The 115,343-nt window shown below is 55.6% G+C and carries 100 protein-coding genes, 1 pseudogene and 3 riboswitches (2 of these 104 cut by a window edge); of the genes and pseudogenes, 18 read left to right on the forward strand and 83 right to left on the reverse strand.

Going from position 1 to position 115,343, the window contains the following annotated elements; genetic code table 11:
- Window positions 1–549 carry the 5' portion of a DUF47 domain-containing protein gene (locus tag VN24_RS06750; RefSeq protein WP_045669766.1) on the reverse strand. The gene continues 63 nt to the left of window position 1, outside the view, so 549 of the gene's 612 nt are visible here — the first part of the coding sequence; its start codon is at window positions 547–549; its stop codon lies off the left edge, out of view.
- A 293-nt stretch (window positions 550–842) separates the two neighbouring features.
- Window positions 843–1,985 (reverse strand): DUF3048 domain-containing protein, encoded by a 1,143-nt coding sequence (locus tag VN24_RS06755; RefSeq protein WP_238590848.1) that lies wholly within the window; start codon window positions 1,983–1,985, stop codon window positions 843–845.
- A gap of 288 nt (window positions 1,986–2,273) precedes the next feature.
- Here VN24_RS06755 and VN24_RS06760 point away from each other — a divergent pair, with 288 nt between their 5' ends.
- Window positions 2,274–2,891, forward strand: coding sequence for a flavin reductase family protein (locus VN24_RS06760; protein WP_045669767.1), 618 nt, complete (start codon window positions 2,274–2,276; stop codon window positions 2,889–2,891).
- 129 nt (window positions 2,892–3,020) lie between these two features.
- A complete protein-coding gene (locus VN24_RS06765; RefSeq protein WP_052702828.1) occupies window positions 3,021–3,347 on the forward strand; it encodes an HIT family protein in 327 nt (108 codons plus the stop codon).
- A 71-nt stretch (window positions 3,348–3,418) separates the two neighbouring features.
- Here VN24_RS06765 and dat read toward each other — a convergent pair whose 3' ends face one another.
- Window positions 3,419–4,282, reverse strand: coding sequence for a D-amino-acid transaminase (gene dat, locus VN24_RS06770; protein ID WP_045669768.1), 864 nt, complete (start codon window positions 4,280–4,282; stop codon window positions 3,419–3,421).
- A 776-nt stretch (window positions 4,283–5,058) separates the two neighbouring features.
- A complete protein-coding gene (locus VN24_RS06775) occupies window positions 5,059–5,880 on the reverse strand; it encodes an alpha/beta hydrolase family protein (protein ID WP_045673055.1) in 822 nt (273 codons plus the stop codon).
- A 266-nt stretch (window positions 5,881–6,146) separates the two neighbouring features.
- On the opposite strand from VN24_RS06775, the gene VN24_RS28415 reads away from it, so the two are divergent.
- Window positions 6,147–6,269, forward strand: a complete 123-nt coding sequence (locus VN24_RS28415; protein ID WP_274520421.1) for a hypothetical protein — start codon at window positions 6,147–6,149, stop codon at window positions 6,267–6,269.
- Between the two features lie 139 nt (window positions 6,270–6,408).
- Here VN24_RS28415 and VN24_RS06780 read toward each other — a convergent pair whose 3' ends face one another.
- From VN24_RS06780 to VN24_RS28085, 6 genes and pseudogenes are all read right to left on the reverse strand, one after another.
- On the reverse strand, window positions 6,409–7,824 hold the full coding sequence (locus VN24_RS06780; RefSeq protein ID WP_045669769.1) for a sensor histidine kinase: 1,416 nt from the start codon (window positions 7,822–7,824) through the stop codon (window positions 6,409–6,411).
- A complete protein-coding gene (locus VN24_RS06785) occupies window positions 7,821–8,621 on the reverse strand; it encodes a response regulator transcription factor (protein WP_045669770.1) in 801 nt (266 codons plus the stop codon). The genes VN24_RS06780 and VN24_RS06785 overlap by 4 nt, the downstream gene beginning before the upstream one ends.
- 26 nt (window positions 8,622–8,647) lie before the next feature.
- On the reverse strand, window positions 8,648–10,198 hold the full coding sequence (locus tag VN24_RS06790) for an FG-GAP repeat domain-containing protein (RefSeq protein WP_045669771.1): 1,551 nt from the start codon (window positions 10,196–10,198) through the stop codon (window positions 8,648–8,650).
- Between the two features lie 287 nt (window positions 10,199–10,485).
- Window positions 10,486–11,391, reverse strand: a complete 906-nt coding sequence (locus VN24_RS26210; protein WP_052702829.1) for a polysaccharide deacetylase family protein — start codon at window positions 11,389–11,391, stop codon at window positions 10,486–10,488.
- 144 nt (window positions 11,392–11,535) lie between these two features.
- Window positions 11,536–12,216: pseudogene (locus VN24_RS06800) on the reverse strand (carbohydrate kinase family protein).
- Between the two features lie 14 nt (window positions 12,217–12,230).
- Window positions 12,231–12,374 (reverse strand): hypothetical protein, encoded by a 144-nt coding sequence (locus VN24_RS28085; RefSeq protein ID WP_238590849.1) that lies wholly within the window; start codon window positions 12,372–12,374, stop codon window positions 12,231–12,233.
- Window positions 12,375–12,647: 273 nt separating this feature from the next.
- On the opposite strand from VN24_RS28085, the gene VN24_RS06805 reads away from it, so the two are divergent.
- Window positions 12,648–13,241: a PadR family transcriptional regulator gene (locus tag VN24_RS06805; RefSeq protein ID WP_238590850.1), complete on the forward strand. Its 594-nt coding sequence runs from the start codon at window positions 12,648–12,650 to the stop codon at window positions 13,239–13,241.
- 115 nt (window positions 13,242–13,356) lie between these two features.
- Here VN24_RS06805 and VN24_RS06810 read toward each other — a convergent pair whose 3' ends face one another.
- Complete coding sequence (locus VN24_RS06810; RefSeq protein WP_158453660.1) at window positions 13,357–14,670, reverse strand: ABC transporter substrate-binding protein; 1,314 nt, start codon at window positions 14,668–14,670, stop codon at window positions 13,357–13,359.
- Between the two features lie 247 nt (window positions 14,671–14,917).
- On the opposite strand from VN24_RS06810, the gene VN24_RS27660 reads away from it, so the two are divergent.
- Entirely contained in the window at window positions 14,918–15,400 is a 483-nt protein-coding gene (locus tag VN24_RS27660; RefSeq protein WP_158453661.1) for a hypothetical protein, read from the forward strand.
- A 532-nt stretch (window positions 15,401–15,932) separates the two neighbouring features.
- On the opposite strand, the gene purD is transcribed toward VN24_RS27660, so the two are convergent.
- From purD to VN24_RS06900, 15 genes are all read right to left on the reverse strand, one after another.
- Window positions 15,933–17,201, reverse strand: coding sequence for a phosphoribosylamine--glycine ligase (gene purD / locus VN24_RS06825; RefSeq protein ID WP_045669775.1), 1,269 nt, complete (start codon window positions 17,199–17,201; stop codon window positions 15,933–15,935).
- 40 nt (window positions 17,202–17,241) lie between these two features.
- Window positions 17,242–18,789, reverse strand: coding sequence for a bifunctional phosphoribosylaminoimidazolecarboxamide formyltransferase/IMP cyclohydrolase (purH, locus tag VN24_RS06830; protein WP_045673058.1), 1,548 nt, complete (start codon window positions 18,787–18,789; stop codon window positions 17,242–17,244).
- Between the two features lie 350 nt (window positions 18,790–19,139).
- Window positions 19,140–19,754, reverse strand: coding sequence for a phosphoribosylglycinamide formyltransferase (gene purN, locus VN24_RS06835; protein WP_045669776.1), 615 nt, complete (start codon window positions 19,752–19,754; stop codon window positions 19,140–19,142).
- Window positions 19,754–20,797, reverse strand: a complete 1,044-nt coding sequence (gene purM, locus VN24_RS06840; protein ID WP_045669777.1) for a phosphoribosylformylglycinamidine cyclo-ligase — start codon at window positions 20,795–20,797, stop codon at window positions 19,754–19,756. The genes purN and purM overlap by 1 nt, the downstream gene beginning before the upstream one ends.
- Before the next feature lie 60 nt (window positions 20,798–20,857).
- Complete coding sequence (gene purF / locus VN24_RS06845) at window positions 20,858–22,387, reverse strand: amidophosphoribosyltransferase (protein ID WP_082083652.1); 1,530 nt, start codon at window positions 22,385–22,387, stop codon at window positions 20,858–20,860.
- Window positions 22,372–24,615, reverse strand: coding sequence for a phosphoribosylformylglycinamidine synthase subunit PurL (gene purL, locus VN24_RS06850; protein ID WP_045669778.1), 2,244 nt, complete (start codon window positions 24,613–24,615; stop codon window positions 22,372–22,374). The genes purF and purL overlap by 16 nt, the downstream gene beginning before the upstream one ends.
- Window positions 24,593–25,285, reverse strand: a complete 693-nt coding sequence (purQ, locus tag VN24_RS06855) for a phosphoribosylformylglycinamidine synthase subunit PurQ (RefSeq protein WP_045669779.1) — start codon at window positions 25,283–25,285, stop codon at window positions 24,593–24,595. The genes purL and purQ overlap by 23 nt, the downstream gene beginning before the upstream one ends.
- A 5-nt stretch (window positions 25,286–25,290) precedes the next feature.
- Window positions 25,291–25,533 carry a phosphoribosylformylglycinamidine synthase subunit PurS gene (gene purS, locus VN24_RS06860; protein ID WP_045669780.1) on the reverse strand — a complete coding sequence of 81 codons (243 nt, stop codon included), beginning with the start codon at window positions 25,531–25,533 and terminating at the stop codon, window positions 25,291–25,293.
- 782 nt (window positions 25,534–26,315) lie between these two features.
- Entirely contained in the window at window positions 26,316–27,209 is an 894-nt protein-coding gene (locus VN24_RS06870; RefSeq protein ID WP_045669782.1) for a phosphoribosylaminoimidazolesuccinocarboxamide synthase, read from the reverse strand.
- Between the two features lie 18 nt (window positions 27,210–27,227).
- Entirely contained in the window at window positions 27,228–28,523 is a 1,296-nt protein-coding gene (gene purB, locus VN24_RS06875; protein ID WP_045669783.1) for an adenylosuccinate lyase, read from the reverse strand.
- A 507-nt stretch (window positions 28,524–29,030) separates the two neighbouring features.
- Window positions 29,031–30,326 carry a 5-(carboxyamino)imidazole ribonucleotide synthase gene (purK, locus tag VN24_RS06880; protein WP_082083653.1) on the reverse strand — a complete coding sequence of 432 codons (1,296 nt, stop codon included), beginning with the start codon at window positions 30,324–30,326 and terminating at the stop codon, window positions 29,031–29,033.
- Complete coding sequence (gene purE / locus VN24_RS06885) at window positions 30,323–30,808, reverse strand: 5-(carboxyamino)imidazole ribonucleotide mutase (protein WP_045669784.1); 486 nt, start codon at window positions 30,806–30,808, stop codon at window positions 30,323–30,325. The genes purK and purE overlap by 4 nt, the downstream gene beginning before the upstream one ends.
- Before the next feature lie 259 nt (window positions 30,809–31,067).
- A riboswitch (purine riboswitch) is annotated at window positions 31,068–31,168 on the reverse strand.
- Between the two features lie 689 nt (window positions 31,169–31,857).
- Window positions 31,858–32,433, reverse strand: a complete 576-nt coding sequence (locus VN24_RS06890) for a nitroreductase family protein (protein ID WP_045669785.1) — start codon at window positions 32,431–32,433, stop codon at window positions 31,858–31,860.
- Window positions 32,434–32,514: 81 nt separating this feature from the next.
- Complete coding sequence (locus VN24_RS06895; protein WP_238590851.1) at window positions 32,515–34,569, reverse strand: methyl-accepting chemotaxis protein; 2,055 nt, start codon at window positions 34,567–34,569, stop codon at window positions 32,515–32,517.
- Between the two features lie 192 nt (window positions 34,570–34,761).
- Complete coding sequence (locus VN24_RS06900; RefSeq protein WP_420798626.1) at window positions 34,762–35,190, reverse strand: Lrp/AsnC family transcriptional regulator; 429 nt, start codon at window positions 35,188–35,190, stop codon at window positions 34,762–34,764.
- Between the two features lie 129 nt (window positions 35,191–35,319).
- On the opposite strand from VN24_RS06900, the gene VN24_RS06905 reads away from it, so the two are divergent.
- Window positions 35,320–36,075, forward strand: a complete 756-nt coding sequence (locus VN24_RS06905) for an MBL fold metallo-hydrolase (protein ID WP_045669788.1) — start codon at window positions 35,320–35,322, stop codon at window positions 36,073–36,075.
- A 133-nt stretch (window positions 36,076–36,208) separates the two neighbouring features.
- Here VN24_RS06905 and VN24_RS27305 read toward each other — a convergent pair whose 3' ends face one another.
- The 3 genes from VN24_RS27305 to VN24_RS06920 all read right to left on the reverse strand — a co-directional run bounded on the left by VN24_RS27305 (window position 36,209) and on the right by VN24_RS06920 (window position 39,371).
- Complete coding sequence (locus VN24_RS27305; RefSeq protein WP_148505205.1) at window positions 36,209–36,649, reverse strand: hypothetical protein; 441 nt, start codon at window positions 36,647–36,649, stop codon at window positions 36,209–36,211.
- Between the two features lie 233 nt (window positions 36,650–36,882).
- Complete coding sequence (locus tag VN24_RS06915) at window positions 36,883–38,283, reverse strand: NCS2 family permease (protein ID WP_045669790.1); 1,401 nt, start codon at window positions 38,281–38,283, stop codon at window positions 36,883–36,885.
- Window positions 38,284–38,402: 119 nt separating this feature from the next.
- Window positions 38,403–38,503: riboswitch (purine riboswitch) on the reverse strand.
- Between the two features lie 61 nt (window positions 38,504–38,564).
- Window positions 38,565–39,371, reverse strand: coding sequence for a PaaX family transcriptional regulator C-terminal domain-containing protein (locus VN24_RS06920; RefSeq protein ID WP_045669791.1), 807 nt, complete (start codon window positions 39,369–39,371; stop codon window positions 38,565–38,567).
- A 163-nt stretch (window positions 39,372–39,534) separates the two neighbouring features.
- Between VN24_RS06920 and VN24_RS26215 the strand changes: the two genes are divergently transcribed.
- On the forward strand, window positions 39,535–40,488 hold the full coding sequence (locus VN24_RS26215) for a YbhB/YbcL family Raf kinase inhibitor-like protein (protein ID WP_052702830.1): 954 nt from the start codon (window positions 39,535–39,537) through the stop codon (window positions 40,486–40,488).
- A 401-nt stretch (window positions 40,489–40,889) separates the two neighbouring features.
- On the opposite strand, the gene guaA is transcribed toward VN24_RS26215, so the two are convergent.
- The 7 genes from guaA to VN24_RS06960 form a co-directional block, all read right to left on the reverse strand.
- On the reverse strand, window positions 40,890–42,428 hold the full coding sequence (gene guaA / locus VN24_RS06930) for a glutamine-hydrolyzing GMP synthase (RefSeq protein ID WP_045669792.1): 1,539 nt from the start codon (window positions 42,426–42,428) through the stop codon (window positions 40,890–40,892).
- An 810-nt stretch (window positions 42,429–43,238) separates the two neighbouring features.
- Window positions 43,239–46,379, reverse strand: coding sequence for a transglutaminase-like domain-containing protein (locus tag VN24_RS06935; RefSeq protein ID WP_045669793.1), 3,141 nt, complete (start codon window positions 46,377–46,379; stop codon window positions 43,239–43,241).
- Entirely contained in the window at window positions 46,363–47,793 is a 1,431-nt protein-coding gene (locus tag VN24_RS06940; protein ID WP_045669794.1) for a DUF58 domain-containing protein, read from the reverse strand. Before VN24_RS06940 ends, VN24_RS06935 begins: the two co-directional genes overlap by 17 nt.
- Window positions 47,790–48,833, reverse strand: coding sequence for an AAA family ATPase (locus VN24_RS06945; protein WP_045669795.1), 1,044 nt, complete (start codon window positions 48,831–48,833; stop codon window positions 47,790–47,792). The genes VN24_RS06940 and VN24_RS06945 overlap by 4 nt, the downstream gene beginning before the upstream one ends.
- Before the next feature lie 81 nt (window positions 48,834–48,914).
- Window positions 48,915–50,600 carry a polysaccharide deacetylase family protein gene (locus VN24_RS26220; RefSeq protein ID WP_052702831.1) on the reverse strand — a complete coding sequence of 562 codons (1,686 nt, stop codon included), beginning with the start codon at window positions 50,598–50,600 and terminating at the stop codon, window positions 48,915–48,917.
- Window positions 50,601–50,878: 278 nt separating this feature from the next.
- Window positions 50,879–51,457 (reverse strand): ATP-dependent Clp endopeptidase proteolytic subunit ClpP, encoded by a 579-nt coding sequence (gene clpP, locus VN24_RS06955; protein WP_045669796.1) that lies wholly within the window; start codon window positions 51,455–51,457, stop codon window positions 50,879–50,881.
- Window positions 51,458–51,650: 193 nt separating this feature from the next.
- Window positions 51,651–52,364 carry an RNA polymerase sigma factor gene (locus tag VN24_RS06960; protein WP_045669797.1) on the reverse strand — a complete coding sequence of 238 codons (714 nt, stop codon included), beginning with the start codon at window positions 52,362–52,364 and terminating at the stop codon, window positions 51,651–51,653.
- A gap of 285 nt (window positions 52,365–52,649) precedes the next feature.
- Here VN24_RS06960 and VN24_RS06965 point away from each other — a divergent pair, with 285 nt between their 5' ends.
- Window positions 52,650–53,654 (forward strand): acyltransferase family protein, encoded by a 1,005-nt coding sequence (locus VN24_RS06965; protein WP_045669798.1) that lies wholly within the window; start codon window positions 52,650–52,652, stop codon window positions 53,652–53,654.
- 71 nt (window positions 53,655–53,725) lie between these two features.
- On the opposite strand, the gene msrA is transcribed toward VN24_RS06965, so the two are convergent.
- Both msrA and VN24_RS06975 read right to left on the reverse strand, forming a co-directional pair.
- Window positions 53,726–54,358, reverse strand: coding sequence for a peptide-methionine (S)-S-oxide reductase MsrA (msrA, locus tag VN24_RS06970; protein ID WP_045669799.1), 633 nt, complete (start codon window positions 54,356–54,358; stop codon window positions 53,726–53,728).
- The gene (locus VN24_RS06975) at window positions 54,355–55,482 is read right to left on the reverse strand and encodes a glycerophosphodiester phosphodiesterase (RefSeq protein ID WP_052702832.1); all 1,128 of its coding nucleotides are present in this window, start codon (window positions 55,480–55,482) and stop codon (window positions 54,355–54,357) included. Before VN24_RS06975 ends, msrA begins: the two co-directional genes overlap by 4 nt.
- Window positions 55,483–55,706: 224 nt before the next feature.
- Here VN24_RS06975 and VN24_RS06980 point away from each other — a divergent pair, with 224 nt between their 5' ends.
- Window positions 55,707–56,573 (forward strand): ABC transporter ATP-binding protein, encoded by an 867-nt coding sequence (locus VN24_RS06980; RefSeq protein WP_045669800.1) that lies wholly within the window; start codon window positions 55,707–55,709, stop codon window positions 56,571–56,573.
- Window positions 56,574–56,620: 47 nt separating this feature from the next.
- Window positions 56,621–56,749, forward strand: a complete 129-nt coding sequence (locus VN24_RS28420; RefSeq protein WP_274520422.1) for a hypothetical protein — start codon at window positions 56,621–56,623, stop codon at window positions 56,747–56,749.
- A 107-nt stretch (window positions 56,750–56,856) separates the two neighbouring features.
- Here the strand turns inward: VN24_RS28420 and bcp are convergent, their stop codons facing one another.
- The 4 genes from bcp to VN24_RS07000 form a co-directional block, all read right to left on the reverse strand.
- Window positions 56,857–57,324: a thioredoxin-dependent thiol peroxidase gene (gene bcp / locus VN24_RS06985; protein ID WP_045669801.1), complete on the reverse strand. Its 468-nt coding sequence runs from the start codon at window positions 57,322–57,324 to the stop codon at window positions 56,857–56,859.
- Between the two features lie 92 nt (window positions 57,325–57,416).
- On the reverse strand, window positions 57,417–58,208 hold the full coding sequence (locus VN24_RS06990) for an ABC transporter permease (protein WP_045669802.1): 792 nt from the start codon (window positions 58,206–58,208) through the stop codon (window positions 57,417–57,419).
- A gap of 2 nt (window positions 58,209–58,210) precedes the next feature.
- Window positions 58,211–59,005, reverse strand: coding sequence for an ABC transporter permease (locus tag VN24_RS06995; protein WP_045669803.1), 795 nt, complete (start codon window positions 59,003–59,005; stop codon window positions 58,211–58,213).
- Complete coding sequence (locus tag VN24_RS07000) at window positions 58,998–60,224, reverse strand: ABC transporter ATP-binding protein (RefSeq protein WP_045669804.1); 1,227 nt, start codon at window positions 60,222–60,224, stop codon at window positions 58,998–59,000. The genes VN24_RS06995 and VN24_RS07000 overlap by 8 nt, the downstream gene beginning before the upstream one ends.
- A 281-nt stretch (window positions 60,225–60,505) precedes the next feature.
- Here VN24_RS07000 and VN24_RS07005 point away from each other — a divergent pair, with 281 nt between their 5' ends.
- Window positions 60,506–61,612: an LCP family protein gene (locus VN24_RS07005; protein WP_045669805.1), complete on the forward strand. Its 1,107-nt coding sequence runs from the start codon at window positions 60,506–60,508 to the stop codon at window positions 61,610–61,612.
- Window positions 61,613–62,061: 449 nt separating this feature from the next.
- Window positions 62,062–63,378, forward strand: coding sequence for a glutamate-1-semialdehyde 2,1-aminomutase (locus tag VN24_RS07010; RefSeq protein ID WP_045669806.1), 1,317 nt, complete (start codon window positions 62,062–62,064; stop codon window positions 63,376–63,378).
- A gap of 192 nt (window positions 63,379–63,570) precedes the next feature.
- On the opposite strand, the gene mmuM is transcribed toward VN24_RS07010, so the two are convergent.
- The 10 genes from mmuM to VN24_RS07060 form a co-directional block, all read right to left on the reverse strand.
- Entirely contained in the window at window positions 63,571–64,506 is a 936-nt protein-coding gene (gene mmuM / locus VN24_RS07015; protein WP_045669807.1) for a homocysteine S-methyltransferase, read from the reverse strand.
- Window positions 64,507–64,542: 36 nt separating this feature from the next.
- Window positions 64,543–65,265 (reverse strand): amino acid ABC transporter ATP-binding protein, encoded by a 723-nt coding sequence (locus tag VN24_RS07020; protein ID WP_045669808.1) that lies wholly within the window; start codon window positions 65,263–65,265, stop codon window positions 64,543–64,545.
- Window positions 65,258–66,010: an amino acid ABC transporter permease gene (locus VN24_RS07025; protein ID WP_045669809.1), complete on the reverse strand. Its 753-nt coding sequence runs from the start codon at window positions 66,008–66,010 to the stop codon at window positions 65,258–65,260. Before VN24_RS07025 ends, VN24_RS07020 begins: the two co-directional genes overlap by 8 nt.
- A 40-nt stretch (window positions 66,011–66,050) precedes the next feature.
- On the reverse strand, window positions 66,051–66,833 hold the full coding sequence (locus tag VN24_RS07030) for a basic amino acid ABC transporter substrate-binding protein (RefSeq protein ID WP_045669810.1): 783 nt from the start codon (window positions 66,831–66,833) through the stop codon (window positions 66,051–66,053).
- A gap of 354 nt (window positions 66,834–67,187) precedes the next feature.
- Complete coding sequence (locus tag VN24_RS07035; RefSeq protein WP_238590852.1) at window positions 67,188–68,030, reverse strand: YitT family protein; 843 nt, start codon at window positions 68,028–68,030, stop codon at window positions 67,188–67,190.
- A 114-nt stretch (window positions 68,031–68,144) separates the two neighbouring features.
- Window positions 68,145–69,548, reverse strand: coding sequence for an amino acid permease (locus tag VN24_RS07040; protein WP_045669812.1), 1,404 nt, complete (start codon window positions 69,546–69,548; stop codon window positions 68,145–68,147).
- A 34-nt stretch (window positions 69,549–69,582) separates the two neighbouring features.
- Window positions 69,583–70,998, reverse strand: a complete 1,416-nt coding sequence (locus VN24_RS07045; protein ID WP_045669813.1) for an aspartate ammonia-lyase — start codon at window positions 70,996–70,998, stop codon at window positions 69,583–69,585.
- A 37-nt stretch (window positions 70,999–71,035) separates the two neighbouring features.
- Window positions 71,036–72,484, reverse strand: coding sequence for an aldehyde dehydrogenase family protein (locus VN24_RS07050; RefSeq protein ID WP_420798607.1), 1,449 nt, complete (start codon window positions 72,482–72,484; stop codon window positions 71,036–71,038).
- Between the two features lie 36 nt (window positions 72,485–72,520).
- Entirely contained in the window at window positions 72,521–73,561 is a 1,041-nt protein-coding gene (locus tag VN24_RS07055; RefSeq protein ID WP_045669814.1) for a homoserine dehydrogenase, read from the reverse strand.
- 25 nt (window positions 73,562–73,586) lie between these two features.
- A complete protein-coding gene (locus tag VN24_RS07060) occupies window positions 73,587–74,798 on the reverse strand; it encodes a cystathionine gamma-synthase family protein (protein ID WP_238590853.1) in 1,212 nt (403 codons plus the stop codon).
- A 212-nt stretch (window positions 74,799–75,010) separates the two neighbouring features.
- Here VN24_RS07060 and VN24_RS07065 point away from each other — a divergent pair, with 212 nt between their 5' ends.
- Complete coding sequence (locus tag VN24_RS07065) at window positions 75,011–75,691, forward strand: GntR family transcriptional regulator (RefSeq protein WP_052702833.1); 681 nt, start codon at window positions 75,011–75,013, stop codon at window positions 75,689–75,691.
- Between the two features lie 116 nt (window positions 75,692–75,807).
- Here the strand turns inward: VN24_RS07065 and VN24_RS07070 are convergent, their stop codons facing one another.
- Window positions 75,808–76,827, reverse strand: coding sequence for a Gfo/Idh/MocA family protein (locus VN24_RS07070; RefSeq protein ID WP_045669815.1), 1,020 nt, complete (start codon window positions 76,825–76,827; stop codon window positions 75,808–75,810).
- Window positions 76,828–76,853: 26 nt separating this feature from the next.
- A complete protein-coding gene (locus VN24_RS07075; RefSeq protein ID WP_045669816.1) occupies window positions 76,854–77,627 on the reverse strand; it encodes a sugar phosphate isomerase/epimerase family protein in 774 nt (257 codons plus the stop codon).
- A 140-nt stretch (window positions 77,628–77,767) separates the two neighbouring features.
- On the opposite strand from VN24_RS07075, the gene VN24_RS07080 reads away from it, so the two are divergent.
- Window positions 77,768–78,574, forward strand: a complete 807-nt coding sequence (locus VN24_RS07080; RefSeq protein WP_148505206.1) for a helix-turn-helix domain-containing protein — start codon at window positions 77,768–77,770, stop codon at window positions 78,572–78,574.
- A gap of 13 nt (window positions 78,575–78,587) precedes the next feature.
- On the opposite strand, the gene VN24_RS07085 is transcribed toward VN24_RS07080, so the two are convergent.
- From VN24_RS07085 to VN24_RS07135, 11 genes are all read right to left on the reverse strand, one after another.
- On the reverse strand, window positions 78,588–79,817 hold the full coding sequence (locus VN24_RS07085; protein WP_045669818.1) for an MFS transporter: 1,230 nt from the start codon (window positions 79,815–79,817) through the stop codon (window positions 78,588–78,590).
- Window positions 79,818–80,127: 310 nt separating this feature from the next.
- On the reverse strand, window positions 80,128–80,598 hold the full coding sequence (nikR, locus tag VN24_RS07090) for a nickel-responsive transcriptional regulator NikR (protein ID WP_045669819.1): 471 nt from the start codon (window positions 80,596–80,598) through the stop codon (window positions 80,128–80,130).
- Window positions 80,599–80,613: 15 nt separating this feature from the next.
- Window positions 80,614–81,309: a sulfite oxidase-like oxidoreductase gene (locus tag VN24_RS07095; protein WP_045669820.1), complete on the reverse strand. Its 696-nt coding sequence runs from the start codon at window positions 81,307–81,309 to the stop codon at window positions 80,614–80,616.
- A gap of 87 nt (window positions 81,310–81,396) precedes the next feature.
- Window positions 81,397–81,633 (reverse strand): hypothetical protein, encoded by a 237-nt coding sequence (locus tag VN24_RS07100; RefSeq protein ID WP_045669821.1) that lies wholly within the window; start codon window positions 81,631–81,633, stop codon window positions 81,397–81,399.
- A 71-nt stretch (window positions 81,634–81,704) separates the two neighbouring features.
- Complete coding sequence (locus VN24_RS07105; protein WP_045669822.1) at window positions 81,705–82,556, reverse strand: inositol monophosphatase family protein; 852 nt, start codon at window positions 82,554–82,556, stop codon at window positions 81,705–81,707.
- Window positions 82,557–82,676: 120 nt separating this feature from the next.
- On the reverse strand, window positions 82,677–83,498 hold the full coding sequence (locus tag VN24_RS07110) for a sulfite exporter TauE/SafE family protein (RefSeq protein WP_045669823.1): 822 nt from the start codon (window positions 83,496–83,498) through the stop codon (window positions 82,677–82,679).
- Window positions 83,499–83,531: 33 nt separating this feature from the next.
- Complete coding sequence (locus tag VN24_RS07115; protein ID WP_052702834.1) at window positions 83,532–84,707, reverse strand: NAD-dependent epimerase/dehydratase family protein; 1,176 nt, start codon at window positions 84,705–84,707, stop codon at window positions 83,532–83,534.
- Between the two features lie 106 nt (window positions 84,708–84,813).
- Window positions 84,814–85,584, reverse strand: coding sequence for an enoyl-ACP reductase FabI (gene fabI, locus VN24_RS07120; protein ID WP_045669824.1), 771 nt, complete (start codon window positions 85,582–85,584; stop codon window positions 84,814–84,816).
- 106 nt (window positions 85,585–85,690) lie between these two features.
- Entirely contained in the window at window positions 85,691–86,008 is a 318-nt protein-coding gene (locus tag VN24_RS07125) for a hypothetical protein (RefSeq protein ID WP_045669825.1), read from the reverse strand.
- A 73-nt stretch (window positions 86,009–86,081) separates the two neighbouring features.
- On the reverse strand, window positions 86,082–87,221 hold the full coding sequence (locus VN24_RS07130; protein ID WP_045669826.1) for a D-alanine--D-alanine ligase: 1,140 nt from the start codon (window positions 87,219–87,221) through the stop codon (window positions 86,082–86,084).
- A 113-nt stretch (window positions 87,222–87,334) separates the two neighbouring features.
- Window positions 87,335–88,456, reverse strand: coding sequence for an amidase domain-containing protein (locus VN24_RS07135; RefSeq protein WP_052702835.1), 1,122 nt, complete (start codon window positions 88,454–88,456; stop codon window positions 87,335–87,337).
- Window positions 88,457–88,905: 449 nt separating this feature from the next.
- On the opposite strand from VN24_RS07135, the gene acnA reads away from it, so the two are divergent.
- Window positions 88,906–91,620 (forward strand): aconitate hydratase AcnA, encoded by a 2,715-nt coding sequence (gene acnA / locus VN24_RS07140; protein ID WP_045669827.1) that lies wholly within the window; start codon window positions 88,906–88,908, stop codon window positions 91,618–91,620.
- Between the two features lie 90 nt (window positions 91,621–91,710).
- Here acnA and VN24_RS07145 read toward each other — a convergent pair whose 3' ends face one another.
- The 8 genes from VN24_RS07145 to VN24_RS07180 all read right to left on the reverse strand — a co-directional run bounded on the left by VN24_RS07145 (window position 91,711) and on the right by VN24_RS07180 (window position 101,002).
- A complete protein-coding gene (locus VN24_RS07145) occupies window positions 91,711–92,664 on the reverse strand; it encodes a nucleoside hydrolase (RefSeq protein WP_052702836.1) in 954 nt (317 codons plus the stop codon).
- Between the two features lie 72 nt (window positions 92,665–92,736).
- On the reverse strand, window positions 92,737–93,678 hold the full coding sequence (locus VN24_RS07150) for an ABC transporter permease (RefSeq protein ID WP_052702837.1): 942 nt from the start codon (window positions 93,676–93,678) through the stop codon (window positions 92,737–92,739).
- Complete coding sequence (locus VN24_RS07155) at window positions 93,668–94,735, reverse strand: ABC transporter permease (RefSeq protein WP_045669828.1); 1,068 nt, start codon at window positions 94,733–94,735, stop codon at window positions 93,668–93,670. Before VN24_RS07155 ends, VN24_RS07150 begins: the two co-directional genes overlap by 11 nt.
- Window positions 94,732–96,273: an ABC transporter ATP-binding protein gene (locus VN24_RS07160; protein ID WP_045669829.1), complete on the reverse strand. Its 1,542-nt coding sequence runs from the start codon at window positions 96,271–96,273 to the stop codon at window positions 94,732–94,734. Before VN24_RS07160 ends, VN24_RS07155 begins: the two co-directional genes overlap by 4 nt.
- Window positions 96,274–96,299: 26 nt before the next feature.
- Window positions 96,300–97,355: a BMP family lipoprotein gene (locus tag VN24_RS07165; protein WP_045669830.1), complete on the reverse strand. Its 1,056-nt coding sequence runs from the start codon at window positions 97,353–97,355 to the stop codon at window positions 96,300–96,302.
- A gap of 365 nt (window positions 97,356–97,720) precedes the next feature.
- Window positions 97,721–98,062 (reverse strand): Na-translocating system protein MpsC family protein, encoded by a 342-nt coding sequence (locus tag VN24_RS07170; protein ID WP_045669831.1) that lies wholly within the window; start codon window positions 98,060–98,062, stop codon window positions 97,721–97,723.
- Between the two features lie 457 nt (window positions 98,063–98,519).
- Entirely contained in the window at window positions 98,520–99,656 is a 1,137-nt protein-coding gene (ald, locus tag VN24_RS07175; RefSeq protein ID WP_045669832.1) for an alanine dehydrogenase, read from the reverse strand.
- Between the two features lie 110 nt (window positions 99,657–99,766).
- The gene (locus VN24_RS07180) at window positions 99,767–101,002 is read right to left on the reverse strand and encodes a PucR family transcriptional regulator (RefSeq protein WP_045669833.1); all 1,236 of its coding nucleotides are present in this window, start codon (window positions 101,000–101,002) and stop codon (window positions 99,767–99,769) included.
- Window positions 101,003–101,143: 141 nt separating this feature from the next.
- Here VN24_RS07180 and alr point away from each other — a divergent pair, with 141 nt between their 5' ends.
- Window positions 101,144–102,295 carry an alanine racemase gene (gene alr / locus VN24_RS07185; RefSeq protein WP_045669834.1) on the forward strand — a complete coding sequence of 384 codons (1,152 nt, stop codon included), beginning with the start codon at window positions 101,144–101,146 and terminating at the stop codon, window positions 102,293–102,295.
- Between the two features lie 944 nt (window positions 102,296–103,239).
- Here the strand turns inward: alr and VN24_RS07190 are convergent.
- The 10 genes from VN24_RS07190 to VN24_RS07235 all read right to left on the reverse strand — a co-directional run bounded on the left by VN24_RS07190 (window position 103,240) and on the right by VN24_RS07235 (window position 113,592).
- The gene (locus VN24_RS07190) at window positions 103,240–104,742 is read right to left on the reverse strand and encodes a D-serine ammonia-lyase (protein WP_420798609.1); all 1,503 of its coding nucleotides are present in this window, start codon (window positions 104,740–104,742) and stop codon (window positions 103,240–103,242) included.
- A 127-nt stretch (window positions 104,743–104,869) separates the two neighbouring features.
- Window positions 104,870–105,400 (reverse strand): helix-turn-helix domain-containing protein, encoded by a 531-nt coding sequence (locus tag VN24_RS07195; RefSeq protein WP_045669835.1) that lies wholly within the window; start codon window positions 105,398–105,400, stop codon window positions 104,870–104,872.
- Window positions 105,393–106,343, reverse strand: a complete 951-nt coding sequence (locus tag VN24_RS07200; protein ID WP_045669836.1) for an oligopeptide/dipeptide ABC transporter ATP-binding protein — start codon at window positions 106,341–106,343, stop codon at window positions 105,393–105,395. The genes VN24_RS07195 and VN24_RS07200 overlap by 8 nt, the downstream gene beginning before the upstream one ends.
- Before the next feature lie 8 nt (window positions 106,344–106,351).
- Window positions 106,352–107,308 (reverse strand): ABC transporter ATP-binding protein, encoded by a 957-nt coding sequence (locus VN24_RS07205; RefSeq protein ID WP_045669837.1) that lies wholly within the window; start codon window positions 107,306–107,308, stop codon window positions 106,352–106,354.
- A gap of 13 nt (window positions 107,309–107,321) precedes the next feature.
- Window positions 107,322–108,197, reverse strand: a complete 876-nt coding sequence (locus tag VN24_RS07210; protein ID WP_045669838.1) for an ABC transporter permease — start codon at window positions 108,195–108,197, stop codon at window positions 107,322–107,324.
- 13 nt (window positions 108,198–108,210) lie between these two features.
- Complete coding sequence (locus tag VN24_RS07215) at window positions 108,211–109,215, reverse strand: ABC transporter permease (RefSeq protein ID WP_045669839.1); 1,005 nt, start codon at window positions 109,213–109,215, stop codon at window positions 108,211–108,213.
- A 20-nt stretch (window positions 109,216–109,235) separates the two neighbouring features.
- Window positions 109,236–110,843 (reverse strand): ABC transporter substrate-binding protein, encoded by a 1,608-nt coding sequence (locus VN24_RS07220; protein WP_045669840.1) that lies wholly within the window; start codon window positions 110,841–110,843, stop codon window positions 109,236–109,238.
- 99 nt (window positions 110,844–110,942) lie between these two features.
- Window positions 110,943–111,626 carry a M15 family metallopeptidase gene (locus tag VN24_RS07225; RefSeq protein WP_082083654.1) on the reverse strand — a complete coding sequence of 228 codons (684 nt, stop codon included), beginning with the start codon at window positions 111,624–111,626 and terminating at the stop codon, window positions 110,943–110,945.
- Window positions 111,627–111,976: 350 nt separating this feature from the next.
- Window positions 111,977–112,130, forward strand: a riboswitch (cyclic di-AMP (ydaO/yuaA leader).
- A gap of 469 nt (window positions 112,131–112,599) precedes the next feature.
- Window positions 112,600–112,833 carry a cysteine-rich CWC family protein gene (locus VN24_RS07230; protein ID WP_045669841.1) on the reverse strand — a complete coding sequence of 78 codons (234 nt, stop codon included), beginning with the start codon at window positions 112,831–112,833 and terminating at the stop codon, window positions 112,600–112,602.
- Window positions 112,834–112,848: 15 nt separating this feature from the next.
- Window positions 112,849–113,592: an IclR family transcriptional regulator gene (locus tag VN24_RS07235; protein ID WP_045669842.1), complete on the reverse strand. Its 744-nt coding sequence runs from the start codon at window positions 113,590–113,592 to the stop codon at window positions 112,849–112,851.
- A 265-nt stretch (window positions 113,593–113,857) separates the two neighbouring features.
- Between VN24_RS07235 and VN24_RS07240 the strand changes: the two genes are divergently transcribed.
- Window positions 113,858–114,925, forward strand: a complete 1,068-nt coding sequence (locus VN24_RS07240; RefSeq protein ID WP_082083655.1) for an alpha/beta hydrolase — start codon at window positions 113,858–113,860, stop codon at window positions 114,923–114,925.
- A gap of 155 nt (window positions 114,926–115,080) precedes the next feature.
- Window positions 115,081–115,343, forward strand: the start of a protein-coding gene (locus VN24_RS07245) for a Fe-Mn family superoxide dismutase (RefSeq protein ID WP_045669843.1). Its footprint extends 943 nt past the window's final position; the window shows 263 of its 1,206 coding nt (coding positions 1–263); the start codon lies at window positions 115,081–115,083; its stop codon lies beyond the right edge, outside the window.

Consider the following 115,343-nt stretch of genomic DNA (forward strand, 5'->3'; position numbering starts at 1 on the left):
TTTCTCCAGCATTTCGTACATTTCTTTGCGTTTAATAATTTCGATCGGATCGGTCACGTTCGCAAACAGCGTTTTGATGCTGACGCGAAGGATGTCGTCCGCCTGATTTTCCAGTTCGTTGATGGCAATGTTCGGCTCGCGGATCGCCAGCAGCTTTTTCTCGGTCAGCAGGTAGATCGCTTTCTTGATTTGCTGCGAGCTGCGCACGAGAATATCTGCGAACAGGCGCATATACTCGTCCGCTTCCTTGACCTGATACATGCCAAAGCGCGATGCACAGGCTTCGATCTCGTCCATCACATCGTCAAGCGCCGTCGTCAGCGCCATAATGTCTTCCCGTTCGATCGGCGTAATGAACGTTTTGTTCAGCTCCGTCAGGATCGTGTGCGTGTAGCGGTCGCATTTGCTTTCGAATTCTTTCATTTTTTTGGCGAACGTATCGACGTCGCTCAAATCCCCAAGGCCATTCGCAAAAAATTCGATGGCTTCCACAAGCGTATCCGCCATATCTTCAAATGTTTTGAAGAAAATATCCTTTTTCTTAAACATACGAATCCCCTTTGTCGAAGGAAAATGGTAGTGAACGGCCCCGGAAGGCCGAACTTATCTTAACACAGTTTCACAGGAGATTGTTAAGGTTTTGTAAATGTTTTATGACAAAATTTCAAAAAAATCGACACGGTCGCGTTCCTTTTGCCGCCCTTAACGGTACTATTGTTTCCCAAAGTTTCCGATCATACCTTATCGCCGCACGAATATGTACATGCGCTGGTGAACGTGAATCGGCATCCGCTGAGGATGACAGCTATCAGGCGCCGTCGCACCCCGGGCGGGGAACTTGGCTAGCGGTAGAGCAGATGCGACTCGAAATTAGGGCTCATCGGTACGATATGGTAGTAGGTTTTGCCCGGTACAAAAGGCAGCTCCACGCCGTCCTTCTCAATGCGGATGACGTCGTCCACCCCTCTTACCCACCGGCATTCCACCGCACGGCCAAACTGGAACAGCACGGCCGGACCGCCGGCTTGCAGGTCGATTTCAAGCCTGCCGTAATCGTCGTACGTGCGGTGCTTCGCCCCGATGACGACGAGGTTCGAGGCGCTTAGCTGCTCACTGCTCGTCAAATCGGTGTGCGGCTCGCCGTTGATGAAACGCCCATAGGTCTTCGTATTAGGGTCGTAGTCGTACGAAACCTTGTAGCTCTTCAGCAGGAAAGTCAGCTCCACATGCTCCGCCGCAGCGCCCGCTGCGACCGCATCAGCGGCGCCCTCCGCCGCAAAGGTGAACGCCGGGGCTTCTCCGCCGGAGGCATAGCCTTTGTCGGCCGCTCCATCCCGCAGCTTCGGCAGGCTCGTGTACAGGTTATGCGGCGCTTTGCGCGACTTGTCCCGCCAGAAATAAGCGCCCGCGCTGCCGATCTCGTCCAGATCGGGCTTCTTCTGCCTTTGTAAAATCGCATAAGCGTCGTTGCTGCCGCCCGCATGGGCCAGCACCGCCCGGAACGTATCGCCCAGGTCGATCAAATACGGCCGGATGCTGCGCACCGGTCCGATCGTGACGTCGTCTTCTTCGCTCTGAAAAATCGCCACCAGCCGCGTAATGCCGCCTTCCGCCAGCACTTCCCATACCATGTCGGCATGCGGCAGGCCGGATTGCGGGCGCGCTTTCGGAAAATTGTTGATCATGACGGCAATCGGCCGCGCGGCCGCTTCCATCTCCCGGCCAAGACCGGTCAGCGGCGCGGTGAACGCCGCGGCGGCGCCATTCCCCGGCTCTTCCGCCGGCTCCTCGGCCGGCTGCACGTCAGCCGCGCCTCCGCCTCCCGAATTTCCCGGCTGCTCCGCCGTCTCGTCCGGCCGGCTGTCCGCCGGCTTTTCCGCAGCGCAGCCGCCGGCCGCGACGGCAAGCAGCATCATGAGCAGCAGCATCGCACCCTTTCGTTTGTTGCCCATCCATCGCTTCGAGATCATCGTCGATAAGTTCATTTTTTTCCTCCGCAGGTGCAGCCCTTCGTAGCAAGGACTTTGTTTGGTGTGAATTGCCAATCAGACCCTATTCTATCATTTTATCATATGCAGAGGCGAAGCCTCTCATCACTACAGGAGCCTATCCCTGCATGCGCGAAGCGACCTATCTCTGCATGAAGCGATGACCCGCCCAAGCCGTGTATAATGAAAGTTAGACAGAGTGTGTTTGAACGAAAGAAAGCCGGAGTGCTGCATCATGTCCATTCAAGACCGGCAAGACGAAACCAATTTAGGAGGAAACAGCCGATGATTTCATTTGATTCGGATTCTATTAGCGCCAACGAAAACTATAAGCTCTTATCGGGTCTCGTCGTTCCGCGTCCGATTGCGTTTGTGACCACGCTCTCCAGTGTGAACGGCGTTGTGAATGCCGCGCCTTTCAGCTTTTTCAACGTCGTCTGCACCGAGCCGCCCCTTCTCTCCATATCGGTCGCACGTAGTGGAGGCGATCATAAGGATACCGCCCGAAATCTGCTTCATAACGGTGAGGGCGTCGTCCATATCGTCGATGAAAACACCGCCTTTGATATGAACCAAACCGCCGCCCGTCTTCGCGCGGACCAAAGCGAACTGGAGCTGACCCGGCTAACGACCGCGGCAAGCAAGCGGGTCAACGTGCCGGGCATTGCCGAGGCGCCCGTCAGGCTGGAGGTTACGCTGCACCGTCATTTGACGATCGAGAACGATCGGGGCGAGATAGTGAATGATTTTTTTCTATTGCGGGTTGTTCATTATGAAATCGATGAGCGAGTATATGATGTGGATCAGGGCTATATTGTGCTGGACAAACTGAAGCCGGTCAGCCGGCTGGCCGGAAACGATTATGCGAAGCTTGGCGAACGATTCGTGCTTGAGCGGCCTTAGAGACGAATGAAGATTCATTTTGGGAGGGACGGTGAAAGACTCTGGATACTGGGGAAGAGTGGAAAAAGGACCGGATCGGAGCGGTGCAGCGCGGAGAAAATCCGATGGTGCTTCGGCGGATGAGGAGCGGTGACACCTTTAAACGATCTGACCTATCGGCAAAGAAGCGAATATTTGCTCGATATGAGTTTGCTGGGAGACGCGATTCAAGACGCATTAAATCCGCGCCGCATCAACTATTCGATCTACGGGAATACAGATACTTTTCTGCATGCCCATGTTTTTCCGAGATATGAGTGGGAGCCGGAGGAGCGCAAAACGATGCCTGTTTGGCAATATCCAAAGACGATGTGGACCCTGCAGCAATATCAATATTCTGAAACCGAAAACGGCGATATGAGAAAGAGAATTTCGGAAAAACTGGATGAACGGATGCAGTCGGCTTATTCGAGCTAAGTAGCGGGCTAAAGCGTGTGCCCTCCCCATGAAAGGGGAGGGCACACGCTTTTTCATTCCCAAATCCGATTTCACATCCGAATATCTGCAGAAGGACATGCGCTGCGCACGGCTTCGGCCAATGCTTCCTGGAATTTGGCGGTTATAGCGCCCGGCTTCCCGTTTCCAATCGGCTGCCCATCAACGGCTATGACAGGCGTCACCTCGGAAATCGTTCCGGAAATAAACACTTCATCCATCTCCAGCAGCTGATCCCGGGTAAAAGCCTGTTCCACACAAGCGATTCCGTGAGCCTCAGCCAGCTGCAGCAGCTTCTGGCGCGTAATACCGTTTAAGATCAGATTGCCCGCCGGATGCGTGTAGCAAATCCCGTCTTTCACGCCGAACACATTGGACGAGCTTCCTTCGGTAACGATGCCGTTCCGGACGAAGATCGCATCATCCGCACCGGCATCGTGCGCCTGCTGACGCACAAGCACATTCGGCAGCAGATTTAACGACTTGATATCCACCCGCAGCCAGCGGATATCATCCACTGTCATGACGCGAATCCCCTTGTTCATTTTGTCCAAAGGCCGGGATGCCGGGTCTGTATAAGCAATCAGCACAGGTTCCGCCTGACCGGGAAACAGATGGTCGCGTTTCGCCGCCCCGCGCGTAAGCTGGACATAAATTTTACCGTCCATCACCTCGTTGACAGCCACCAGCTCATTAAACATAAGCGCCAGCTCCTGCTCATCCCAGGCTAAACGGATTTTTAATTCGTCTGCACTGCGTTTGAAACGATGCAGGTGCTCTTCCATAAGAAAAGGACGGCCCCCATAGACTCGAATGACCTCATAAACACCGTCCCCAAACTGGTATCCGCGGTCTTCAAAAGAGATCAGGCACTGGTCTCGATTCCGCAATTCTCCATTCATAATGACAGATTCCATTAGGATCCCCTCCTCTTCGGCATTTGATGGCAGGACACCTTCGCGCTTTCGATTCTCCTATCCGGTGCAAAAAGCGCGGGTTCTCAATATCTTCGTCAGCAGCTGAACGCCATTTTTTCTACTTTCACATCGGAGAAGCATGCACGCAGTTGACCCGTCCTTTTCCGGTCTGATATTGGCTGCTGTTTCAAACCACTTCTGCATTGATCCTATTTGAGGACACCATCTAAAATTCTACGGCTAGTATAAAATACCTTCCAGGTTACAATTACATCTCTGAAACAGGTTACAATTGTATGGCTGAAATACAAGGCCGTCTGCTTTTTTTGTGGGCAAGGCAAATCGCCCCGATCACACGGCTTGCTTTCGGCAAGCCCGGAGCAGGGACAACGGAGATCCGGTTATGGAAATCCTAACGGACTGGGGAGACGCTATTTGAAGGAAATGAAGCAGTTAAAAAATGTAACGGAACCAGGAGACTCTATTTGCTGAAAAAGATCATATTGAGGCGGTTTATCTGCCACATAACGACTCTGGCATCCGTTACGTTGGAGAAATGAACAATTTTCTGCTAATAACGGCAGTGAGTTCCGTTAGAGTAGGTATAGCCATTGATTGGCCTCAAAAAGGGCCAATCCGTAAGGAAAATCCACACTTCGAAAGCATGCGTGATAACGGATCGGAACCCTGCAGGGGGTACGATCAAATATAATCCGGCCACGGGCCGCGATCGTAAGATCATCCCCGCCGCGCAGCGGCTTTCCTTTTTCCCTCCCCTATATACTCCAGTGGTGCCACTCTTCCTGACTCTTCTCCTGTTTCTCGATCCAGGAGGAGGTTACCCGAATCGCTTCCTGCTGATGAGCAAATGACGAGAACGTGTGGTCGGCCTGAAAAATGATTTCTTTATCGCACTGCCCCTCGCTGCGTGTCCAGAACAGCTTTTGGTATAAAAAGCTGTAATCGGCGGGAATACTATCGTCGCTCGTGCCGTGTACGAGCAGTACGTCGCCGTTAAAGCGGGAAGCCGCTTGAAACGGCTGGTGCTGCTGCAGCGATTCGAAAAAAGCGGGCTGCAGCAAGTAGCCGGCATGATCGGCGCTGCCGGTAATAACGGCGCGGTCGTACTGATCGCGTCCGACGATCCGGACGATATCGTTAAAAGGATAGGCGACGGCGGACCAGAGCACGAGCCGGCTGACGCGCTTGTCTTTGATCGCGGTATGCAGCGCAACCGCGCCGCCAAGGCTGTGGCCGAGGAGGACAACCCGGCTCGGATCGACGCAATCCATGCCGAGCAAATAATCGAGCGCAGTGCGCGTCTGATCGATCATGGAGCTGAAGCCGAGTGCGCCGTAGTCACCGCTGCTCTCCCCACAGCCACCGTAATCGAAGCGGAGGACGAAGCGGCCCTTGGAAGCGATGGCGCGCGCCGTTTTCACGAACAGCCGATCCACGCCGATACGGTTGCCGACGAAGCCGTGGCATATGAGGACAGCGCCCTTCTTTTCTTCGTTGGCGGCGTTGTCCCCGAACGGATAGTGAAGCGTAGCCGTAAGCTCCAAATCCCCGTGCCGCAGTACAAGCTGCCTCTCCAATCCCCGCCCTTCTCCCGTCCGGCTCTGTCCGAAAACCGCTTCGCCCATAACCAATCTCCTCTCAAATCTTTAATATTATAATTCCTACCTGTTTACTTTGTTTTATGAAAGCATCTTACCATCGCCGCCGGCATATGTCAACCTTTGCTCCTCGCCACCTCAAAAAACCGTTCCCGGGCCGGGAACGGCAACATTGTCAAAACGTGCATGATGAGGCGGCTAATGACAGAACCTAACCAAAACGAACGAAAAAAAGGAGCTGATCGATGATGGCGACACTGCTTGATTGGCTTTACCTTCACTGGCTGGCCGTCATTATTATTGCCGGCTTGGCCGGCGCCTCCACCTATGTGCTCGTCAAACGCAAATCGCTTTTTTACAGGGAATGAACGGATTCCCTCAAAAACTTGCTCACTCCGGGGAGTGCCTCAGCGCTCTGGGGAGTTCCTTAACGCTCAGGGGACTGCTTCAACGCACGGGCGACTGCTTCAACGCTCGGGCGACTGCTTCAACGCTCGGGCGACTGCTTCAGCGCTCTGGGGACTGCTTCAGCATTTCTGGGGACTGCTTCAGCGGCAGGCGGAACGTGACGGTAGTGCCCGAACCCGCCTCGCTCTCGAACAGCAGCCGTCCGCCGTGCAGCTCGGCGATTTCCTTGCAGATCGCCAGGCCCAGCCCGCTGCCGGATTGGCCTGAACGCCCTTTATAAAATTTGTCCGTCACTTGGGACAGATCTTCCGGGGCGATCCCGCTGCCGGTATCGGTTACCGTCACGACGGCCTCACCGTCCTCCACCGACGTGTCGACGCGGATGGAGCCGCCTCGGGGCGTAAACTTGAACGCATTGTCGATCAGATTGATCAGCACCTGCTTAATCCGGTTGGCATCGCCTTCAACGATGATCGGCGCCCTGGCCAGCTGGCACGTAAGAGAGACGCCCGTCTCTTCCTGCCGGACCGCAAGCTGGCCGAACGATTCCTTAACCGGCAAGTTCACGTCCAGCTCCATCGTATGCAGCTCCATCCCGGGCGAGGCCAGCTTGGAAAAATCGAGCAGATCCTCCACCAGTCCCGTTAACCGCTCCGTCTCCCGCGAGATGATCGAGAGTCCCGTTTCAATTTCCTCGCGGTCGGATTCGCTGTCGGCAATCGTCTCGCTCCATCCTTTGATGGAAGTCAGAGGCGTGCGCAGCTCGTGGGAGATGGAGGAGATGAAGTCGTTTTTCAATTGCTCGCGCTTCGTCAGCTCCACGGCGAGCGTGTTCAGCGTTTCCGACAGCTGCCCGATTTCATCCCGGCGCCTGGTGGCGACCCGCTTCGTCCAATCTCCGGCGGCCATATGGCGGGCGGTGCGGGTCAGCTCGCGCAGCGGCTTGACAATCAGGTTCGCAAGCCACAGACTCAGCAGCAGAAACATCAAAATAACGACGAGCGCGGTGAGCAGTGTCAGCCGCAGCAGTCGGTGTACCATGGCGTCAACCTGCTCCAGCGAAGCCGTATAGCGGATCAGCGACTCGATGCGCTCGCCGTTTGCAATCGGCACCGTTACCGCGGCAATGCGCTGTCCGGTGATCGGGTCGGTTCCTCTCCAGGAGCCGGTGTTGCCCTCCATCGCTTCCTTCACATCCGGGGTGCTGAGAATTTGATCGTCGGCAAATCCGAACGAGTCGATGATCATTCTCCCGTCCGACTGCAGCAGCTGAAGACGCATCATGCCTTCTTTCATATTTTGCAGCATATAGTTGGCTTTTTCGGTCTGAACCATGTAGTCCAGCTTGCTGCCGTGCAGGTCAAGCGCCGACTCCGACCGCTGCTTAAGCGCGCTTGAGACGCTTCCGTAATAATAGTTCCAGATCAACGTTATAAAAAGCCCGCCGAGCGCAAGCACGATCAGCACGACGAGCAAAAGATAGCTCCAAACGATGCGCGTTTTGAGGCTGCTCATGCTTCCCCCCGCTTCCAGCGGTAACCGAAGCCCCACACCGTCTCCAGGTACCTGGGATCCGACGGGTTGCTCTCCAGCTTTTGCCGGATGCGCCTGATGTTCACGTCGACGACCTTCAAATCGCCCACATAAAAGCGCCCCCATACTTCGGATAAAATAACATCGCGACTCACGCTCTCGCCGCTCCGTTCCATGAGCAGCTTCACAAGCGCCCATTCCGTCGGTGTCAGCTCGATCTCCGCGCCGTTCTTCCACAGCCTCCGCTCTGCCGCCGCGAGCCGGAACGGACCGCTGACGAGATCTTCCGCGCTCTCCGGCACGGCGGACGCCGTCTCATCCGCATGATGCGCACCCGTCCGCTCCGCCGGCTGCGCTGCCGCCGAACGCTGCAGGAGAGGCTCCGCTACGGCTGTCTCGGGATCGAGCGCTTCGGTCCGCATGCGCCGGCTCAGCGATTTGATGCGGGCGATGAGTTCGCCGGGACTGAACGGCTTTTGGATATAATCGTCCGCTCCGAGCTCGAGGCCGCGAATCTTGTCTTCTTCCTGGGCTTTGGCCGTCAGCATAATGATGCCCATCGCCGGGTAGCGGCTCCGAAGCTGTTCGCACACCTCGAGGCCGCTGATGGTCGGCAGCATGACGTCCAGCAGCGCGATCGGAAACGGCCCTTCGTTATCGGCCAGATCGAGCGCTTCTTCCCCTGTTGCCGCTTCAACGGCATCCATTCCGTTGCGCTTCAGATTGATGCGAATAAATCCGCGGATGGATTCTTCGTCTTCCAGAAGCAATATTTTCATGTCCGTCTCCTCCCTCCATCCGGCGTTTACGGCTCCGGCAGCAGCCGGACCGCTGAGGCGATCTGTTCTTCATCGGGCAGCATCGTCCCGAACTGGTCCTTGTCCTGCTGCGTCCAACTGTCGGGCGGCCCCGGCGTGACGATTGCCGCGTAGACGAGTCCGTTGGCAGCCCGTATATATACCGATTGCAGCGACTGATCCTTCCAAGCTTTCTGCACGCTGTCCCACTCATCCTGGGGAACGGCATAAAGCGTCCACATATTCGCGGCAACTCCGGATTTTTCGTTGTAATAGTCGAACGACGCGACTCCGTAAGCCTTCCCATCCGGCCGGGTCATCGCAAACAGTCCCTGCCAGCGGTTCGGAATCTGTACGGAGATTCCGTATTGATCGTTGTTGTATTCGGTGGATACGACCGTGAACGGATCCTGTCCGGCCGCCGGGGATTCGCCTTTGCCGAGCTTCTCGTTCCAGCGCACATATTGCGTCAGAAAAAAAGCGTCGCTTATCGCCGCATCCGTTTGACCCGGCGCTACGACCAGACGCGGCCATTCCAAAATGCCGTCGCCGTTTATATCTCCACTGACAACGCTGCGCGGGTTGTTGCCGCGGGCCGCCTCGTCTTCCGCCGGGTACAGCCGTTTCAGTCCGTTATCCCACTCCACAATAATGCTCAGTCCGGAGTTCGCGCCGACCGACGCGTCGGCGATCAGCCCGTACCGGTCCGGTGTGAGCTTGCCGATGGCGATGCCGGTATACGCATTGACGCTGCCCTCGATCGCCAGCCGCGACGCCAGCTTCAAGCGCCCGCCCGAAAAATGGTATATAACGAGCTGGCTGATGCCGTTCGCATCGCTCTGCACAGCCGCAATCTCCTGCCTGTCGTCTCCGTCCACATCGCCCGCGGCAGCCGCTTGATAAGGAAAGTTGGCGAGAGGCTGCAGCACCTTGGCGCCGCTTTCGTCGCGCAGCCGGTTTTTGTCCATCGTATATAAATAAAGCATGTATTCCCATCCGAAAGCGCTCCGCCTCACGCTGCCGTTGTTGTTGTAGCAGCCGACCAGAATTTCCGGTTGTTTGTCTCCGTCCAAATCGGTTACCTTCACCCATTCGAGTCCATTGAACCGGGAGCCGGCCATTTCTCCCCACGTCGTCCACACACCCTGCTCCTGCTTCAGAATCATCAGCTTGGACAGGCCGGCATAATCCGTATAGGAAACAAGCGCTTCCGGGGCGCCGTCTCCGTCCAAATCGACGGTACGCACCGCCTCTGTCCGGTCGCCGCGGTCCGGAAGCTGCAGCTTGCTGCCGCGGGGCAGCAGCTTGCCGACCGCAGCCGATAACGCGGCTTCGGTCTGATCGACGGCCGGAGCCTGCAGCAGATCGGCCGGTGCCGCGGTGTAGCTGCAGCCCGCTGAAACCAGCAGGCTGATCAAAGCGCTCGCGGCAGCCGCGATGCGCAGCAGCGGGCGCTTGCGGCCGAAGCTGCCGCCGCGGCCGTCCGCCGGCTGGTCCCGTTCATGCAGCAGGGCTGTCGCGATTGCCGGTCTGCGGCGCTTTTGTCCATGCGTTGCCATTTCGCTCTACCTCTCCGTTCTCATTGTTGCTTCCGGCCTTCGCCAATTCCCGTAACCCACTAGACGTTCCCCCGATATCTTCGTTGAAACGGCGCCAAGTGCAGCACGCGCCTATCGCGCGGAAGCATCTGCTCATCACGAGCAATAAACCGCTCAGCGGCTTCTTGAATCCTCTCTTTTTGCTGGGCTGATCGTAGCTGTTAAGCAAAGTTAAACGTAGCTGTTTAAGAGAGTTGATCCCATCTGTTTAAGGATTTGATCATATATGAAGTGACCTATCGTTCGAGTTATGGGAGCTGGTCGTACGTGACGAAGGTGTACCCTTGTTTGCGCAAATCCTGGATGAGAAGCGGCAGCAGCTCCACCGTATGCCGGATTTTGCCGCTTCCGAATGAATGCATCAGAATGACGCTGCCGGGTTTAACCTTGCAATTCACATTGTTCCGCATGACGGTGACGGAAGTACCCGCCCAGTCCCGCGTATCCACATTCCACAGCGCCAGCTCGCGCCCGCTGCTCTTCAGCTCGGCACGGACCTCGGACGAGAGCGCGCCGTATGGGGGGCGCACAAACGTCGGCGTAAAGCCGACCGCCCTTTGTATAAGTATATCGTTATAAGCGATTTCCTGCAGTATTTTCGCCTTGGAAGCTTTCGCCAAATCAATGTGATGGTACGTATGATTGCCGATTAAATGCCCTTCGTCCGCGATGCGCTTCAGCACATCGGGAAACTTCTTCGCTTGCGTGCCGACGACAAAAAAGCTCGCTTTGACTTTGTACCGCTTCAAAATATCGAGTATTTCCGGCGTATACCGGCCATCAGGGCCGTCATCGAACGTTAACGCGACGACCTTCTCGCCTTTCATCACCTTTCCGGTTTCAGCCGCCCCGTCCGTCGGCTTCATCAGCTGCACCGCGGCAGCGGGAGCGGTCACAGAAGCTGGGGCGGGCGCGGCAGCGCCGCCTTTGTTAGCTGCCGCCTGCACGCCGTTGCCATTTGAAGCGGAGCTTTTGCCTGCGGCCGCTTTAAGTGAGGCGGCTCCGCCCGTTCCTGCCGAAGTTTGCTGCTGCAGCGCAGCCGCCGGCTTGAGTTCGGCGCAGCTGCTGCTGCCTGCCAATATCGTCAATGCCGCCGCTCCGGCCAGCAGCCGGCGGCGGTTCTTCATCGTGTTGGTAAAAAGCTTTATTGCCATTTCTATAATTCTCCTATTCCTGCCGAATGGTTCCATCCTATCGGATCAGGATTGTCAGAGAGTTACAGATTAGTTACACCTGCTTACATCATTCGCTTCGTTTCGAGCTTTTGAAGCCCTTGCCGCGCGCTCTGCTACCGGCTGTCACTGCGAGCGGCGGCCGTTTGTCCGGCCCGATTGCACGAAACGTTCGGCTTCCTCCCGGGACGGCAGCTTTCCGGTGCCGCCGACGCCTTGAATCGCAATGGCCGCGCAGGCGCAGGCGAAGCGCAGCAGCTCCTCATCCTTCTTGCCGGCCAAATAGCCGCTTATAAGTCCGGCGTTGAAGCAGTCGCCCGCCCCGGTCGTATCGACCGGCTCTACCGCAAACGACGGGACAGATAATAGAGGCTGGCCCGGGCGGAATAGCGAGGCGCCTTCCGAGCCCCGTTTGACGGCAACGGTGCGGGCATCCGCGGGCAGCTTCTCTCACGCCTCTTCCAGTGTGCGGACGCCGTAAATATGGAGCATCTCCTCTTCGCTCGGGATGAACAGGTCCGTCTCTTCAAGCAAGGCGTCAATCGGATCCCTTTGCCAGCGGCCGCTCACATCCCAGCCCGTATCGAAGGAAGTGCTGACTCCGCGGCTGCGCACGGATTGAAACAGCGGCTTCCAGTGCTCCCTCATGCCGTCCTGCAAAAAGTAGGAGCCGAAATGGACATGAGCCGCCTGCGCAAGCAGCGTCTGCGGAATATCCCCCCGAGCGAGCATCGGGATGCTGCCCGGATACGTCATCAGCCCTCTGTCCTCCGGCGTTGAAAACGACAGCGTAACGCCGGTCTTGATGTCCGGATCCGCTTTTACCGCTTCCGTATTAACGCCGAGGAGGAGCCGAGCACGATGTCCAGCGAGTCAATCAGCTTCTCCTTGTTCCATTCAGGCAGCAAATCCGTTCCTCTCAGAATCATATCAACGTTCAGCTCTCCCAAAATGACAACCGTCATATCCGTCCTCTCGCTCCTTTCCAGATCTCTCCGGATCTCTCCGGATCTCTCCGGTTTCTCCGGTATATCGTCTACCGGCAGCAATGCCGGCAATGTCAGAACTATTGCTTATCTCTCCATTGTAGCCCGTTTGTCCGCCGCTTGTCGATTCCTGTCGCCATGTTAAGGCGGATTTGGCGATCGATTGCCGAACGGCATGCGGCAGCGGTCCGTTCTTGTGCTACAATAGTTGTGAGAATAAGGCGGCTGTTCGATCGCAAGGAGGCGCGCGTTTTGTCCCAACCGAATGTCAAAGGCAGCATGATGAAGCTGATCGTGCTCGGGATGCTGCATGAGCGGGATATGCATCCCTATGAAATATCGCTTGTCATGAAAGACCGCAATATGACGCATTACACGAAGCTGCAGATCGGCTCGCTTTACTATGCGATCGACCAGATGGCCAAAGACGGGGAAATCGAGGTTGTCGAAGTGATCCGCAGCAAAAACCGGCCGGACAAAACCGTCTACCGGATTACCGATCAAGGCCGGGCGATGTTTCAGCAGCTGCTGCTGGGCAAGTTCAAAGAGATCGAACCGATCTACCATCCGATGTACGGCGCGCTCAGCTTCGCCAAATACGGCGACGCGGAAGAGCTGGCGGCCATTTTGGAGCAGCGCATTTACGAAATGAGGCATCAGGTCAATTTTTACTACACGCTGTATGAAGATCACCGCGGCACGGTTCCCCTCGGCGGGCTGCATCTGATGATCGGGCTTTACGAGCATGCCAAAACCGAACTGAACTGGCTGCAGCGGCTGCATGCGGATGTGAAAAATAACCGGCTCGGGGAACTCGGGTCGCTCGATCTGGGCGAGGAAGAGTGAGGGGCAACGTGTGAACAATGGCGTAAAAAAAGAGGTCCCGCTCCGCGCTTGATCACGTGCACGGGTCGGGACCTTTTTTCATTCATGGTTCTTCGCTTCGTATGCCTACTCCTCACTACCGGGTCGCAAGTGCGAGCTGCAGCTCCTGTTCCATCATTTGAAGAGCCTCGGAGACTGTCGTCTTGTCCGCCAAAATATCGGGGATATACGTTTGTGAAACTTCATCCATTTTGGCAATAACCGGCCTCGGAAGCTCTCTTAGTTTATTGGTCATTTGGTTATTGACGCGCTCTAATTTGTAGAAGGAGCCCAGCATGTCGTCCTCATTCCCGGCAGATTGCCTTGCGGGCAGTTCGTCCGGATTCACCCGCGGGAGCATTCTTGCGTAATCCGCGCCGCACACATAGTTTATGAATTCCCAGGCGCCTTCAGGTTCTTTAGCATGCAAAGGGATTGATAAAACCTCGTTCAATGCGATGTTGTTTCCCATGTCCGGATGTTCGTTGCTAATGGGGAACGATACGATCCCCCAATCTAAATCGGGATAACGCTGTTTATTCGTTAGTAAGGTCCGGTACAACGATGAGTCATCGATCGCCATTGCGATATTGCCGCCCAAAAAAGGATGATTTCTCTTTTGCATCACTTCGATGCTCGTCGTTTGCGATGTATCTGCATGGCTGCCGTCAAAACACGCCTGAGCTTTAAAACATTCGGTCACGTTTTGGAACACGCCTTCCCAAGCTTTTGTACTTAACGTAAATTTTTGAGCATTGTACAAAGACAATCCGCTGCTATCCCCGATTCGGAGCGCCATCAGGAAGGGATTCGACGAATTCGGATGGTAAAACCCGATCTGTGGCGTATCGCTGCCGGCCTTGTTCGGAAATCTCTGCGCTACCGCAAATACGTCATCCCAGGTCATCAAATCGGTCGGGAAGGGAATGTTGTTCGTTTCAAAAAGCTTTTTGTTGTAGTATAATGCCGATCCGACAAACGTAGGCGCCAATCCGTAAAGATGCCCCTGCTCATCCTTCATTTGATCAAGAACCCCGGGAGTATAGCCGGTAAGATCAAATTTGTCTTTTTTAATCCAATCGGTGAAAGAAGCCAGCCTGCCCTGTTCTTTGAGTACCGCAAATAAATCCATTTGGAGTGACAACAGATCCGGATTTTCCTTTGTGACAAGACTTTCGACCACTTGATTTATATCTTCCCCCGGCTTTAAATGCTCCATCACCGAGATTACGTTAAGATCATAGTTCGGATGTGTCGCCAGAAACAAGTTGCCGTATTTTTGATTAAACGTTTGTTCGTTCCAGGTGAGCACCGATAACGTTACCGTTTCCTTTGGCTCTTGAGGCTGCTTCGTGCAACTTGTTAGAACGAATACCACTGAAAAAATGAACAGCATGACCCTTTTTTCCATTCGTCTCCCTACCCCGCCTATCATTGAAATATGCCCCCCAGATCTCTCCCTGATAATCACTAGAAGATCCAAATTTTCCCTCGGTATTGAATTCGACAAAATGGCCTATAACCCTTTTGATTGGAAAACTCCTATCGGGGAAATTCGAATATGAGCGACCGCGTTTAGAGGTGGTTTTTGTCGCCAATGGGAGAAGTACACTACGCTGATGCGCTAAGAAAAGCTTCGATTCGAAGCCCTTTCCACGATGAATGGCCCTGCGAAAAAAGCAGCTTTTCATGACGAACAGAATCATGACGAGCTGTATCATGACGAGCTGTATCATGCCGAACAGAAAGTCCATGCGCTATTTAACGTCCCCTGGCTCAAAAAAGAACGGGGGAGTACCTACTGGAGAGCACTTGAAGCTCTTGGAGCACTTGAAGCTCTTGAAGCTCTTGAAGCTCTTGAAGCTCTTGGAGCACTTGAAGGACTTGAAGGACTTGAAGGACTTGAAGCTCTTGTAGCTCTTGTAGCTCTTGAAGCTCTTGAAGCTCTTGAAGCTCTTGAAGCTCTTGAAGCTCTTGAAAGACTTGTACCGCCCTTTTTGTTGGGCAAGCCACATAGGAGCAAACCTTGGGGTCGTCCGCGCGTACGAGCCTTTCAAAACCTGCATATGTGCAGGCTTTATCGATCGAAATCGCTTATCGTGAGAAAAGCCTGCAATTGCGCAGGTATTCCAAGCTGTTAATGCCTGAACGTGCGCTTGGGCCGAAAAAAAATGTATTTTAGCAGGAATTTTCACGAGGTGGATAAATAGGCAAGAAAAAAGATGTACGATCGCAGGTTTTCAAAAATTGCTGATCGTACTGTGCTGCGCGACATAGCTGACTTTCGCTCGGGCAGCAGCAGAGTGCCGGAACGTATGGCTCCGGCGGCAGCAGAAAGCCGAATCGTACGCGCTCGGTGTGCTGCGAGTTGCACCGCCATTCGTGCCGGCAGTGTGCACGAGCTGCACTCGTGAGGCGGAAGACCCGCTCCCGCCCCGAAAATTGATAAATTCGTTAATCTTTATAAAAAAAAGACCGCGTTCAGGATCGCTCCTGAAACGCGGTCTGCTATCTTCAAACAATCGGGAGAGGATCAATTGTCCTTTCCCTCCCTAAATCAAAATCCAACAAGCCGGCACCGGTTCGGGACCGGGACTTCGCGCAGTTCCCCGTGCCAGGTGCGACGGCGCGTGAGGGCTGCCAACCTCATGCCCTAGCTAGCCGTAAAGGATGTTAGCCTTGCAGCGCCTTGGCGGCGATGTCGGTGCGGTTGTGCATTCCCTCAAAGGAGATGACGCCGACCGCTTCGTACGCGCGGGCGCGCGCCTCCGCGATGTCACGTCCGCGTCCGACGACGCCGAGCACGCGGCCGCCGCTGGTGACGACCTTCCCGTCCTTCTCCGCCGTTCCGGCGTGGAAAACGAGCGCTCCCTGCTCTTTCGCGCGCTCGAGTCCTTCAATGACGCGCCCTTTCGGGTAGGAACCCGGGTAACCTTCGGAGGCGACGATGACGCAGACGGCCGCTTCGTCTTTCCAGCGGATGTCCAGCTGTCCGAGGCAGCCGTTCAGCGCCGCCAAAATAATATCGACCAGGTCCGTTTCCAGACGCGGCAGCACGACCTGGGTTTCCGGATCGCCCATGCGCGCGTTGAACTCGATCGTCTTCGGGCCGTCCTTCGTAATCATCAGGCCGGCGAACAATACGCCGCGGAACGGACGCCCTTCGCTGACCATCGCGCTTGCCGTCGGCTTGATGATGTTTTCGATCGCGTCATCGACGATCGACTGCGGAATATGCGGCAGCGGCGTGTAAGTGCCCATGCCGCCGGTGTTCGGCCCTTTGTCGCCGTCGAATACCGGCTTATGGTCCTGCGCCGGAACCATCGCCCGCACCGTTTCGCCGTCGACGAACGCGAGGATGGACATTTCCTGTCCTTCCAAAAACTCCTCGATGACAACCTGGTCGCCGGAGCTGCCAAACACTTTGCCGACCATCATGTCGCGCAGCGCCGCTTCAGCCTCTTCCATCGAGTAAGCGACCGTGACGCCTTTGCCCGCCGCCAGACCGTCGGCCTTGACGACGACCGGCACGCTTTGCGCGCGCAAATATTCGAGCGCCGGCTCGAATTCCGTAAACGTCTCGTATTTCGCCGTCGGAATGTTATATTTGCGCAGCAGATTTTTCATAAATATTTTGCTGCCTTCGATTTCCGCCGCGTTTTTGCGCGGGCCGAACGTCGGGATGTTCTCCGCTTCGAACGCATCGACGATGCCGTCCGCCAGCGGATCGTCGGGACCGACGACGACGAGATCGATCGAGGCGTCCTTCGCGAACTGGATCAGCTCGCTGAATTGATTGACCGCGATCGGCACGCATTCCGCCAGCTCGGCGATGCCGGCATTGCCCGGCGCGCAGTAAATTTCCTTCACTTTGTCGCTTTTCGCAAGCGACCAGACGATGGCGTGCTCGCGCCCGCCGCCGCCGATAACGAGAATTCTCACACTGTATTCCTCCTAAGCATAAGCCCGGCTTCGCGGACGATTAGTGTTTGAAATGGCGGACGCCCGTAAACACCATCGCGATGTTGTTGGCGTTTGCGACCGCAATCGACTCTTCGTCCCGTACCGAGCCGCCCGGCTGAATGACGGCCGTAATGCCGGCTTTCGCCGCCAGCTCCAGCGTGTCGCCCATCGGGAAAAACGCGTCGGATGCCAGCACGGAGCCCTGCGACTTCTCGCCCGCCTGCTCGATCGCGATGCGGGCCGCGCCGACGCGGTTCATTTGGCCGGCGCCGACGCCGATCGTCATGTCGTCTTTGGCCAGCAAAATCGCGTTCGATTTCACATGCTTGACCACTTTCCAGCCGAACAGCAGCTGCTTCAGCTCCTCATCGGTCGGCTTGCGATTCGTGACCACCTTCAGGTCGTCTGCGGAAATCGTGTGCACGTCGCTCTCCTGCACGAGCATGCCGCCATCCACGGACGTTACGAGCCATTCCGGCTTGCGCTCGGCGGCGGAAGTAAACTCTCCCAGCTTCAGCAAACGGATATTTTTTTTGCGGGTTAGAATCTCAAGCGCTTCCGGCGCAAAGTCCGGCGCGATGATGATCTCAAGGAAAATTTCGCTCAGAAGCGCCGCCGTCGCCGCGTCGATTGTGCGGTTGGCCGCCACGATGCCGCCGAAGATGGACGTCGGATCGGCCGCGTACGCCTTTTGGTAGGCTTCATGAATATTCGTTCCGATGCCGACGCCGCAAGGGTTCATATGCTTCACGGCCACGACGGCCGGCTCGTCGAACTCCTTCAGAACGGCGAGCGCCGCGTTGGCGTCGTTGATGTTGTTGTAGGAAAGCTCCTTGCCGTGCAGCTGCTCGGCAGTCGTAATGTTGCCGCTGGCCGCGAGCGGCTTGCGGTAGAACGCCGCCTTCTGGTGCGGGTTTTCCCCATAGCGCAAATCCTGCACTTTTTCGTACGTTACGGTGTAGCGCTCCGGCAGTGGCTCGCCGACCTGCTTGGAGAGGTAATCGGAGATGAGCGCGTCGTAGGAGCCGGTGTGGCGGAATACTTTGGCTGCAAGCCGTTTGCGCGTTTCCAGCGTCGTGTCGCCCTGCGCCTTGATTTCGTCCAGCACGGCGCCGTAATCGGCCGCATCGACGACAACCGTTACGAACGCGTGGTTTTTCGCTGCGGAACGGAGCATCGTCGGCCCGCCGATGTCGATGTTTTCGATCGCGTCTTCATACGTGACGTCCGGCTTCGCAATCGTCTGCGCGAACGGATACAGGTTGACAACGACAAGGTCGATATAGTCGAGTCCGAGCTCCTTCATCGCCTTCTGGTGCTCTTCATCGTCGCGCACCGCAAGCAGGCCGCTATGTACGGCGGGATGCAGCGTTTTGACGCGTCCGTCGAGAATTTCCGGGAAGCCCGTTACGTCCGAGATGCCGGTAACCGGAACGCCTTCCTTCTCGAGCAGGCTGAACGTGCCCCCCGTCGAAATGATTTGTACGCCTTGCTCCGCCAGCTGGCGGGAAAACTCAACGATGCCCGTTTTATCCGAAACGCTGATTAACGCTCTGCGAATTGTCATGCTTGATCTCCCTTCGAAAATGTTGGCGGGTAGCGGGGCGCTGCGCGGACAGGCTTGATCTTCCGATCGCTCTTGCAGCCGGATTTTTTCCAATTTATTTGAAAAGGGTAAAAATCCGCCTACAAATGCGACCGCTGGCGCTTCTACAGATTCAAACCTGCCCGCTCCGCTCCAATCCCGGCGTAGTTAAACAGTACTTTAAGAGCAAACGATTAAAGTCAATTATGTTTCTTTCATCAGATCCGTAAGGCAAGCGAACCTCTCGCGCAGCCAATCCTGCCTGTCTTCCCAAGAAAAAGTACAGCGCAGCGGCTGACTTGTGACTGGAGAAGCGGCAGCGGCCACTTTTTCTACCTCTCCCGGATCGTGACGCGGCGGCCGCCAAGCGCGACGCGCCCTTCGGCGATCATCTGCACGACCCATGGGAAAAGCGCCTGCTCGGCCGCATGAATGCGCTCGGCCAGGCTCGCCTCGTCGTCGCTGTCTGCGATCTCGACGGCACGCTGCGCGATGATCGGGCCGCTGTCCATGCCGCCGTCCACGAAGTGCACGGTGACACCCGTCAGCTTCACGCCGTATTCAAGCGCCTGACGGATGCCGTTCACGCCGGGAAATGCCGGCAGCAGCGACGGATGGATGTTGATCATCCGCCCGTAAAACGGCTCCACCAGCACCGGCGTCAAAATCCGCATATAGCCGGCCAGCACGATCAGGTCGATGCCGCGGCGGATAAGCTCCGCCAATATTTCTTCTTCATACTGCTCTCGCGAAGCGTACTCCTTCGGCTTGAACAGCCACGTGTCGATGCCGGCGCGGCGGGCCCGCTCCACGACGGGCGCCGCCGCCTTGTCACAAACAAGAAGCTCGATGGAACCATCGAGCTTCCCTGCAAGTGCCGCGTCCGCCAGCGCCTGGAAATTGCTTCCCTGGCCGGAGGCGAAGACGGCAATGCGCAGCTTCGCCATTAGACCTCAGCTCCCGTGAACGTAACGATGCGGCTTCCCTCCGTGACGGTGCCGATCCGGTACGCTTCTTCGCCAAGCTCCTTCGCCGCCGCCAGCGCCGCTTCCGCCTGATCGGCCGGCACGACCGCGATCAGGCCAATGCCCATGTTGAACGTCGTGAACATGTCGCGGTTCGTAACCGCGCCCTTCATCTGCATCAGCTTGAACACGGGCTGAATCGGCCACGAACCGTATTCGATCTCCACGTTCACGCCTTCGGGCAGGACGCGCGGAATATTTTCGATAAAGCCACCGCCGGTAATATGCGCCATTCCTTTAACCTGTACGCGTTTGATAAGCTCCAAAGCCGCTTTGACATAAATCTTCGTCGGCTCCAGCAGCACATCGCCAAGCTTCGCGCCGGAGAGCTCCGGCAGCGTATCCTGCAGGCTGTAGCCCGCGTTGTCAAGCAGCAGCCGGCGCACAAGCGAGAAGCCGTTGCTGTGGATGCCGCTCGAAGCAAAACCGATGACGGCGTCGCCAGGAGCGATCGTGCTGCCGTCGATAATTTTTTTCTTGTCGACGATGCCCACCGTGAAGCCCGCGATGTCGTATTCGTCCGCTTGGTACATGCCCGGCATTTCCGCCGTTTCGCCGCCGATCAGAGCGCAGCCGGACTGCACGCAGCCGTCGGAAATTCCTTTGACGACCGCCTCGATTTTTTCCGGCTCAACCTTGCCGCAGGCGAGGTAATCGAGGAAAAACAGCGGCTCCGCACCTTGCACGACGATGTCGTTCACGCACATGGCCACCGCATCGATGCCAATGGTGTCGTGCTTGTCCATGGCGAACGCAATTTTCAGCTTCGTACCGACGCCGTCGGTGCCGGAGACGAGCACCGGCTCCTCGTACTTGTCCTTGTTCAGCCCGAACAGCGCGCCGAAGCCGCCCAAGTCCGTCAGCACTTCCGGACGGAACGTTCTTTTCACATGCTTCTTCATTCGTTCGACGGCTTCATTGCCCGCAGCAATATCGACACCGGCTTGCTTGTACGCTTCTGCCACTCTTGTTCAACACTCCTTCGTTGCCACGCAACGTTAATTTCGTTATTGCACGCCGCTTCCCTAGCAGCTGCAGCTCTTGGTCGAGTCCTCGTCGACCGGAGTCGGATAATCGTTCGTAAAGCACGCCATGCACAGACCGGCGTTCGCCTTCTCACCCGAAGGGTCCACCGATTTCATGAGCCCTTCCTCGCTGAGAAAATAAAGCGAGTCGGCGTTGATCGCCTTCCGGATTTCCTCCGTCGTCTTCTCCGAAGCGATCAGCTCTTTGCGGTCCGGTGTATCGATGCCGTAGTAGCACGGGTTGGCAAACGGCGGCGAGGAAATGCGCACGTGCACCTCCGTCGCGCCCGCTTCCCGCAGCATATTGACGATGCGCAGCGACGTCGTCCCGCGCACGATCGAGTCGTCGATCATGACGACGCGCTTGCCTTCCACCACTTTGCGGACCGCAGACAGCTTCATTTTGACGCCTTTTTCGCGCAGCTCCTGCGAAGGCTGAATGAAGGTGCGGCCCGTATATTTGTTCTTGATCAGTCCGAGCTCGTACGGGATGCCGGTCTGCTCGGCATAACCGATCGCGGCGGAAATGCTGGAATCCGGCACTCCGGTTACAATGTCCGCGTCGACGAACGACTCCAGCGCGAGCTGGCGTCCCATACGCTTGCGGGCCGAATGGATGTTCACTTCGTTGATGTCGCTGTCCGGACGGGCAAAATAAATATATTCCATGACGCACGAAGCGCGCTTTTCCATCGGCTCGAACCGGTCCTCGCGGATGCCCTTGTCATCGAGAATGAGCAGCTCGCCGGGCTTCACGTCGCGTACGTATTCCGCGCCGATCGATTCGAACGAGCACGTCTCCGAGGAGAAGACGTAGCCTTCCCCCAGCCGGCCCATCACAAGCGGACGCAGGCCGTTCGGATCGGAGGCGACCAGCAGCTTGTCGTTGGTCATAATCAGGAATGCGAAGCCCCCGATGATGCGCTGCAGCGCGTCCTTGGCCGCTTCCACGAAGTCCTTCGGGGAGCGGGCGATGAGGTGCGCGATGACCTCGGTATCGCTTGTCGTTTGAAAAATCGACCCCTGCGCTTCCAGCTCGCGGCGAATCGCCGGCGCGTTCACGATGTTGCCGTTCGTCGCGACCGCCAGATCCCCGCCCCGGTACTTGAAGATGAGCGGCTGCGCGTTCGCAAGCCCGCTTCCGCCGGAAGTGGAATAGCGTACGTGACCGATCGCCCGGCTGCCGACCAGATTGTCCAGCTGATCCTTCGTGAACACTTCCTTGACCAGCCCCATGCCGCGATGGTAATGGAACTCACCGTTATCTTCGACCGTGCAGATGCCGGCGCTCTCCTCGCCCCGGTGCTGCAGCGCGTGCAGGCCGTAGTAGGAAAGCGAAGCCGCATCGGGGTGGCCGAACACCCCGAACACGCCGCACTCTTCCCTAAGCTTGTCGAAAATGTCGTCCCGGCCGATTCCTTCGTTGTAGTGGCCGTCGCCCCACGTTCCGCGCAGAAATTCCAGCTCTTCCGCTTCGGTACGGGAAACTTTACGCTCTTCTATTGTTGAACCGGTTATTGCATCAGACATGGAATCGCATCCTTCCAGACTTTCTGGAATTGTTCGACCGGTGCGTTAACGCCCGGTTTGCCGTTGATGTTCATGATCAAATTGTGTCCGCCTACCGTTCCGATCTCCGCATATGCAATTCCCTGCTCGCCCAGACGCGCTTTCAGCGCCGCCGCCTTCTCCGGCTTCGCCGACAGCAGAATCCGCGATTGCGATTCGCTGAACAGCGCATGATCCGCGCGCAGCGTCGTCTCGACGTTTACGCTCGCGCCGAGGCGGCCGCTGAAACACGATTCCGCAACCGCCACTGCAAGACCGCCCTCGGACAGGTCATGCGCCGAGGCGACAAGCCCTTCGCGGATCGCGGAGAGCACGGCGTCCAGCGTCTTTTTCTCCAGTGCCAAATCCAGCTGCGGAGGACGTCCCGTCGGTGCGCCATGCAGCACGTACTGCAGCTCGCTGCCGCCGAACTCCGCTTTCGTTTCGCCAACCAGAATAATAACGTCGCCCTCTGCCTTAAAATCTTGTGTCGTAATGTGGTCAAGATCTTCGACTAGTCCGACCATGCCGATAACCGGCGTCGGATAGATCGCGCCTTTGGCATTCTCGTTGTAAAGGCTGACGTTGCCGCCGATAACCGGCGTGTCCAGCGTGCGGCACGCTTCGCTCATGCCGTCGGCCGCTTTGACGATCTGCCAGAACACTTCCGGCTTCTCCGGGCTGCCGAAGTTGAGGTTGTCCGTAATGGCAAGCGGTGTCGCGCCGGAACAGACGATGTTGCGCGCCGCTTCGGCGACCGCGATCGCTCCGCCCACTTCCGGATCGAGGTAAACGTAGCGCCCGTTGCAGTCGGTCGTCATCGCCAGCGCCTTGCGCGTGCCGGCCACCGTCACGACCGCCGCATCCGAGCCCGGCCGGACCGCGGTGCTGGTGCGTACCATATAGTCATACTGATTATATACCCATTCCTTGCTGGCGACAGTCGGAGAACCGAGCACTTTTTCCAGCGCGCCGTTCAAATCGGTGATTTCTTCAAACGCGGACGCATCCACCGCTGCGTTCTCGCTGTAGTAAGCCGGCTCCTTGGAAGGCGGGTCGTACACCGGACACTCGTCGACGAGCGCCGTAACCGGCATATCGCCCACTTCTTCGCCTTTGTGGAACAGGCGCAGACGGCCGTCGTCGGTCACTTTGCCGACTTTCTTGCAAATGACGCCCCAGCGGTCGAAAATTTCTTTCGCCTGCGCTTCGTGCTGCGGCTCGACGACGAACAGCATCCGCTCCTGCGATTCCGACAGCATCATTTCGTAAGGGGTCATGCCTTCCTCGCGCTGCGGCACTTCATCCAGATACAGCTCCAGGCCGTTGCCGGCTTTGGACGCCATCTCCGCGCTGGAACAGGTCAGGCCCGCCGCGCCCATATCCTGGATGCCGAGCACGATGCCGGAGTCGATCAGCTCGAGCGTCGCTTCCATAACCAGCTTCTCCATGAACGGGTCGCCGACCTGCACCGCCGTCTTCTTCTCCTCCGATTCCTCGGAAAGCTCCACCGATGCGAACGTCGCGCCGTGAATACCGTCGCGGCCCGTTGCCGGACCAACGTAGAAGACGGGGTTGCCGACGCCTTTGGCGACGCCGCGCTGGATTTTGTCATGATCGATCAGGCCGACGCACATCGCGTTGACGAGCGGGTTGCCTTCGTAGCTCGGATCGAACATCACTTCGCCCGCGACCGTCGGAATGCCGATACAGTTGCCGTAACCCGCAATGCCGCCGACGACATGCTCGAACAAATATTTGACGCGATCGTTCTCAAGACGACCGAAGCGCAGGCTGTTCAGTAGCGCAACCGGACGGGCCCCCATCGAGAAAATGTCGCGGATAATGCCGCCGACACCCGTCGCCGCGCCTTGGTAAGGCTCGACCGCGGACGGATGGTTATGCGATTCGATTTTGAATGCGACTGCCTGATTGTCGCCGATATCGACGATGCCCGCGCCTTCGCCGGGTCCCATCAGCACTTTGTCGCCCGTAACCGGGAACTTTTTCAAAATCGACTTGGAGTTTTTGTACGCGCAGTGTTCCGACCACATGACGCTGAAGACGCCGATTTCCGTATAGTTCGGCTTGCGGCCGAGAAATCCGCAAATGAGCTCGTACTCGTGGTCGCTAACCCCGAACTGGTGGTAAATTTTCTGTTCCGCGATTTGCTCCGTCGTCGGCTCCTTAGCCGTTAACTGCTGCGCCATTTTTTTCCCTCCATGCGTTCAAAATCGATGTAAACATCCGTTTGCCGTCCTCCGAGCCGAGCAGCTGGTCCATCGCCCGCTCCGGATGCGGCATCATGCCGAGGACGTTGCCGCGCTCGTTACAGATGCCCGCGATGTCGCGGAGCGATCCGTTCGGGTTGCCGCCGTTTGCGTAGCGGAACACGATCTGACCGTTCGCTTCCAGCTTCGCCAGCGTTTCCTCGTCGCAATAATAGTTGCCTTCGCCGTGCGCGATCGGGATGTTGATGACCTCGCCCTCGCTGTATTGATTCGTAAACGGCGTCTTGTTGCTCATCACTTCAAGCTCCGACTGGTGGCAAAGGAACTTCAGGTTCCGGTTCCGCATCAGCTTGCCCGGCAGCAGGCCCGACTCCGTCAACACCTGGAAGCCGTTGCAAATGCCGAGCACAAGCTTGCCCGCTTCCGCAGCTTTGACAACTTCGCCCATGACCGGAGCGAATTGCGCAATCGCGCCACAGCGCAAGTAGTCCCCATAGGAGAAGCCGCCCGGCAGCAGAATGGCGTCGTAGTCGGACAGGTCGGTCGCCGTATGCCAGACGTAATCAACAGGCTGTCCGATCGCTTCAACCGCCTTGTAGCAGTCAATGTCGCAGTTGGACCCCGGAAAAACGATTACCGCAAATTTCATCGCGCTTATCCCTCCAGTTCGAAACGGAAGTCTTCAACAACCGTGTTGGCAAGCAGCTTCTCGCACATCGCTTTCAGGCGTTCCTCCGCTTCGGCGCGGTCGTTCGTATCCAGGTTCAGCTCCATATATTTGCCGATGCGAACGTTATTCACTTCCGCGAATCCGAGCGAATGAAGCGCTCCTTGAACCGCTGATCCTTGCGGGTCCAATACGTTTTCCTTAATCGTCACGTAAACCGTTGCTTTCATTTCGAACTCCTCCTAAAGGGTGGTGGGCTTAATGCATGTTGTTGTGAAAAAGGTCGCCGCGGCGCGTTAATTCGGTGAAAAAGGGCCCGCTGCGCGGATGGTTTGGGCTTCCGATCGCTGTTGTAGCCGGATTGTTTGGATTGTATAACCCCTGACAGGGTAACAATCCGGCTACAAAGGCGAACGCTATCGCTTCTCCAGCTCCAAACCATCCGTTCCGCTCGGTTTTCACCGTGCATTATAATGCGCGGGCTTCGCTCCCCGCTTTTTCAAGACAAGATGCATTAAGCCGGGTAGTGGGCAAAATGGCTTGCCTTATCTATAGCCTCGCCGAGTGCTTGATTCAATGAAATCTGCCTGTGCTGCGGCGTTTATTTTAAGGATGCTGTCGGCTGCGCTTTGCGCTTGATCCGATAAGTGCTGGATTGCTTGTTCATTGCTAGACTGCTCACTGCTGCTCCCGGAGTGCGCCAGCGTGCATGACGGCGCACAGCACGCGCCATGGTTCCAATCAGTCGAGCTTGGCAATGACGCCGATGGTCAAAACTTAGCAGCAACCATATTCTTGTTGCTGCGGTCTCGGCCTTTCACCCCGAAAAAGAAGAGCGAAGCGGCGAGGTTGAATCTGGAGAAGCGTCAGCGGTCGCCTTTGTGGACGGATTGTTACCCTGAAGGGGTAAATTCCAGACAATCCGGCCACAAGAGAGATCGTAGGATCAACCTCGATGCGCAGTGAACTCTTTTTCCTACGTTCAACCTCGGTGCGCAGTGACTCTTTTTCCCTACTCCAGATCTGAGCCGGTGAGGCGGCGGTAAATGTCGAGATAGCGGTTCGTCGTTTCGGAGACGACCGACTCCGGAAGCGGCGCCGGCTTGCTGTCGCGGTCCCAATCCGAATTCAGCAGGTACGTTCGCACCGGCTCCTTGTCCATGCTGTCGATCTCGGTGTCCAGTGCGTACTTGTCGACCGCCCAGAAGCGGGACGAGTCCGGCGTGAATATCTCGTCGATCAAAATCACTTTGCCGTCGATCAGCCCGAACTCGAACTTGCAGTCCGCCAGCACGATGCCGCGCTCCGCGCAGTAGCCGTGGGCGAACTCGTACAGCTTGACGCTGCGGTCCCGCAGCTCTTCGGCCAGCTCGGCGCCGACGAGCTCTTGCATCCGAGCAAACGGAATGTCTTCGTCGTGTCCGACGTCGTTTTTGGCGGCCGGGGTGAAAATCGGCGCTTCAAAACGTTCGTTTTTGCGCATTCCGTCCGGCAATGCGATCCCGTTGATCGCTCCCGTTTGCTGGTATTGTCTCCAACCGCCGCCTGTGATATAGCCCCGCACGACACATTCGATGTCGATCCGCTCCGCTTTTTTCGTCACCATGATCCGGTTGCGGAGCAGTTCCTTGTCGGTGACGAGGTCCCCGAGCCGGTCCACATCGGTATGAACGACGTGGTTCGGCTGGATGTCCGCCGTCTGCTCGAACCAGAAGGCGCTGAGACGGTTCAGCACGTTGCCCTTCTGCGGCACCGCCGGGTCCAGCACGTAGTCAAACGCGCTGATCCGGTCGGTGACGACGATCAGGTAATGCTCCCCGAGATCGTACAGCTCGCGCACTTTGCCTTTGTACAGCAGCGGCGCTTTGACGATGTCCACAGCCGTGGACAGAGCGTTCTGCGTCATCTTTTCTCAACCGCCCTTCTAGCTCAGACCGAGCCGTTTGAAAATGGTGTCCACATGCTTGAGGTGCCACGACGGGTTAAACGCATCGTCGATTTCCTCGGCCGTCAGCTGCGACGTAATTTCCGGCGTCGATTCGATAATGTCGCGGAACTGGCGCTGCTCTTCCCACGCCTGCATCGCGCGCGGCTGCACGGTATCGTACGCCTGCTCGCGGCTGAAGCCTTTGTCGATCAGCTTCGTCATGACGCGGCCGGAGAACGGCACGCCGTACGTGCGCTGCATGTTGCGCTTCATGTTTTCCGGGAACACGGTGAGGTTCTTGATGATGTTGCCCAGACGGTTCAGCATGTAGTTCAGCAGCATCGTCGCATCCGGCAAAATGACGCGTTCCACCGACGAGTGGCTAATGTCGCGCTCATGCCACAGCGGCACGTTCTCGTAAGCGGAAATCATATGGCCGCGGATGACGCGCGCAAGGCCGGAAATGTTCTCGCAGCCGATCGGGTTGCGTTTGTGCGGCATCGCCGACGAGCCTTTTTGGCCTTTGGCGAACGGCTCTTCCACTTCGCGGAACTCGCTTTTCTGCAGGGCGCGGATTTCCGTCGCGAACTTGTCGAGCGAGGTGGCGATCAGCGCCAGCGTCGCCATATATTCGGCATGGCGGTCGCGCTGCAGCGTCTGCGTGCTGATCGGCGCCGGCTTCGTGCCCAGCTTGCGGCAGACGAACTCTTCCACGAACGGGTCGATGTTGGCGTACGTGCCGACCGCGCCGGAGATTTTGCCGAACTGAACGCCGTCCGCCGCATGCTCGAACCGCTCCAGGTTGCGCTTCATCTCTTCGTACCAGAGCGCCAGCTTGAGGCCGAACGTCGTCGGTTCCGCGTGCACGCCGTGCGTCCGTCCCATCATCGGCGTATCTTTGTAGGCAATCGCCTGGCCGCGCAGGATGTCGATGAAGTTTACAATGTCGCGCTGCAAAATTTCGTTCGCCTGGCGAAGCAGGTAGCCCATGGCGGTGTCGACGACGTCGGTCGACGTCAGACCGTAATGCACCCATTTGCGCTCGGGACCGACCGTTTCGGATACGGCGCGGGTAAACGCGATTACGTCATGGCGCGTGTCCTGCTCGATCGCATAAATCCGGTCGATGTCAAAGCTTGCTTTTGCCCGCAGCGCTTCGACGTCCTCCTTCGGAATAACACCAAGCTCCGACCACGCTTCGCATGCGCAAAGCTCGACTTCCAGCCACGCCTGAAATTTATTCTGTTCGGTCCAAATCGCTCTCATTTCCGGTCTGCTGTAACGCTCTAACATTGCTTGTCCACCTTCCAAAAATGTTGATGTGATGGCGGAAAGGGGGCGCTGCGCGGCTTCGTTCGGGTCTCCGATCGCTGTTGTTCTCGAATCGTTCCGATCTCCTTAACCTAAAGGTTTTGCGTCAGCAAAACCACTTCGGAAGCATAAGCTTAGGGTAACGATTCGAGAAAAAAGCGTATGCTTTCGAAGTGGCTTTCTTTCAGAAAGCCTTTAGGCGAACGCTGACGCTTCTCCGACTCCGAACAAGCCGCTCCGCTTTTATTTCCGCCTTGGTAAAAAGAATGCTGATGCCGCGGCTGCTTCCGCCGCATCGCCTTTTGTAAAAACCTAAGTACAACCACCGTTCATCCTATCAAACCGTGCTCAATCTGAACATCCGTTAAATCAACATCTATATTTGAACGCGGTGCCGCTTTGACAGCAAGTTGTCTTTAAGCGAGGACAATCCTCTTCGCCGCAGTGCCGCCGCTTTACGCCTTAGCAACCAAAGCGCCGCCCCGCGTGTTAAACGCCGTCCGGCATCTCCCAGATGCCCGTTTCCCTGATCCAGCTTAGCGCCGCGTCGCAGCCCGACGCCAGCACGTTGACGTGGCCCATCTTGCGCCTGCTCTTCGCTTCGCTCTTGCCGTACAAATGCACCTTCGCCGACGTGCCTAGCCGCCGCTCGGCCTCGTCCTGCCGCCCCATCCGCGCCAGAAGCGGCGCGACATGCTCGCCGAGCACGTTCACCATCACGACGGGCGTGAGCAGCGCCGTGTCGCCGAGCGGCAGGCCGCACACGGCCCGCACATGCTGCTCGAACTGCGACGTCCGGCAAGCCTCCATCGTATAGTGCCCGCTGTTGTGCGGACGCGGAGCCAGCTCGTTGACGAACAGCTCGCCGTCCTCCGTCAGAAACAGCTCGACGGCAATCAGGCCGACGGCGCCGAGCCCTTCGGCGATCCGCACGGCAAGCCGTTCCGCTTCGGCCTGCACCGCCGCATCGATCCTTGCGGGCACGATCGAGAGGTGCAAAATGTTGTCTACATGGATGTTTTCCGCGACCGGAAACGCCTTCGTCTCCCCTTGCGGGCTGCGGGCCGCGATGACCGACAGCTCCTTGGTGAAGCGGATAAACTGCTCCAGCACGAGCTCCGTCCCGGCCCGGCTGAGCGTCTCGAAAGCTTCCGGGATCTCGGCTTCCGAGCGGATGACCCACTGGCCTTTGCCGTCGTAGCCTCCGGTCGCCGTCTTCAGCACGCACGGCAGGCCGAAGCTTGCCGCCGCCTCGCGCAGATCGTCCACGCTGCGGATTTCCGCATACGGCGCAACCCGCGCGCCGGCGGCTTCAATGGCCCGCTTCTCGCGCAGCCGGTGCTGGGTCGTGTACAGCAGCTCGCTGCCCTGCGGCACGTACGACTCCTCCATCAGCATCGCTGCGACGCCGGCGTCGACGTTCTCGAATTCGTACGTAATGACGTCCGCCCGCCGCGCCAGCTCCCTGGCCGCTTCCTGATCGTCATAAGCGGCTACGATCTGGTCCGCGACCTGGCCGCACGGCGAATCGTCGGCCGGATCGAGCGCCACGAAGCGATAGCCCATCGCGCTGCCAGCCAGCGCCATCATGCGGCCGAGCTGCCCGCCGCCGAGAATGCCGACCGTGGAGCCGGGCAGCAGCACGCGGGCATCTCCTGCCGCAGCAATGGCGCCCGCCTCGGAGGAAGCTTCACCGGGCGCCCCGGCAAAAGGTTGTCCGCCCGCGGACTGGACCGGCTCCGAGCCGGCGAAATCACGATCCGCTCTCAGCTTATCGCTGCTCATAGCTCGTCACTGCTTTCGAGCACCTGGCGCGTGATCGCTTCCCTGCGCCGGGCGACCCGCTCGGCAATATCCGGATCGAACGCGCCGAGCATTTGCGCGGCGAGCAGTCCCGCGTTCGCGCCGCCTGCGTTTCCGATCGCCACCGTTGCGACCGGAATGCCGGCCGGCATCTGCACGATCGACAGCAGCGAATCGAGTCCGTTAAGCGTGGACGACTTGACGGGAACGCCAATAACCGGCAGCGTCGTCTTGGCTGCGACCATCCCTGGCAGATGAGCCGCGCCGCCCGCTCCGGCAATAATGACCTTGAGTCCGCGTCCGGCAGCCGTCTGCGCATACTCGAACATCAGATCCGGAGTGCGGTGAGCGGACACGACTTTTTTCTCATACGGTATTTCGAGCTCGTCCAGAATGTCGCAAGCCAGCTTCATCGTATCCCAGTCCGACTTGCTTCCCATAATGACGCCCACTTTCGCAGACATACGTTTAAAACCACCTTTTTTGTTCATCTATATGGCTTAAGGCCCTCAATCAGCCGGAAAACACCGCAGCAAGCCGCAAAAAAATCCCTTGAGCAATCCTTTTGCCGTAAAATCGGTTCCAATCATCTTGGGAAAGAACCGGTCTGCCAACAAGGAAGCCCGCGGGACTAAGATTCGGCGCAGCATCCGCCGTGAACGAACGAAAAGAAGGCGTCTTTAACAAGACGACACAAGGCTGCCCCGCGAACGGGACAACCTGTTCCTCTATCCGTTGGCTCGTAGTCCGGTAATTTACGGTTTCCGGGTAGATACTTTCGGGCCAATTCCCGAAGTTATACGAGTCAGATCATGTTCGACAAAAACGTTGTGACGTTTTGTACGTTATAAAACTACCTCTAGTTTAACAATACACTCCTTTCCTGTCAACAGTTAAACACGAACGTTTTATCGATATTATGAATTAAAGTTCGTGTTTTGTCGAGACACTCTTTATAGTATACCCATTTTCCGGTTAAAGCCGCCGCTCGGAAAAAAGCGCCCGGCTTCCGGGAACGGAATTGGGTTCGATCGCGGCGCCCGTCGGCGGGATTTCGCTTAAGCGCCATGATTGGCGCGGCTTACAGCTTCAGCATTTGTAAGAATAAGGAACCCGGCACAGCCTTGCGTGAGGCCTGTCCATCAAGATGGGGCCGCCATCCGGACACGCTGCAAACGATTCCGGCACCTCTCATCCAAATATACCCGACTATCTCTATTTCCGAACATAGAGTCGAACCTGCATGTTATTATTGTTGACATCAATTCGCCATTTTATGGCGTTGCCTGCAAATTTATTCGCGTTATTCGTCGAAAACACGAACATTAGTGACATTGTTTCCGACAAAAAGCGAAAAAACCGCCGAATATTCGACGGTTTTCCTTTTTGTGGATATTGTTGAATCGGGGCGGTTCCATTACCTGACACCGAAAACAAACCGGCTTCATCGATCCGTTTCGATCCATTTCGATCTATCCGTTTGGCCCGCTCCAAAAATGCCCGCTCGCGCCCGCTACTCTTCCAGCCAGACCGTTTTCAGCTTCGCATCGGTCCGCTTGGACCTCAGCGGCTCCATATCGGGGTAGCCGATATAAATAAGCCCGACCAGCTCCTCTTGCTCCTCCAGCCCGAACGCTTCCTTCATTCGCGGATGATACATCGGATCGCCGCTGCGCCATACCGCGCCGAGTCCGTGTCCGTGCGCGGACAGCAGCAGATTTTGCACCGCCGCATGAACGGCGGCCAGCTCCTCCGCCTGCGGGGCGCGGGAGCCTGCCGGCGGCGAGTAGACGGCTGCGATGACAACCGGAGCCCGCAGCGCTTTCGCCTCTTCCCGGGCAAGACGCTGCCGGCGCTCGTCGTCATCCGCATCCGCCGCGCCCAGGTCCGAAATGGCGGCGTAAGCGCGGCCCAGCGTCCGCCGGCCCTCGCCGGTCATGACGATAAATTTCCACGGCTCCGTTTGATAATGATTGGGCGCCCAGGTTGCCGCCTCGATTAATTGTTCAATAACGGAACGCTCCACTGCGTCCGGCTTTACTTTGCCGATGCTCCGTCTTTCGCGTATCGCTTGTTCCAGTTCCATCATTTATCTTCTCCTTTCCAAGGAAGAGTGTCCTCTATAGGATAGTGGATGAACATCCCTTCGGGCAACTGCCGTACGTCCGCCTTATTCCAGCTTAAACTTCATTGCGGCCTCCTTCAGCTCCTTGGTCAGCTGTTCAATGCTCTTTACCATGCCGTCAAGCTGCTGCACCATTGCGGACTGCTCCTGCATACTCGCCGTTACTTCCTGGGCCGATGACGACACTTCCTCGCCGGAAGCAGACAGGTTTTGAGCGGACACGAGCACCTCGTCTTTCTCTTGCTGCATCCGCGATACGTCCCCAGCCAGCGATATGATCCGCTTTGTAATTTCCGTAACGCTTTCCATGATCGCCTGGAACCCCTGCCTTGTTTTCCCTACATATTCATCCTGCAAGCCGGAAATTTTCCTGATTTGATCGACGCTCTCATTATTCTCGGTTACAAACGCAAGATTTTGCTTGATGATCGCGTTGATTTCGTTCGATTGTTTCGCGCTTTGCTCGGCGAGCTTGCGTATTTCGGATGCGACAACCGCAAATCCTTTGCCGTGTTCACCGGCTCTTGCCGCTTCAATCGAGGCATTGAGCGCCAGCAGATTGGTCTGGCTTGAAATATCGTTGATGGCTTCGGTAATTTTTGAAATATTGCTTGAGCTTTGCTGCAGTTTCAATGTAATATCGGAAATTTTGAACACTTCTTCTTCATTGGTATTGTTAATACGGGATAAGTTCTCGATCACATCGACGCTGGAGTGAAAAACGTCAACAATTTCTTCCGCACGCTGCTTTACCGATTGAGCGATGTCGTTCATCGAAACGAATTTTTCGCCAAAGTCGTAAAATTTATCTACGATTCGTTCCGTATCTTGCGCTTGAGCTTCCATCGCCTTGGCGATCTCAACCGTAGTCGCACTTGTCTCGGCGATTGCCTGAGCCGATAGGTCAGATGCCGCATCGAGCTCCTTTGCATTGCTGTTAAGTATCGAAATCGAATGGTTCATATTTCGGATCAGCGATTTATTCTGCTCGACCATAATATTAAAGCTTTCGGCCAAGTCTTTAAACTCACTTTCGTACCGGCCGGCAGCCGTGACCGTTAAATCGCCGCCCGCGAGCTGCTTAAACAATTCCGTCAGCCTCACGATCGGGTTTGCAATAGAGCGGGACAGCAACAGGCTTACGAAGGCGGCGATTACGATCGCAATTAGCGTAATGATGGTTAATTGCAGCAGCATTGCTTTCAGCGGACGCTTAATGTCGGAATAGGAATCGACGACTTTGACGGTCCAATCGGAGCCCGGAATTTTATTCCACCGGATGTAATCGCCGCCAATATCACTGCTGCTTGTTTTAATTCCGTCAACAGCCCGGTCTTTCAAAAACTCGTGAAGCGCCGGATCATTTTCCTGCTTGCCGATTACAGACGGATCCGCCGAATGATAAAGAACCGTACCGCCCCGGCTTAAAATTTCGATTATTCCTTCGCTGTTCATCAAGCCGCTTCCCAAATTTTCCGTAAAAAATTTCGAATCTGTCGTCGTTGCGTAAACGCCAACCACTTTTCCGTTGTTATCTTTAATCGGTTCGGAGAAAACAATCAACAACTTTCCGCTGCTCTTAGATACAACAGCATCGCTGATAAAAGATTTGCCTGTCAGCGCCTCTTTAAAATATTCCCGGTCTGCCCGGGATTCGCCTATGGTATCGGTGTTCGTTGAAGAAACGATCGTTCCTTTTGTATCGATGATGATAAATGACACATTTCCCCTCGTTCCTTGCAAAGTCCGCAAAAGCGTTTTATTCGCTTTGTCAAAATACGGATTGGCCGCTGAAAAAAAGTCCTTATCGGAAAAGTTTCCGGATTCTCTAAGCAGCAGCAAGTCACGGAATGTGTTATGTGCAGATATAATAAAAGCGGATTGCGCCTGCAATTGGGCCGAAGTCATCAGTCCTTGCGCAATCCGGTCTGCATTCGCGTTTATTTCATCCAGGCTTTTCTTTAATAATAATTTCGATGAAAACAGATATGATACAACGGAAGTAATCAGCAGTGCGGCGATGACCAAAAGACTGATAAATACAGGCAGCTTCACGGTTAACGAGGTATTTCGAATCGTTTCAAAGTTTTGTTTCAACATGATGGCTGAGCTCCTCATCTTCATTTTGATGGTCTGATGTCCACTACATTTATCGGAAGCTCTTTTCAGGAAATACAGTGGATAATTTCTCCAATGAAGTTGCAGGCAGACGGGTGAAAGAATAAAACCGGCGCAACGAAAAGACGGCCGCTATTCCCATAATTAGGAATAGCGGCCGTCTTTGGGTCATCGTTACTTCACCCGCCCGATCGAGAGACTCAGCTTGTAATTGCCGAACTGCGTCAATTCATCGAGAAACGCGTTCAACTCTTCCTGCGAGCGGACGCGCACCCGCATCCAGTAGCAGCCTTCGCCGCTGACGCGGAGCGTTTCGGCGACCTGCTCCCGCTGCCGGACGAAGGAATGAAACGATGCATGAGCCCCTCCGGATTTCATAAACACGGTAATGAGAGCATCGACGGCAAGCCCGAGTTTATCCGGGTTCCATCGCACCGTGTAGCCTTCGATGACGCCCGCGTCCTGCAGCTTGCGGACCCGCGCGCCAACCGCCTGACCGGTCATATGGACAAGTTCCCCGATTTGTTTGTGCGACAAGGACGCATCCTCCAGCAAATGCTGCAAAATGCGGAGGTCGACCTCATCCAGCAGCCCGTTGCTCATCATTTAGAAGATTCCTTTCAGCGTGAAAGTGAAAGCGGTCATTTCGTTTCACCGGCCGGTTTATCGTCCGAACGGACCGTTCTATAATTTTAGCAGAATCGTAACCTTAAAGATAAGAGGTGCATGAACATGAAGCTCCAACTGATCCGGCACGCCACGCTGCGGCTCGACTACAGAGGCGTTTGCTTCCTCATTGATCCGATGCTCAGCGATGCGGGCGTAAATCCGCCGATTCCAGGCTCGACCAACGACAGGCGCAATCCGCTCGTTCCGCTGCCGGAAGGCGAGCGGGACTGGCTTCATCCCGATGCGGTGCTCGTTACGCACCTGCATCCCGATCATTGGGACGAAGCGGCCGCGAAGGCGTTGCCGAAATCTTTGGCCGTATTATGCCAGCCCGGCGATGAGGAAGCTCTCCGCTCCTTCGGATTTGCATCCGTCGCGCCGATCGAACGCGAGACGACTTGGCGAGGCGTGACCATCGCCCGTACGGAAGGCCGCCACGGCACCGGAGAAATCGGCGCGAGGATGGGCCGCGTGTCCGGTTTTGTGCTGCGGGCGGACGGTGAGCCGACGCTGTACATCGCCGGCGACACGATTTGGTGCCAAGAGGTGCAGCAGGCGCTTGACGAGCACCGTCCCGCACTGACGGTTGCCAATGCAGGCGGCGCCAGGTTTGCAGCGGGCGATCCGATCACGATGGATGCCGACGGCGTCGTCGCGCTCTGCCGCTACGCGCCTTACACGAAGGCGGTAGCCGTGCATATGGATGCCATTAATCATTGCCTCGTTACGAGAGCCGATTTGCGGGAGCGGCTGGCGGCCGAAGGACTGCTCGGGAGCGTGTCCGTTCCTGGGGATGGACAGTGGGTAACATTGATGTAGGATAGGATGTATAACGATACAGGATGGTACTTTTAGCATTGGCGGCTCAATGTTGCGCGCGGATTGTTCATTTCACTTCGATGGCAAAAATTACTGACGTGTCGCCCTCCGAGTACCTGCCGTCCGCTGTAGTCTAAAAAGCTGAAATCCCGTAGTAATACAAGCCGCGCTCTTTAGGAGCGTCAAAATGTCCATCCTTCAAAGGAACGTCGATCGCATTATCCTCCAAAAACCGCTGAACATACATTTTGGACGGCGCAGGCTTGTAGGCGAACGAAATTTTGATGTCGGCTCCGGCATTCACAAGGGTCGGGGCTAACATTTTCTTTTTCAGCAACGTCGATCCTCCTACATAATCCGCACATCCTAATTTCCCCCAACAATAACTGCTTTGAACGACCGGAACTTCCGTTTCGTCTGAAATCACCTTTGGAAGCGGCGGTGATTGTTCAGAGTACCCTCCCAAGACTGCAGATGTTTCGAAGTCCCCTCCCAAGGTTGCTGGTTTTTCGGAGCACCCACCCAATACAGCTATGAACGCGATACAAATCATTGCAATTATTTTCTTGTTCATCAACATCATTCCACCCCTATAAGATGGAACGTAAGCGAGACCGAATTGTTGCATGAAAAGCAATTTTCTTTGGTAAAAGGAGTTTTTACGGGTTGTTTAAGGTCCGGCGAGCATACCAGCATAAAGCCGAAAAAGCCCAGACAATACGGAAATACTCCGTTTGTCTGGACTTGTTCATGAACTTCCTTTCCTGCTGCGAAGGCCGAGTCGCTCGAAGCCGATACAGCTGCAGATCAGCCTTCGCTGCCGAGCATCAAGTATCGCAGCACGATCAGCACGGCCAATATCCACATGAGAGGATGCACCTTATAACGCTTGCCGTCCTTGCCGCGGCCGGCCGCGTTGGCGATAGCCGCCAGCAGCACGTACGTGACGATGCCGAACGAGACGCCGTTGGCGATATTGTACGTGAACGGCATCAGCACAATCGTCAGGAACGACGGAACCGCGTATACCATATCGCTAAAATCGATCTCTTTCACCGACTGCAGCATCAACAGCCCGACGATGATGAGCGCGGCCGAAGTGGCCGAGCCCGGAACGAGCGCGATAAGCGGCGAAAGAAACAGCGACAGGAGGAAGCAGATGCCGGTCGTCACCGCCGTCAGTCCGGTCCGTCCGCCCTGGGCGACGCCCGCGGCGCTTTCCACGAACGAAGTGACGGTGCTTGTCCCAAGCATCGCTCCGCCGCTTACGCCGACCGCGTCGACAAGCATCGCTTTGCCGACCCGTTTGCGACCGGTAGCCGGATCCTTCATCAGCCCGGCGCGGTTCGCCGTACCGACCAGCGTCCCGAACGTGTCGAACAACTCCACAAACGTAAACGTCGCGATAACCGATACCAGCCCGACTTCCATCACGCCATTGAAATCAAAGTCCCAGAAGTTCAGCTTGCCGAAATCCGGTACCCACGTTTTGCCGGCAAGCGTCTCGCCGACGTTCACGTTGCCGCTCGCAATCGCGATTACCGTCGTCGCCAGAATGCCCCACAAAATCGCTCCCGGCACACGCAGCACCATCATGACCGCAATCAGCAAAATCCCGATAATCGTCAAGTAGACGGACGGTTCGTTCAGATCGCCCATATGAACGACCGTTTCGAAGCTGAGCAGGTTCGTGAAGGTGCCTTTCGGCACGTCATTTACCGTTTCCGCCGCAATCGTCATCAGTCCGCTGTTCTTCAGGCCGATAATCGTAATGAACAAGCCGATCCCGACCGTAATCGCATGCTTGATGCTGTCCGGTACGGCCGTAATGAGCATCTGCCGGATCTGCGTCAGCGTCAGGATCAGAAATACGATTCCGGAAATGAACACCGCCGTCAGCGCCATCGCCGGCGTAATCGGCGTCCCCGTCGCCTTGGAAGCGAGCACAGTGGCTGCAAAATAAGCGTTCAGCCCCATGCCGGGCGCCAGCGCCACCGGAAAGTTGACGAACAGCCCCATTGCAATCGTAAAAATGCCGCCGGCCAGCGCGGTTGCCAGAAATACCGACGTCCAGTCCATTCCTGCCCCGACAAGAATGCCCGGGTTAACCGCGAGAATGTATGCCATCGTCATAAATGTCGTCAGCCCTGCCAAAATTTCAGTTCTCACGTTCGTTCCGTTTTCTTTCAGCCGAAAGAAACGATTCATGCTTGATCAACCTCCCAAAAATGTGGTAGGAACAAAACAAAACCTTGGAACATCCGCATGATGGGCGCATGATTTCCAAGGTTCCCGCAAACAGGACAAACGATTCCTGATTACGCGTTTGTTGTTTTTCCTCTCCTCGTAGGCGGATCATTTACGGTGATCTCGTAGAAACTCCCGGACCGATTCCCGGGATTATACCAAAAGAGAAATTCATTGTTCCATTGTTGTCCGCAACTAGTATTTATAATAAATCGACATTTGTCAATAAGAAGAGGCAAAAATTAATTGCTTTTGAAAAAAGATGCATACGGCGAAGCGGATGGTATCGTGTCCGCAATACGCTGCAGACAAAGCGTAAATTCGTCCTGCACCCGCCTGCCCGCCCAGTCCGCGGGAAGCAGCGCTGCAGGCAGCATCGGGTCTTCCAGGTTCAGCTCGCTGATCGCCTCGCCCAGTTCCAAATAAAGGGTGAACAGACCGAGCGGGTCGCTCTCATTCGGCGCGGCAGCGAGCGCCTTTTCCAATCTCGGCTGAAAATCCGTCTCGTACCATATCATCTTCCCGCGATAGTTTGACTCTAACTTGTCCAGCCTCCAGATGTCCGCCGCTTCCTGCGGCCCCAAGTCCTTCTCCGGCATCCGCCCGGAAAAGACCGTGACAAAAGATTCGAGCCCATGCCGCCGGATGCATTCGCGCACCTCTTCCCGGTACGGCCATGGGGAGAGATAGACGCTGCTGTACAGCAACCCGAAGCCGATTTGCAGCAGATCCGCACGGAACCGGTCGCGCTGCTTGCGCAGCGCTTCCGGAATTTCGGCCATGACCAATTCCCAGGTGCCGTCCCACGCTTCCCGGTACCGCTGCGGCTTCAAGTTGATCGACCGGATAAACCTCCTTCCCGCTTCGGTGATCAGGTAGGCCGACCGCGACGGCGAATCGGCGTATCCTTCCTTTTTCAGCCGGGACAGCGCATTGCGGATATAAGGAGCGGTGTAGTTGCGGCGCTCATAAATCGATATGATCTGCTGGGTTTCCATCCGGTCCGCCCGTGAAAGCAGAAACAGAATTTGCTTATCGATCGATAACAAGTCATCACATCCTTATTGACAAAGAGAGTGGGGAGGTTTATAACATAAATACCAACGTTGGTGTGAAAAATTGTTATAAAAGAGTTGAGTGCCAACTCTAGTATTGTATCGTATCGTCAGCAAAAACAAAAACCGGAAGACGCATTTTCAGGAGGAGAAAAGGATGTCATTGAATTGGAAAAAATATGTATGTACACTTGCAGCCGGGGCAGCGCTTATATGGGGAAGCTCCGTTCCGAATGTTACGGCAGCGGCGAACCGGGATGTAGGCGCGAACGTCAGCAGCTACCTGCAGTGGAATACGGCGGTACATATCGAATTGGATTCCGCTCCGCTGGCGGAAGAGGGCATAATGGAAAATACGCAAATTTTGGTGCCGCTGCGGGCGGTGTTTGAAGCGGCCGGAGCGAAGGTAAGCTGGAACGCGGGCTCTAACACCGTTACGGCCGAAGGAAAAGGATACAAGCTTACGCAAGCGAAAGGGTCGCGATCCGTATTCGTAAACGGCATCTCTTATGAACTCGATCATGAAGCCGTCGTATCCGGCGGCAATTTGATGGTGTCCGAACGTGCGGTGCCGCTGGCGCTGAATGCCGCTCTCTATTGGAACTCCGCCGCGCGGACACTGTCGATCGTTTCCCCCGCTGACAAAAGCGGCGGATTGCAGATCGAGAGCCCGGCCTTTGCGAAGTTCGGTACCATACCCGCCAAATATGCGCACCAAGGCGGCAGCGGACGCGACATCAGCCCGCCGGTAAGCTGGTCCAATGCGCCGGAAGGCACAAAATCGTTCGCGGTCGTCATGTACGATATTCATCCGATCGCCGACAATTACATTCATTGGAGCGTGCTGAATGTGCCGGGAGCCGTTCGCGAGCTTTCCGAAGACGCGGCCGCCGCGCTCCCGGCCGGGCAGCAGCCGAACGCTTATTTCGGCATGGGGCCGCCGCCGTTCTCCGGCGATCACCTGTACCGGCTGGCCGTCTATGCCCTGGATACCGAGCTTTTGGAATTGAAGGACAAGGTGGTCTTTTTCGATGAGCTGGAGCCGCTGCTGCAAGCGCACGAGCTCGGACATGCGGAATGGGACGGATTTTTTAGGAATACGGTAAATTAAGGCGGTGAGAAGTTCGCCGCTCTCGACGAAACCAACCAATTTGAAAAGGGAAAAAGCCGTCTGAGAATGGACAGAAGCTGCGCGCCAAAATCAGATGACGGCGGCTTTGAACGGCAGTGTTGGCGGGGTGATCTCATTGCTGCACTGCCGTTCAAAGCGCTTTATACACGAGGTGCAATTGGAAATCTAATGACGCGGACGGAGCGTATGTAACAGCTCTCGCTAAGTGCGTCATAACGAATAGAGAAAAATGGACTAATAAAGATGCCGTGAACACGGCCCGATGTAAATGGCGAGCCTTTTCCGCCACGAAATCTGAATACCGAAAAAAGCAGTACCGCGCGGAATGTCCCGCATCGGTACTGCTTTTTATAGCTTAATGCAAGTAAAGAAATTAACGCTTACTCCCACTCGATCGTTGCCGGCGGCTTCGAGGTCACGTCGTAGACGATCCGGTTGACGTTATCGACTTCGTTGACGATGCGCACGGAGATTTTCTCCAGCACATCCCAAGGAATGCGCGCCCAGTCCGCGGTCATACCGTCGATCGAAGTTACGGCGCGGATGCCGACCGTATAAGAGTACGTACGGGCATCGCCCATTACGCCGACGCTTTTCATATTCGGCAGCGCCGTGAAATACTGCCAAATTTCGCGGTCGAGACCGGCTTTGGCGATTTCTTCGCGCAGGATGGCGTCGGATTCGCGCACGATCGTCAGCTTCTCCTCCGTCACTTCGCCCAGTACGCGGATGGCCAGACCCGGACCCGGGAACGGCTGGCGCCATACGATTTCGTCCGGCAGGCCGCACTCCGTGCCGACTTTGCGCACCTCGTCCTTGAACAGCGCTTTCAGCGGCTCAACGAGCTTGAAGGTGATGTCTTCCGGCAGACCGCCCACGTTGTGGTGGGATTTGATCGTTTGCGCCGTTGCCGTACCGCTTTCGACGATATCGGTGTAAAGCGTGCCCTGCGCCAAAAATTCGAAGTCGTCGAACTTCGCCGACTCCTCCTGGAACACGTAGATGAACTCGTTGCCGATAATTTTCCGCTTTTTCTCCGGATCGTCTACGCCCGCCAGCTTGCCGAGGAAACGGTCGCGCGCATCGATTTTGACCACTTTCATATCGAATTTGCCGACGAACGTCTCCATGACGCTTTCCGCTTCGCCTTTGCGCAGCAGGCCGTGGTCGATAAACATACACGTCAGCCGGTCGCCGATCGCTTTATGGATCAGCATGGCGACAACGGACGAATCGACGCCGCCGGACAGCGCGCACAGCACTTTGCCGTCGCCGACCTGCTCGCGGATGTCGCGGATGGTGTCCTCGATGAACGTTTCCATGCTCCAGGTGCCTTCGCACTTGCAAATATTAAAGAGGAAGTTGCGGATCATTTCGTTGCCGTACACGGAGTGGCGCACTTCCGGATGGAACTGCACCGCGTAGAAATTGCGCTCCGGATGGCTCATCGCCGCGATCGGCGCATGCTCCGTGCTTGCTTCGACGCGGAAGCCGGCCGGCGGCTCGACGACCAGGTCGGTGTGGCTCATCCATACCGTTTGCCGCAGCTCCAGACCGTGCGCGAGCGCCGAGCCTTCGATAAAGTCGACGTCCGCCCGCCCGTACTCGCGCTTGCCCGCGCGCTGCACCTTGCCTTGAAGCTGATGGGACATCAGCTGCATGCCGTAGCAAATGCCGAGAATCGGCAGACCGAGCGCATAGATGGCCGGGTCGACCACGGGGGAATTTTCTTCATAAACGCTTGCCGGGCCTCCCGAGAACACGATGCCTTTGGGCTGCAGTTCCCGGATCCGTTCTGCCGGCGTGTTGAAAGGCAGCAGCTCGCTGTATACGCCCAAATCGCGGATGCGGCGCGCAATCAGCTGGTTGTATTGCCCCCCGAAATCAAGGACAACGATCATTTCATTTGGTTTGTTCACTTCCGAACCTCCCTCAATTGGTTGTGATCATTATATATAACCGCGTTTAGGACAGTCAAGGAGCGAACGGCCGCCTTGCGGGAGCTTGTCCGCCGTCTTTCGCCGCCCCGCTCACTCCCTTCAGAGGCCCTTCCCTGTAAAAGGAAAAAAACACGTACGGAACAACAGTCCGCTTCCCAATTTGGAGCGAAAAACGAAGAGGCTGTCTCATAAGTATTCACATGAATGAGCGAGTCCTAAATAGGACACGAGAGGACCTACAATTTCGCTGAAGTGCACCCCTTAGAATGGACATTGAGAAAAGACCTCTCAGTGACGATTCATCGCTGGCAAAGCGGAGTCGGAGATCCTTTCCTTGCTAAACCTGCGCGGAGCCGGAGGTTCTTTTCTCGCTAAACCTGCAAATGTGCAGGTATCACCGATCGAAAACGCGTGTCTGGAGAGAAAACCTGCGATGGTGCAGGAATTCCCGGCTTTTATCGCCTGAACGAGAGCTGAGGGCGACAAAAAAAGTATATTTGCAGGAATTTTAACGTAGTCGAAAAATAAAAAGAAAAAAGATGTACGAACGCATCTTTTTCAAAAATCCCCCCTTCGTGCAGATTGATAAGAAAAGCTTCTATTCGAAGCCTTCTCCACGATGAATGACCCTGCGTAAGAGGTAGCTTTCCATGCGATATAAGGAAGTGAATGCTCCGAAGTTTATACTTTCTTAAATCGTAAAAACGAATGAACCGGCCAAGGATAGCTCCTTGATCGGTTCATTTACGCTATAAAGCCTACTTATGGGATAGCCCCTTCCCGTTCCCGCTACAATGACGGACGGTTCCGATGTCCTGCCTCGATGTGCTTATTATTGGCCGTCTGCTCTCGTTCAATCCTTTTTTGGGCCGGGGAACGATAGGTTCTCCCCGCAAGCAGCCGGGCGGCCGCTGCCTCCAGATCGTCCGGCGCGGGGCCGATCCAGCGGTCCGGCCTGTCGTAGCGGGCCGCCTCATCCCAGCGGGCAAGCCGCTGCAGCGCATCCGCCTGCGGCGGCGGCAGCGATGCCGCCAGCGCAGCGGCATAGCCGCGCACGGTCCGCTGCAGCGGAGGCGAGCCAAGCCGCCGGTGCAGCAGCCGCCACAGCGCGCCCGCCGCCGCAAGAAAGGCGGCGCGCGGGTCCGCGGCGCGGCGAGAGCCGGAGCCGCCGCGCGGCGGTAGCGGCGCGGGCGCGGGCTGCGGTGACTGCGACGCGGGTAGCACGGACGCGGACACCGGTGAGTGCGACGCGAGTGGCACGGACGCGGACACCGGTGAGTGCGACGCGAGTGGCACGGACCCGGGCTGCGCGGGCCCGGCCGGCGCGGGCGTCGGGCTGCGCTGCGCAGCTGCCGCGGCGGCGGCGGCAACGGCGCGCCGGTAGCGGCGCAGCGCCAGTGCCAGCGCGAGGAGGCCGCGCAGCCGCCGCGAGCCAAGCGCGGCTGCCAGCGCCAGCGCTGCGGCAACGGCGGCAATGGCGGCGGCCGGCTCGGACGCCGCCCATGCGGCGAGACGGGTGCCCGAAGCCGCGGCGGAAGCGGCCAGTTCAGCCGCATGGAGCAGCGATGAGCGGACCGCCCCGATCATGCCCGATCCCGGCTCCCCGAACCAGGCCGGCTCCGCGTCCGGGACGGCCATATCCCAGCCGTCCGGCAGCGAAGCCGGTCGGCCCGCGAGCGCGCTTGCCGCTTCCGCCGGAACCGGCTGCGCGAAGCCCGGCGTCGGATCGAACGGCACCCAGCCCGCGCCGGGAAAATAAACCTCCACCCAAGCGTGTGCATCCTTGGCCCGCACCAAGTACGTATGTCCGGCTTGCCCGGCAGCAAGGTCCGCGCGATCGGCACCGGAAGTTTTCGGACCGGCTTGGATGTCCATGCCGCCATCCGCCGTCTGCTCCCCGGCGGCAAATCCTTTGACCCAGCGGACCGGAATGCCCTGCGTGCGCAGCATTACGGCCATCGCCGTCGAGAAATGAACGCAGTAGCCCTGCTTTTGCTCAAACAGAAACCGGTCGGCCAAATCTTCGCCGGAAGCCGGCAGCGACGTGTCTGCTGTCGTATATGAATAACGGCTTTTAAGAAAATGTTCCACCGCTTTCACCTGATCGTAGCGGTTCGTTCCCGCCGCCTGTACAATTTGTCCCGCGAGCTCCCCGACCCTGTCCGGCAGCGCGGCCGGAAGCTGGATATAGGGAAGCAAGCCCGTTTCGTCTTCTCTCTCCGCAGCGGTGTTTGCCTCGCCGTCTCCGCTTTGGCGCAGCCGCTCGGGATCGGTCACAGGCAGCACCGATTGAATCGCATAGGCCGAGATCGCTGCGCTTGCGGAAGCCGGATAAAGCGCTCCCGAATTCACATCCTGCAAATAGGCCGTCAAATTCCGCTGCGGCGGCGCCGTCTGCAGCTGCAGCACACGCGCTTCCGTTCCCGCTGCGAACAGCGGCATTCCTCGCGCCGGGGCCGCCATACGGACAGTCTGCGTTACAACGCTTCCTTCGCGGTTATCAGACGATTGCGCCGCCGTTCCGACCGAATGCGGCTCGATTTCCAGCTTTTTCATCAGCCTGCCGTCCTCGCTCCATCCTCTCCCGTCGTAGACCGCTTTTGTCTCGCCCCGCCAATATAAAGGGAGCGGAGAAACGCCGATGAAAACCGGTGTCTCATCAAGCGTTAGCGGAGCGCCGAGCATACGGTCGTCGACTCCGTAGCCGCTCAGCGCCGGGCCAATTCCGGACATTCCGTAGCCGCTTCCTCCCAGCTCCTGCCGGGCGGAAGATTCGATCGTCTCCCTGATTCTGTCTTGGGCATGCACGGCCCAGGCAGCCGGCTGGGAGATGCGCTGTTTGTCCGCTGCGAAAGCCGCGCCGCAAGCCGTCAGCAGCACGACCACTGCAAGCGAAGCCGCCCACCAGCGCAGCGGCGGCATATAGCCTTGGCTGAGCGGACGCTCCGCGCTGCGGCCTCCGGATGGAGGAGATGACGTTAGCGGCGCCTGATTATCGGCTGCGGGAACTCCAGGAGCAGCGGAAGCTGCAGAATTGAACGGGCCGGATGCAAGTTCCTGTATCCGCCCGAAGTTTTCGCCGCCGGCATGTCGCCGGCCGTAAATCCCGCTGCCCGCAAGTTTGCGGCCGTGAAGCTCACTGCCGGCAATTCTGCGAATTCTGGCAGGGGTAAGCAGCGCGGCCAGCAGCAGCCCTTCGGCAAAAATGCGCAGCAGGGCGTCCAGCGGATCGAGACCGAACCATGCATAAAGGGCGAGCAGGTAGCTTGCTGTCAGAAACATCAGTCCGAGGCCCCACTGCCGTATCCATACGAGCGACTGAAGAGCGGTTGACAGCATGGCAAGGCCGGCGAACAAAAGCATCATTTTCAGCGAGTCAGACATCGCCAATAATCCGCCGTGAAGCAGATGACCCGTATCCTGCCAAATCTGCCCCGGCAGCTGCAGTACCCGCTCAGGCAGCGAAGAGCCCAGCTCCGGAACCGATGCCGCCGTAAAGACGGCGCACATGAGACCGTTCAGCAGCATCGCCACCGGCCATGGAAGTATAAACAGGCCGATCGCCAAAAAGCCCGCTGCGGCCACGATCAGCGCAATAAGCCGGTGCGGCTCGCTCCATCCGGGTACCGATTGCAGCGGAAGCAGCCACTCTGCGAACAGGCCGAGCAGCAGCAGGCTGGCGGCAGCCCGCAGCCCCAGCGGCATGAAGCCGCCCATCAGCTCCCGGACAGAGGCGGAATGAGTCCGCCGCTCCGGCATAGGCGCTCTTCTCTTCAACCCGGCCGGGATCATTGTCTGAGACGGGATTACCGTATCAACGCATTTTGCTGCATCCGCCGCAACCGGCCCCGGACCCGCGGCCTTCCGCTTCGGCTCCGCTGTAAAGCGTGATTGTCCCTCTTGTTGAGCGCTCTTATCGTTCCGACGCATGGCGGACGCCTCCTTTCGCCGCAGTGCGTTCGTCTTCGCCGCCTGCGTCCGGAAGCTGCACCCATCTCACTTTAATGCCGGACACTTCCGCCTGCCGCTGCCGCTCAAGCATTGCCGCAGACAGAACGGAGCGGCGCACGATAACCGCCAGCTCCAGCCGGAAGCCGGCTGCGGCCGCACGCTCGGCCAGCCGCAGTAGGCCGCTTCCGTCCCGCCAGCATGCGGTGACGAACAGCATCGCTGCGCCCCGCGGCAGCGGCGCGGCGGCAGCGAGCCCCGCGAGCTCGAGCGGGGCTTCGCCGGCGTCCATGCGCATCCGCGCCAGCCGCTCGGCCGCGCGGGCTACGCCCTGCCGGTCGCCGGCAGCGACAGTAAGCGCCTCGCCGGCTCCGCCAAGCAGACGGACGCCGCAGCCGCCAAATACGGCACGGCCGATCATTTCCAGCGTCAAGGAGGCGCAATCGTTGAACAGCCGGTCGCTTGATTCATATGACTGCTCCGCCGTATCGAGCACGATCAGCATATAGGGCGGATCTTCAGGGTGACGCAGCTTCGTCCGCATGCCCCGCCCTTTAGCATCCGCGCGCCAGTCGATATGCCGAAGCGGATCGCCGGGGTGGTACGCGCGGCTGTCAATGCCGCCTCCCGGCTCCCGCCGTTTCCGCCCCGTGGCGGTCTCTTCTCCGGCATGCAGCTTCTGCCGGCCTCCGCGCGGATTATTCGAAGCGACAGCGCTGTGATCCGGCTGCTTTGCCAGCGGCAGCTGACCCGGCGGCACGACGATTTCGCCGTCGCACGCATAAGTCCGCCGTACCGCCGTAAGCCCGAACAGATCGCCCGCCGTCACCGTGACGGCGCGGAAGCGGTGCGCGCCGCGCCGCAGCCGCCCGGTTGAATAGCGAACGCTCCACTTCCGCGTGAACCAGGGCAGCACGAGCTGATCATAAACGGCCGGCCGCTTGGACACGGCGCTCTCATTGACCAGCTCTTCGCGGATGTGAAGCCAAACCAGGGGCAGCACGACCCGGCCGCGGACAACTTTTAGCGTCAGCTCCACGTCCGCAGCCCCTTCCTCTCCGCGGCGCAGCGGAGCGGCGGCGTCGATTGTCCGGACCGCTTCCAGCTCGCCGAGCGACAGACGCGGCGCAACCCAACAAAAGAGCATCAAGCCGCCAAGGCCGGCGGCCGCAAACCATTCCGCCGCGCCACCGCGCAGAAGGACGGCCGTCAAGCTTCCGGCCCACAGCAGCGCCAGCGCGGTCCATGCCGCCCGGCGCGGACGCGGCGCTCCTGCAGCTTCGCACTCCGCCCCGCCTATCCGCCAGCTCTCCGCACGGACCTCGTCTTTCGCCCCGCTCATCGGCGTCCCGCCTTCGGGCACGCCCGCACGCATCCCGTCCTTCGCCCCGCTCATCGGCGCCCCGCCTTCCGGCCGGCGGACGACGGGAGCGGCACTTCGCTTAAAATCCGCGACAGCGCCGCTTCCGAGCCTCCGGCCTGCGGGACGCCGTATACGCCGCGCGCGGCCAGCCGGTGAAGCAGCACCGGCTGCGCCGTCGCGAGCAGATCGTCGGGAAGGACAAAGCCCCGTCCTTCCATATAGGCCCTCGCCTGCGATGCGCGCAGCCAGTCGCGCGAAGCGCGGGGGCTCGCCCCGAGCGCCAGCTCCGGCGCCCGGCGCGTCGCCGCGGCGACGCGCACCGCATATGCGAGCAGCTCGCCCTGGACATGCACGCGCGCCGCTTCGCTGCGCATCCGCAGCCACTCCTCCGGCAGCACGACGGGACGAAGCTGCTCCGGCTGCGGCAGCGTTCCTTCCGCCATCCCCTCCAGCATGCGCACCTCTTCATTCTCGTCCGGATATCCGACGGACAGCCGCATCATAAAGCGGTCCAGCTGCGCTTCCGGCAGCGGATACGTCCCTTCGCAATCCAGCGGATTTTGCGTTGCGATCAGAATGAACGGCTCCGGCAGCTTCCGCGTCTCGCCGTCCACCGTCACGCGCCGCTCCTCCATGACCTCGAGCAGCGCCGACTGCGTGCGCGGCGACGCCCGGTTCAATTCGTCGGCCAGCACAATATTGGCCATTACCGGCCCCGGCCGGAACAAAAACTCGCCTCTGCGTACGTCCCATACCGAGCCGCCCACCACATCCGCCGGCAGCAAATCCGGCGTGAACTGAATGCGCTGAAACTGGCCGCCCAGCAGACGGGCGAAAGCCCGCGCAAGCACCGTTTTGCCGACCCCGGGAACATCTTCAAGCAGCACATGCCCGCCCGCCAGCATCGCCGCCAGCGCCTCAGTGATCACATCCCTTTTGCCCAGCAGCACCGTTTCCGCCCTCGCGGCGATACGCGCAAGGAGAACCTCGGGCTGTTCAGGCCAGCTAACGGTCCTTTCCGTTCCCCGCCGCGCTTCCGGTTGTTCGGCAGACGGAAATTGGGGTAGAATCATCGTTATCCCTCCTGGAAATCTCTTAATCTATCTATCTTCCAGTTTGGCCAAACGAATCTTCCTTTACACCTGCAGCCCGCCTTACGCGGCAACAGCCCAAATTTCCCGCTGCCCGTCCTTCTCCGTCAAGGTTGCAAGCTCCAGCCCGAACAGCCGCAGAACGTCTTTTACCGGCGCGTTCATCGTGCCTGCCTGCAATTCGTACATCTTATCGGGCAAAATGACGCCCTCGCCTCCCGCAAGCGACACCGTCACCGTCCGGTCGGCAGCGTTCCACGCGACTTGTCCGCCGAGCGCTTCGACCAGCTTGCGCACCGGCACGTTCCAACGGTCGTTCCGCAGCGCAAACTCCCCGTCTGCAAAGTCGACCGTCTGCCCGAGCGCGCGCACGGCCAGCCCCAGATCCGCAGCGGCAAGCTGCGCTTCCCCGTTTCCGCCCGCCGGACTCGTTCCTGACCCCGGACCTTTTCCTGCCACCGCTGTGCCCGCTTTCTTCCCCGGTCCCGATCCTGCTGCTCCAGCTCCTTGCCCTGTTCCTGCCACCGTCCCCGATCCTGTTGCTCCTGCTACTTTCCCCGCGCCGGCCAACTTCCCAGGTCCCGCTGCGCCAGCTTCCTGTCCCGATCCGGCTCCCTGCCATACGCCTGTTCCCGATCCTGCGACGGCAGCCGTGCGCCACACGGCAGGCGCCTGCCGCACCAGCCCCGCCACCTGCGCCGAAGTCGGAGCCGGACGGGCCCACTTCAGTTTTTTCGCAACCGGAAAGACGACCGGCTTCACGCGCTCCGTTAAAGGCGCAAACTGATAACCTTTGTTTTTGTAATAGTCAATCGTTTCCTGCAGCGCCTTCACCGTCTCATCATGGCCGGATCCGTCGTGCATCAGCAAAATAAGCTCGTGCGCCAGCTTCGAATGCCTGATGTTCGAGACGATCTCCGACGCCGGGACGCCGACGCGCTTCGAATCGCCGCTGTCCACATTCCAATCGACCATCACATAACCGGCCTGCTTCATCGCATCGAAATAGCCTTTGTCGAAGTTGCTGTACGTGCCTCCCGGCGCGCGCACAAACCGCGTCACAACGCCTTGTTTGGCAAGCGCCGCTTCCGTTTTCCCGATCTGGGCGGCAAATCCGCTGAAATTCCCGTAAAGCTCCTTGTATACATGATCATACGTATGATTGCCGATCGTATGCCCCTCCGCCTTCACCCGCTGCACCAGCTTCGGATTTCCCTCCACATGCTCGCCGACCATAAAAAAACTCGCCTGGATGCCGTTTTTCTTCAAAATATCCAGCACCTTGACCGTATTGGCGCTTGGTCCGTCGTCAAACGTAAGATACACGGTCGGCTGCTGCGGACGATCGTACCTGCCGCCGCCCTTTGCTTGTCCGGTCTTTACCCGCTCTTTCGGCACGGCCGCCGTCTTTGGAGCTCTCTCCCCTGAAGCTTTCGCACCGGCCGATGACGCCATGCGCGGAACCGAACCTGCGCCCGCCGCTAAAGAAGCCGCTTTCACAATGCCGGAGCTTTCTCCGGATCTATCTTTCACCCGCGCCTGTTCCGTTTGTTTCCGGTCAGCCGCCGCGCCTGTTTCCTTTCCCAAATGAGGAGCCTCCGCGGCATTCGCGTAAACGGCCTCAGCCGATTCCGCAGCGGGAACGTTTTCGCTAATCGCCTGCTTCCGATCCCCCAATGCCCCCGCCGTCCCCAGCATGCCCACCGTTAGCACCATCGCTCCAATCGTTATCCGAAGCCACGCTCTCATACGCCCTCCGCACCTTTCTTTCTATCAATTGATTGGCATCCTTCTGCTAGAAATGTATGAGAGATCGCCTAACGCTAATACCGTCAACGGCACAAAAAAACCTTAGTCCTCTATGAACTAAGGTTGCCGTAAAATCGAATATTTTTCAACCGCTTTGTTTGTCGAAAAAAACCGTTTTATGCAGCATTTACAAGGCTTTTTCGAAACCGGATAACAGTTGGTTCAGAGCAACTCTTTTGCCGTCATCCATATCCTTTTTTTCGATAAAATACGACCCGTCAGCTTGCGATAATGCTGTCGATCAAGCCGTACTCGACCGCTTCCTCCGCGCTCATGTAACGGTCCCGGTCCGTATCCTTGTCGATCCGTTCCACCGGTTGTCCCGTATGCTTCGCCAGCAGCCCGTTCAGCTTGGAGCGCGTCCGCAAAATCCATTCGGCATGAATGTGGATGTCGGAAGCCTGCCCCCGCGCCCCGCCGAGCGGCTGATGGATCATCACCTCGCTGTTTGGCAGCGCCAATCTTTTGCCCGGAGTCCCTCCCGTCAGCAGCACGGCACCGAAGCTTGCGGACATGCCGGTGCAGATCGTCGACACATCCGGTTTAATGTACTGCATCGTATCGTAAATGGAAAAACCGGCCGTAACGGACCCTCCCGGACTGTTAATGTACATCTGGATATCTTTGTCGGGATCTTCAGACGCCAGAAAAAGCAGCTGCGCCACGATCGAATTCGCCATCTGGTCTTCGATTTCGCCCGACACCATCACAATCCGGTCCTTGAGCAGCCGCGAGTAGATGTCGTAGCTGCGCTCCCCCCGGTTCGTTTGTTCAACGACATAAGGAATGACACTCATCGCGATCTTCCCCTTCCTTTTTTGGAGCGGCGATTCGGCCGCCTTACTTTCATTCATCCGACGTTTCGGTGAAAAAAACGCATCGACCGCCGCTGCACAGCCCGCATGTTGATTTCCGGCAAAACGTGCCCTATTTTACGCTAGGCAACCCGGCATGGTCTCCCTTGCTCAAGCCCTGGAACGACATGCTTTGTCAAGCCGCGCAGCGCGCATTTGAAATGACGGACGGGAACGGCTTGCGGCCGCTTCCGCTCCAAACCGAGCGCCGGATGACCTCTCCCGCCGCTGCCACAGGGTCAATGACATCATTCAGACCAAGCTCTACGATCCGCTGCGCATCCCCGCTCCGGAAAGCGGCCAAATAATCGTTCAGCAGCTTTTTGTCGATCCGGCCCTCCGCGGCCGCGTTGTCCGCCTCCCTCTCCGGCAGCCGGGCGGTACGGAGCGCAGCGCGTGCACGGTTCAATGCGGCTTTCACCGAGCCTTCGCTCGTCTTCAGCATCCGGGCCGCTTCCAGGCTGCGGTAGCCCAGCACATCCCGCAGCAGCACGACCGTCCGCTGCAGCGGCGATAACTCGGACAGCAGCCGCATGAGCGCGGTTTCGACTTCAACCAAGTGTTCGTCTTCCGCATACGGCGGCGGCGTCAGCTGCTGCAATAGGGTTTGCTCCAGCCGCTCTTTGCGGTAGCGGTCGATCCAAATGTTTTTGGCGGTGCGGATCAAATAAGCTTCCTCATTTACATGGCGCCCGGCTTCCTGGCGGGAGGAGAGCGCCCTCAGGCACGTTTCCTGCACCAGCTCCTCCCCTTCCCACCGGGATCCCGTCAGAACGAGGCAGTACTTCGATAAGGCGGGAAGTAGCTGTTCAAATTCCCAGTTGACCGGGCCTGCTGCCGTTTCGGTCATCGCTGGTGTCCCCCTTTCGTTGATGCTGTTCTATTTAGAAAACGAATCGGATCGGCAAAACGATACTCGGGAAGCTGAATTTTTTTCGATATCCATAAAATAACATCGCTAAGGATACTGTATCATAGCGGAGAAAGACTAAAAATATGCCCGGTCAGATTCCCTAAGCCATTGAGAGACTGGATCAGGCAGAAATATCGCGGATTATGAAGGGTGAGGTTTACAGGTTGGTTTGTTAGCCTATTGGGGTATGAGTTATTAAAACCGATCGGAGGAGTTAAAACGATGCCGGAGGTTAATGGGCGCGACCATTATTTCGATAATGTGAAGTTTGTCTTGATTGCATTCGTGGTCATCGGCCATGTGCTGGAACCCCTTTATTCGACAAGCGAGACCGCGAAGGCCTTATACAACTTCATTTACTTTTTTCATATTCCGCTGTTTGTTTTTATTACGGGGTACTTTTCCAAGAAATCGGGGAAGCTTGGCCCCTATCTCGTTCTGTACGTCATTTTTGAAACGCTGTATTCGCTGCTGGATTATGTTTTGAACGGTCGGGCAAACCTGAAATTCACCTTCTTTTTGCCGTATTGGATCACTTGGTACCTGCTTGCCGTTATGTTATGGAAAATCGCGCTGCCGTATTTTACGAAACTGAGATATCCGGTCCTGTTTGCGAGCTGCATTGCAGTATTGTCCGGCTACGCTTCATCTGAGCTGGGGTATACGCTGTCAGCGCTGCGGGCGATCAACTTTTTTCCGTTTTTCCTGGCAGGCTACGATATGAAGCGGGAATACTTCCGTTATTTATTTAATCGGCCGGTCAAAATCGCATCCGTATTTATGATGATTTTGACACTCGGGCTTCTATTCCGCTATGGGCAGAACCTCAATTGCGAATGGCTTTGGGGCAGCTTCACCTATTCCAAGCTGGGCAGCCCGGAATGGTATGCGGGGATCTACAGGGTGGCGATTGGAGCCGTATCGGTCATGTTGTCGCTGTGCGTTCTCTCCTTAATCCCGACGGGGCGGACACGGATCAGCGAGCACGGCATTCGGACGATATATCCCTTTTTGCTGCACGGCTTCGTGCTGAAAATTATGGAGCATCAAGGCATTTACGCGCACATCGACACATGGGCGGAGCAAATGCTGCTCATTCTGTTTGCCATCGGCATCACCTTTATCTTTTCCATGAAATGGGTTGAAAAAGTGTGCCGGGTGTTCTTCAGCCCTAACTTATCGTTTCTTTATAAAAAGAAAAGCGCGTCCTTATCGCGGGCGCAATGATTTTGTCCACAAGGACGGGGCTGTCCCAAATGTCGTCGCAGATGGCAGAGGAGCGGTCCCGTTTTTTTTGGCTACCACCTGATTTGTTTGACCAAATCCGTCATCGTTTCGCGCCTATCCGGGCTTATCGGCCATTCCGATATCTCATTTAGAATGAGCCCCCTGTTCGTATAGCCTTTCGCCAGCCCGTTTAACCGTGCCGCCAGCGTTGAACGGATCAGGTCACCGTGCGCAGGATACAGACCGCTTAGCTTCTCCAGCGCGTCCGGATGCCTTTTTAAATAATATTTTTGGTGCTTATCCTCAGCGGGGTGAAATCGGGAAAAAGGTTCGATCCCCGTTTCCAGCTCGCCCTTGCCGCGCTCCATCTGTTTTTTCACCTGCCGAATGATTTCCAGCTGCTCTTCATCGCGGTAAAACACGACGGATCTGTACTGGCTCCCTTTATAATGATTGATGTTAACGGGATTGTGATGGTTCCAGAACACTTCCAGTATACGCGCCAACCCGATCCTCCCGGGATCAAAATCAATCTCGACCGTTTCGGAATGATCCCCCATCCCGCGATAGGTCGGATCCGCCGAGGTGCCCCCTGCATACCCCGTACGCGTTCGGATAACGCCGGTCAAATGACCGAACAAAGCATCCGGACTCCAGAAGCAGCCCATTCCCAGCGTTACCGTTTGAAGATTGCCTTCGTTCATCCCGTCACCCGGCACATCACTTCATCCGGGAAATTGGTCACGATGCCGTCCACGCCCTTCAGCCGCAGCAATTCGGCGCGGCGGGCGCCGCGCACCGTCCAGGCGAACACTTTCATGCCCCGGTCGTGAATGCGCCGGATCGTTTCTTCCCCCGCAAGCGACTGCTTCATATTAATGTATCCGGCAAACTGCTCGAAACGCCGCAGCTTCCTGTCCGTCAAGTCGGATCTGGCGACAACAAGCACACCGAGCGGAAAATCGGGCATGAGCTCCCGCAGCTTTTCCACAGACTCGGCGCTGAACGACTGCAAAATAACGGGCCGGAAGGACGGCGTGCCGGCGCCCCCGTACTGCGCCAGCAGACGGGCGACGCTCGCTTCGATGCCGGGATAGAGCTCCGGCGATTTGATCTCCACGAACAGCCCGATCCGGCCGTAGTACCGGTCGAGCACCTCCTTAAGCGAAGGTACGCGCTCCCCCTTGTATTTGCTGCCGAACCAGCTTCCCGCGTCGAGCCGTTGCAGCTGCGCGAGCGTATACCCTTTGACGGCCCCGCTGCCGTTTGTCGTCCGCTCCAGCGTCGCATCATGGATGACGACCGGCTGCCCGTCGCGCGTCATTTGCACATCCAGCTCCAAATAGTCCGCTCCCATTGCCGCCGCCAAGTCGAAAGCCGCCATCGTGTTTTCCGGCGCATATCCGGAAGCGCCGCGATGCGCAATTACGAGCAGCCTGCGTTTCGCCTCCGGCTCCGCACCGGCCGCACCCCATGCCGCCGCTCGTGTGGCCGCCGCGCTCATTTCTTTCGCCGCGCCCGAATCCGCGCTCATCGCTCTCGCCGTTCCTGCGCTCGCAGCGCCCACTTCTTGCGCCGCGCTCGATTGCGCGTCCGCGCGTAACGCTCTCGCCTCGCCTGCGCTCGCAGCGCTCGTTTCATGCTTGACGCCCGATTCCGCCTCGGCAAGCAACACTTTCGCCGCGCCGGCAACCGCCGGCGGTCTCCAAAACGCCGCGTCAGCCTTCTCCGGCGAGGCGCCGCATGCCGTCCATATGCCGGGCAGCAGCGCCAGCACCATCAGCAGCGCCGCGCACGCTTTTGCCTTGTTCCGATCCCGCTGCCGCATGCGCTTCCCCTTCCGTTCGTACCAGACATGTCGGTTTTATTCCGCTTTTTACTATGCCCATTTCCGGCCAAAAAATTTTTTCGAATCATGCTGATCTTCGTGCCGGAAGTGCGAATCAAATGCATCTTAACAACCAGTTGTTGACATTAGTAGTGAGAACGATTATCATTTAAAAATATACTGTTGAGAATCGTTTTCAATTTATCCATAAAGGGGTGCAGCGCATGTGCAGACTTGTCACCGAGCAGCTACATATCGGTTACGGAAACCGGACGATCGTCGAGGACCTGAACCTACACATTCCGGACGGAAAAATTACGGCGCTCGTCGGAGCGAACGGCAGCGGCAAATCGACCATTCTCAAAACGATGGCGCGCATTATGAAGCCGGAGGCGGGTCAAGTCCTGCTCGACGGAAAATCGATTCAGCGCCGCTCGACGAAGGAGGTCGCCACGCAGCTGGCTATTCTGCCGCAGCACCCGACCGCCCCGGATGGGCTGACGGTTGCAGAGCTTGTCTCATACGGCAGGTTCCCGCATCAACGGGGAATCGGCTCGCTCAGCGCGGACGACCGCAAAGCGATTCGCTGGGCGCTTGAAGTAACGGGGATGGCGGAGTTCGACAGCCGTCCGGTCGATCAATTGTCGGGCGGACAGCGCCAGCGTGCGTGGATTGCGATGTCCATTGCGCAGGATACCGAAATTTTGTTCCTCGACGAGCCGACGACTTTCCTCGATATGGCGCATCAACTGGAAGTGCTGCACTTGCTCCGCCGGCTCAACCGCGAGGAAGGAAGGACGATCGTCATGGTCGTGCACGATCTGAACCATGCCGCTCAATATGCGGAGCACGTCGTTGCAATCAAACAGGGCCGGATCGCCGCCGAGGGCGCTCCGGAATCCGTCATCACGTGCGACATGCTGCGGGACGTATTCGGCGTAGAGGCCGAGATCGTAACGGCACCGGGTACGGGCCTTCCGGTTTGTCTTCCGTTCGCGCTTGCGCACGAGCCTTACGCTAACGCGGCCGTTCATCCGGAACCGGCCGGCAGCAAAACAGCGGCGGCCCATGAACGAAACGCGAGCGCATAACCGCCGGGGCAGCAAGGAGGGATATCATGCGAAGGAGTTATTAATAAATGTACAAAAGCAAGCTGATCTACATTGTTTTTGCACTGCTCGTCCTGGCAGGAATCGAAATTCGGCAGACGGTAAAAGAGCAGACAAGACGGTTCATTCCACCTGCCGAACGGCCGCTAAGCCCGTAACGAATAAGAGCAGCAGACCGTGCCCCCCTTGGGTTTTTCGGTCTGCTGCTCTTTTTTTTCGCCCGTTCCGTACTCCGTCGGGCGGACGTCGCGCGCGAGCCGCCGGGTTACAGCGAGTTCACACTTTCCAGCACCGCCTGCGTATGGCCGGCGACCTTCACGCCGCGCCACGCTTTAGCAAGCTTGCCCTGCTCATCGATCAAAAATGTCGACCGGACGACGCCCATATATTCGCGGCCGAACATCTTTTTGAGCTGCCATACGCCGAACAGCTCGCTCACCTTATGCTCCGTATCCGCCAGCAGCGGGAACGGCAGCTCATGCTTGTCCGCAAATTTTCGGTGGGACTTTACATTGTCGGGGCTGATGCCAAGCACGACCGCCCCGGCTTCTCCAAACGACGGATGAGCGTCGCGGAAATCGCACGATTCCTTGGTGCAGGTCGGCGTCATATCTTTCGGGTAAAAATAAAGCACGACTTTCTTTCCGCTGTAGTCGCTCAGCGACACCTGTTCTCCGCTGGCCGAAGGGAGCGTAAAATCCGGGACCTGTTGTCCGATTGCAAGTTCTGTCACAGCTGTGTCCTCCTTGGCCCTTCAATTCGCTATTTTCAATAATAATTAGATTATATTAACTGCCATCCTATTATGCGTCTTGTCTTAAAAGTTTAAGAGCCTGCTCCCCGGTACCGTTTCACGCCGTGGTTCCATACGAGCAGCCCGATCGTGAAGAAGACGACGCCGACGATCGGCGTCACAAGGGCGAGCGACGACAATCCGTCCCCTTTATGGTCAAGGAAATACGAGGCCGGAATTACCCCGACGAACGCGAACGGGATAAGCCACGTCAGCAGGAAGCGGATGGCCTTGTTGTAAATGTTGACCGGATAGCGGCCGTAGTTCTGAATGTTGAACATTAACGGCAAAATGCCCGTCGGCGCATCCGAATAAAACGAGATGGCCGTCAGAGCCGTATACAGCCCCGCGTATACCAATACGGCGCTCAAGATCAGCAGCAGCAGGACGGGGATGTCCCAGAATTCCAGCGGCAGACCGAGGCGTCCCCAGCAGACGGCCATAATGATGGCGCCGGCAGCCGATCCGATCAGCGACGGCGGATCCATATTTTCGAGCAGCACCTGGAACCAGTTGTGCGCGGGCCGCGTCAGCACGCGGTCCATTTCCCCTTTTACAATATAACGCTCGCTGAAGTTCCACAGGCTGAAAAAGGTGCCGAATATGCCGTACGGAACCATGAAAAAGCCGTACACGAACACGACCTCGGCCTCCGACCAGCCGCCGAGCGAAGGCGTGTGCTGAAACACGACAAGAATGAAGATCAGGTTGACGGCCTGAAACGACAAATCCGACAGCACTTCGATCCAGAAGTCGGCGCGGTAGGTCAGTTTTGTTTTGGCGTAATTTTTGAAATAATCCCATAACAGCGATAGATAGAACATCGTTAACCTCCCTGCACGAACAGCCGCTTGCGCGCCGCCCGCCATAACCATGCGATCGGAATGAGCAGCGCCGCGAACCAGACCAGTTGCAGCCCGAACACGTGCCAAACCGCGCTCCCCGTCACCCGTCCGGTGAAGACGGAGCTGGGCAAAAACGTAATCGCCTGGAACGGCAGCCACTTCATCGCGATTTCCAGCCACCCCGGGAAGAACGAGATCGGCACGACGACGCCGGAGAACAGGTCTACCGCCACCCGCTTCAAACGCATCATCCCTTCGCTGCTCTCCACGAAGAAAGCGGACAGCCCTGTCAAAATGTTGATCTGCGAATTGATCAGAAAGCTGAAAAACAGCATGATCAAGTACACCGCCCATGTGCCCGGATTCGTCGGCAGCGTAACGGGAAACAAAATGCACGCCACCACCATGCCCGGAATCATGAACAGCAGGAAGCGGAACAGCCCTTCCCCGAATCCCTGCATCATTTTGACGAATAAATAGTTGTAAGGACGGATCATCTGGATCGCGACACTGCCGTCCTTGATTTCACCCGCGATTTCCCGGTCCAGATTGTTGAAATAAAACGCGCGCGCCATCCACGAAACGGCGACGTAAGTCGTCATTTGGGCGACCGTAAAGCCGGCGAGCGTCGTTTTGTCGCCGTAGATCGCTTCCCACAGAAAATAATAAGCGCCAATGTTAATGGCATAAATAACGATACCGCTGTAATAGTTAACACGGTAAGCGAGCATCATGAGAAAGCGGATGCGGATCAGGTCCAAATAAGCGCTAGCCACGTTTCACCGCATCCTTCCCGCTTGTCCCGCCTTCCGCCGCTTCGAGTGCGCCGCTTTCGCCCGGCTCCGTCATGCCTGCGCCCGCTGCGGAAAGAGCTTCCTCGGGTTCCGGTACGGCACCCGCTCCGCCGGCCTGCAGCGCGCTTCCCGCCGCAGCCTCCGGCGCTTCCCCGCTGCCGCCGTCTCCATCCTCGGAAGCATCAAGGTCCGCCGGGGCGGAAGCGCTGCCCGACGAATAAATTTCCCGCACGATTTCGTCGGTATTCGTCTCAAAAATCTTTATGTCGCGAATTTCCGCCGCGCCGACGACGCGCGAAAGCGCATCGGACACGTTGACCGAATGCGGCAGCCACATCATCGCGGTCAATTCGTTTTCGCGGCGCCACGTTACGCCTTCCAGGCCGGCCGTCAGTTCTTCCATTCGCTTCAGGCTGTAATGGTTTGCGAACTGGAACTGGATTTCCCGGCCCTTGCTCCAGCGGCTCTTCAATTCCTCCAGGCCGCCGTCATAAATGATTTTGCCGTCGTCCAGCATAATGACGCGCGAGCAAAGCGCTTCAATATCCTGCAGATCGTGGGTGGTCAGCAGAATCGTCGTTCCGTGCTCTTTGTTCAGCTGCTTCAGAAATTCGCGGATCTCCGTCTTGACGACGATATCGAGTCCGATCGTGGGCTCGTCCAAAAACAGAATCGACGGATTGTGCAGCAGCGACGCGACGAGCTCGCAGCGCATCCGCTGGCCGAGGCTTAGCTTGCGGACGGGACGATTGAGCAGCTCCCCGAGCTGCAGCCGCTCCACCAGCTCATCGAGCCGTTTGCGGTAATCCGCTTCCGGCACCCGGTACACTTTGCGCAGCAGCTGGAACGACTCGATCACGCCGATGTCCCACCACAGCTGAGAACGCTGACCGAATACGACGCCGATGCCGCTGACGAATTTTTCGCGATCCTTGTACGGAACGTAGCCGTTGACCTTCAAATGACCGCTCGTCGGCACCAAAATGCCGGTAAGCATCTTGATCGTCGTCGATTTGCCGGCTCCGTTCTCGCCGATGTACCCGCAAATTTCCCCTTGCGGAATTTGAAACGAAATATCTTTGACGGCCGTCACTTCCCGATATTCCCGTTTGAACAGATCCTGAAGCGCTCCGGCAAGGCCTTCCCGGTTCTTCTGAACTTTGAACTGTTTGCGTAAATCTTTTACCTCAATTGCATTCATAACGCTTATCTCTGGCTCCTCTCGTGCGGTAGCTCGACATTTCCCGGGAAATTGTGCATTTATTCCACCGGTACGGATAAAACTTGATTATATGCGACCTCGGCATTTATAATTTTATGATATGTAATGTTGAACAAACTATCAAGAGAACATTCCCCCTTCTGGCTATGGACAAGACGGGCGGAAAGAAGCTGACACGTAGAATCGCTCATAATCGAAGCCTGGGACCGAGCACTATCCGGGCTTTATATCAACGGATTGGAAGGGAGATTGCAAGCCGGATGAGAAGCAAACCGAAAACAAGCAAAAAAAGACCGTGGCTGTGGGGTATAGCCGGTATTTTGGTCATTCTGATCGGATGCGGCGCCTACTATAGCTACAATGTCTATAATGCCTTAGACGGGTTGAATAAAACAGGAAAAGAAGAATCCCGGTTCACCGAGTTCCAGGAAACCGAAACCGAAAAGCCGCCGGAGTGGACCGGCAAGGAACGGGTCAATATTTTGCTGATGGGCGGCGACGGCCGCGGGCTGGAGAAAAACCAGGTCGCCCGTTCCGATTCCATGCTGGTCGTTTCAATCGACCCCGTTACGAAAAAAGCGCATCTGTTCTCCGTCCTTCGCGATACTTTTGTCGATGTCGAAGGCTACGGCACAAACCGGATTAATGCCGCTGTAGCGCTCGGCGGACCTAATGTGGCCATGAAAACGATCGGTGATTTGCTCGGACTTCATATTCAATACTACGTTTATACCGAATTCGAAGGCTTTAAATCGCTCGTAGACGCGATCGGCGGCATCGACTTCAATGTCGAAAAGGATATGAACTACGTCGACAACGCAGACGGCAACCGGTACGACATCCATCTGAAACAAGGGTTCCAGCATCTCGACGGCGACAAGGCGCTGCAATATGTGCGCTTCCGTCACGACGCGATGAGCGATTTCACCCGGACCGAGCGGCAGCGCGATTTCATGAAGGCGGTAGCCGACAAAATGAAATCGACCTGGAGTATTGCCAATATGGCGGAAATCATTAACGCCGTCAGTCCTTACATCGAAACGAACCTGTCGATCGGCGACATGCTCAAGCTCAGCTCGCTCGGCTTGAACATACAAATGTCGGGCTCCGCGCAGGTGCCGCCGATGCAGCTGATCGGGGACGAGAAAGTAGGCGGAGCATCGGTTCTCGCCGTCCGCGACGAAGAGAAGCTGCACCAGTATGTACAGGAAACGCTGACCGAAGACAGCACGCAAATGGCCGGCACGGACGGAAGCGGAAGCTCCGGCGCGGACAAATCCGGCGGCTCCGGAGCTTCCGGTGCCTCCGGCACGACCGGCTCCGCCGGGAACGGCACGAATTCCGCAGGAAGCGGCAGCACCCAATAAGCCGGCCAAGCGGGGCTGCCAAACCGTTAGGGCAACACATCGGACGATAACGGACCAAGAGGGCAGACCGGCTTTCCAGACGGAGACCGGCTGCCCTCTTTTTTAGTTTCTGCCGTTGATTTTTAAAAGGTTTAATTGCTTAGTCCTTCATCGGTTCACGGACCCAAAGCGCAAGCCAGCCGCGCAGCGGCCCTTGTTCCCACACTTAACAGTGTGGTGGCACCAAGCGGAGCGGCTGACTTGCGACTGGAGAAGCGACAGCGTTCGCCTGAAGGCTTTCTGCAAGAAAGCCACTACGGAAGCATACGCTTTGTCCTCCGATTTCAACCTCTGAGTTCATTCAATCAGAAATCGGAGGACAACAGCGATCGGAAGCGCAAGTCAGCCGCGCAGCGGCCATATGCCACCACACTCCCATCCCATCCCCACCATTTTAGGAGGTTAACAACATGTCCAAATCACGCAGCCGTTCCGAGCAGCTGTACTCGGAGGCGCTTCAGCATATTGTAGGCGGGGTAAATAGCCCCTCCCGTTCGTTCAAAGCGGTAGGCGGCGGCGCGCCTGTTTTTATGAACAGAGCGCAGGGCGCCCATTTCTGGGACGTCGACGACAACCGCTATATTGACTACTTGGCCGCTTACGGCCCGATTATTACCGGCCACGCCCATCCCCACGTCACGGAAGCGATCGTGCGCGCGGCGCAAAACGGGACGCTGTACGGCACGCCGACCGAGCTCGAAATCCGGATGGCCCAAATGCTGAAAGAAGCGATTCCGTCGATGGATAAAGTCCGGTTCGTCAATTCCGGCACGGAAGCGGTCATGACGACGATCCGCGTCGCCCGCGCTTACACGGGTCGCAACAAAATCATCAAATTCGCCGGCTGCTATCACGGCCATTCCGATCTGGTGCTTGTCGCGGCCGGGTCGGGGCCGTCTACGCTCGGCATCCCTGACAGCGCCGGCATTCCGTCCAGCATCGCCCACGAAGTCATTACGGTGCCGTTTAACGACCTCGACGGGCTGAAGGAAGCGCTGGACCGCTGGGGAGGCGAAGTCGCTGCCGTTATGGTCGAGCCGATCGTCGGCAACTTCGGCATGGTGATGCCGCAGCCCGGCTTCTTGGAAGGGCTCTGTACGCTCGCCCGGCAGGCCGGCGCGCTCGTCATCTATGACGAGGTCATAACCGGCTTCCGCTTCCATTACGGCAGCGCGCAAACTTACGGCGCGTTTCCCGACCATAGCGCCATCGAACCGGATTTGACCGCGCTCGGCAAAATTATCGGCGGCGGCCTTCCGATCGGCGCTTACGGCGGCCGCAAACAAATTATGGAGCAGGTGGCGCCGCTCGGTCCGGCCTATCAGGCGGGCACGATGGCGGGCAATCCCGCTTCCATTGCAGCCGGCATCGCCTGCCTGGAGGTGCTGTCGGAGCCGGGCGTATACGAACGGATGGACGCGCTTGCCGTACGGCTCACCGACGGGCTGCGCACCGCTGCGGAGCGCAGCGGTGTGCCGGTTACGATCAACCGCATCCGCGGCTCGTTCTCGGTCCATTTTTGCGATCATCCGGTTACGAATTACGAGGAAGCCCAGCTGACCGACAGCGAGCAGTTCGCTTCCTTTTTCCGGCAGATGCTGGACCTTGGAGTTTGCCTCGCACCGTCGAAATACGAAGCCTGGTTCCTGACGACGGCCCACACGGACGCCGATATCGACGAGACGATTGCCGCTGCCGAGCAGGCTTTTGCAGCGGTAAAGAGTTAGGCCCGTCCGGCATAACCTTTGACTTTTGGCTCGCGTTGCCGTTTACGAATACCCGCCACTCCCATACGGTACCCTTGGGCTGTTTATCTCTCATTGGCACAAAAAAAAGAATCCCGTCCATTAAAAGACGGGATTCTTTTTTTGTGCTGCGAATAGGAAAACATTCATAATGATACCGCTTCGCGACAACAATCATTTTCTTGCCCAACCGGCGATTCTCCCGATATCCTCCGGGCTTGTTCTGCAGCAGCCGCCGATTAACCGGGCACCGTGCCCATACCATTCATAAGCATACTCACCGTAGTCTTTTTCAGAAGATGCCCCGCTCCATGTTTTCGTTACGGGATCGTAATGCTCTCCCGAATTCGGATAGACAACAATTGGTTTCGCCGTATGCTTGCGGATTTCTTGTATCAGCGGAGTGATGATGTGCGTCGGCGAGCAATTAATGCCGATTGCGGCGACCTGCCTCTGCTGATCGAGCCACTGCGCACACTCGGCAATCGGGGTTCCGTCGCTGATGTGCCGCTCGTCTTTTGCGCTGAAGCTAATCCATGCATACGTATCCGGAAACTCTTCCAGCAATTTAACAATCGCTTTTGCTTCAGTAAAGGAAGGAATCGTTTCGCAGGCGAAAATATCGGCACCCGCATCAATAAGAGCTTTCATCCGCAACCGATGGAAATTCATCAATTCGGATTCATTCAACCGGTAATCTCCCCTGTATTCCGAACCATCGGCAAGAAATGCGCCGTACGGCCCCACGGATGCGGCGACGAGCGGTTTCGGCCGGTTGAACCGATTGTCGGGAAGTTCCCAAAACTCATCTCTTGCTTGTACGGCTACCCGCACGGATTTCTGTATCAGGCGAATGGCTTCATCTTTCCCTAAACCGCGTGCGGCGTATCCTTCAACGGTTGCCTGATAACTGGCCGTAATCGCGCAGTCTGCGCCTGCAGCAAAATAATCCAGATGCACCTGTCGGATTAACTCCGGGTTTTCCAGCAATATTCCGGCCGACCATAAGCTATCGTTCAAATTGCAGCCGCGGCCTTCAAGCTCGGTTGCCATTGCACCGTCTAAAATGATTAACGGGAAATGTTTCAATACATGTTCAATCGGATTCATAATGGATATGCATGCTCCTTCCCATCATGATAATCGTTATGAATTGTTGCGCAAAAACTTGCGCAATCGTTCGTCCTCGTTGTTATTAAACATTTGCTCGGGCGATCCTTCTTTTAATATAATGCCTTGATCCATAAAAATGACCCGGTCGGCGACTTCGCGCGCAAAGCCCATTTCATGCGTAACGACGACCATCGTCATGCCTTCCTGCGCCAGAGACTTCATGACATCGAGCACTTCCCCCACCATGTTCGGATCAAGCGCGGAAGTCGGCTCGTCAAACAGCATGATTTTCGGCTGCATCGCAAGCGCACGGGCAATGGCAACCCGCTGCTGCTGGCCGCCGGACAATGAGCCCGGATAGACATCGGCTTTCTCGGATAACCCTACTTTGGCGAGCAGCGCCCGCGCCCTCGTTTCGGCTTCGTGCTTCGACAGCTTGCGGATCTTCCTTGGACCGAGCGTAATATTGTCCAGTACGGTCAGATGAGGAAACAGGTTAAAACGCTGAAACACCATTCCTACTTCCTCTCTTGCCTTATCCATCTTCACTTTGGGATCATGAATATGATAGCCGTCAACGACCACGTTTCCGGAAGTAATCTCTTCTAAACCGTTTAAGCAGCGTAAAAACGTGCTTTTGCCGGAACCGGAAGGCCCGATGACACAGACCACTTCTTTTGTATCGATTTGGCACGTTACTCCTTTTAACACTTCGTTATGGCCGTATTTCTTGTGGAGCCCGGATACGTTAATCACCTTTGCCGTACCTCCTTTCAAGCCACGAAACGACTAATGAAAGCCCTAAAGTCATCAGTAGGTACATCACGGAAATGGTCAAATACGGCTCCCATACGCGAGTTGTTGCCCCGAATGCCGCACGGGCGGCATATGCCAGTTCGGCCAGGCCGATGGCCGATACGAGCGACGAGTCTTTCAGCAATGAGATCGTTTCATTTCCGAGTGCGGGCAGCATGCGGCGAAAAGCCTGGGGGATGATGATGAAACGCATCGTTTTCGCATAAGAAAATCCCAATGAACGGGCGGCTTCGCTTTGCCCTTTGTCCAACGATTGGATGCCCGCCCGAAAGATCTCGGCAATATAAGCACCGGCGTTCAAGGTTAAAGCGACGGCACCGGACAGAAATGTGCCCGAGAAGGTCCCGTCCGAAAGTTTAATTTGTCTGGCCAATTCGCCGCTAATGAACCAACCGTTCTCCGGATTGATAAAAAGAGGCATTAAACCAAAGTGAACGATCAGAATTTGAACAAACAGCGGCGTTCCCCGGAAAAGCGTGATATATACGATTGCCGGCACCCGGATCAAAAGCAGTACAAGATGCTTTAATATCCCGCGTTTCATGTTGGCCATTCGCGCAATGGCAGTGAGTAACCCAAGGAGAGTTCCGAGCAGGATTGAGATTACGGTTAACTGCAGCGTCATTACGGCGCCTTGAAGAAACATAGGCAAATAATTTTGAATAATGTCCCATCTTAAATCCATTCGTTAACCTGCCTTCATCGATAAAATAAGCGGTGCGCATTTATTCGCCAAAGTACTTGTTGTAAATCGCGTCGTAAGTTCCGTCTTCTTTAATTTTCTTGAGTCCGTCGTTAATTTTGCCCATCAGTTCCGTATTTCCCTTTTTCATCACAAAGCCGTAATATTCAGCTGCAAACAACGGCTCGTCGATCGTTTTAAACCCTTTATCCGGATTATTTTTCACGTAATACTTTACGACGCCGTTGTCCGCCACTACAGCGTCCACCCCACCGTTCTCCAGTTCTTTCAGAGCAAGAGGAGTCGTTTCAAAACGTCGGATATCTTTACTGTCCGCCCCCATCAGCTTGGAAACCACTTCATCACCCGTTGTTCCGGTTTGCACGCCCACTTTTTTTCCTTTCAATTCCGCAAAATTTTTGATCGAAGTGTTGTTAGGGACAGCCATCGATTGTCTTGCCTCGAAATAAGGATCGGAAAAATCGTATTCTTTCTTACGCTCGTCCGTAATGGTGATTGCCGAAACCAATAAATCGCGGTCGCCATTGTTAAGAGTGGCAAACATTCCTTCCCATGGCGTGTTCACGATTTTGATGTTAATGCCGCCTTTTTCCGCTACCGCTTTCACAAGCTCAATATCAAAACCGATAAATTCATTTTTCTCCGTCAACGATTCAAAAGGGGCATAGCTTGCGTCTGTAGCCACGATGTATTCTTTAGCCGAACCGCTTCCTGTTTCCTCATTCTTACCGGCGCCGCAGGCTGCCAATGTGACGATCATGACAAGCGAGATTGCGAACATCATTACGGTCTTTAGGTTTTTCATGTTTCATACACTCCTTGTTTATTGTCAAATTATATACAATATACTTAACAACTTATTCGGTCTTCATTGTCGAACAGAAACTTATCGCTGCTTACGCGATTAAGTATGAATCGTTGAATCACCCCCGCAATTGGCATATAAATCCTGGTTTTTTCGCCATTTATATCGCTAATCTTCGATTTCGCTCCTATTTCTCCCCTTTCGTTCAGATGGCACTATCGAGTAGAATCTCTCAAAATCAAGTCAGAAAAGTTAACATCATTTATACTTTATATAGTATATTGTATACGGTTTTTTGTAAACATTTTTCTTACCGACCTCTGCCCGATCCGGAAGTCAAACAACAATATGCTGTTATGTTCCGTCCCCGCTTGCTTTAAACCCTTCTCCGAGCACTTCAAAAATATCGCTGACCGTTACAAACGCATAAGGGTCCACGTTACGAATGAGGCGCTTAATCTTCATCACTTCCACCCGGCTGACAACGCAGTACAAAATCGGCCGCTCTTCATTGGTGTACCCTCCTCTCCCATCGATAAGAGTCGTTCCCCTTCCCATCTCTTTGTTCACAGCATCGGATATTCGTTTTGCCTGATTGGAAATCACGACGACCGCTTTGCCCCGCTGCACGCCTTCCAGAACAAGATCCAGCACGCGCGATCCTACAAATACCGTTACAATCGTATACATCATTCGTTCTTTATCCAAAAAAACGAGCGACAACAGAAGCGTTGCCGCATCAAAGGCAAACAGGCTTCTGCCGACCGGCCATCCGAAATAGTTATGCAATATTTGAGCCACGATATCCGTACCGCCGCTCGTCCCTCCGTAACGGAATATAATGCCGACGCCAATTCCGGATAATACGCCGGCATACAATGACGCCAGCAGCAAATCGTTCATCGGAAACCGGAGCTCCCGGAACAGGAACAAAAAGACGGACATCATAACGGTCGCCAAAACGGTATAGAGAAACGATCGTTTCCCCAGCGCCTTCCAGCCTAACAGCAGCAGTGGAATATTAAACAACAGATACATCATACCGGTATTCCACCGGAGGACATATTCGAGCAGCAGGCTGATTCCCGCAATTCCCCCTTCCGATAATCCGTTGGCCAGATTAAAATAATTCATGCTGAACCCTACCAGAGCAGATCCGAGCGTAATGGCGAGGCATTGTTTTATTCTCTCGTACAAGATAATCATCCTTTCCGGACAACGATGACCTTGATGCGCAAAGGCTTATGCACAAAGGCTGCCGTTGTTGCGGCAGCCTTTGTCGGAATTGCAGGTAGGTTTAATATTCATTTTTCAATTAGCCGTTTGCCGGGAAGCAGCTTTTCCTCTTTGTTTCATGAAGTAGCTCAAATAACAGACGGCAACAAACGGGATCCCGCAATACAGCGCAATCCTTTGGTTTGGATCAAACGCGAGTCCGATGCAGGATGCCAGACATAACAGAAACGCCGCAATCGGAACGAATGGATACCACGGAGTGCGGAATTTTAAATTCCGGATGTCTCCTCCCTCCAGGATAAAACGGCGGCGGAACATGAATTGCGAGGCGGCAATCCCCATCCAGACCGCAACAACCGCAAATCCGGAGATGGCGATCAGCACCAGATATACCGTTTCGGCCGCAATAATGCTGGAGAGCAGCGACAAGCATGCAACCGCCATGCAGGCGATTAACGCATGAAGAGGCACGCCTCTCTTCGTCACTTTCCCGAATATTGGACTGATCATATTTTCCTTGGACAGTGCCCACAGCATACGCGTCGATGCATACAGCCCCGAATTGCCAACGGACAATAATGCGGTCAAAATGACGAAATTCATGATATCGGCGGCATAAGGGATCCCGATTTGATCGAATACCGTAACAAACGGACTCTCGATTACGCCGGCTTCCTTCCATGAAATGAGACCGGACAGGACAAATACGGCCCCGATAAAAAACAGCAGCGTCCGCCAAACGACATTGCGTATCGATCTGGGAATATCTCGCTCCGGCTGTTTCGTTTCACCTGCGGTAACGCCAATCAGTTCCGTCCCCGAGAATGCGAAGTTTACCGAGATCATCGTAATCAGCACCGGTATAAAGCCGTTCGGCAGCAAACCGCCCTCCCCGACCAAATGGGACAGCATTGGCGCCTCGGCCGTTTCCTTCATCGGAATCATTCCGAACATGGCCGCTCCGCCCAAAACAATAAACAAAAGGATGACCACGATTTTAATGGCGGAGAACCAAAATTCGGACTCGGCAAAAAATTTGACGGTGAACGCATTCAAAATGAATAGCAAAGCTGCAAAAACAGCGCTCCAAACCCAGACCGAAACCTCAGGAAACCAACGCTGCATCAGCAGTCCGCACGCTGTAAATTCAGAGCCTACCGTTACCACCCACGTTAGCCAATAGAGCAGCCCTATCGTAAATCCGGTCGCAGGTCCGATAAATTTCGTCGCATAGGTCTGAAATGCCCCCGTGACGGGCATGGCCACACTTAATTCACCCAAACACTGCATGACCAAGTACATGATAAGCCCGCCGATCAAATAAGCGAGAATGGCTCCGCCGGGACCTGCCTGATTAATAATATAGCCGCTGCTCAGAAACAGACCGGCACCGATGACACCGCCAAGCGAGATCATAAATAAATGCCGGCTTTGTAACGTCCGCTTCAGTTCATGCTCTCTGTTGTCGTTTGCGTTCATTGTGATCTCCTCCAACGTGTAAAGAAGCTTGTGCTTATCCCTTCTGCAGATGATGAGCTCCCGATATGCCAGGAGACGTCATCTCGTACGGGTTCAAAATATCGTCCAATTCATCCTTTGTCAGAAGCTGCTGCTCCAGACAAATAGCCTGAATTGTCCGTCCGGAATGCAGCGCTTCTTTTACGAGCCTGGAGGCCGTTTCATAACCGAGATGAGGGTTTAATGCGGTCAGAATGCCAAAGCTTTTGTTGACATGCTCCCTGCAGACGTCTTCATTCGCTTCCATTTCGTCAAGCGCAAACCGTCCGAATACGTCCAGGCCGTTGTGCAAAATGGTAAGGGATTGCAGCAGGTTATTGGCGATTACAGGACCCATGACGTTAAGCTCAAATTGTCCGGCTTCCGCAGCCATGGAAATCGCCAGGTCATTGCCGATGACTTGAAACGCGACCTGATTGATCACTTCCGGTATAACCGGATTTACTTTGCCGGGCATAATGGAAGAGCCCGGCTGCCGGGCCGGTAGACGGATTTCGCCAAAGCCCGTTCTTGGCCCCGAAGCCATCAAACGGATGTCATTTGCCATTTTCGACAAATTAACGGACATGATCTTCAGTGAAGCGGACAACGTCGTATACGCATCCGTATTCTGAGTCGCATCAACGAGATCCGGCGCCGATTTGATCGGCAGTTGGAGCTGCTGGGCCAGCAATTCGGCGGCCCGAACGATATAGCGGGGATCCGCGTTCAACCCGGTTCCGACTGCGGTAGCGCCGATATTTACCGTCAGCAAAGCATCCGCCGCCCGCTGAATCCGCTCCCGGTCGCGTCCGATGACCCGGGCGTATGCGCCAAACTCCTGGCCGAGACGAATCGGTACCGCATCCTGCAAATGGGTTCGTCCCATTTTTATCACACGGTCGAATTGATCCGCCTTCTCCTGCAGCCCCTCCTGCAGCAGCCGCACCGTCTCAAGCAAGCGCATCGACAGGCGATAAGCGGCAATCCGGATCGCCGTCGGAACCGTATCGTTCGTCGATTGCGACATATTGACGTGATTGTTCGGGGAACAATAGAAATATTCGCCCTTTTGCTTCCCCATCAATTCCAGCGCGCGGTTTGCCAGCACTTCATTCATGTTCATATTAATCGAGGTGCCTGCGCCGCCTTGAATGGCGTCGACGACAAACTGGTCGGCAAATTTTCCTTGGGCCGCCTCTTCGGCTGCCTGTACAACCGCGCTGCCGACAGCATGCCGCAGAATGCCGATCTCCATGTTTGCTGTTGCCGCCGCTTTTTTCACCTCTGCAAGCGCAACGATAAGCTCCCGGTGTACAGGTACACCCGTAATCGGAAAATTTTCCGTTGCACGAATCGTCTGAATGCCGTAATACGCTTCGGAGGGAACCATTCGTTCACCCAAAAAATCGCGTTCGATTCGATAAGCCATACGCCTTCTCCTTCCGCTCCTGCACCAGTCCGCCCGCTTATTGAGACATGTTCAAACAAACGACTTTCGTCTCGGTCATATCCTGAAGGGCGAACTTGATCCCTTCCCGACCGATCCCCGATCCTTTCACGCCGCCGAACGGCATGGCGTCGATGCGGTAATCCGAGCTGTCGTTGACCATGACGCCGCCCACTTCCAATCCGCGAACGGCACGGAACGCCTTATGGATGTCGCGGGTGAAAATGCCGGCATGCAGTCCGAAGGCGACATTGTTGGACCGCTCAATTGCCGTTTCAAGATCCGGCACCGGATACACGGTAACAACGGGACCGAACACTTCATCCTTTGCCAAACGGCAGTCGTGCGGAACCTGTTCCATAACCGTAGGCGCAAAAAATGAACCGTTGCGCTTGCCTCCGCACAGAAGCCTGCCGCCTTGTTCGATCGCTTCCTGAACCCAGCTTTCGACGCGCCTCGCTTCTATTTCATTAATAAGCGGCCCCATATCCGTTTCTTCATCCAGCTTGCTGCCGGTCCTGTACCTGCTTGCGAGATGAACGAGCCGAGAGACAAACGCGTCGTAAGCGTCGTTCTGGACGTAAATCCGCTGCACGCCCACGCAGTTCTGGCCCGCAGCCCAGAATGCGCCGGAAACGGCCGCTTCGGCCGCGGCTTCGATATCTCCATCGTCAAGCACGATCATCGGGGAGTTGGAGCCGAGCTCCATGCTCATTTTTTTCAGTCCGGCCTTCTGCATAATGGCTTGTCCGGTAGCAAGACCGCCCGTAAACGAAATCATCCTCACATCCGGGTGTGTAACCAGAGCGTCACCTATTTCAGCCCCATAGCCGGTAATAACCGTCAATACTTTGGAGGGCAGGCCCGCTTTCTCAAATGCCTCCGCCAGCAGCAGGGCGCTCAGCGGCGTGACAGCGGTGGGCAGCACGATGATCGCATTGCCTGCAGCAATCGCCGGACCGATTTTATGGGCAACCAGGTTAAGCGGATCGTTAAAGGGCGTAATCGCTCCGATGACGCCGATCGGGAACCGGTAATAATAGCCGATGCGCTGTTCGCTTCCCGGCATCTGGTCGAAAGGAATCGTTTCGCCGGCAATGCGTCTGGCTTCCTCTGCGCTGATCCGAAGCGTCTGGACGCACCGGCTCACTTCCTTGCGCGCTTCGCGAATCGTTTTGACACCTTCGCGGGCGATCGTAACGGCATACGTTTCCTTATATGCTTCCACCCAATCGGCAGCACGGTTCAAGATGGAAATCCGCTCATGAACCGGCATCGCTGCCGCGATTTTAAACCCTTGTTTCGCCTGCTCAACGGCATGCAGCATATCTTCTTTGCTTGCGGCAGGCACCGTCGCAAAGAGACTGTTATCTTGCGGATCGCGGACTTCAATGATCCGCTCTCGGAATACCCATTCACCGCCAAGAAACATCGGACGACGCAACCCAGTCATCATTTCCATTGCCATTTTACACTCTCCAGTCATGATGGTGATAAATGCTGATTACAGCTGATTACGGTTAATATTGATCAGGTCAATCAGAATGGAAAATCCCGTTTCTTTCCTGCCGGCCCCTGCGCCGATCAGCGTAATCGGTCCAGCCAAATCGCAATCGTAAGTCACCGCATTTACCGCGCCTCCCACACTGGAGAGAGGATCGGTTAACGGAACCGCTTCCGGACCGACCTTGGCGATGACTCGGTTGCCTTCCTTGCGGCAGGAAGCGATCAGCTTCCATCGTTTCCCTTGCGATTTGGCGGTGTGAATATCTTCCTGTGTCAAATGCACGATGCCCTCGCGGGAAACATCATCCCGCGAAAGCGGAATGTTCATAACCGTATTGGCAAGTATCGTAATTTTATATTGCGCATCGTATCCTTCCACATCGCTAGTCGGATCGGCTTCCGCGTAGCCGAGGGACTGGGCTTCGGCCAGTGCATCCTCATAACGAAGCCCTTCTTCCATCCGGGTCAAAATAAAATTGGTCGTCCCGTTCAAGATGCCTTTGACTTCCCGGATCTCATTGCCTGCAAGTGAAACGAGCGGCATGCGGAGCGAAGGCGTTCCGCTCATGACCGTACCTTCGAATCCCCAGCACACGCCGTTCTCCTTCGCGATCTCCGAAAGTTCCTTGTACGCCAGCGCAACAGGCCCTTTGTTGCTCATCACCACATTTTTCTTGCTCTCGAATGCCGCTTTGCAATGATCGATCGCGGGTTGTCCGGTGTTCACGTCGGTAAAAGTCAGTTCAACGATCGTATCCGCGTTTGTCTCCGTGATTGTTTGGAAGCTGTCCCAACCGCGGATCAGCCCCGACTCTTCCGGATAGGCATCCAGAGTGCCGGTTTCCTTAACCGCCCGCAGCACCTCTGATAAATCCAAACCGTCCGGGTTATAAACTGCCCCCTTCATTTTGTCGGAAATGGCGACTACTTTAGGCTGAAACCCTGTGTCTTGCACCAATGACCCGGCTTTCTCCAGAATAATTTCCGCCAACCCCTGACCGACGACGCCAAAACCAAGCATTGCGATTTTATGTTCCATGATTGCACCTTCCTATGAATAAATTTTATACATGCTGCTCAAGCTTGGATTCCAAATATTCAAACGCCTGTTTTAAATCCGCAATCAGGTCCTCGGTATCTTCAATGCCAACGGACATTCGCAGCAGTCCCTCTGAAATTCCAAGAATCTGTCTTTCCTCCAATGTACATTCCACATGGCTTGTCGTTCGCGCCGGCCCGTAAATCGTTTCCACCGCTCCCAGATTCCCGGCGCGATTGGCATATTTGAGTTTGGGAAGCATCACCTTGATCGCTTCCATTTCGCCTTTGAGAACCATGCTGACGATTGCGCCGAAACCGTGCATCTGCCGTTTGGCGATATCATGGTTCGGATGGGTTGGGAGTCCCGGATAATATACGGCTTCGACCATCTTCTGCGACTGCAAAAATTTCGCGATTTCCATTGCGCTTCCGCTTTGCTGGTTGACGCGCAGTTTAAGCGTCTTCATCCCGCGCAGGATGAGATAAGCCGACCAGGGGTCCATCGTGGCGCCGTTAATTTCCCGGTAATGATAAATCTTGTCGGTCAGCGCTTTAGCTCCGCATACGACGCCGCCGAGCGCATCAGCATGGCCGCCCAGAAACTTCGTGGCGCTGTGAATGACAAGATCGGCGCCCAGACGGAGCGGATTCTGATTGATCGGCGTCGCGAATGTGTTGTCGACAAGCACCAAGGCGCCTACGGCTTTTGCGGCTTTTGCCAGCCGGTTGATGTCCGTAATTTTCAGCGTCGGATTGGTCGGCGTTTCAAGATAGACAATTTTGCAGCCTTTGGCGATCTCGCGTTCCATCTGATCATGATCGCCGGTCGTACACAGCTCGACATCCACATCAATATTCGGAAGAAATTCGGTGAATATTTTATTCGTTCCGCCATAGGTGTCCTTAACGGACACGACCCGGTCACCCGGCCGCAGAAATGTATACAACGCGCTGCTGATTGCTGCCATTCCCGACGAAAAAGCAACCGCGGCTTCTGCACACTCAAGCGTCCGGATCTTCGCTTCGAACGCCTGCACGGTCGGATTATCCATCCGGTTGTACGTATAACCCGGCCTGTTGCCAAGAGCCGTTTCGTACCATTCATCTACGTCGTCGTAATCGTAGGCTACACTTAACACAACGGGGACCTGTGTCGCCCCAAAAGCTCGGAAAGGCTTCTCGCCCGCCCAAACGACTTTAGTTCCGCTGCCGGCCTGTTCCATGCTGTGGTCCATAAGTTTTCACCCTTATCTTTTCTGAATTAAAATATACTATATATTGTATACAAATTTTCGCTGAGTTGATCATACCACCGCCGCTCCCCTTTATCAACACCTTTTTTCCAACGCCTTTATCGCTCTAATCGGTCTGTTCCCCCGTAATCAGCCGCCCTGTGCATGCGATTCAGCCATTGCCAGCATTTTATTTTTGCGTAAATTAGTGTATATTGTATTTATCGCAAGGAAATGAAGGAGGTTTTCTTATTACGACCAAATACCTGTCCCTCAAAGAGCATGTATATGAATATATTGCCGAACGCATTCAGAATGGCACCCTTCTTCCGAAACAAAAGGTGAAAGAAGATGCCATATGCAAAGCTTTAAACGTCAGCCGCACTCCCGTTCGGGAAGCGCTGATTCAGCTGGCTTCCGACAACCTGCTCGAGTTTGTTCCACGGAAGGGATTTACCGTTAAAGAACTCGATACGAAAAAAAAGCTGGACGTCTTTCAGATCATCGGAACATTGGACGCTTTAGCCGCAACGTTGGCCGTAGGCCAGCTCTCCGACAAAGAAATCGCCCAAATGGAAGCGCTCGTTATCCAAATCGACCATGCGATCGAACAGCAAAACTACAATGACTACCAGAAGTACCAAAATGAATTCCATAACATATACGTTAATAAATGCCATAACGATACCTTGATCGAATTGCTGAAGTCGCTGCAAAACAGCTTCATACGCAATATCTATTTGAGCGAAAACAAACAAAAACTGTTCACCGTTTTGGAAGAAATGAACCGGCATCACAAAACGATCATCCAGTTGTTTCTTAACAAGGACAAGCAAAAACTCGAAGATTTCATTAAAAACGTACATTGGAAAATCGATTACACCGATATGATCTAAACTGACAAATGATAATGAGCGTTCCTTAGAAAACAATCAGCGGCCGATCCCCGGTTAAATGCCGGGAATCGGCCGCTGATTGCAGATGCTCCGTTTATTGTTTCATCTTCTTCGGGCTACAATTTAATCGTTTGTCCCGCAGCTTCGGATTTGAACGCCGCCAAAATCACTTTAAGCGAGCGCAAACCCTCTTCCCCGGAAATTGTCGGAGGTGTCTGGGTCACGATGGATTCGACAAAAGCGTCGATCACTCCGCTCGGCACCTGTTTTTCATTCGTGGCCATCGCACCTACTTTATAGGTTTCTACGCCGCCGTCAGTCTTTTCGACGATGACCTCGTCGCCGTCTACCGTCCCGATTTTGATGACGCCATGCTCGCACCAGAGCACCGTGCTGTTGTCACCGCCTTTGTACTGCGTCCAGCTCGCCACGAGCGTGCCGATGGCTCCGCTCTTCATCCGCAGAATACAAACCGCGTTGTCGTCCACATCGGTTCCTTCTTTATGAATGGTGCCGACAAAGCCCGCAATTTCCGCAACTTCGTCATTCAACAGGTAACGGATAAAGTCGGATTTGTGTACGCCAAGGTCTCCCATCGCGCCCATAACTGCTTCGTCTTTACGGAAGAACCAGCTGTCGCGGCCGTCTACGCTCCAGCCTTCCGGTCCCGGGTGGCCGAATGAAGTGCGGAAGGTCAGTACTTTGCCAAGCCTGCCGGATTCGAGGATTTCTTTTGCTTTGACATGCGGCGGCATGAGCCTTTGATTGTGTCCGACCATCAGGTAGACTCCGCTGCGCCGCGCCGCCTCGATCATCTGCTGCGCTTCTTCCTCCGAGGAAGCCATCGGTTTCTCGACCAGAACATGTGCCCCGGCATTGGCCGCGGCAACCGTCATCGGCGCATGCAGATAGTTCGGCGTACAAACGCTGACGGCATCAACCTTTTCGTTTGCCAGCAGTTCTTCAAAGCTTGCGTAGCTGCTGCCGCCGTAAGTTTCCGCCATCAACTGCGCGCGTTCGATAACCGGATCGGCAAACGCAACCAGCTCTACGTTCGGATTGGAGGCATACTCCGGAATATGTCTGCGCTGCGCGATCGCGCCGCATCCGATTACAGCCACTTTTATTTTATCCATTGGCTTGATCTCCTTTACAGGAAAGATTAAATGAAGTTCAAATAATGCCGTTCCACCCAGTTCAAGCTATTCGCCACGCTTTCGAGCGGAGGGTTCTGGCATACATCCTGCTCGACGATGAGCCACTCCACTCCTGCATCCGAAGAAGCCTGGAGAACCGCCGGCAGATCGACGTCGCCTTGACCGAGCTCCAGCGTTTTCATGCTGCCGTCTTCATTGCGGGTGAAATCTTTCAGATGGAGCAGCGGCAGGCGGCCTGCATATTTCGGAATGTAAACGAGCGGATCTTGCCCTGCGAATTGAACCCAGCAGACGTCCATTTCGACCTGAACGGCTTCCGGACTTGTAGCTTCGTAGAGAGCATCAAACACAGACGTTTCACCGATACGGCTTTCGAATTCGAATTCATGGTTGTGGTAGCTGAAGATGATTCCCTGCTTGCGGGCTTCCGTTCCCACTTCCTGAAAAAACGCAAACCGGCGTTTCCAATCCTCTGCGTCTCTCCGATCTTCCTGATTGACATAAGGACAAATCATATATTTGGCCCCAATGGTTGTTAAATAATCGATTTCTTGCTGCAGATCGCTTTGCAGAGCTTGCAGCGACACGTGGCTGCCGATCGCCTGAAGTCCAAGCTCCTGCAGCAGCGATTTCATCTCTTCCGCCGGAATACCGCCATATCCTGCGAATTCAACGCCTTCATACCCCAATTCAGCCAACTTGCGCAGCGTGCCCCGAAAGTCTTGTTCCATTTCATTGCGGAGTGTATACAACTGGATACCGACACCCATTTTTCTCATTGATTCGCACCTCGGATCGTATATTCAAAATAACTGCTAATGGGTATCATCTTAAACGAAAGCAAGCTAAAATGAACATAAACGATCTCCTTGTTACCTGAACTATTTGGCTGTAATTTTGAATGGAGGATGAACCCGATTTGCAAACCTCACTATTAATCTGCGGATATTCCTATCATTCGGAGCCCTTTAAAGACAGCCACAAAAAAATGACCCACTATCTCTTCCGTTTGCAGACGGAAGGCTCCAGCCGCGTACTCTATAACGATAAGGAGTATCCGCTTCAAAAAGGCGACCTGCTGCTGATTAAACCCGGGGACGCCTATGATCTGCGAGTGGAAGGCTCCAGCGACGAAGGCAGGGTATCCAGCGGAGATTATTATTTATTTTGCAACGGCTCATGGATTGATGATTGGTGGAAACGCAACGACCGTCCTGCGGTCACCCGCATTGGGATCGATGACAGACTGCTCGGTCTGTGGAGGAATCTCATTCTGGAAAAACGCCGGGCACCGTTTGAAGAAAATGTGGAGTTGACGGACTATTTACTTCGCAGCCTGTGCCTGTACTTGGACCGGGCGGTCACCGAGAGCATGCAGACGGACCGCTCCACCTTCATGGCCTTGAAGCTGAAGCGGTTTATCGAAGAGAATGCCACGGTTACGTTCAAACTGGAAGAAGCGGCTCGTTATGTCGGGCTTAGCTTGTCGCGGGCCGTCCATCTGTTCAAAGCCTGCTACGGCAAAACAATGATTCAATATGCGATTGAGGTCCGTCTGAATGCAGCGCTGGAGCGGATGAAATACAGCTCCATGACGTTGGAGCAGATTGCCGAAACGTGCGGCTTCGCCAGCTATTCGTATTTCTATCGGGTTTTTCGCGCCCAATTCGGGATCTCGCCGGTAAAGTTCCGCGCTTCGGAAACTGAAGTTTCGAAGCCGCGCTAAATGATTCGCCTGTTTATTTGGAATGCCCGGCCCCGCTCGCGGACGGCTGCTGGCTAACCGTGTAAGCGGATCGGCTTCTCACATCCAGCCGGCAGCTGATGACCGCAATGCCGCATGCGGTTAATGCCATAACGCCTGCGATCCAAGGAAGATGAATAAGACCCGCCTGCTCGGCTGCCGCGCCGCCGATCGCCGCACCGCCGGCAATCCCGATATTCGCCGCCGACGGAAGAAGCGAAGCGGCGAGATCTTTGGCGCCGGGGAAATACCGGTTGGCCAAATCAATTAAATACAGCTGGGCCGCCGCATTGAGCATATAAGAAACGCCCGCAACGAGGACGAGACAGATCAACCCGAGTACAGGAATCGGGGCGGTTAACGAAAACAACGCGAACACAATCGCTTGGGCGAGTAAAACGAACCTCATCTTGCTTACCGCATTGCCGGCCGCCGCTTTTCCGCCCAGCCAGTTGCTCACAATCGAAGCAAGTCCGTAAACGAGCAAGATCCAGCTTATATAGCGCTGCGGCACATGCATGACATCCGACAGCAGCGGCGTAATATACGTGTAGATTTCAAATACGGCCCCGATTCCGAGCACCGGAATAAGAAACGCGAGAATAATGCGCCCGTTGGTCAGCAATCCGACCTGGTCCTTTAACGAAATCTTTCCCGCTTTCGGCAGCTGCCTCGGAATATAAATGTAATTAAGGAACAGGGCGATTAAAGCCATCAACGCCGTCAGCACAAATGCGGCCGGCCATTCAAAATGCTGCCCTACATAGGTTCCGATCGGAACGCCGAGTACGTTGGCGATCGCAAAACCTCCCAAAATGGATGAGATCGCGCCTCCCCTTTTCCCGATCGAAACGGCATCGCTTGCCACCGAAATGGCCTGCGATACGGCAAACCCGCACACAACGGCCGTTATAATTCGCGTAAAAAGCAGCAGACCATAGGTCGGGGATAAAGCGCTGAACAGATTAAACAGCAGAACAAGTCCGATTGCCGTGAGGATCGCCCCGCGCTTCGGAAACCTGCTGGCTGCAGCCATAACGACCGGTGTCCCGATCGCATAGGCGATCGCAAAACCGGAAACGAGCGCTCCGGCCTTCGCCACCGTAATGCCAAAGCTTTCCGACACTTCGGACAGCAGCCCGACAATGACATATTCGGTCGTCCCGAGCACAAACGCCATAAACGTAAACGAAAAAATTAACGCATTTTCTCTCTTTGAACTCATCACGCACTCCTATCTTCTCTCTATATGCCGCCTAACATCAGGAAATGCTTCATACACTCCATTGATCTATGAAATAATTATACATCAATCGTTTCATGATCAGACCGTCAACTTATTATCCAAATTAGCGGAATAGCTCATCGATTTGGCACTAAGCCGAATAGTTGGCACCGGGGTCACGGCATCACGAATTGATCCGCTTACGTTGCGTTGATCCGCCAACAACAAAAGGATCAAGCTCGTGTCCTTGTTTCCGGACATAAAGCCTGATCCTTTTAGCAAAACAGATCTCCCCTTTACCGCCGCCCGCTCAGCCGTGCGGGTGCGGATGCGGATGGGAATGCCCGTGACCCAAAGCATCCGGGTCGGCCGCATATGTGACGGAAAGCTCGGCATAAAAGACGCCCTTGTGCACTTGAATCTGGCGGTGCAGCGTGCGCAGTCTGGACAGCAGCCCGCGCACGACAATCACTTCAAGACACTGGGTCTCGTTCAAATGGACATGCATCGTGGAAATGATGTCCCGATGGTAGTGATGCTGCAAATTCATCAGCGCATCCGGGAGTTCCCGGACATGATGGTCGTACACCGTCACGATCGTGCCGGCTACCTGGGCGTCCGGGTTAAGACGGGATGGTTCAAGCAGCGCTTTGCGCGCCATATCCCGGATCGCCTCGGACCGGTTCGTGTAGCCCTGTTCTTCGATATATCCGTCAAATTGCCCGATCAGCCGGGCAGGGAATGCAACCCCAAACCGGATCAGTTCTTCTTTGTCCGCCATGTTCACACCCTGTCGTCAGTCGTAATCTTTGTGCACCCATTCGTCCTCCGGAAGTCCGAGATCTTCGCCGGAATAGCGCTGCTCCAAAAAAGGATCGGCATAGTTGTGGAAGCCGTTGCGCTCCCAGAAGCCGGGACGGTCTTCGGTCATAAATTCAAACCCGCGCACCCATTTCGCGCTTTTCCAAAAGTACAGATGCGGGACAAGCAGCCGCAGCGGGCCGCCGTGCACTTCGCTCAGCGGCTGGCCGTCGTACTTGAACGCCAGCAAAATGTCATCGCCCATCAAATCTTCCAGCGGCACGTTCGTCTCGTAATCGGGATCGGCATGGATCATCACATGACGCACCCCTTCCCCCGGCCTGATCCCGGCATCTTGAAGCAGATCGCGGAAACGGATCCCTTCCCATTCCGTATCCAGCTTGGACCAGCGCGTGACGCAGTGAATGTCGCATTTTACCTTCACTTTGGGGAGGGCGTCCAGCTCGGCGAACGTGTACGTGCGCTCCGTATCCGCATCCCCGAACAGCCGCAGCGTCCAGCTGTCCATATCGTAGTCGGGAATCTCTCCCTCGTGCAAAATCGGAAACCGTTCCGTCACAACCTGGCCGGGAGGTACGCGGTCTCCGTAAGCCGGATCGGTCTTGATCGGCGTTTTGCGGGCGGCATCGGCACGCTTCTGACGCTCGGCTTTATCGTTAGCCGCTTTCATGAAATCCCTTCTTTCTTGAAACTGAAATAACCGCCCCAAGGATGAACGAGGCGGTCGGCAGCGGTACATAGGCGGTTGAATACGGCGCTACACGCCCATCCGTTTCCGTTGGTTATTCGGCTTCTTTGTCATTTGACTTTTCATTGCTTTCGTTCCGGTATCGTGGTGGCCGACGCTGTTTCTCCCGACCGCCTGCTGCTGCTTCTTCTGCTCGAGCTTCCGCTTTACCGCTTCGGCCAGCGACACTTTGCGGGGCTCGCCGGCAGCGGCGGATGACGAAACGTCTTCCGTCCCGGCAGCTTGGCGTTGTTCATTCTCCGACATTGCTATCCCACCTCATCAAGCTTATCGTACATGCCTATAGTGTATCGCATTTGCGAACAAATAACTACTGCTTACGACGGGTTATCCGCCGCTTCCCGCAGCTCCTTGATGAGATCGTCATGGATACGGCCGTTGGAGGCGACGACGTTGCGGACACCCAGATGGTATTCGGCGCCTTCGGTATCGGTCACGCGTCCACCCGACTCCTGAATAAGCAGCGCCCCGGCGGCCAAATCCCAGCTGTTCAGCCCGATTTCCCAAAACCCGCTCAGCCTTCCGGCCGCCACATACGCCAAATGCAGCGCCGCCGATCCGGCTGACCGGATGTTGCGCACTTTGGGAGCGAGATGCTGGATGCCCTTCATATTAAGCGGCAGCGCATACCGCTGCTCTGCGGGGAAACCGGTTGCCACCAAACTGCTCTGCAGCGTATCCTCCTTGGAAACTTCGATCGGCTTGCCATGGACGTACGCGCCCTTACCTTTTTCGGCAATAAAGAGCTCGTCTTTGGAAGGGTCGTAAATGACGCCCAATATGACTTCGCCGCGATGGGCAAGCGCAATGGAAACGACGAAGAACGGGAACCCGTGCACAAAGTTCGTAGTGCCGTCGATCGGATCGACGATCCACAAATACTCCGCTTCCCGCACATCCTCCAGCGCCTTAGCCGATGCTTCGGGACCCGGCTCCACGCCTTCTTCTCCCAGAAACGAATGATTCGGAAAATGGGTGCCGATCAAGCCGCGGATCAGCCTCTCCGAACCTTTGTCCACCTCGGTTACTAAATCGTGAGACGACATCTTCAAATCAAGCTGCTGGTAATTGCCCAGCTTCGTCTTGATCCATTCCCCCGCTTTAGCCGCGCAGTTAATCGCGACGGCCGCGAAGCTTTTACTGCCCACTACCGGGTCTGCCAAAGCCATCACTCTACTTTCCATTCTATAATTCTTGCAATGATGATTGCGATTGCTGCTTTCATACTATACGCTTACCGCCCGATTTCGTTGCTTAAAACATCTTAATGATCGGCAAAACAATTTTTTCTATAACTGCTGTATTCCTCCGATTAAGAGACGTCCCGCCAGCAGCAGCAGCGTAATGCGCAGCACCCACAAAATCGTGCCGCCTTTCATGCGCATCGCAAGATACGCGCCGAGTTTGCCGCCGACCCATGCTCCCGGCGCAAGCGCCGCAAATAACAGCCATTCGACCTCGCCCATCGCCGCGTGCACGGAAGAGCCGAGAATTGCCGACAGAAAAATGACGAACATCGACGTTGCGGTTGCGACATGCGGCGGAAAGCGGAATAAAATAACCATGGCGGGAACAAACAACGAACCGCCCCCGATGCCGAACAGCCCCGATACGAGTCCGACGAAAAATCCGATGGACAGCAGCGTTGCCGCCCCGTAACCGTACGTATACGAGCCGCCGTCGGAATCGGTCATCGTCCGCTGGATCGGCCACTGCCGGGTTACCGGCTTCAGCCTGTCTCTGAAAATGAGCAGCAGCGCCATCAGCAGCATAAAAGCGCCGAACGAAATTTGAAACCATCCGCCGTGAAAGCGGCTCGTAAGCGCCGAGCCGACCATCGCTCCGGGTCCGCTCGTAATAAACAGCAGCCAGGCGCTTTTAAAGTCAACCCGCTTTCGCTTCATGTAGCTGAGCGTCGAAGCAAGCGCCGTGACGATAAGCACGGCCAAAGATGTGCCGACCGCCGTCGCTTCCGGTATAATGTGGCCCGTCAAATTTTGGCCAAGCAGCAGCAGTACCGGCACGATAATAATTCCGCCGCCCAGTCCGACAAGACTTCCATAAACCGAAGCGACAACGCCAACCAAAACCATAATAATCCATTCCAACATTCGACTTGATCATCCTTCCAAATGTATGTTGATTCATAGGTGGTAATAACTTTTGAACCAATCGGCAAAGGCCGCGATGCCGGCCTTCAATTCCGTTTGCGGATAAAAGCCGATCTCGCGCTCCAGCAAGCTGCTGTCCGCCCACGTGTCGGTCATTTCGCCGGGCTGCATGTCCGCCAGCCGGACATCCGCTTTGCGGCCCAGCGCCTGCTCCAGTTGGGCGACAAGCTCGGTCAGCTCCACCGGGCGGCGGTGGCCGACGTTCAAGAGGCGGTAGGGAGGCTCGCTCCCTGCCGGACGAATATCGGGGCGGACGGCCGAATTCGCTTCCGCCTCGTCCGGCTGGTCCACCTGATCCGCCAGGTCCACCCGATCCGCCCGGTCCGCCTGACCAGTACGCGTATCCTGATCCACGCAGGCGAAACCTTCGGCCGGCCGGGGCGGCCGGACCAGAAGCCGGACGATCGATTCGGTCACATCGTCGATATACGTAAAGTCCCGCTTCATCCGCCCGCCGTTGTACAGGGTGATCGGCCGGCCCGAGACGATCGCCGCGGCGAATTTAAACAGCGCCATATCGGGACGTCCCCAAGGCCCGTACACGGTAAAAAAACGCAGGCCGCTCGCAGGCAAACCGTAAAGGTGACTGTAGGAATGCGCGAGCAGCTCGTCCGCTTTTTTGGTCGCGCCGTATACCGTAAGCGGCCGGTCCGCCGCCGCGTCTTCCGTGAACGGCAGCCTCCGCTGTCCGCCGTAGACGGAACTCGAAGAAGCGTATATGAGATGCTTGACCGGGTGCAGCCGGCACGCTTCCAGCACGTTCAGAAAGCCGTTCACGTTCGTTTGCGCATAGCCGAGCGGATCGCTCAGGCTGTCGCGGACGCCCGTCCGCGCCGCCAGATGCAGAACGAGCGCAGGCCGGCGGACGGCGAAGAGCTCGGCGATTTCCTTAAACTGCCCGATGTCTTGCCGGACGTAAGTAAAGCCAGGCTCGGCCAGCAGCTGTCCAAGCCTGGCGGACGGAAGACCGGAAGCCGGGTCGTCCAAGCCGGATACCGCCTCGTCCGTTCTTCCGGCCCCGGCCTTGACGCCCCCGGAAGGCGGCTCCACGACATCGAGGCCGATCACTTCGCCCCCGAGCCGCAGCCAGCGGAGCGCGGCATGCATCCCGATAAAGCCCGCGCAGCCGGTTACCAATAATTTATCCACTTTCCATTTCCAACTCCCGCCCGCTCCGTAATTCGGCCAACTATATCAAAGCACCGTCAAGATTACCTTGACGGTGCCGGGTAGGCCTTACTGACGGAATGGATAATCAGACTCCGACAATATGATAGCCGTTGTCCACATGAATGATTTCGCCCGTAATGCCGCGCGACAGCGGGCTCATCAGGAACATCGCCGTATCGCCCACTTCAGCCGTTTCGGTCGTACGCCGCAGAGGCGCTTTTTCTTCAATCGTACGCAAAATCGTATTGAAGCCCGAAATGCCTTTGGCGGCGAGTGTCCGGATCGGACCGGCGGAAATGCCGTTAACGCGGATGTTGTACTGTCCAAGGTCGTTGGCCAGATAACGGACGGACGCTTCCAAAGCCGCTTTGGCGACGCCCATGACGTTGTAGTTCGTCAGCGCGCGTTCCGCGCCGAGGTAGGTCATCGTCAAAATGCTGCCGCCTTCCGTCATCAGCGGATAGACGCGCTGCGCAACCGCCGTCAGCGAGTACGAGCTGATGTCGTGCGCCAGCGCAAAGCCCGCGCGCGACGTCTTGACATACATCCCTTCGAGCTCTTCCGTCTTCGCAAACGCAATGCTGTGCACGAAGCCGTGCAGCACGCCGAACTGCTCCTTCAGCTGCGCCGCCAGGCTGTCGATTTCCTCATCGACCGTCACGTTGCACGGCAGAATGACCGATCCTTCGATCGTCGAAGCAAGCTTGCGCACCCGCTCCTCCACCCGTTCGCTTTCGTATGTAAATGCCAGTTTGGCCCCTTGAGCCGCCAGTGATTGAGCAATCGCCCAGGCGATGCTGCGGTCGTTGGCAACCCCCATGACCAAAATATTTTTGCCGGTTAATAATCCGCTCATTTAGATTTTGCTCCTCCTTTCCCGTATGACGGGAACTTGATGTATCCTTCCAAAAGTAATGCATTCCATCTTTTATTTCAAGTAAAACTTGCGGCGCAGCGGACGATCATCCATGCTCCCCGAAAAACATTTCGTGCGCGAGCGCCGTCTGCACCCGCGACTCTTCGTCGGTCAGCTTGCGGACGAGCTCCATCTCCACCTGCGTCACCTCTTTGCCCTGAAAGTTGATTTCGGCGATCGAAGCCTGAATCTTCACAATGGCGATCGCCTTGTTATCGGGCGTATAAGCGATGACTTTCTGTCCGGTCGGATAGACGCGAAACCCGCTCTTGACCATTTTTCCGCGGCCGTATTCCAGCAGCTCGTACAGTTCCTGCTCGGATTTGAACTTGCACACGGAATTAAATTCGCTTTGAAATCCCATATTGTTCCTCCTAAAAATATGGTGAAAAAGGATATCGGAACGATTCCGCCCGCTCCGATCCTCTCCCTTCTACTTAAGTTCCGCTTCCGTACTCGATGCGCTGCTTCTCGGCGTGACGGGCGAGCGACAGCTCGATCAGGTTGTCGAGCAGCTTGCGGTACGGCATTCCGCTTTCCTTCCACATGAGCGGGTACATGCTGTAAGGCGTGAAGCCCGGCATCGTGTTCACTTCGTTAATGAGCAGCCTGCCGTCTTCGCGGCGCAGGAAAAAGTCGACGCGCGACAGGCCCGCGCCGTCGATCGCCAGAAATGCGCGCACCGCCATCTCGCGCACCGCCGCTGCCGTTTCCGCCGGCAGATCGGCCGGAATCTGCATGACCGATTTGCCGTCCGTATACTTGGCGTTGTAATCGTAGAAGTCTCCGGACGTGATGATTTCCCCGGGCAGGGAAGCTTTCGGCTCGTCGTTGCCGAGCACGCTCACTTCAATTTCGCGCGCATCGACGAATTCCTCCACAATCACTTTGCGGTCGTAGCGGAACGCCAGCTCCACCGCCTGGATCAGCTCCTCGCGGTTGCGGGCTTTGGAGATGCCTACGCTCGAACCGAGGTTGGCCGGTTTCACAAAGCACGGGTACCCGAGCGCCACTTCCGCTTCCATAACGAAGAACGTATGGTCCTTTTCCCATTGTGTCCGATTAAAGTACCGGAATACACATTGGGGCAGACCCTCCTGGGCAAAAACTTTTTTCATGATGACCTTGTCCATACCAACCGCCGAAGCGAGCACGCCTGCCCCGACATAAGGAATGCCGGCCATTTCCAGCAGCCCTTGCACCGTGCCGTCCTCGCCGTATGTGCCGTGCAGCAGCGGGAACATCACTTCGATCGGCTTGTCATCTTCCGAAGCCGCAGCCGTTACATCCGTGCCGCCTTCGGCCGGGGTTATGCCCGTCAGGCGCTCGAACACCGGCGCAAGGGCGCTGTCATGCGCGGCCTGTGCATCCTCCAGCCGAAGCTCCTGAACTTGGCGGGGCGGCGCCAGCAGCACCTGCCCCGCGCGCCACTGCCCCTGTTTTGTAATATAGAAAGGCTTGATCTCGTATTTGTCGTAATCGAAAGCGCCCATTACCGCCAGCGCGGTGGAGAGCGAAACTTCATGCTCGCCCGATTTCCCCCCGTAGATCAACCCGATGCGTATTTTCTCCCCCATATGAAGTTCCTCCTAATGTTTTTCCGAAGGAAAAACCGCTTCGTAAGCACAACCCCTGTTGTTACCGCAGGTAAAACAAAAGCGCAGTCTCATGCCTGTGAGCAAGTTTTTCGTTAAAATGTGTCCGCTATATGATAAAAACGGTAGCGCGTTCGTTCCGTCCAGGCATACGAATCCCTGTAATCCCAGTAACGGTGCCTGCTTGGCACCGTGTTCGCATTGACAAGCGGCATGCCGTCAGCATCGAATGCGGTCACGATCGTCGTATGCTGATACCGGCCGTCGCCGCTCCAATCGTACATAATGACATCGCCGAGCTGAAGCTCCTGTGCGCTGTCGACCGACTGCGCGCGAAAGCCCCGGCTGCGCGGAAAAGACAAGTACACCTGCAGCGCATTGGATACGGCCCAGCTGTAGCTCCACAACTCCGCTCCGCCGCTGCGCCCCTTGTACCACCAGCCGGATTCCCTTTTACCAGTATAATTCATCGGTGCGCTGCCTGCAAAGATGCACTGGGAGACGTAGTTGGTGCAGTTCACCTCGAACGGTTCGTAGGACGGATTGGGCAGCTTCCACCATTGATCCGCGTAGGCGGCGACCAGATCGCGGCGGTAGGTGACGGCCCTCTCCCGTTCGTTCAGGCGCGGCAGCAGCGCATGGTTCAAAAAGGGAAGCGGCCGGCTCTCCGATCTTGCCGCTTCACGCCCCCCGCCGAAGGAGCGATGCTCCGCCAACGCTCCCGACGCCGCCTCCGTGCCGTATTTCGGCCGGCGTTCCCCGACGGTCGGCTCCACCCGCACGATCCGCCACCGTTCGTTCTCCTTCACGAGCCACAGCCGCTCCTGTTCCAGACGCTCCTCGGTGTATATCCGTCCGCGGTGCTCCACCGTCCTTTTAATATGAAGGGCAATGAGCACCGACACCTCGCTTGACGATTCATGAACGCGGACAAGCGACGCCTTAATTTCGCTTTGCGGTGCGAGTATGCCGCGCGCAAGCTCCCGGCTGTGCAGCCGCTTCAGCCTCTCTTCCATACGCCACCGGTGGTCGTCGTCGGCCAGCAGCCCGTCGAATACCGTAAGGCGGCGGTCGATTTCGGCCTGATTGAAGCAGTTCACATAGCTGTGTACAGCCGCCTTCCACCCTTCCGGCTCCGGGGCCGCTCTTCGCTCCGAGCTCTGCGGCTGGCTCCGCTTGACTTTACGCTTTACCCCCCGGTTGACTGTGCGCGGCATAGGCACCCTCCTTAAATTTTTGCGAAGCAAAAATCACTTCGAAAGCATAGGCTTCGTTTTTGCGAAGCAAAAGCATTTCGTGAGATCAAGCTTACCTTTTTGTACTCAAATCGCTTTCCAGTATATGAGCCGCAAATGGAATTCATGCCCGTCATCCGTCGCTGCCGCCCCCGTCTGCCGTATGGCGGGGACAAAAAAAGGGAAACGTTAACAATGTCGCCGAAAGTCGGCAATATTTCTCTCTCCCTAGTCCACTTCGGATTTGGAGCACAAATTGCGGCGCCGGCCGCCCAATTGAAAGAAATGGTGACGAATCGCTCTTTACGCCGACCCCGAAATGGCGATATACTATAGAAAATAGCGATTTTGAAATCATGTTTCATACAATGAAACAAAGAGGTATTAATCGCACCCTACTTCATCCACGCGACAAGGAGGCGTTATTTTTCATGTCCAAGCAAAACCATTTCTCCGTCCGCTCGTCGCTTGAGTCCGGCGGTAAAACGTACGCCTATTACCGGCTGCAAGGGCTTGAGGAACAAGGACTGGGACCCGTATCGAAGCTTCCGTTTTCCATTAAAGTGCTGCTGGAGGCCGCTGTCCGCCAATTCGACGGCCGCGCCATTACGCCCGAGCATGTGAAGCAGCTTGCCACCTGGTCGGAAGGCCGCGAAGACAAGGAAATCCCGTTCATTCCGGCACGGATCGTGCTGCAGGACTTCACCGGCGTACCGGTCGTCGTCGATCTGGCAGCGATGCGCGATACCGTGAAAAAAGCGGGCGGGGATCCGAAGCAGATCAATCCGCTCGTACCGGTCGACCTCGTTATCGACCACTCCGTCATGGTCGACGCGTTCGGAACGCCGGATGCGCTCGCCACGAACATGGATCTCGAATTCGAACGCAACGGAGAGCGCTACCGCTTCCTGCGCTGGGCGCAAACGGCGTTTGACAACTTCCGCGCAGTGCCGCCGGCAACGGGTATCGTTCACCAGGTCAACCTGGAATATTTGGCATCGGTAGCGGCAACGAAAACGGTTGACGGCGAGACGGTTGTTTACCCGGATTCGCTCGTCGGCACCGACTCCCACACGACGATGATCAACGGTCTCGGCGTTGTCGGCTGGGGCGTCGGCGGCATCGAGGCGGAAGCCGGCATGCTCGGCCAGCCGCTCTACTTCGTCATGCCGGAAGTTATCGGCTTCAAGCTGACCGGACAGCTGGCCGAAGGCGCGACCGCAACCGACCTGGCGCTGACAGTGACGCAAATTCTCCGTAAAAAAGGCGTTGTCGGCAAGTTCGTCGAGTTCTTCGGTCCGGGCCTCTCCAACATCAGCCTGGAAGACCGCGCGACGGTTGCCAACATGGCTCCGGAATACGGCGCCACGATCGGCTTCTTCCCGGTCGACGGCGAAACGATCCGCTTCCTGCGCGCCACCGGCCGAACTGAGGAGCAAATCGCGCTCGTGGAGTCCTATTACAAAGAGCAGGGCATGTTCCGTACGGACGAAACGCCGGACCCGGTATTTACCGATCTGGTCGAGCTCGATCTCTCCACCATCGTGCCGTCCCTCGCCGGTCCTAAGCGTCCGCAGGACCGCGTTGAGCTGACGAACATGAAGGAAGAGTTCAACAGCATTATCCGCACCCCGATCGAAAAAGGCGGCTACGGCCTCTCCGACGAGAAGATCGGTCAAGTCGTGGACATTCAGCATAAAAACGGCAAAACGAGCCAAATGGGCACCGGCGCCGTCGTCATCGCCGCGATTACGAGCTGCACGAACACGTCCAACCCGAGCGTTATGCTGGGCGCGGGCCTCGTCGCCAAGAAAGCGGTCGAGCGCGGACTTGTGAAGCCCGAATATGTGAAAAGCTCGCTGACGCCGGGTTCCCTCGTCGTTACCGAATATTTGAAAAAAGCGGATCTGCTTGCGCCGCTCGAGAAGCTCGGCTTCTACGTCGCCGGCTACGGCTGCGCAACGTGCATCGGCAACTCCGGTCCGCTGCCGGACGAAGTGAGCCAGGCGATCGCCGACAACGATATGACCGTTGCCGCCGTTCTGTCCGGCAACCGGAACTTCGAAGGCCGCGTCCATGCGCAGGTGAAAGCGAACTACCTCGCTTCCCCGCCGCTTGTCGTCGCTTACGCGCTGGCGGGCACGGTCAACATCGATCTGGCCAGCGATCCGATCGGCTACGATCCGCAGGGCGCGCCGGTCTACCTGAAGGACATCTGGCCGACTTCCCAGGAAATCCGCGATGCGGTCGGCACCGCCGTCAGCCCGGAAATGTTCCGTGAGAAGTACGCCAACGTGTTCACCCAGAACGAGCAGTGGAACGAGATTCCGGTGCCGCAGGGCGAGCTGTACGAGTGGGATGAGAAATCGACCTACATCGCTAACCCGCCGTTCTTTGAAAACCTCGGCTCCGAAGTCGGCGATATCACCGACATTAAAGCGGCCAACGTGCTTGCCCTGCTCGGCGATTCCGTCACGACGGACCATATCTCGCCGGCAGGCAACATTAAAGCCGACAGCCCGGCCGGCAAATTCCTGATCGAGCACGGCGTCGACAAGAAGGACTTCAACTCTTACGGTTCCCGCCGCGGCCACCACGAAGTGATGATGCGCGGAACGTTCGCGAACATCCGGATCCGCAACCAGGTTGCGCCGGGCACCGAGGGCGGCGTCACGACGTACCTGCCGACCGATGAAGTGATGTCCATCTACGACGCTTCGATGAAATATCAGGACAAAGACAACAACCTCGTCGTCATCGCCGGCAAAGAGTACGGTACCGGCAGCTCCCGCGACTGGGCGGCCAAAGGCACCTTCCTGCTCGGCGTCAAAGCGGTCATCGCCGAGAGCTTCGAGCGGATTCACCGCTCCAACCTGGTCGGCATGGGCGTGCTGCCGCTGCAGTTCCAGCAAGGTCAAGGCTGGAGCACGCTCGGCATCAACGGCCGCGAGAAATTCGACATCGTCGGACTTTCCAATGACGTGACGCCGGGCCAAACGGTGCACGTTACCGCAACCCGCGAAGACGGCTCGTCGTTCGAATTCCCGGTTGTCGTCCGCCTCGATTCGATGGTCGACGTCGACTACTACCGCAACGGCGGCATCCTGCAAACGGTGCTGCGCCAAATGATCGCCGGCGGGAAATAAGCTTCCCCGCCTGCAAAGAAGGACTGCGTCCCCGGCATTATCGCCGGGGCGCAGTCCTTTTTATTTTTGTACAACGGGATGACGGAGGACTTACAAAAATGCGGCAACAAGCTTGTTGACCGCCCGCTCCGAATCGACTTCAAGGCAAACCTGCACATCGCGGCCGATCGAAGGATGGGTTCTTTGGTCGGTCACGACCATCCCCGCCGTAAAGCGCCCTTCGCACTCAATGTCAGCTTTTAGGGTCTGCATCTTTACCAGACTTGGATCAACCGCAACTAACAGTGCCAAAGGGTCGTGAAGCGGACAGGCTCCGATAAAATCGTTCACTTGGGTGTAATAATTGAAATAATAGCTTAACGCCGTCTGCAGATACGCAATTAATTCCCGCTTGTCCGGGCCGGCATTGCGGGCCAGCAGTTCAAGATGGCGGGCGGTCAGCCTTGTTTTCATCGTGACGTCCAGCCCTACGATTGTCAAAGGCAAATCGGATTTCAATACCCGTGCCGCCGCTTCCGGATCACCGTGGAAGTTTGCTTCGCAAACCGGGGTGACATTGCCTGGAGCAGCCACGGTCCCCCCCATCATGACAACTTTTTTGATTTTCGTGCCGATCGACGGGTCTTTCTCAAGCGCCAGCGCCAAATTGGTCAGTCTGCCAAGCGTAACGAGAGTGATCTCCCCCGGCTGCTCGTTCGCTTTTCGGACGATAAAATCCGCTGCGGATTGTTGAAGCGGCTGCTGGCTGGAAGCCGGAAGCTCCGCATTTCCAATCCCGTTGTTCCCATGAACATGTACGACCGGTCCCGACCACCTTCGCTGAAGCGGCCCGGCCGCACCGGGTGCAACGGGGATGTCATAATCCGGATTGGCAAGCTTAATGAGCCGGAGGGTATTGTCGGTTGCCTGCCCCACATCCGTATTACCGAATCCGGTACAAATTCCCTCCACGCGAATATTTAGTGCATTCAGCGCATACAAAATAGCCACTGAATCGTCAATCCCGGTATCGACGTCTAGCAAAATAGGATTCATCTTCTGCATATTGTTTTTCCTCCATTATCGGTAGTGCAGTTGAATTGGTGATACGGTGTATGAACGGTTTTTTTGCTCATTTTAGACGGCGGCGGCTTTACGTCTGCGTGTACTGGCTTTGCGCACGGCATAAACCGAAAGTACCGCAACCGTCACGATATAAGGGATCATTGCGATCAGTTGGCTCGGCACTTTATTATCGGGGGTTGTTTCCACCGTATTTACAAGTGTCTGGGCCAGTGCAAACAAAAGGGAGCCAAAAAGAATGCCGACCGGATTTTTATTGCCGAAAATGACAACCGCTAGCGCCAGAAAACCGGTACCCGCCGTCATCTCTCTGACAAACATACTGGTCATCCCCGTGGACAAATAAGCGCCGGCCAGTCCCGAGAACACTCCTCCCCATATTAGAGCCGAATATTGAATCCGCTGAACGTCAATGCCAAGGGAACGTGCCGCGGAAGGCTCTTCTCCGACAGCCCGGAGATGAAAGCCGTAAGGCGTATGGTTCAGCAAAACATAACAAAACAGAACAGCGAGAAACGATAGCCAAACCATTACATTATGTCCACTGAGCAGCTGGCCGAGCACCGGGATGTCTTCAATGAACGGAATGACGACATTGGGGATGCGGACCGGATCGGCAGGCATATACTGGCCGTGGGAATGATATAAAATGCTCATCAGCAGGACGGTGGCCGCACCTCCAAAAATATTAACGGCAAACCCGGCCACGATGACGTCCACTTTCATTTGAAGGGTAAAAAATGCCATCAAAAGGCTGACCAAAACAGAAGCAAGCATACCCGCCAGCACCCCTGCCACCCAGCTACCTGAAGCCGAACCGACGGAGATGGATGTAAAAGCGGAAACGAGCATCAAGCCTTCAATGCCAATATTGATCACTCCCCCCCTGTCGGTCAGAAGACCGCCGAGAGCGCCCAGCAGAATAGGGGGCAGCAGCCGCAAAAGAACCGCAAAAAAACTTAAATTGACGATTTGTTCCCAGATACTATGAAGCAACTTCGGCTCCTCCTTTACGCACCGCTTTTCTGCTGTTCAAATAGGCGAATAGAGCTTGAGAGGATACGAAGAGAACGAGCAGCGACTGAATGATAACGGCCAGATCGCGAGGCACATCGCTGCCCGCCTGCATGTTCTGCCCTCCTACCGTCAAATAAGCGTAGAAGAAAGCCGACACGAGTATGCCGATCGGATGATTGCGCGCCAGCAGGGAAATGATAATGCCGTCAAATCCGAGACCGGTGGAAAAATGATCATTTAACGCCCCCTGCTGGCCGATGACCTCCATCGCCCCCCCCAGTCCGGCAAGCGCGCCGCTGATGACCATACTGAGAACAATGGCTTTCCGAATATGGATGCCGCCGTATTCCGCAAACAGCGGATTTTTGCCGACAAGGCGCAGTTCATATCCCGTCCTTGTTTTGAACAGCAGGATGTAGACGACTGCGGCTGCCGCGAGCGCGAAGACGAAGCTGTACAGGGTCGGAAATCCTTGCACAATCTGATGCAGCCGGGCGCTGTCCTGCACGTACGGAGTCCTGGCAAAGCCGCCGCTGTTAGCATCCTTTATGACGTTGTTCAACAAATAGGAGACAAAGAAGATCCCGATATAATTGAACATTAAGGTGGATACAATCTCATCGGCTTTAAACCGCGCTTTGAGTATGCCCGGCAGGAAAGCGAACAGGCCGCCGCCGAGTATCGCGCAAACGAGTACAAGCGGAATGTGCATCCAAGCGGACAACCCTTTCATATAAACGGCGGCAACCGCTCCGGTCAGCGCCCCGATATAAAGCTGCCCCTCCGCGCCCATGCTGAAAACGCCGCTTTGAAAAACGACCGCGATTGCCAGACCGGTAAAGACGAGCGGAACCATCCGGTTCAGAATCGAACCGAAGTTAAACGCGTTGGTCAACGGTTCGACAAAAAAGGCGTTCATCGCAGCCAACGGCTCGCTGCTTACGCAGAAAATAACAATAATTCCGATGACGAGCGATGCAGCGACAGCTCCCGCCAACCCGAAAAGATCTAGAAATACAGCTTTTCTTGGTCTCATGTCGCTACCGCCTTTCGCTCATCCTTCTTTACCCCAAGCATGTAATAACCGATTTCTTCCTCTGTCAAATCGTCCGTATTGTTCAGCAAGGCTGTTAGTTCCCCGTTATACAGCACCCCGATCCGGTCGCTCAAGCTCATAATTTCCGTTAATTCCGCAGACACAAGAAGAACAGCCGCCCCTTCATCGCGGGCCCGGACAATCTCTTTGTGGATGAATTCAATTGAGCCGATGTCGACTCCCCGGGTCGGCTGAGCCGCAATGAGCAGCTTAGGTTTTTTATGCAGTTCCCGGGCAACGACGATTTTTTGTATATTGCCCCCTGATAACGAGCCCGCTGGCGTATCTTCGCTTTCCGTGCGGATATCGAACCGTTCAATCAGCTCTCTGGCATGTCTGCGGATTTGGCGTTCATTCAGAAACCATATCCGCCCGAAAGCTTTTTCCCGGTACTGGTCGAGAATCAGATTTTCCTTCACAGAAGCGGTCAGGCAGGCTCCTCTCGTCTGCCGGTCTTCGGGAATATGTCCAATGCCCATTGCGCGGATGGCCCGAATAGATTCGCCGGCGAGCGGTTTGTCCTGAAACAGGATTGACCCGCGGTAGCCTTTCCCGAAGCCGGTAATCGCCTCGATCAACTCCGTCTGACCGTTGCCCTCCACACCGGCGATACCTAAAATTTCACCCGATTTGACTTCAAGCGATACGTTCCTTAGCACAGGCTGCCCGGAATAGGAATCCTCGTCGCTCAAGCCGTTTATTCGAAGTACCGTCTCTTTCGCACGGGCCGGCGTTTTCTGTACCCTCAGCAAAACCTCCCGGCCAACCATAAGCCGGGAAATTTCCTCTTTATTCGTTTTGGCGGTGTTCAAGGTTGTAACCGTTTGACCGGCCCTCAGGACCGTAATCCGGTCCGATATGGACATGACTTCATTCAGCTTGTGCGTGATGAAAATGATCGTATAACCAGTATCCACAAGCTTTCGCAGCGAATGGAAAAGCTCGTCTGTTTCCTGGGGCGTCAGCACCGCCGTCGGCTCGTCCAGAATGATGAGCCGCGCCCCCCTGTACAATACCTTCAGAATTTCAACACGCTGCTTTAATCCAACCGAAAGCCTGGCGACCGTGGCACTCGAATCGACTTTCAACCCATATTCCCGGATCAGCCTATCGGTTTCCAAGAGTGCGGCTTTATGGTCGGAAAGAGCGCCTTTGCGCGGTTCGGAGCCGAGTACGATATTTTGTGCGACGGTGAAGGATGGAACCAGCATAAAATGCTGGTGCACCATCCCGATTTCATAGCGGATTGCATCTTTGGGAGTCCTCATTTCGATCTTTTCGCCTTTGTAGAAGATTTCGCCCTCCGAAGGCGTTTCAAGACCGAACAATATTTTCATCAAGGTTGATTTTCCAGCTCCATTTTCGCCGACAAGCGCATGGATTTCTCCGTGCCGGACCGAAAACGAAACGCCTCGGTTGGCTCTTGTCCCGTTTGAATACACTTTATGGATATTTCTCATTTCCAGCAGGTCGGACATTGCTGCACCCCCCTTGTTCATCCAACCTATTTAAGCGTAATTTCGCCGGACTCCAGCTTTTTCTGAATCTCCTCGACTTGGTCGCGGATCGTCTGCGGAACGTTTTTGCTGTACAGATCGTCCTTCGCAAGTCCAACACCGCCCTCGGCAAATCCGAGTTGCTCGGAAACGCCGAATTGGAGTTCGCCCTTCTTGTACCGGTCGACTGCCCGGAAGAGCGAATCGCTCACGTTTTTGAGCATTGAGGTCAGTACCGTTCCCGGTTGAACCTCATTCTGGTTGACGTTGCAGCCGATGGCATAGGTTCCAAGCTCCTTGGCCGCTTCGAACATGCCAAGTCCGCCCGCGCCGGCCGCCGCGAATATAACATCAACCTTCTGCTGCTTAAACTGGGCCAGGCCAAGCTCTTTGCCTTTCGGAGCGTCCGAAAAACTTCCAACAAACGACGAGATGACCTTGATGTCCCGATCGATATATTGGGCGCCCTGCTCATAACCGCTTCTGAACTCATTAATAATGGGGATATCCATGCCCCCGATAAAGCCGATTGTTTTGTCTGGATTCGATCCTTTCAGTTCGGTGCTTTTCGTAACCAGGGCTGCAAAAGCGCCGGCGAGGAACGAACCCTCCTTTTGGTCGTAAATAACGGAATAAACATTCGGGAGCCCTTCAATGGCCACATCAAAGAAAATAAACTTCTGGTTCGGATAGCGTTTGGCAAGATTAATCGTAATATCGCTCATCTGGCTTGTTCCAGCGATAACGATGTCATATTTGCCGCTCGAAACCATGGATTCGAGTCCTACCGCCCAGTCGGTCTGGTTGCTGCCGCCTTCCACCACTTTGATTTTCGCGCCAAACTCTTTATCCATGCGTTGCACGCCGGCATTGGCTGAATCGAAAAATCCTTGGTCACCGAGATTGCCGTTAATGTAAAGCCCGACTGAGAGGGGAGCCTCTGAACCCCCGATATCCGTCTGAGAGCTGCCGCTCTGGCCGCTCTTGTTCGATCCGCATCCGGCAGCAATAAATAAAATCACTAGAAGCATCATGCTCAATTTAACCAAATGTTGTTTTTTCATTGTAACTCCTCCGTTTTTTTTAATACGACTACCTCATTGAACTCCCCCGTCTTGACTCTTCTTTGCAGCCCTCCCCCTCTTTTGGCTCAGGTTGTATATAAGAAAAACTTCTATTCGAAGCCTTCTCACGATGAATGACCCTGCGTAAGCGGTAGCTTTTCATGCCGAACAGAAAGTCCACGCGCTTTATTACTTTAGCGTAGTTACTTTCTGTTGCGGTAACAAAAAGAGCCGTAGGAACTAGAAGAGAACAAAACAATCTCTTCTAATTCCTACGGCTCTTTTCTTTCGTAAAACGAATGTAAAGCTCCGAAGTCAAGTATGTGATGCAGAAAAACCGGATTGAACGTATTTCTCTGCCATCATTATTTGGTCAGTGTTTTATCAAATGAAATTACCGTACAAATATATCCGGTGCCTGGGTCATAATCTTTGAATACGGCCGTTACCGGCATGTTGAACGTCGCTTCGATTCTTTCCTTCAACAGGTTTTTAAAACTCGATGCTACGGCCGATTCCAACGATAAGAGCAGTTCTTTACGTTCCTCACCCAACATATTAAATACTGGAAGGCGGTTTATTTTAGCATAAATAAGAGCTTGATTCTCAATGGTATATATCTTTTGACTTTGCACACCTACATTGAACATCTCTTTATTAATTTCATTGTAAAGTATGGATAGTTTCTTTTTAAAAGATTGATCCATCTGAGTTCACCATGTATTTCTTCTGAATATCGTGACGAGTATTATTGATACGTTAAGATTACTAACATGATTATAAAAGTAATAACCTCTTCTTGTCAACAATAGGGGGCCTCTAGGATTCATTTGCTTCATATGATCCTATCCGAAAGACATCCTATCTTCAGGTGTAATCAAACCAAAAACCGCCAGGCTATCCCTGACGGCCCTTACCATTTGGCGTAAATCTGAAAATATCGTACTCGTCCCTGCCTGAGCAGTAACCGCCGCCGGTTGATAAATTCTTACGAACTGAGCAGACGCTATTTGAAGAAAATGAAGCAAATCAAAAACTTAACGAACCCAATAAACGCTATTCACGGAAAGAGATATTTGAGGTATGGACATTTTACCGCCTATAACGGAAATGAGGTTCGTTAGAATCGTCACTTTCATCGCAGTTGGAAGTTTCCCTTCCCGATTACCGCTGCGCCGAAAACTGCTTGTCCAACGCCTGTTCTACCGGAACATAAGAAACACTGAGATCTTTCGCTAACGCTTCGTAGGTAATCGAGCCGCCGGCAACGTTCACGCCGAGCCGCAGGGCAGCGCTCTCCGCGATCGCCTGCTTTACGCCTTTGCCGGCGATTTGCAGCGCATAAGGAATCGTCACGTTCGTCAACGCGATGGTCGACGTGCGCGGAACGGCGCCCGGCATGTTGGCGACGGCGTAATGGACGACCCCGTGCTTGCTATAAGTCGGCTCATCATGGGTCGTGATCCGGTCCACCGTCTCGAAGATCCCGCCTTGATCGACGGCCACGTCGATAATAACGGAGCCGGGCTTCATCGTTTTGATCATGTCTTCCGTCACCAGCTTCGGCGCTTTGGCGCCCGGAATTAAGACGGCCCCGATAACAAGATCGGATTCCGCAACCGCTTCGGCAATGTTAAACGGATTCGATATTAACGTTTGAATGGATGATCCGAAAATATCGTCCAGCTGGCGCAGACGTTCCGGACTTAAGTCGATCACCGTCACATCGGCGCCAAGTCCGGTCGCGATTTTTGCCGCGTTCGTACCGACCACTCCGCCGCCGATAATCGTCACTTTGCCGCGCGCCACGCCCGGAACGCCGCCCAGCAGGATGCCGATGCCGCCATTGTTTTTCTCCAGAAACTGCGCCCCGATCTGAGCGGACATGCGCCCGGCCACTTCGCTCATCGGCGTCAGCAGCGGCAGGCTGCGGTTTGCCTCAACTGTCTCGTACGCGATCGCGATGACGCCTTTTTCGGCCAGAACACGGGCAAGCTCGGGCGCAGCCGCCAAGTGCAAGTATGTGAATAAAATTAAATTTTCCCGGAAAAAGCCGTATTCGGACGGAAGCGGCTCTTTCACCTTCATCACCATTTCCGCAAAGGACCAAGCTTCAGCCGCATCGCTCGCGATACGTGCGCCGGCCGCAGCATAATCCTCGTCGGCGAAGCCGCTCCCCGCTCCGGCACCCTTCTCAATCAGCACTTCATGACCCGCTTTTACAAGCGCCATCACACCTGAGGGAGTAATCGCAACACGGTTTTCATTGTTTTTGATTTCCTTCGGAATGGCGATTTTCATTTTGTCGTCCTCCTCTTATTCGCTTAAGCCAAGTATAGAGGAAGCAATACCCGTTTTGTTTGTCCTGAAACATGAAAAAAGGCAGGCGCGCTTGTGAAAATCAACAAAAGTCAGCTCCGGCCAAGCCGCTCGGTTTTTAAATCTAGATAAAGCGTCACTTTCTGGTCCATATCGGTCAGGTCGATGTCCCCGATTTCCGAAATTCGCTTCAGCCGGTAATTCATCGTATTCGTATGGACGTGCAGCGCGTCGGCCGCCAATTTCGAATTGCTGTCGCAGCCAAGGAACACTTCCAGCGTGCGCAGCAGATCGCCGTTATGCTCGCGGTCGTATTCCCTCAGCTTTTCCAGGCATATGTTGCGGTAGCCGCGCTTTTCTTTTTCCTCCAAAATCAAAGGCAAAAACCGGTAGTACCCGAGGTCCGGGTAATAATGAAGACGGCTCGTCTCGCCGGGGAACTGCGTTTTAATGCGGAGCACGGTCAGCGCTTCCTGGTAGCTTTTTTCCACCTTCGTATAGTCTTCGTAGAGAGAGCCGCTCCCTCCATGCAGCAGCGCCGAACCGAATTGATCGTTCATTTGCCTGAGGAAACCGGCCAAAGCGTTCGTAAAATCCCGCATCGATGAATGCCGGAAGCGCGGAGTCGAAAGAAGAATAAATTGATTGCGGTCGATCGCGTGAAAAACCGGTTTCAGGTGCTGGGCCGCCGCGGCCAGGTTGCGGATTTGGCAAACCGTTTTGTCGGAAATTTCGGAAGCGAACTGGAGGATCAGAATATGAAAAGAAGACGGGAGCGCCACGCCGAGCTTTGCCGCCTTCTCTTCAATGGCCGTTTCGGACTGCAAATGCCCCATCAGCAGCTGCCAGAAAAAATCTTTGTGCCCCTCCTCCTCTTTCCGCCGCTGCTGGTGGTGCTGAATCAGCTTCGCTCTTGCGGCCTGCGCCGCTTTTTTCAGCTGCTGCAGCTGCTGCTCGTCAAGATGGTTCTCATCTTCCACGACCCAAATATACCCTAACAGCTCCGTATTTTTGCGAATGGCGACCGCCACCCGATCGTTCAGTCCGATTTCGCGGATGGCCGGCACCCGGACCGGATCGTCGCTTTCGGCCAACCGCTGAATGACGCCGTCCCGCCATAAGCCGCCGATCACCTTCTCCGGCACGCGCCGGCCTACGATCGTCGCAATCCGGGCCGTATCCATGTGGGGATCGTGGGAGCTGTAGGCGATCAGCCGGTGATTGACATCTTCAATCGTTACCGGACATCCGAGCACGTCGTTAATCGCTTCGGCCAACGCCTCGATGCTGTCGAAGCTTCCTTCAAACGGATTCTGTTCCACCGCCATGCTGCTTTCCCCTCCACTCGATTGTTAACGTTGCCTATGTGAAAAAACACAACTGGAATTTGTCTTTTTTATCCGATTCCACAATGAAAAAGCGCACGCTTCCTTTTATACTTGGTAAAAAGCGTACAAGGTGGTTAAGATGTGAAAAATGTCGAGCATCCGGTCAGCTTCCGGGAAACGTGGGCGGAGATATCGCTGGGCGCCGTCTCCCATAACGCCGCTCTGTTCAAATCGAACATCAAGGAGCGCTGCCGGCTAATGGCGGTCGTAAAAGCAAACGGCTATGGCCACGGCGCCATTGAAGTAGCCCAAGCCGCGCTTGCGGCTGGAGCCGATTATCTCGGCGTTGCGATTTTGGACGAAGCGCTCAAGCTGCGCACTGCGGGAGTGGAGCAGCCGATCCTTGTACTTGGCTACACGCCGCCTTTTGCCGTGGAAACGGCTGTACGGAACCGGGTTGCTTTAACCGTATTCTCCGAACCGGTGCTGGACGAAATGATCGCTTGTACGGAGCGGCTGCACATGCATGCGGACATGCATCTCAAAATCGATACCGGCATGACGCGTATCGGCGTTGCGACCAACGCAGAAGCGCTGACGCTTGCGCAAAAAGCGCTGTCTTCCACGTTCGTCCGTCTGGAAGGGCTATTCACTCATTTTGCGGATGCGGATCGTCCGGATTCGTCTTATACCCGGCGCCAGTATGAACGATTCTCCGCTGTCGTTCAATTTCTGGAGAGCCATCATATTCACGTCCCGATCAAGCACTGCTGCAACAGCGCCGCCGCCATGTTATATCCCGAGATGCACGAAGATATGATCCGCGTCGGCATCGCGCTGTACGGCCTGCATCCATCGGCTGCGGTGCAGCATCCGGACTTTCCGCTGCGGCAGGCGATGCAGCTGAAAACGAAAATTGCCGCTTTAAAAAACGTGCCGAAGGACCAGCCCGTCAGCTACGGATGCACGTACATTCCGGACAGAGATATCGTCACGGCGACGATTCCGATCGGTTATGCGGACGGACTGTCGCGGCAAATGTCCAATAAAGGATACGCTATCATCCGCAGTCAGCGGGTTCCGATCATCGGGAAGGTCTGCATGGATCAGGCGATGCTGAACGTTACGAACGTTGCTGATGTTCAGGTCGGCGATGAAGTCATTTTGTTCGGCGGATCCGAAGACGCGGAAGACGCGTTTATCTCGATCGACGAGGTCGCCGCTCATATGAACACGATCAACTATGAAGTCGTATGTTTGATCGGATCGAGAGTTCCTCGGGTGTGTGTGTAAAAGTGCGGTGAAACAGGCCGCTGCGCGGCTGACTCGTGCTTCCGATCGCTGCCGTTCCCATGGTGCCGATAGTTCGGAAAGTGCGGTGAAACAAGCCGCTGCGCGGCTGACTCGTACTTCCGATCGCTGTTGTAGACGGATCGTTTTAATTAATACCCTTTCAGGGTTACGATCCGTCTAAGCGTATGCTTCCGAAGTGGCTTTCTTCCAGAAAGCCTTTAGGCGAACGCTGTCGCTTCTCCAGTCTCGAGCAAGCCTCTACGCTCAGTTCACCGCACGTTTCCATGGTACCCGGAGACAACGGCAACCGCAGTCGCTTCTCCAGCCACGAGTCAGCCTCTACGCTCAGTTTCACCGCACATTTCCAGGTGCCCCGGGCTCAATGGCAACCGCTTCGTTTCTCTTGTCACAAGTCAGCGTCTTCGCTCGATTTCACCACGCGTTTACAAATGCCCGGGGACAATGGCATTCGCTTCGACTCTCCAGTCACAGGTCATCCTCTCGGCTTAGTTCCCCGCACGTTTCCAAGTAGCCAAGACAATGGCAACCCATTCACTTCTCAAGTCACGAGTCAGCCTCTTCGTTCGGTTCACCACGCAAGTGCTCAGTTACAAAGGCACCCGTTCGTTACAGAAAGTCGGCTATTTCGATCGACGAGTTCGCCGTCGATATGAATACAATCAGCTATGAAGCTGCAAGCTGCATGTTTGATCGGATCAAGGGTTCTAGATTTCAGGCGAGCGAGCTTTGCTAGCGACGCCTCATCTGTCACCCCACCCTGAAAAAAAGGGAGCGGAGTGGGCGGATTTGAATCTGAAGAAGCGAAGCGGTCGCTTTTGTCCCCGGATTCTAACCCTGTTAAGGGCTTAATGAATCCTAGAGAATCCGGGGACGGTGGCGATCGGAAGATCAAATCCGCCCGCGCAGCGGATACTTTTACGACGCTACTTTTTTGACAGATACTCCTCCATTATTTCCTTCGGCACCATGCTGCCGCCGGTTGCCCAAACGATATGCGCCGCGCGGCTCATCCGGTCCTGCAGCTGATGCCGCCGTATATATTCCTGTCCGGATGCGGTGCTCAGCAGCTGAACCGGTCCGAGCGCGCCGGCCAAGGCGGACGGTTCCAAACGGATGTTTTCGGTCGCCGCCATCGCCTGCAGTAAGCGGTACAGGGTCGAATCGTCCACCGTATAGCAGCCGCTGAGCAGCGGCTCCATCATGCGGCCGACGAAGCCGGAAGGCCTTCCGACGGCAAGGCCATCGGCCGCCGTCACGTTATCCATGCCGATATCCTGGACCGAAATCCCATCGTGCAGTCCCGTCATCATCCCGAGCAGCATGCACGGTGAATGAGTAGGCTCCGCAAAGAAACAATGGACGTGATCTTGGAACAGCAGCTTCAGTCCAAACGCGACGCCGCCGGGACCGCCGCCCACGCCGCACGGAAGATAGACGAACAGCGGATGCTCGGCATCCACCCGGATATTCATTTCTTCCAGCTGCTTGGACAGCCGGGAAGCGGCAGTGGCGTAACCAAGAAACAAATCCACGGAGTTCTCATCGTCGATAAAATAGCACTTCGGATCCTGCGCAGCCTGCTTACGGCCTTCCTCGACCGCTTTGCTGTAATCCGAAACGTATTCGACGACGGTAACGCCTTTGCTGCGGAGCAAATCCTTCTTCCACTGCTTCGCATCCGCCGACATATGAACGGTTGCTTTAAACCCGATCCGGGCGCTCATAATGCCGATGCTAAGCCCCAAATTTCCGGTGGAACCGACGGCAACCGAATATTGCGAGAAAAAATCCCGGAATTTTTCGCTGTCGAGCGCCGTATAATCTGCATGGGGTTGACCGCCTTCGAGTGCCGAATAATCATCATGTGATTGACCACCGTCATGCGAAGCTGCACCGCGCGCCGGGAGCTGGCTCGGTGCGGATTCTCCGCGCGTCTGAAGCCCATGACGGATCGCCAGCTCCTCCGCGTGCTTCAGCACCTCGTAAATGCCGCCTCTTGCTTTAATCGAGCCCGAAACCGGAAGATGGCTGTCGCATTTCAGCAGCAGCCGGCCGGCCAGCTTTGGATCAAAGTGCTGATCCATGCTCTGCTGCTCCATGTACTGCCGTTCCAAATACTGCCGCTCCATATACGCCTTCATCGAAGCAATCTCAACGAGCGGAGATTCAATGATTCCGCCATTCTCTTTCAGCTCGGGAAACACCTGCGCAAGATAAGGCGCGAACCGCCGCAGCCTGTCTTCCGCCTCCGTCACATCTTCCTGCGAAAGCGAAACGTTCGCACTGCCTCGTTCAAACGGCTCATAGCCCGGGTTAGCCCAGAACAATTCCTTGGCAGCGATCAGCTCGCTGACCAAAGGGAACTGCTCGGTTAAAGTCCGCATCAAATCTTTGCCGGCCGGCTCCATCGTCATCACAACCTTCATCCGTTCTATCAAGCTCCGGTAATACAGCCTAAGTGTCCGTTCTATCAAGCTTCCGTAATACAGCCAAAGAGCATCCGTTCTATTAAGCCCCGGTAATACAAGCCAAAGGGCCAACGATTGTTGACCCTTAAGGAACCATAGCCCATATGGATACCGCTACGCCGCTTCCGATATTGACATACCGGTGCGGCGTCGTGCTCGGAAAGCAAATGCTGTCCCCTTCATTCAATACAATCTCCTGCTGATCCAGGATGATTTTCATTTCCCCTTGAATGACGAAGCCGCACTCCTCGCCCGAATGGCTGATCAGATCTTTTTCAATCATATCCCCCGGCTCAATCTCCACGAGCAAGTACTCGATTTTGCCGGGACGGTTCGGAGAAAGAATATGGTAGCGGACATTGGAGTCGGACAGCTCCATCAACCGCCGCCGGTCTTTGCGGACAACAATGTGCTCTTCTTCGATGCCTTGAAAAAAGTGATGGATCGGAACGTTCAGCGCGGTGCAAATTTTCCAAAACGTCCCTACCGTCGGATCGACGATCCCCCGTTCGATTTGGGACAGCAGACCGATGCTCAGTCCTGTTTTTTCCGCGAGCTCCTGAAGGGTGTAGTCTCGCTGTTTGCGCATTTCCCGCACGCGTTCACCGTTAAACATTCGCATTCACCTCAAGTAAATGGCATGCACAGCCCCAATCCTGTTCCTTTTCCGCAAAAAGAGGCGCCTTAAGACAAATGTTTTGACGCAAGGGGCACTTTTGGTAAAACACGCACGCCCCGCTGCCACCGTCCGCTGCCGGCTCGGCAAACCCGATACCTTGTGTCGTTTCTTCGTACACGCTCGGCAGGGAAGACAGCAGAATCCGCGTATACGGATGGTCGGGCTGCCGGAACAACTCCCCGGCGGGGCCGACCTCAACCAGCTTACCCTTATATAATACGGCAATCCGGTCACACATGTAGCGAATGACCGACATATTATGCGAAATAAATAAATACGTTAAATTCCGTTCTTTTTTAAGCTCTTTCAGCAGGTTGAGCACCTGTGCCTGCACGGAAACGTCAAGAGCCGAGGTCGGCTCATCGAGCACGATAAAAGACGGATCGGTAATTAACGCGCGCGCGATCGCGATCCGCTGCCGCTGCCCGCCACTGAACTCGTGCGGATAACGGTAAAGATGCTCTTCTTTTAGGCCCACCCGCTTGATGAGCGCATGAAGCTTCGCTTCCGCCCCCTTATCCTTCCGCTCCGCCGCCGGCAGCGCATGAAGCGGTTCTAAAATAATGTCTTTAACGGTCATGCGAGGATCAAGCGAAGACTGGGGATCTTGAAATACGATCTGAATTTGCCCGGGACGCGGACTATGGAACTTCCCTTTGTTCCATAATGATTCTCCAAGGTACGTAATGCTTCCTTCCGTCGGCATTTCCAGCCCGATCAGCATTTTGCCGATCGTGCTTTTCCCCGATCCGGATTCTCCGACAAGCCCGAACGCTTCCCCTTGGCGGATGGACATCGTCATTTCCTGAACTGCGTGAACGAGCTGTTTCCCTTTGCCGAACCGCTTGCCCACTTGCCGCATTTGAATTAAATCGTTCATTCGTTTCATTACCTCCCTACCCAGCAGGCTGCGCGATGTCCCGGCGTCCGCTGATCCAGCTCGGGTTTGCGTTCACTGCATATTTGGACGGCCTGTGGACAGCGGGATGCGAAGCAGCATCCAATGGGACGATTTCGCAAATCGGGCACGCTGCCTTCAATGGCCTGCAACGGCTCGTTCGGGTCGGCCAAATCGGGAAGGGCGTTAAGCAAAGCTTGCGTATACGGATGCTGCGGCGAGCGCAGTACGTCCAGCGTGCTTCCCGTCTCCACCACTTCTCCGGCATACATAATGGCAACCTTGCTGCACAGCTCGGCAACAACGCCGAGATCGTGCGTAATGAACAGAATCGACGTTCCGCGCTTCACCGACAGTTCCTTCATCAGCTTCAAAATTTCATATTGAATCGTCACATCGAGCGCCGTCGTTGATTCGTCCGCGATCAGCAGGTCAGGGGGGGCCGCCATCGCCAGCGCGATCACGACCCGCTGCCGCATGCCGCCGCTCAGCTCGAACGGATATTTCTCCGCGACCAGTTCGGGATCGTGGATCTGAACGTCCCGCAGCGCTTGTACCGCAAGACGTTTGGCTTCTTTGCCGGCTACGCCGCGATGTCTCTTCATGACCTCCGCCAGCTGCTTGCCGACGCGCATCGTCGGATGCAGGGCGGTCATCGGCTCCTGAAAAATCATGCCGATTTCTTTGCCGCGGATCGCCTGTATTTCTTTTTTGCTGAGCGCCAGCAGATTTTTGCCGGCATACCATATTTCACCGCTGGTCACTTCGGCATTTTTCTCCAGCAAACCGAGAATCGAAAGCGCCGTCACGGACTTGCCGGACCCGGACTCGCCGACAACGCCCAATATTTCGCCTTTTTGGATCGATAGATTGACGTGCTGCAATGCTTTCATCGTACCGCGCATGCCATGGAATTCCACCGATAAATTTTTGATATCGATCAGCATCCTTTTGTCCTCCCTAGCGGCTGGATTTCGGATCCAAAATATCCCGAATTCCGTCCCCGATCAGATTTAAAGCACCGGATGTCAAGAAAAGGGCCAAACCGGGAAAAGTAGGATACCACCAGTAATCGAGCAAATATTTCCAGCCCGTACTAATCATCGCGCCCCATTCCGGAGCGGGAGGCTGAGCGCCCAATCCAAGAAATCCGAGCGTCGCGACCATCAGAATCGCGTCCCCGATATCAAGCGTCACCTGGATAATAACCGGAGAGACGACATTCGGAATGATGTGGCGGGCAATGATGCGCCGCGGCTTGATGCCAAACGTCACGGCCGCTTTCACAAACAGCTTTTCCCGCAGGGCCAGCGTTTCTCCCCGCGCTAATCGGACATAAACGGGAATTTTGACGACAGCAATCGCAATCATCGCGTTTTGCAGGCTCGGGCCGAGCGCGGCGGCAAACGCCATCGCCAATATGAGCGTCGGGAAGGCGAGAATCATATCCATAATCCGCATTATCACTTGATCGACCTTGCCCCCGAAATAACCGGCAATCGTTCCGAGTACCGTGCCGATCAGCCCGGCGCAAACGACAATGACGATGCCGATACCGAGAGACAGGCGCGCCCCATATAAAATACGGGTGAAAATATCCCGTCCGACTTCGTCCGTTCCGAACCAATGGTTCCCCGACGGGCCTTGAAACCGCTCGATGACGTTGATCTTGTTCGGGTCGTGGGCGCTGATTAGCGGAGCCGCCAACGAAAGCAGAATCATGATCGCCAAAATCGCCAGCCCGATTATCGTCATCGGATTTTTCTTCAATTTGTACCAAAATGGATTGATTTCTTTTGCAGGCGGGAGAACCGTTTCGTTTATCTGAACTTGCATCGTTTGCCCTCCCTTACGCTTTAATTTGCGGATCCAGCACGTAATAAGCCAAATCGACGATAAGATTGATGAGCGCATAGCCGATTGAAATGATCAGGGTGAAGCCCATAATCGCCGGAAAATCGAGATAGGAAATGGAGTCGACGACATATTTGCCCATTCCCGGCCAGGCAAAAATCGTCTCCGTCACGACGGCCCCACCCAGCAGCGAGCCGAACGACAGCCCGACAACGGTGATGGTCGGAATGAGCGCGTTGCGCAGTGCGTAACGCAGCAGCAGAAACGGTCCGCTGATCCCGTTGGCCAGAGCCGTCCGGATATATTCCTGTCCGAGCACTTCCAGCATGCTTGCCCGCACCTGGCGGGTAATGATGGCGAGCTGGGCATAGGAAAGCGTTACGGCCGGGATGAACAGATGCCACAAGCTGTTTTTGAAAGCGGCCCAGTTGCCCGTCAGCAGACTGTCGAGCAGATACAAGCCCGTAATGCGCGCCGGCGGCGCAATGTCCATATCGAGCCGTCCGGTTGAAGGAAACCAACCTAAATAGCCGTAGAAAACAAGAATCATGACGAGTCCGCTCCAAAATACCGGTGTTGAAACGCCCGCGATCGAGAACACCCGCGCGCCATGATCCCAGCCGGTATCCTTCTTGACGGCGGACAGGACGCCAAGCGGTATCCCGACGATAAGCGCGAACAGAAAAGCGAGCAGGGCCAGTTCAATCGTTGCCGGAAAAAAGACGAACAAGTCTTGCGCAACCGGCTGCTGCGTACGAATGGAAATTCCGAGATCCCCCGCGAAAAGTCCTTTGACATAAGTGAAATATTGGACCCAGACCGGTTGATCCAGGCCCAATTGATGCCTCACTTGCTGCAGTGTTTGCTCACTCGCACGTTGGCCTACCAGCATTCTTGCGGGATCTCCCGGAATGATATGCGAGAGAAAAAAGATGATCAGCGTCACTCCGAAAGCTACGAAGAACAGCATGATAAGACGTTTGGCGATCATCTGCCCCATGAGAAAACACGCTCCTTCATCTATTTTGACATTTCCGCCACATTATAGATTCCTTCCAGCATCGGATTGTACAGGAATCCTTTCACCGCTTTGCTGACCGGCAGCAAATAATCTTTCTGGTACAGGAGAACATAAGGAGCTTCGTCGATTACGATATCCTGCGCCTGGCTGTAAAGCGTCTCCCGCTCCGCCTGATCGTTGACGGATGCCGCTTTGCGCACGAGTCCGTCCACTTGATCATTTTTGTAAAACGCGCGGTTTCCGGACAGTCCGAAGTTGCTGGAATCGAACCAGTAGTTCATGAACATGAACGGATCGGCGAAGTCCGGGCTCCAGACGCCGAGACACAAATCGAAATCGCCTTTGTCGATCATGTCGCGCTGCGTCGCGTAGGCGACTTTTTTCAAGTTCAATTTGATGCCGGCTTCGCCCAGGTAAGATTGAAGGGTGAGCGCTTCGGTCTCCCACCACGGCCATTTATCGGAATAAACGAGATCGAGCGTCAGGTTGCTTACGCCCGCTTCGGCGAGCAGCGACTTCGCTTTCGCGGTATCGAAGCTGTACTGCTTCGCGTTGTCGTTATGGCCCCACAGCCCTTGCGGAATCGGGCCGCGCATCTGGGTGGCGTATCCCTGCTGCACCGAGTCGGCAATCGCTTTGTAATCGACGGCGTAGCTGATCGCCTGCCGCACCTTCGGATCTTTAAGAGCGGGGTTCCCTTTGCTCGAATTAATATAGGCAATATCGACAAACAGGCTCGGCTGCTGCACGATTTGCACGTTCGGCAGCGCACTTACTCCGCCCAGCTGCTCGACCGGGATTCCTTCGGCGATGTCGATATCGCCTTTTTCCAGCTGCAAACGCTGCGCCGACGGATCGGCGATGATTTTGTAATAAACGGTCTTCAGCGCCGGCTTGACGGAAGCGTTCGGATTCAGCTCCAGCTTCAGATACTCGCCCTTCTTCCATTCCGTCAGCTGGTAAGCGCCGCTGCCCATCGTATGCTCGGCCAAATAGCTTTGACCCAAATCTCCGTTTACTTCATGCTCCTTTACTTTCGGGCTCACGATTCCGCCGTAGTTCGCAGCCAAAGTGGACAAGAACGGCGGGAAGTTATTTTTAAGCGTAAACACGACGGTTTTGGCATCCGGCGCTTTCACTTCCTGAATGACGCCGAACACATCGACCGGGCCTTTGGCGATTTTCAGGATGCGGTCGAACGTGAATTTCACCGCTTCGGCATCGACGGCCGTCCCGTCGGCAAACTTATGGCCCTCGTTAAGGGTAAAGGTCCACGTCTTTCCGTCCGGGCTCACCTTCCAATCCTTGGCCAGTCCCGGCTTCACTTCGGTTGTCGCTCCGTCGTACTCAACCAGCCGTTCATACGTCGGGTATGTTATTTTCCAGGCGGCATTGTCCATCGTAACCGCCGGATCGAGGGTGCCTTCGTCCGCGGTCATCGCTACGACCAGGCTGTCTTTGGCGCCGCTTGTAGTGCCGGCCGTATTGTCTGTCGTAGAAGGTGCTGCCTGGTTTGTCGCTCCCGATTGGGCGGATTTGCCGCTGCAAGCCGTCAAAGCCAGGATGAGGACGAGAATACAAATCAATTCAAAAACGCGAGATTTCATAGGTACCCTCCTAAATTGAATTCGCTATAGGTTCTATATAAAGTCGCAATATATTAAAAAGTTATTTAATATATTGAAACGCATTATAGAAAACAGCCTTTATTTGCGCACTCCTTTGTAGATGGCCTGTCCGCCGGTCAGCATCGCCCACCGCTGATTTCCGTAATCGTAGTGCCACCATTCCTCATCGTAGTTTTCGAATCCGGCATTCGCCATGACCTGTTTCAGGAGCCTTCGGTTCGTGCGAATCTTCAATTCGGTTTCGGTCAAGAGAGCCGCCCGCTCGTACCAATCGGTCCTGGCTTTAACCGTGAATTCATCAAATCCGGTTCCCATGTCGAGCCATCCTTCTGGATCGGCGATGGTCAGATCGACGGCTCCGCCGGTCATATGCGGCGATGGCATATCGACATTGTCCGAAGGATAAGCGACGAACTTCGCGAGCTCGCGGGCGACCTCGCTCTCGTTCATTCCCTTTCGCCGAAACGATTCCCGGATCGTTTCATACAGCGCGCGTTGAACTTCGCTCGGCCTCCAGCCGTCCAGCACGACAAAGCAACAGCCATCCGGAAGGTTCTCCGCCGCCAGCGCCAGCCTTTGCGCCGCCCCTGCCCGTAAGTAGCAATCATTTAGCGCTCCGGGAACATTGTGATGAAAATAATAAGGGAGTACTTTAATCCGGGGCGAAATGTCCGATAATGAAACTAAAGGCTCTCCGGTTTCTTGAATTGGAATGGATCGATAGAAGTGTTCGTTGTGGGATAGTTGGAGATTGGAATCCATAACTGCCTCCATAGGGTAAATTCTGCGAAGCTGTTCGTTAATGCCGTATATTATCTTCAATGTCATGAAATATGACATCGACTTTCACAATAGTAACCTATTTAATTATTTTAGTAAAGTAAAACTTTTTTTAGATTATTGAAAAATAAGAGCCGTCCGTAAATTGTAACGTTAGTAGAAGCCCGGCAATAGAAGCCCGGCACTTATTGCGCAGCGAACAACAAAAATTGCCGATAACCGCAGCATTTGCTTGCGCGATCGACCATTCGACGGCTTTAGCCGGTCTTTTGGCGTCATTTGTCTTTTTACAAAAACGCTCGCTTGCATTATGATGATAAGTGCTGCACTTCTAATTATTTTCGCTTAATTCCGATTGGAAGCGGGGGAACCGAACGCGGATCAGTCCGCAGGGGTGAATCCGGCAAGCCGATTGCGGCTTCCTGGTAGGGCGACTCTCTGGCCCGAATCCGTCAGCTAACCCCGTCAGCGAACAAAGGAGAGATAAACATGCAGGAACTGGAAAGCGTCCGTTCCGTACATGCGGAGCTAGGCCGCAAGATCGTAAAGCGGATTTTTTTATTTGGAAAATTGAAAGCGGGTACAGAGTTGTCCTCCACCTGAACTGCGGGCCTTCTTACTGTTGGAGCACGACCGATCTGCAGCTTCCCGACATCCCCGGCGATTGGTACGCATGGAGCGGCTGGTTCCGGCGTTTTCTCGGCAGGACCCAGACGGAAGCGCTGAGAGAGCTGGAGCAGAACGCCGAACTAAGGTCGGACCGGCGCAGCATGCTGCTGATTCAGGCCGTAGCGCCGAATGCCCGGCAGGAGAAGCTGTTTCCGGCGACATTCTTTTGGACCGAAACGTCGCTTTACGAAGATTGCGACATTCACATCCGGCTGACGTAACAAAGAAAATTATGTGCAAAAGAGCGCTTCGGGGGCCGCGTGCCGCCAAGCGCTCTTATTGTCGTTCAAGGCTTCTCCAGCCCCCGCCGTTCTTTGAACCGCTGCAGGCAGCCGGCGCAAAAGCACGCCCTTCCTCTTTGATCATCCGGTATTTGCGCGAAAAACTCCTTAGGAAAATTCGCCTTCACGCACCAGCAATTGGTTCCGTCTCCGCCCTGCGCCACACTGCACGCATTGCCGCCACCGCAGAGCGGGCAGCGCATCGCTGCATCGTCGGCAGCTGTGCCGTTTGCAGCCATGTACACACCCCCTCGTTATCGGAGCATCGTGCCCATGCGCAGCGCAGATTCCATAATTTGCGGTGCGCACTGCCGCATAATGTCCATCGTAAACCTTCCCGCAGGTCCGGATACCGCCAGCGCGCCCGCCAGCTTGCCCGCATGATTGAAGATCGGGGCGGATACGGCCGCCGCGCCTTGCTCCCGCTCTTCCGTAGAGGTTGCGTAGCCGATGCGGCGGATCTCTTCGAGCTGCTCCCGGAAGCGCTGCGGATCGATGACGCCGGAGGCGTCCGCTTCCCGCATCAACATGTCCTGTTCGAGAGGGTCCGCGTAAGCGATCAGCACTTTGCCCGAAGCGCCGACATAGAGCGGCAGCCGCACCCCGACGGGCGCCACCCGGCGCACCGCCTGATTGCTCTGCACCGCCTGGATGCGGATCCGCTCCTTCCCGTCGCGTACATAGAGGCTGACCGTCTCGCCGAGCGCATCCCGCAGCCGCTCCATCTCCGGCAGCCAGATGACCGCCGGATCGTCGGACTGCGACAAATTGGCGGCCAGCTCCCACACCCGCATCCCAAGATGGTAACGGTCGCTTGCCCGGTCCCGTTCGACAAAGCCTTTCGCCTCGAGCGTCGACAGCATCCGGTGCACGGTGCTCTTATGAAGCTCCGTGCGCTCGGCAATTTCCGTCATCGCCAAATTGCTGTCCGACGTAAAACAAAGTAAAATATCAAGCGCTCGCTCCACCGCGCGAACGTTCAATTTTCCATCCTGCACGCTGCGTTCCTCCTTAAGCTGCCGCCGCTTTTCCGCCCGTTGCCCCGCTTCTCTCTTCTACCCCTTTGTTTCATAGAGTGAAACACTGTTACACCTAGTATACGTGAATCTTTAGTTTGCGTAAAGGCGACGACCTTATTTTACAATTCGATTACAACGGGTTACATTATCTCGACATCAATTGACAGCCCGTACATACCGGACATACGATAAAGGTACAAAGCACGATTTATTCCTTTCATCGACAAGGGGGACTCGACTCGCCATGAGCACCACGATGACAACACCGATGCCGCTTGAAGGATCTTTTTCCCCGGACTTGCTCCCGCTTCCGGCCCCTGCGCAACTGCCTGAAGGTCCGGCCCCCGCTACCACCCGTAATTTTACCCGTCATAAGCATGCGTTCGTCGCTTTAATGTCGGCGTTAATGGCGCTTGTAGTATTGACCGTTGTCGCTTTTCACGGCTATATCGCTTGGATGGTCGCTTATCCTTATGTTGCGCCTCTTACTTCTAATCCGAAGCTGGCCAAAAATCTCGATTATACCGATGTGACGTTTCCGAGCATGAGCGGCCGCACGACGGTAGGCGGCTGGTACATCCCCGCTTCCAAAGCCGGCAGCGGCACGAAGCAATCGGAACGAACGATTGTCTTCAGCCACGGTTACGGGGCGAACCGCGAAGAAACGTGGGTGCCGATGTACGATTTGGCCAATCTGCTTCATAAGCTCCATTATAATGTGCTGATGTTCGATTACGGCTACGCCTCAGCGAAATATAAAGCGCCGGCGACGGGAGGATACGAAGAATCCCAGCAGCTGCTCGCCGCCGTGAAGTACGCCCGCGACCACGGGTCCAAAGAAGTCGTCGTTTGGGGCTTCTCGATGGGAGCCGGAACCGCGCTGCAGGCGGCGCTGCAAACGAACCAAATCGATGCGCTGGTTCTTGACAGCCTGTTTCTGCCGAGCCCGGACTCGCTGTTTGAGAATGTGAGGCAAATCATCGATTTGCCGCGTTTTCCGTCCCTTCCGATGATTGAGAAATTGCTGCCGCTCTGGACCGGGGTCGATTTCAACAAAATTCCCGCTTCTTCCGTACAGAGCACGTCTTATGATATTCCGATTTTTATTATGCACGGCACGAAGGACGCCAAAGCTTCCTATGCGACCGCCGAGGCGATCGCAAGCAAGCAGACCAATCCCCTCTCCCGGGAATGGATCGTAAACGGCGGCAGCCATGAGCTGCTGTTCCGGGAGCATCCGAAAGAATATATTCAGCGAGCCGCCCTGTTTCTGAGCCAGGTCAACCAGTCGCTCGACGCGGACAATTCGTAATCTAAACCGGCAGCGTTCGCAAATTAGAGGATAACTTGACACGGCACTGCGCTGCATGGCAGCGGTTGATTGCTGAAGATGAAGCACGGCATAAGCCGATCTTCCCCCGAATATAGTGGTAATGGTGTATTCGGACGCGAAGGGAGGCCTTTGTCGTGCTTTTTGTTTATGGTTCCCGGATGCCGCTGAGGCTGTTGGAAGAAATAAGAGAGTGGAAAACGCAGGAAAAAGAACATATGGACGTCATCCAAAAGGCCGTTCCCCGCTTGGAGCCGGCCTATTTGGCGCTGCTGCGCTCATGGAGAACGGTGTTCGAGAAAACGGAGCAGCGTGCAGGCGCTTGGCTCGAAGCCGCCGTCGCTGCGCAGGCTAGGAATGCCGCCCCAACTTTCGGCGATCTGCGAAGCGGAACGGATGC

This window comes from Paenibacillus beijingensis, from assembly GCF_000961095.1.
GTDB lineage: Bacteria > Bacillota > Bacilli > Paenibacillales > Paenibacillaceae > Paenibacillus_O > Paenibacillus_O beijingensis.

Excerpts from the sequence above, each read along its gene's own strand:
- VN24_RS27660 (WP_158453661.1), top strand. The coding sequence starts at position 14,918 with ATGAATGGCCCTGCGAAAAAAGCAGCTTTTCATGACGAACAGAATCAT.
- VN24_RS07180 (WP_045669833.1), bottom strand. The coding sequence starts at position 101,002 with ATGGCGGTGGAACAGAATCCGTTTGAAGGAAGCTTCGACAGCATCGAG.
- VN24_RS06890 (WP_045669785.1), bottom strand. The coding sequence starts at position 32,433 with ATGATGGAACTGGAACAAGCGATACGCGAAAGACGGAGCATCGGCAAA.
- VN24_RS07055 (WP_045669814.1), bottom strand. The coding sequence starts at position 73,561 with ATGGAACATAAAATCGCAATGCTTGGTTTTGGCGTCGTCGGTCAGGGG.
- VN24_RS07155 (WP_045669828.1), bottom strand. The coding sequence starts at position 94,735 with ATGAGACCAAGAAAAGCTGTATTTCTAGATCTTTTCGGGTTGGCGGGA.
- VN24_RS26215 (WP_052702830.1), top strand. The coding sequence starts at position 39,535 with ATGTCATTGAATTGGAAAAAATATGTATGTACACTTGCAGCCGGGGCA.
- fabI (WP_045669824.1), bottom strand. The coding sequence starts at position 85,584 with ATGAGCGGATTATTAACCGGCAAAAATATTTTGGTCATGGGGGTTGCC.
- VN24_RS06915 (WP_045669790.1), bottom strand. The coding sequence starts at position 38,283 with ATGAATCGTTTCTTTCGGCTGAAAGAAAACGGAACGAACGTGAGAACT.
- VN24_RS07170 (WP_045669831.1), bottom strand. The coding sequence starts at position 98,062 with ATGGATCAATCTTTTAAAAAGAAACTATCCATACTTTACAATGAAATT.
- VN24_RS07040 (WP_045669812.1), bottom strand. The coding sequence starts at position 69,548 with ATGAACGCAAACGACAACAGAGAGCATGAACTGAAGCGGACGTTACAA.
- VN24_RS07225 (WP_082083654.1), bottom strand. The coding sequence starts at position 111,626 with ATGGATTCCAATCTCCAACTATCCCACAACGAACACTTCTATCGATCC.
- VN24_RS28415 (WP_274520421.1), top strand. The coding sequence starts at position 6,147 with ATGATGGCGACACTGCTTGATTGGCTTTACCTTCACTGGCTGGCCGTC.
- purH (WP_045673058.1), bottom strand. The coding sequence starts at position 18,789 with ATGACAATTCGCAGAGCGTTAATCAGCGTTTCGGATAAAACGGGCATC.
- VN24_RS07060 (WP_238590853.1), bottom strand. The coding sequence starts at position 74,798 with ATGGACCACAGCATGGAACAGGCCGGCAGCGGAACTAAAGTCGTTTGG.
- nikR (WP_045669819.1), bottom strand. The coding sequence starts at position 80,598 with ATGGCGGACAAAGAAGAACTGATCCGGTTTGGGGTTGCATTCCCTGCC.
- VN24_RS27305 (WP_148505205.1), bottom strand. The coding sequence starts at position 36,649 with ATGAACAAGAAAATAATTGCAATGATTTGTATCGCGTTCATAGCTGTA.
- VN24_RS06810 (WP_158453660.1), bottom strand. The coding sequence starts at position 14,670 with ATGGAAAAAAGGGTCATGCTGTTCATTTTTTCAGTGGTATTCGTTCTA.
- VN24_RS06895 (WP_238590851.1), bottom strand. The coding sequence starts at position 34,569 with ATGTTGAAACAAAACTTTGAAACGATTCGAAATACCTCGTTAACCGTG.
- VN24_RS07025 (WP_045669809.1), bottom strand. The coding sequence starts at position 66,010 with ATGGATTTAAGATGGGACATTATTCAAAATTATTTGCCTATGTTTCTT.
- VN24_RS07095 (WP_045669820.1), bottom strand. The coding sequence starts at position 81,309 with ATGAAAGCGGCTAACGATAAAGCCGAGCGTCAGAAGCGTGCCGATGCC.
- VN24_RS07000 (WP_045669804.1), bottom strand. The coding sequence starts at position 60,224 with ATGAATGCAATTGAGGTAAAAGATTTACGCAAACAGTTCAAAGTTCAG.
- VN24_RS28420 (WP_274520422.1), top strand. The coding sequence starts at position 56,621 with ATGTACAAAAGCAAGCTGATCTACATTGTTTTTGCACTGCTCGTCCTG.
- VN24_RS07130 (WP_045669826.1), bottom strand. The coding sequence starts at position 87,221 with ATGGGGGAGAAAATACGCATCGGGTTGATCTACGGGGGGAAATCGGGC.
- purQ (WP_045669779.1), bottom strand. The coding sequence starts at position 25,285 with ATGAAATTTGCGGTAATCGTTTTTCCGGGGTCCAACTGCGACATTGAC.
- VN24_RS07005 (WP_045669805.1), top strand. The coding sequence starts at position 60,506 with ATGAGAAGCAAACCGAAAACAAGCAAAAAAAGACCGTGGCTGTGGGGT.
- VN24_RS06960 (WP_045669797.1), bottom strand. The coding sequence starts at position 52,364 with ATGACCGAAACGGCAGCAGGCCCGGTCAACTGGGAATTTGAACAGCTA.
- VN24_RS07230 (WP_045669841.1), bottom strand. The coding sequence starts at position 112,833 with ATGGCTGCAAACGGCACAGCTGCCGACGATGCAGCGATGCGCTGCCCG.
- VN24_RS07220 (WP_045669840.1), bottom strand. The coding sequence starts at position 110,843 with ATGAAATCTCGCGTTTTTGAATTGATTTGTATTCTCGTCCTCATCCTG.
- purB (WP_045669783.1), bottom strand. The coding sequence starts at position 28,523 with ATGTTAGAGCGTTACAGCAGACCGGAAATGAGAGCGATTTGGACCGAA.
- VN24_RS06940 (WP_045669794.1), bottom strand. The coding sequence starts at position 47,793 with ATGAGCGGGGCGAAGGACGGGATGCGTGCGGGCGTGCCCGAAGGCGGG.
- VN24_RS07070 (WP_045669815.1), bottom strand. The coding sequence starts at position 76,827 with ATGGATAAAATAAAAGTGGCTGTAATCGGATGCGGCGCGATCGCGCAG.
- VN24_RS06965 (WP_045669798.1), top strand. The coding sequence starts at position 52,650 with ATGCCGGAGGTTAATGGGCGCGACCATTATTTCGATAATGTGAAGTTT.
- purN (WP_045669776.1), bottom strand. The coding sequence starts at position 19,754 with ATGGCGAAGCTGCGCATTGCCGTCTTCGCCTCCGGCCAGGGAAGCAAT.
- VN24_RS06760 (WP_045669767.1), top strand. The coding sequence starts at position 2,274 with ATGATTTCATTTGATTCGGATTCTATTAGCGCCAACGAAAACTATAAG.
- VN24_RS07205 (WP_045669837.1), bottom strand. The coding sequence starts at position 107,308 with ATGCTGATCGATATCAAAAATTTATCGGTGGAATTCCATGGCATGCGC.
- VN24_RS07215 (WP_045669839.1), bottom strand. The coding sequence starts at position 109,215 with ATGGGGCAGATGATCGCCAAACGTCTTATCATGCTGTTCTTCGTAGCT.
- VN24_RS07075 (WP_045669816.1), bottom strand. The coding sequence starts at position 77,627 with ATGAGAAAAATGGGTGTCGGTATCCAGTTGTATACACTCCGCAATGAA.
- VN24_RS07110 (WP_045669823.1), bottom strand. The coding sequence starts at position 83,498 with ATGTTGGAATGGATTATTATGGTTTTGGTTGGCGTTGTCGCTTCGGTT.
- VN24_RS07125 (WP_045669825.1), bottom strand. The coding sequence starts at position 86,008 with ATGGGATTTCAAAGCGAATTTAATTCCGTGTGCAAGTTCAAATCCGAG.
- VN24_RS28085 (WP_238590849.1), bottom strand. The coding sequence starts at position 12,374 with ATGACGGTTGTCATTTTGGGAGAGCTGAACGTTGATATGATTCTGAGA.
- purK (WP_082083653.1), bottom strand. The coding sequence starts at position 30,326 with ATGAGCAGCGATAAGCTGAGAGCGGATCGTGATTTCGCCGGCTCGGAG.
- VN24_RS06975 (WP_052702832.1), bottom strand. The coding sequence starts at position 55,482 with ATGCGGCAGCGGGATCGGAACAAGGCAAAAGCGTGCGCGGCGCTGCTG.
- purS (WP_045669780.1), bottom strand. The coding sequence starts at position 25,533 with ATGAAAGCAACGGTTTACGTGACGATTAAGGAAAACGTATTGGACCCG.
- VN24_RS07050 (WP_420798607.1), bottom strand. The coding sequence starts at position 72,484 with ATGGCAATGGAAATGATGACTGGGTTGCGTCGTCCGATGTTTCTTGGC.
- VN24_RS07190 (WP_420798609.1), bottom strand. The coding sequence starts at position 104,742 with ATGAAGGTTGTGATGACGATGGAGCCGGCCGGCAAAGATTTGATGCGG.
- VN24_RS07240 (WP_082083655.1), top strand. The coding sequence starts at position 113,858 with ATGAGCACCACGATGACAACACCGATGCCGCTTGAAGGATCTTTTTCC.
- VN24_RS06790 (WP_045669771.1), bottom strand. The coding sequence starts at position 10,198 with ATGGCAACGCATGGACAAAAGCGCCGCAGACCGGCAATCGCGACAGCC.
- VN24_RS06905 (WP_045669788.1), top strand. The coding sequence starts at position 35,320 with ATGAAGCTCCAACTGATCCGGCACGCCACGCTGCGGCTCGACTACAGA.
- VN24_RS07200 (WP_045669836.1), bottom strand. The coding sequence starts at position 106,343 with ATGAACGATTTAATTCAAATGCGGCAAGTGGGCAAGCGGTTCGGCAAA.
- VN24_RS06945 (WP_045669795.1), bottom strand. The coding sequence starts at position 48,833 with ATGATTCTACCCCAATTTCCGTCTGCCGAACAACCGGAAGCGCGGCGG.
- VN24_RS06990 (WP_045669802.1), bottom strand. The coding sequence starts at position 58,208 with ATGTTCTATCTATCGCTGTTATGGGATTATTTCAAAAATTACGCCAAA.
- clpP (WP_045669796.1), bottom strand. The coding sequence starts at position 51,457 with ATGAGTGTCATTCCTTATGTCGTTGAACAAACGAACCGGGGGGAGCGC.
- VN24_RS06900 (WP_420798626.1), bottom strand. The coding sequence starts at position 35,190 with ATGAGCAACGGGCTGCTGGATGAGGTCGACCTCCGCATTTTGCAGCAT.
- VN24_RS07160 (WP_045669829.1), bottom strand. The coding sequence starts at position 96,273 with ATGTCCGACCTGCTGGAAATGAGAAATATCCATAAAGTGTATTCAAAC.
- VN24_RS07195 (WP_045669835.1), bottom strand. The coding sequence starts at position 105,400 with ATGTTTAACGGTGAACGCGTGCGGGAAATGCGCAAACAGCGAGACTAC.
- VN24_RS07100 (WP_045669821.1), bottom strand. The coding sequence starts at position 81,633 with ATGTCGGAGAATGAACAACGCCAAGCTGCCGGGACGGAAGACGTTTCG.
- acnA (WP_045669827.1), top strand. The coding sequence starts at position 88,906 with ATGTCCAAGCAAAACCATTTCTCCGTCCGCTCGTCGCTTGAGTCCGGC.
- VN24_RS07145 (WP_052702836.1), bottom strand. The coding sequence starts at position 92,664 with ATGCAGAAGATGAATCCTATTTTGCTAGACGTCGATACCGGGATTGAC.
- VN24_RS07085 (WP_045669818.1), bottom strand. The coding sequence starts at position 79,817 with ATGAGTTCAAAGAGAGAAAATGCGTTAATTTTTTCGTTTACGTTTATG.
- VN24_RS07210 (WP_045669838.1), bottom strand. The coding sequence starts at position 108,197 with ATGCAAGTTCAGATAAACGAAACGGTTCTCCCGCCTGCAAAAGAAATC.
- VN24_RS26220 (WP_052702831.1), bottom strand. The coding sequence starts at position 50,600 with ATGAGAGCGTGGCTTCGGATAACGATTGGAGCGATGGTGCTAACGGTG.
- VN24_RS06980 (WP_045669800.1), top strand. The coding sequence starts at position 55,707 with ATGTGCAGACTTGTCACCGAGCAGCTACATATCGGTTACGGAAACCGG.
- VN24_RS06780 (WP_045669769.1), bottom strand. The coding sequence starts at position 7,824 with ATGAGCAGCCTCAAAACGCGCATCGTTTGGAGCTATCTTTTGCTCGTC.
- purL (WP_045669778.1), bottom strand. The coding sequence starts at position 24,615 with ATGGCGCAGCAGTTAACGGCTAAGGAGCCGACGACGGAGCAAATCGCG.
- msrA (WP_045669799.1), bottom strand. The coding sequence starts at position 54,358 with ATGAACGAAGGCAATCTTCAAACGGTAACGCTGGGAATGGGCTGCTTC.
- VN24_RS07135 (WP_052702835.1), bottom strand. The coding sequence starts at position 88,456 with ATGCCGCGCACAGTCAACCGGGGGGTAAAGCGTAAAGTCAAGCGGAGC.
- dat (WP_045669768.1), bottom strand. The coding sequence starts at position 4,282 with ATGGAATCTGTCATTATGAATGGAGAATTGCGGAATCGAGACCAGTGC.
- VN24_RS06935 (WP_045669793.1), bottom strand. The coding sequence starts at position 46,379 with ATGCGTCGGAACGATAAGAGCGCTCAACAAGAGGGACAATCACGCTTT.
- VN24_RS07045 (WP_045669813.1), bottom strand. The coding sequence starts at position 70,998 with ATGGCTTATCGAATCGAACGCGATTTTTTGGGTGAACGAATGGTTCCC.
- VN24_RS07010 (WP_045669806.1), top strand. The coding sequence starts at position 62,062 with ATGTCCAAATCACGCAGCCGTTCCGAGCAGCTGTACTCGGAGGCGCTT.
- mmuM (WP_045669807.1), bottom strand. The coding sequence starts at position 64,506 with ATGAATCCGATTGAACATGTATTGAAACATTTCCCGTTAATCATTTTA.
- VN24_RS07030 (WP_045669810.1), bottom strand. The coding sequence starts at position 66,833 with ATGAAAAACCTAAAGACCGTAATGATGTTCGCAATCTCGCTTGTCATG.
- VN24_RS26210 (WP_052702829.1), bottom strand. The coding sequence starts at position 11,391 with ATGGCAATAAAGCTTTTTACCAACACGATGAAGAACCGCCGCCGGCTG.
- purE (WP_045669784.1), bottom strand. The coding sequence starts at position 30,808 with ATGTCTGCGAAAGTGGGCGTCATTATGGGAAGCAAGTCGGACTGGGAT.
- ald (WP_045669832.1), bottom strand. The coding sequence starts at position 99,656 with ATGAAAATCGCCATTCCGAAGGAAATCAAAAACAATGAAAACCGTGTT.
- purF (WP_082083652.1), bottom strand. The coding sequence starts at position 22,387 with ATGTCTGATGCAATAACCGGTTCAACAATAGAAGAGCGTAAAGTTTCC.
- VN24_RS07105 (WP_045669822.1), bottom strand. The coding sequence starts at position 82,556 with ATGGCTTTGGCAGACCCGGTAGTGGGCAGTAAAAGCTTCGCGGCCGTC.
- VN24_RS06870 (WP_045669782.1), bottom strand. The coding sequence starts at position 27,209 with ATGACGCAGAACGCTCTGTCCACGGCTGTGGACATCGTCAAAGCGCCG.
- VN24_RS06755 (WP_238590848.1), bottom strand. The coding sequence starts at position 1,985 with ATGAACTTATCGACGATGATCTCGAAGCGATGGATGGGCAACAAACGA.
- VN24_RS06785 (WP_045669770.1), bottom strand. The coding sequence starts at position 8,621 with ATGAAAATATTGCTTCTGGAAGACGAAGAATCCATCCGCGGATTTATT.
- VN24_RS07165 (WP_045669830.1), bottom strand. The coding sequence starts at position 97,355 with ATGAAAAAACAACATTTGGTTAAATTGAGCATGATGCTTCTAGTGATT.